Raw genomic sequence first — 115,343 nt, 5'->3', positions numbered from 1 at the left:
TCTTACCCTGTTTCAAATCCAGACAAAGTTCCGTGATGAAAAGCGTCCGCGATTCGGGTTGCTTAGAGGAAGAGAATTCATCATGAAAGATGCTTACTCATTCCATTCTTCATATGAAAGCCTTGATGATACCTATGAGAAAATGTTTCAGGCATATTCCAATGTGTTCAAGCGCTGCGGTTTGAACTTCAGGGCAGTAATCGCCGATTCTGGCGCAATGGGCGGAAAAGATACTCATGAATTCATGGTGCTTTCTGAAATTGGAGAAGATACGATAGCTTACTCTGACACTTCCCGTTATGCGGCAAATATCGAGATGGCTCCTGTCTTGGCTCAATTTGAAGAATCCGCAGAAGATGTGAAGGGTATTGAAAAGGCAGAAACACCCGGTATTAAAACGATTGAGGAAGTGAGCCGCCAGCTGGAAGCTGGGAAAGACAAATGTATCAAATCGCTTCTCTTTAAAGCAGACGAAGAATTTGTTCTTGTCCTAGTGCGCGGGGACCATGAAGTGAATGATATTAAAGTAAAGAATCTGCTGAACGCATCTGTCGTTGAGTTAGCTTCTGCTGAGGAAACAAAACAACTTCTTAAAGCCCCTGTAGGTTCAGTCGGCCCTGTGAAACTACAAGCAGAAGTGACTATCATTGCTGACGAGGCAGTAAAATATATTAAAAATGCTGTTTGCGGTGCAAACGAAGAAGGTTATCATTATTTAAATGTTAATCACGGAAGAGATTTTGAGGTGAATCAATTCGCAGACCTTCGATTCATTCAAGAGGGAGATCCATCTCCTGACGGCGAAGGAACCATCCGATTTGCAAAAGGAATTGAAGTAGGTCATGTCTTCAAGCTCGGTACACGATACAGTGATGCTATGGGTGCACAGTACCTTGATGAAAATGGAAGATCTCAATCCATGATCATGGGCTGTTATGGGATAGGTGTTTCGAGGACACTTGCAGCTGCTGCGGAGCAGTACAGCGATGAAAATGGATTGCAGTGGCCTTCCAGTTTAACACCATTCGATGCTCATATTATCCCGGTCAATATCAAAAATGATGATCAAAGAGGGCTTGCAGAACTGTTATATGCTCAATTGAAAGAGCATAGATTTGACGTGCTCCTTGATGACCGCCAAGAACGCCCTGGAGTTAAGTTTACAGACTCAGATTTGATTGGAATTCCTTTCAGAATTACGGTCGGCAAGAAAGCAGCAGATGGAGTAGTAGAAGTGAAAGTCAGAAAAAGTGGTGAAGTCATCGAAGTACACAAAGATGAACTAGCCGCTAAGCTGCAGGAATTATTTCGCAATCAATAACAGCGGAATTTATGGTAAGATAAATCTAAAGACTAAGAAAGGGTCTGATCATTAGGTCAGTCCCTTTGTTATGTATAAAGCGGAAGCGCCTTGTTCAGCCCCGACAGGCAAATGTTCCTTAGAGAAAAAAGGCGGTTTTTCCTTTTATTCTCTGCGGGTTATTTGACCCCGAGGGGCTAGGCGCTGGAGGTGGATTGAGTATAAAGCGGAAGCGGCCGTTCAGCGCCGTACAGATTTCAGGGCTCACGCATGAGATACAGGAAACACAGCGAACACAGTGAGCTGGTGATCATTTCTCTAAGACTTTACTTCTGGTCTATACGAGGAGATATTTAATCAAAGAAAAAACCCTAATACCCGCTTTTTCTAAGAACAACTTTATATAAGATCAGGAAATGAACTAGTTGACTTATCGCAAGGAGAGAGACCAATATCTCCTGGACGCTAAATCCGCTCCATCGGGTAAGGAACCTCGGCTGTTGAAGCTGGTTTGGTATAAAACGGATACGGTCAAGCATCTTCCGCTTTAATATAATCTCAGGAGTATCCAGATTATGATTGCAATCCTCTAACTATGCTTGATTTTTGATAAACTGAAAGTGTGACGTTGTCTAATATGAAAGATTTTATTATAGATAAAGATAAAAGAATGGGGGAGAAATAATTTGCAGGAGAATCCCGCCGGTAAAAAAGAAAGATTTCAAGTCCTTCTCATGCAGCTTGGATTGACAGAAGATGCTGTTGTAAGGCATTTTCAATCTGCCCAGATTGAAAAGCTGTTGGTTGACCGCCAGGAAAAGAGATGGCATTTCCACTTTACATTAGAGAAGCTTGTTCCTTGTTCAGTATGGAGTACCTTTTCCATTAGATTGCAGCAAGCCTTTCAGCATATAGCAAAAGTCCAATACTCCATCAAGCTGGTCGATGACTCGCACACGGAAGAGCAGCTTCTCGAATATTGGAGCGAATGCATTAAAGAAATTGACGGAATTTCGCCGCCTCTTCTGGCTCTTTTAAATAAACAGGTTCCTAGGATTAAAGGAAGCAAGATCATTGTGGAAACATCAAATGAAACAGAGGCCACTGCCTTAAAAAGAAAGTATGCAGGCTTTATTGCATCTGTATTTCAAAATTTCGGTTTCCCTGCTTACACAATTGATGCGGAAGTCAAGCAGTCAGACAGCGGAAACGATGACTATAAGCAATTCCTCGAAGCGAAAAGAAAAGAAGACGAAGAACGAGCCAAACAGGCAGTTATCGAGATGCAGAAGCAGGCAAATGAGAAAGAACAGGATGGTGCACCATCCGGACCAGTCAATATCGGCCTGACAATCAAAGATGATGCTGATTTCCGAAAGATCGAGCAAATCTATGATGAGGAAAGAAGAATTGCTCTTGAAGGATATATTTTCGATGCTGAAACGAAAGAACTTCGAAGCGGCAGGACCTTATTAACATTCAAAATCACTGATTATACAAGTTCAATCCTTGTTAAAATGTTCTCCCGTGATAAGGAAGATGCAGCTATCATGGGCAATGTGAAAAAAGGAATGTGGGTCCGCTGCAGAGGAAGTATCCAGAACGATACATTTGTCAGGGACTTAGTCATGATTGCCAATGATGTTAATGAAATCACTCCGGTCCTGAGGAAAGATACAGCACCTGAAGATGAGAAAAGGGTTGAACTCCATCTTCATACACCTATGAGTCAAATGGATGGTATTTCTTCAGTGGCTGATCTTGTAGGACAGGCGAAAAAATGGGGCCATAAAGCTGTAGCAATTACAGATCACGCTGTCGTTCAATCATTCCCTGAAGCGTATAATGCCAGCAAGAAACACGGAGTCAAAATTCTATACGGACTTGAGGCAAATCTGGTGGATGATGGCGTGCCAATCGCCTATAATGATGCCCATCGTAATTTGGAAGAAGATACTTATGTGGTGTTTGATGTGGAAACGACCGGTCTTTCTGCAATGTATAACACGATTATCGAACTGGCGGCGGTTAAGATTCGCGATGGTGAAATCATAGACCGATTTGAGTCATTTGCTAATCCTCATCATCCATTATCTGCAACGACCATCAATTTGACAGGTATCACAGATGAAATGGTGAAGGATGCCCCGGAAATTGAGGAGGCATTGAAATCATTTAAAGATTGGGCAGAAGATGCTGTCCTGGTTGCACATAATGCTTCCTTTGATATGGGCTTCCTGAATGTAGGATACGGAAAGGCAGGTCTGGATAAAGCTGAAAATCCTGTCATTGATACTCTTGAATTGGGAAGGCTACTGTATCCGGAGATGAAAAACCACCGTCTGAATACACTGGCCAAAAAGTTTGATATAGAACTGACTCAGCATCACCGGGCAATATATGATGCAGAGGCAACAGGCTATCTCCTGCTCAAGATGCTAAAAGATGCTCATGAAAAAGGTATTGTCTATCATGATCAGTTCAATGATTATATGGGGAAAGGCGACTCATACAAGCGCTCACGCCCATCTCACGTAACTTTGCTTGCGCAGAACGAAGAAGGGTTAAAGAATTTGTTTCAGCTGGTGACAAGGTCTCATTTGGAATACTTCTTCCGTGTACCGAGGATCCCCCGGTCACTGCTCCGCAAATACAGGAGCGGTATTCTCATAGGGTCAGGGTGCGACAAAGGTGAAGTCTTTGAAGGGATGATGCAGAAGGCTCCGGAAGAAGTGGAAGAAGTTGCCCGGTTTTATGATTATCTCGAGGTCCATCCGAAAGAAGTCTATCAGCACTTAATAGAACTGGAACTTATTCAATCCAATCAGAACCTGGAAGAAATCATCGGAAACATCGTTAAGCTTGGAGAAAAGCTGGACCTTCCGGTAGTGGCGACAGGAAACGTACATTATCTTAATCCTACAGATAAAGTTCATCGGGAGATTCTTGTCGGTTCACAGGGCGGAGCCAATCCGCTTAACCGCCACAAACTTCCTGATGTTCATTTTAGAACAACAAATGAAATGCTTGATTGTTTTTCATTCCTTGGGAAAGACAAAGCGAAAGAAATAGTTGTGACGAACACGAATAAAATCGCAGACTTAATCGAAGACGTTAAACCAATCAAAGATGATTTATATACTCCTAAAATCGAAGGTGCAGACGAAGAAATGCGCCGGATGAGTTATGCGATGGCAAAGAGTATCTACGGGGAGGAACTTCCTGAAATTGTCGAGGCAAGACTTGAAAAGGAATTGAAAAGCATTATTGGACATGGGTTTGCTGTTATCTATTTGATTTCGGCAAAACTTGTTAAAAAATCTCTGAGTGATGGATATCTGGTAGGGTCACGTGGATCGGTCGGCTCGTCCCTTGTGGCCACAATGACGGAAATCACGGAAGTTAACCCGCTGCCGCCTCATTATGTATGTCCATCATGCAAGCATTCAGAGTTCTTCGATGATGGATCAGTGGGGTCAGGGTTTGACCTTCCGAATAAGAAATGTCCTGAATGCGGAACTCAATTTAAAAAAGATGGACATGATATCCCTTTTGAAACTTTCCTTGGTTTTAAAGGAGATAAAGTCCCCGATATCGATTTGAACTTCTCCGGTGAGTACCAGCCGCAGGCGCATGACTATACAAAAGTCCTGTTCGGCGAGGATAACGTTTACCGTGCCGGTACTATTGGAACAGTAGCGGACAAAACGGCTTTCGGGTATGTAAAAGGATACGCTTCAGACAATAACCTGCAAATCAGGGGAGCGGAAGTCGACAGGCTGGCCAAAGGATGCACAGGTGTCAAGAGAACCACCGGTCAGCATCCAGGCGGAATCATCGTTGTACCTGATTATATGGATATTTTCGATTTTTCGCCTATCCAATTTCCGGCGGACGACAAAAACTCGGAATGGAAAACGACACATTTTGATTTCCACTCCATTCACGATAATTTGCTGAAACTTGATATACTTGGACACGATGATCCAACCGTCATCCGTATGCTTCAAGACTTATCCGGCATCGACCCTAAAACGATTCCTACAGATGACCCTGAAGTCATGAAGATTTTCAGCGGTACAGAGTCCCTTGGGGTTACTCAGGATCAGATTATGTGTAAAACTGGAACATTAGGTATTCCAGAGTTCGGAACACGATTTGTCCGGCAGATGCTCGAAGATACAAAACCGACTACCTTCTCTGAACTTGTTCAGATTTCCGGTCTTTCACATGGAACAGATGTATGGCTTGGAAATGCCCAGGAATTGATCCACAATAATATCTGTAACCTGAGTGAAGTTATCGGATGTCGTGATGATATCATGGTCTATTTGATTTATCAGGGCCTTGAACCTTCATTGGCGTTTAAAATAATGGAATTTGTCCGAAAAGGAAAGGGACTTCAGCCTGAATGGGAAGAGGAAATGGCCAAAAATGGTGTTCCCGGCTGGTATGTCGATTCCTGCAAAAAAATTAAATACATGTTCCCTAAAGCCCATGCTGCCGCCTATGTATTGATGGCTGTAAGGATCGCCTATTTTAAAGTCCACCATGCCCTGCTCTATTATTCTGCTTACTTTACTGTCCGTGCAGAAGACTTTGATATAGAAGCAATGGTGAGGGGAAGCCAGGCTGTCAAGGCAAAGGTTGAAGAAATCAACAGCAAGGGACTTGATGCTTCGCCAAAAGAAAAGAATACATTGACAGTGCTGGAACTTGCCTTGGAAATGTGTGAAAGGGGCTATAAATTCCAAAAGGTGGATTTATACAGATCTTCAGCGACAGAATTCGTTATTGATGGAGATTCGCTTATTCCACCGTTCAACGCTATACCCGGCCTTGGCACAAATGCGGCGATCAACATTGTCAATGCACGAAAAGAAGGAGAATTCCTTTCAAAGGAAGATCTTCAGCAAAGAGGAAGAGTATCCAAGACGATCATTGAGTACCTGACAAATCACGGCTGCCTTGATGCCCTTCCCGACCAGAACCAACTGTCCTTATTCTAATGCGGACCCTTGCCTGTCAAGGGTTTTGTTTGCAAAAAAATGTTGGTTATGGTATATTTTTATTGGAAATACTAATGATAACTCTGAAGAAAGAGTGGGGCGCCCCCACTCTTTCGTTGTTGATTAGGGATTTTTGCTTGACTGGATTCTATTTGTTCATCTTATGACAGAAACGAATCTTGCTCTGCCTTTCATCCCTCAAGCCGAAAGTCATCTTGTAGCAGGAATGATAAAATATCTTTCAAGTGGGTTTCGGATTAAGCCTGTCTGCAGCTGCTGCTGACAGGCTGGAGCCCTCACAGGTCTTTCAGGCTTGGTATCCAGACTAACGAGAGTTAAGGTGATAGACAGGGGTTGTGCAGCGAAGGTTGTGGCAATACCTGTCTATATTACTAGGCGTCCGATATTTTATTCGCTGGGAATGATTATTCCTGGTCCAAGATTTCTTTTTATAATCCAGGAGGTATGTATGAGTAAAATCACTGAACTCGTAGATGAACTCGTGACACCGATTTTAGATGACATGTCACTTGAATTGGTAGATGTTGAATATGTTAAAGAAGGCTCGAACTGGTTCCTGCGTGTATTTGTTGACAAAGACAGCGGAGTCGACATTGAGGAATGCGGAATCGTAAGTGAGCGGCTGAGTGAAAAACTGGATGAACTTGATCCGATCACCCACAATTACTTTCTTGAGGTTTCTTCTCCAGGGGCAGAACGCCCGCTGAAAAAAGAAAGGGACTTTGAGAAAGCGATCGGGAAAAATGTCCTGGTGAAAACATATGAACCTATCAATGGAGAAAAAGCGATTGAAGGGAAGCTCCTGTCTTATAATGGAGACTCTTTATCAATAGAAATGACAATCAAGACAAGGAAAAAGCAGGTAGACATTCCGATGGAAAAGGTAGCTAAAGCACGTCTGGCTGTCACTTTTTCATAAGACGGAAGGACCTTTATTAGAAGGGGGATGACATAATAATGAGTTCACAATTACTTGAGGCTCTTAATGTACTTGAAAAAGAAAAAGGCATCTCTAGGGATGTTATTATCGAAGCTATTGAAGCTGCCCTTGTTTCTGCTTACAAGCGAAACTTCAACCAGGCGCAGAATGTGAGGGTCGATCTTAATCTCGAAACGGGTTCCATGCGTGTATTTGCCCGCAAGGAAATCGTTGATGAAGTTTTTGACTCACGCCTCGAGATCTCCCTGGAAGATGCAAAACAAATCAACCCTGGTTATGACACAGGGGATGTAGTAGAGCTGGAGGTCACGCCTAAAGACTTCGGCCGAATTGCTGCACAAACAGCCAAACAGGTTGTAACACAGCGTGTAAGGGAAGCGGAACGCGGGATTATCTACTCTGAATTCGCTGACAGGGAAGAAGACATCATGACAGGTATCGTCCAAAGGCAGGACGGACGTTTTATTTATGTTGCGCTTGGAAAGATCGAAGCGCTTCTGCCGGTTAATGAGCAAATGCCCAACGAGTCATACAAACCGCATGACCGTATTAAGGTGTTTATTACAAAGGTGGAAAAAACAACAAAAGGACCGCAGATTTTTGTGTCAAGAACCCACCCAGGCCTGTTAAAAAGGTTGTTTGAAATTGAAGTGCCTGAGATTTTTGACGGAACAGTGGAAATTAAATCTGTTGCCCGGGAAGCAGGCGACCGTTCCAAAATTTCCGTGTCTGCCTCAAATGAGGAAATCGATTCTGTCGGAGCCTGTGTAGGTACCAGAGGAGCCCGTGTCCAGGCGATCGTAAATGAACTCAAAGGCGAGAAGATTGATATTGTCCAATGGTCTGAAGACCCTGTTACATTTGTCGCCAACGCTCTCAGTCCTTCCAAGGTATTGGATGTGCAAGTAGATGAAGACGCAAAGGCAACAAGGGTGGTTGTACCGGACTATCAGCTATCACTGGCAATCGGAAAAAGAGGCCAGAATGCACGCCTTGCTGCAAAATTGACAGGCTGGAAAATTGACATCAAGAGTGAAACAGATGCCCGTGAATTAGGCCTGTATCCAAGCAGCGACGAGCCGCTTCTTCCTGTTAATGAAGAAGAGGATTATGAAGATAATTCTTCCGAAGATCTGGAATAAAGGTGATAGTGATGAGTACTCATAAGAAAATTCCTTTAAGAAAGTGCTTGGCCACAGGGGAAATGAAACCAAAGAAAGAAATGATCAGGATCGTTCGGTCAAAGGAAGGCGAAGTATCCGTTGACCAGACGGGCAAGAAATCAGGGAGAGGGGCATACCTTTCGAAAACAGAGGATGCCATTCTCACAGCAAAGAAGAAAAATGCAATAGCCAATCAATTACAGACAAAAGTGGATGATTCGATTTACGATGAACTGCTGGCGCTGGTGGAAAAGGAGTAATTCACGATTATATGAATCAGGAAAATCGATGGATGTCTCTGCTAGGATTGGCCAATCGGGCACGCAAAGTGATCTCAGGCGAAGAGCTTGTTATTAAGGAAATCAGAAACAACCGGGCTAAAGTCGTTCTGCTTGCAGGCGATGCATCTGATAATACCAGAAAAAAAATCACCGATAAATGCAGCTACTACAAAGTTCCTGTTTATCAAGTGGAAGACAGAGGTGTTCTCGGAAGGGCAATCGGAAAAGAAGCAAGGGTAACCATTGCTGTACTCGATGCCGGTTTTGCAAGTAAGATTTCCAAGCTGCTCGATGAATCTCAATGGGGGTGAACATATGAGCAAATTACGTATATATGAATACGCAAAAAAACATAACGTTTCAAGCAAAGACGTTATTTCCAAACTGAAAGAAATGAATATTGAAGTATCAAATCATATGGCAACACTGGAGGACGACACCGTTAACAAACTAGACAAGTCTTATGGAGGAAAATCTGAAGGTTCTGCTTCAGCTAATACTCCAAATAAAGAAGCAGCAAATAGCAGCACACCGGCAAACCGCGATGGCAAAAAGCCTGAACAGTCAGGCCAGTCAAAAGATAAAAAAGGGTTTAACAATAATAAAAAAGGTAAAAACAACAATAAGCCCAACAACAAGAACAATAATAATAACAACAGAAACAACAACAGAGGCAGCCAGAATACCAACAGCCAGCCTCAAAAGAAAAAGGAAAAAGAGCTTCCAGAAAAAATCACTTTCACAGAATCTCTTACTGTTGCCGAAATGGCGAAAAAATTACACCGCGAGCCTTCTGAAATCATCAAGAAGCTGTTCATGCTCGGTGTAATGGCAACAATAAACCAAGAGCTTGAGAAGGAAGCGATTGAACTTGTCGCTGCTGAGTATGGTGTAGAAGTAGAGGAAGAAATCCTTGTCGATACATCTGATCTGGAAGTATACTTCACAGAAGACTCTGAAGCAGACCAGGTGGAACGACCATCTGTAGTAACCATCATGGGTCACGTTGACCACGGTAAAACGACGCTTTTGGACTCTATCAGAAACACAAAAGTAACCGAAGGGGAAGCGGGCGGAATCACGCAGCATATCGGTGCTTATCAGATTGTTGAGAATGGCAAAAAAATCACGTTCCTTGATACACCTGGACATGCTGCTTTCACCACTATGCGTGCCCGCGGAGCTCAAGTTACGGATATTGCCATCATCGTCGTAGCAGCTGACGACGGCGTAATGCCGCAGACGGTTGAAGCCATCAACCATGCCAAAGCCGCAGAAGTTCCTATCATTATTGCAGTAAACAAAATGGATAAAGAAGCAGCGAACCCTGACCGTGTCATGCAGGAACTTACCGAGTATCAGCTTGTTCCTGAAGCATGGGGCGGCGACACAATCTTCGTACCGCTTTCTGCCCTGAAAGGCGAGGGCATCGATGACCTTCTTGAAATGATCCTGCTTGTAACTGAAGTGGAAGAATTAAAAGCTAATCCTAACCGCCTGGCTCAAGGTACTGTCATTGAAGCAGAACTTGATAAAGGCCGTGGATCAGTAGCAACCCTGCTTGTTCAAAATGGAACGCTGAGAGTCGGTGATCCGATTGTAGTCGGCACCACATTTGGCCGTGTACGTGCAATGGTCAATGATATCGGCCGCCGAGTAAAAGAAGCCGGCCCTTCAACCCCTGTTGAAATCACTGGATTGAATGATGTGCCTCAAGCAGGCGACAGATTCGTCGTGTTCGAAGATGAAAAAACAGCACGTTCCGTAGGGGAAAACCGTGCGCAGCAAGCCCTGCAAGCGCAGCGTGGTGAAAAATCACGTGTCAGCCTTGATAACCTGTTTGAACAGATGAAACAAGGTGAAATGAAAGACCTTAATATTGTCATGAAAGCGGATGTTCAAGGATCTGCAGAAGCTTTGGCTGCTTCACTTCAGAAAATAGAAGTTGAAGGAGTTAATGTTAAAATCATCCACACCGGTGTCGGTGCATTAAATGAATCAGACATCACTCTTGCCGCTGCATCGAATGCAATTGTCATTGGCTTTAATGTAAGGCCGGATGTCAATGCTAAGCGTGCGGCCGATGCAGAGGGTGTAGAAATCCGTCTTCACCGTATCATTTATAAGGTCATTGAAGAGATTGAATCTGCAATGAAAGGTATGCTTGATCCTGAATTTGAAGAGAAAATCATCGGCCAGGCAGAAGTGCGCCAAACATTTAAAGTGTCTAAAGTCGGAACAATTGCGGGAAGCTATGTAACAGACGGGAAAATTACCCGTGACAGCGGTGTCCGCGTAATCCGTGATGGAGTCGTCGTATATGAAGGCGAACTCGATGTCCTGAAACGATTTAAAGACGACGTGAAAGAAGTTGCCACTAACTATGAGTGCGGTATCACAATCAAGAACTTCAACGATATCAAAGAAGGAGATATCATTGAAGCCTTCGTAATGCAGGAAATCAAAAGATAATGATCGCTTATGTGGAATGTGAGTTTATTATCCATGATTCTCATTCTCTTAAGGACAAAAGATCGGTGCTTCAGCGGGTGTTAACCCGCTTGAAGCAAAAATACAATGTAGCGGTGTCTGAAATTGACCACCAGGATGTTTGGCAGAGGACAAGAATAGCCATTGTCACTGTGTCGTCATCCAGTCAATCGGCCCGCGCAGTGATTGACAGTGCTCTGAAGCTGACTGATTCATTTCCCGAATGGGAAAGAGGGGAAACAGTACACGAACTTCTTTAATCCCACAGACTTCAGATATAAACCAGGAAGTTAAGAGGTGATATTGATGAGCCATCGTTCTAACCGTGTTGGCGAGCAGATGAAAAAGGAGCTCAGCGATATTATCGGACGAAAAATCAAAGATCCAAGAATTGGCTTTGTTACAGTGACTGATGTAGAAGTATCAGGAGATCTGCAGCAGGCCAAGGTGTTTATAACCGTCCTCGGAGATGAGGAGCAGAGGGAAAACACTTTGAAGGGATTGGCAAAAGCTAAAGGATTTATTCGTTCGGAAATCGGACAGCGAGTTCGTTTGCGTAAAACACCTGAACTCATTTTTGAATTTGATGAATCGATCAACTATGGAAATCGCATCGAATCATTGCTTAAAAAGATTCAAGATGAACCTGAAGAAAAGCAGGACTGATTTTCCGCGAGGAAACAGCTGCTTGCTTCATCAATGGACAAGGGCTGACCAATTAATTCTGGTCAGCCTTTTTATTTGGTACATAATACTAACATGACCATAAGCGGGCTGCATGGGATCAAGAATGTGGTTTTCAGCCCAAGAAGATGTCTCCAAGCGAGCAGCATGGGTACATGAAAACAGTGTTCAGCCCAAGAAGAGGTCTCCAAGAGAGAGCAAACAAAAAAAGGAAGGCAGGGAAAGACATGAATGGAATATTACCATTATGGAAGCCGAGAGGGATGACTTCGCATGACTGCGTCTTTAAAGTCAGAAAGATTTTAAGGACAAAGAAGGTTGGTCATACTGGAACACTTGATCCTGAAGTGACTGGTGTCCTGCCGCTATGCATCGGCAGGGGAACAAAGATTGCCGAATACATAATGAACGGAGGAAAAGCTTATGAAGGAGAAGTCACCATAGGCAGGGCCACGACAACTGAAGATGCCTGGGGTGAAACAGTTTCAGAGAAAAAGGTAAGTGAACCATTTAGCAGGGAAAAGGTTTTAGAAACGCTTAATATGTTCCAGGGAGAAATTACCCAGACACCTCCCATGTTTTCCGCTGTCAAAGTGAACGGAAAGAGGCTGTATGAGTATGCAAGGGAAGGGAAAGTGATTGACCGCCCAAGCAGAAAAGTAATCATTCATCACATTGAATTGCTGGATGATCGAGAGGTCTTTGAAGGGGAAAGCATTAGTTTTAGATTCAGGGTTTCCTGCAGCAAGGGTACCTATATCAGGACTCTGGCAGTAGAGATCGGTGAAAAGCTTGGTTATCCAGCCCATATGTCTCAACTATGCAGAGTGCGCTCTGCTGCATTTGAGGAAAAAGATTGTGTCACTTTTGAAGAACTAGAAGAACTGGCAGGTTCAGGTGAGGCTGAAAAAACATTATTCCCCATTGAAACGGGAATCTCTCATTTGCCGAAATGGAATTTAAGTGATACATTAGCTATGAAAGTCAAGAACGGAGCAGTGCTTGAGATGCCGAATGATTGGCCGGATGACCAAGTTGCTATGAACCATGATGGCAGGACATTAGCGATCTATCAGGCTCATCCAGAGAAAAAGGGCATCATTAAGCCTGTAAAAGTATTATTCAATGATTAGCGAAAATAGGTGAGATAACATGAAGGTTATTACGGTCCATCATCCCCATTCTTTCGTTCCAGAGGATTTTCCTCCTTTGTCAATGGCACTGGGGTATTTTGACGGAGTCCATAGAGGACATCAGAAGGTGATCAAAACAGCTATCAAGGAAGCGGGAGAAAGCGGCCTGAGCACCGCTGTCATGACATTCGATCCTCACCCTTCAGTGGTTTTGGGACGAAAGCATAAGCATGTACACTATATTACACCGCTTCAGGACAAGATTAAGCTGATGGAAGAGCTGGGAGTAGAATATTTATTCATTGTCAGGTTTACATCGGATTTTGCCAATCTCCATCCTCAAGAGTATGTTGATCAGTATATAATTAACTTGAATGTACATCATGTTTCCGCAGGTTTTGACTTTTCCTATGGAAAGCTTGGAAAAGGGAACATGGAAACGCTTCAATTCCATTCAAGAGATAAATTCTCCTATACAACAGTGAACAAACTGACAGACCATGAAGAGAAAATCAGTTCAACTTTGATCAGGAAATCACTGGCTGAAGGAGAAGCAGAAAAGGTGGAACATCTCCTCGGCCGTTATTATTCTACTTCTGGAACGGTCATTCATGGAGATAAGCGGGGAAGAAAAATCGGATTCCCAACAGCCAATATAGAACTTTCCGATGATTACATCATACCAAAGCTCGGGGTTTATGCAGTGCGGATTTTTGTGCAGAATCACTGGCATAATGGAGTGGCCAACCTTGGATATAAGCCCACGTTCAATAATCCGGACGATAAGGTCCTGTCCATAGAGGTTCATATCTTTGACTATAACTCCTCTATCTATGGAGAAGAAGTAAAAGTAGAATGGCATAAGTATATTCGATCAGAGCAAAAATTCAATGGAATCCAGCAATTGATTGCACAAATCGAAAAGGATAAACAGGAAGCTGTATCATACTTTGAAAAATTATTAGTTTAGACTTGATTTATAGTAGAAAAAGTAGTATTCTAATTAACGTATGACAATGAACCTTTACTTGGCAGCTCGATTCACCAACGGCTTGCTGGGTCACAGGGGATTTTGAAAGAATATTAGGAGGTGAAACGGATGGCTATCACACAAACACGTAAAAATGAATTAATCAATGAGTACAAAACTCATGAGAACGATACTGGATCTGCAGAAGTTCAAATCGCTATCCTTACAGAAGAAATTAACACTCTGAACGACCACTTGCGTACGCATAAGAAAGACCACCACTCTCGTCGCGGTCTTTTGAAAATGGTAGGACGTCGTCGTAATCTTTTAACGTACCTGCGTAATAAAGATGTTGCGCGCTACCGTGATTTGATCAACAAATTAGGTTTACGCCGATAAGTGACTCAAAAGCGGGATTTTTTTCCCGCTTTTTATTTAGGTTTAAGGCACTCGCTATAATGGGAATACTGCTAACCAAACAATCAAGAATGAAGCAGCAAAAAGCTTTTGCTTTTTCATTTTTGATTGTTTACTTTCAAACTTGGAAGTATGCGGATTTTTCGCTGGCTAGTATTTTCATTAGTGCTGCTGGAGACTTTATAATTCTGGAAAGGGAAAGCAGCGGGAATATTCCCATCCAGGATAAGTCACAATACATATAAAAGTCGTTCATTCAATTAAAAATGTATATAACTGCTTCAAGGGTATGAGAGAAACCGAATACTCTTAATTGAGAAGTAAAGAGAGGGGTTCATTATGGAACAGGAAACAAAAGAATTTTCCATAGATTGGGCAGGCAGGAAGTTAACAGTAGAGTATGGTCAGTTGGCTAAGCAGGCCAACGGTGCAGCAATGATCCGTTACGGAGATACAGCTGTACTAAGCACGGCAACAGCATCGAAGAGTCCAAAGCCGCTTGATTTCTTCCCGCTGACGGTCAATTACGAAGAGCGTTTATATGCTGTAGGTAAAATTCCAGGAGGTTTCATCAAGCGTGAAGGACGCCCAAGTGAAAGAGCCATTTTGGCAAGCCGCTTGATTGACCGTCCGATCCGTCCGCTGTTCGCGGATGGTTTCAGGAATGAAGTACAGGTGATCAGCATGGTCATGAGTGTGGATCAGGACTGTTCTTCTGAAATGGCGGCAATGTTTGGATCTTCCCTTGCATTGACTCTATCCGATATCCCATTCCAAGGGCCGATTGCAGGAGTGCAGGTTGGTTTGATCCAGGGCGATTTCATTATCAATCCGAACGTGGAACAGCTTGAAAAAAGTGAAATCAACCTGATCGTTGCCGGAACAAAAGATGCCATCAACATGGTTGAAGCAGGTGCTAACGAAGTTCCTGAAGAAACGATGCTTGAAGCGATTATGTTCGGACATGAAGAAATTAAAAGATTGATTTCCTTCCAGGAAGAAATTGCTGCCCAAGTTGGCAAAGAAAAGATTGAAGTTGAACTCTATCAAATCGACCAGGAACTTGAAATGGAAGTTCGCGGCATATGTGAAGAAGATATGATCAAAGCGATTCAAGTGCAGGAAAAGCATGCCCGTGAAGCAGCGATCAAAGAAGTGAAAGATGAAGTCATCGCTAAATTCGAAGAGAAAGAAGCTGGCGATGATCAGCTTAAGCAGGTTAAACAGGTACTGGACAAGCTGGTCAAAGGTGAAGTCCGCCGTTTGATAACTGAAGAGAAGCTTCGTCCTGATGGCCGCGGCCTTGATGAAATCCGCCCGCTTGCATCCCAAGTAGGCCTTCTTCCAAGAACTCACGGTTCTGGTTTGTTCACACGCGGACAGACTCAGGCGTTAAGCATTTGTACCCTTGGTGCTCTTGGAGATGTACAGGTACTTGACGGCTTGGGTCTTGAAGAGTCAAAGCGGTTTATGCACCATTACAATTTCCCATTATTCAGTGTGGGTGAAACAGGTTTCCTACGCGGACCTGGACGCCGTGAAATCGGGCATGGTGCACTGGGTGAAAGAGCACTAGAGCCAATCATTCCAAATGAGAAGGACTTCCCTTATACAATCCGCCTTGTTTCCGAAGTGTTGGAATCTAATGGGTCAACCTCCCAAGCGAGTATCTGCGCAAGTACTCTTGCGATGATGGATGCCGGAGTGCCGATCAAAGCACCTGTAGCCGGTATCGCCATGGGCCTTATTCAATCAGGGGAACATTATTCAATCCTGACTGATATCCAAGGAATGGAAGACCATTTAGGGGACATGGACTTTAAGGTAGCAGGTACTTCTAAAGGAGTAACAGCATTGCAGATGGATATCAAAATTGAAGGTCTTTCAAGGGAGATTCTTGAAGAAGCACTTCAACAGGCCAAGAGCGGCCGTATGCATATCTTAGACAGCATGCTTTCAACAATCTCTGAATCACGCGGACAATTATCACAATACGCGCCTAAGATTCTTATGATGGCGATCAATCCGGATAAAATCAGGGATGTTATTGGGCCGAGCGGAAAACAAATCAATAAGATTATTGAAGAAACCGGCGTAAAAATTGACATCGAACAAGATGGTACTGTATTCATCTCTTCCATTGATGAAGAAATGAATAAAAAGGCTAAAAAGATCATCGAGGATATCGTTCGTGAAGTAGAAGTCGGGCAGTTATATCTTGGTAAAGTGAAACGTATCGAGAAATTCGGAGCTTTTGTTGAAATCTTCAACGGAAAAGACGGCTTGGTTCATATCTCTGAACTGGCTGAAGAGCGAATCGGAAAAGTTGAGGATGTCGTCAGCATCGGTGACGAACTGCTGGTGAAAGTGACTGAAATCGATCGTCAAGGACGTGTCAACCTTTCTCGTAAAGCGGTAATCAAAGAGCAGCGCGAAAAGGCGGAACAAGCTGAAAAATAAGAAAAGATAATGATTGAAGCTGGCCATTATGGTCAGCTTCTTTCTTATAAGAAAAAAGATCGGTTTAGAATGAAACCGAAAAAAGAAAGCATCCACGAAGGGTTAATGAGTTCCCTGCAGTGGCAGCGCTGACTGCTTTTAACCGACTGTTTTCTATGTTAATGGAGAAGCAGCTCTCATCTTTCTCCCTAGTGTACTAGGGCTGTCCTTTTTGAGATTCACGTTAAATAGCAGCAAAGTTCAAAATCACTTAGCTAGAAGATGTGCGATATGTTAAAAAGAAGTCCTGCCAAGAGACATGTCTGTACATATGAAGCTGTCTATAAGGATATAAGGATGCTGATAAAACTGTTTTGTGGATCCATATGGGCAATCGCTGCTGTCCCTCTGCAAGTGAAACACATTTCTCCACCCCCGTCTGAACACCCAGGGTTCTACCTTGTCCTTCTTTTTCATATGTTGTAGGGATAAGAAAGGGTGATCAATAGATGAATTTTAAGGTACTGACCGGCATAGCTGTCTGCATCGCTCTGGCCATATTATCAGTTAGCAATCCAATGACAGCACAATATGTCAAGAGTTTGAAAGAACCGGCGGTGGCTGTGGATTCCAAGCCTGGAGACTTGATGGTGAAAATTAAATCAGAAGCAGAAAAATATGAAGTTTCCCCAATAGATGCGAAGAATGATCCTGTCTGGAAAGGAACACCAGGATATAATGGTTTAAAGGTGAATATTCAAAGTTCTTATGAGAAAATGAAGAAAGAGGGCAAATTTGACAGTGAAAGGCTTGTTTTCGAACAGGTTCCGCCAGAAACTCATCTATCAAACCTTCCGCCGCTTCCTATATATAGAGGAAATCCGGAAAAACCTATGGCTTCGTTTATCATCAATGTAGCATGGGGAAATGAATACATACCGGATATGCTGGCTGTCTTGAAGAAGCACCAGATATATGCCACTTTCTTTTTGGAAGGAAGATGGGTTAAACAGAATCCGGAACTTGCAAAGATGATTGCAGAGTCGGGACATGAAATAGGAAATCATTCTTTCTCCCACCCCAAAATGGAAACCTTAACTCCTCAAAAAATCAGGGAGGAAATGTCAAAAACCAATGAAATCATTGAAGCAACAACCGGTAGAAGAGTAAGTCTTTTCGGTCCCCCAAGTGGCGGGTTTAACGATGAAGTTGTAAAGATTGCGGATGAGCTCAAAATGAAAACGATATTGTGGAGTGTTGATACAATAGACTGGCAAAAACCCTCCCCAAATGTCATAGTAGAAAGAGTCACTTCAAAATTGCATAATGGTGCGCTCATTTTGATGCATCCCACAGCTTCTACATCATCGGCGCTGCCCTCGCTTATAATGGCAATCAAACAAAAAGAATTAAGAATTGGAACAGTCTCTAGTTTACTGAAGGAAGAAAGAATTATAAAAACAGGAAATAATTCTCTCCTAAAAGGAAAAAGTAATGATAAGAACTAGCAGATGTTGACAACATGAACAGGAGGAATTTTTTTGATTAAGAAATATACATGCTCAAATGGTCTAAGAATTGTTCTGGAGGAAATTCCAACTGTCCGCTCGGTGGCGATCGGTATCTGGATCGGTACTGGTTCACGCCATGAGAATAAAGAAAACAACGGTATTTCCCACTTTTTGGAACACATGTTTTTCAAAGGTACGGAAACCCGCAGTGCTCGTGATATCGCTGAATCTTTCGACAGCATCGGAGGACAGGTAAATGCGTTTACCTCTAAAGAATATACCTGCTATTATGCAAAGGTACTTGATAATCACGCGAAATATGCCCTTGATACACTTGCGGATATGTTCTTTAACTCGGCATTCGACGAAGAGGAATTGAAGAAAGAAAAGAACGTCGTGTATGAAGAAATCAAGATGTATGAAGATACTCCGGATGATATTGTCCATGATGTGCTGAGCAAGGCGGTATATGAAACCCATCCGCTGGGCTATCCGATCCTGGGAACCGAAGAAACTCTTGATACATTCAATGGCCATACATTAAGGGAGTACATGCACAACATGTACACTCCTGACGATGTAGTCATTTCAGTAGCTGGAAATGTGGATGCTTCGTTCATTAAAGAAGTTGAAGATCTTTTTGGGAAATATGAAGGCGGAAAAGGGCATGAGAAAAATGAGGCTCCTTCATTCCACCAGAATAAAATTTCCAAAAAGAAAGAAACAGAACAGGCTCACTTATGCCTTGGCTATCCAGGGCTGCAAATCGGCCATGAAGATGTCTACAGCTTAATCGTTTTGAATAATGTGCTGGGAGGCAGCATGTCTTCCCGCCTGTTCCAGGAAGTGCGCGAACAGAGGGGGCTAGCTTATTCCGTGTTTTCCTATCATTCAGCTTATGAAGACAGCGGGATGCTCACCATCTACGGCGGTACCGGAGCAAAGCAGTTGAACCAGTTGTTTGATACCATTCAATCCACTCTTACTACTTTAACAGCTGAAGGAATCACTTCAAAAGAATTGGCCAACAGCAAAGAGCAGTTGAAAGGAAACTTAATGCTCAGCCTTGAAAGCACAAACAGCCGGATGAGCAGGAATGGAAAAAATGAATTGCTGCTTAAAAAACACCGGACTCTGGATGAAATTGTTGAGGAAATCGATGGAGTTTCCATTGACAGGGTTAACAATCTGGGGAAAGAAATCTTCAGTAACGATTTTTCTGCCGCTCTTATCAGTCCTGATGGGCAAATGCCTTCCAATATAAAGAAAGCCTGACTACAAGCTTCGGCCTTTAAAGGGGTCGGAGCTTTTTGCTTTTCTATCTGATAAAAAATCCAAGTAATTTTCAACATTACTTCTAAAATGGAAAAGCACTTTATACATTTAGTATAAGGATAAATATATTAGGCTGGCTCTCGAAAGGGCTACATTACTGAAAAGCGGGTGACTCAAATGCGTCTTAGTGAACTAAGCGGGAAGGAAATAGTGGACTACAAGAAAGCTGAACGATTGGGTGTGCTTGGACAGACAGACTTGGAATTCAATGAACGGACAGGTCAAATCAACGCCTTGGTGATTCCTACAGGCAAATGGATGAGAAAGCAGAGCGCTGAAATCAGGGTGCCCTGGCATCAAATCCGGACAATTGGATCTGATATGATCATATTAGAAGTAGCGGAAGATTAAGAGACCAAAAGCCTCCTTGCCAAAGGAGGCTTTTTTGATGGACTTGAGAACCAATGGAAATGCCGGGGATGCCAGAGAGCTATGAGTGTGGTAATAAAGAAACCTCCCTTCAAAAATAAGAGAGAGCTCTCTCTTTATTTATTGAAATTTTTTTACAGTTAGAATGAACTTGATAATTGACCGGCCTATGGATACATGAGTGAGCTGTTTTCAAGCAACTCATGTCCTCAAGAGAGTGAGGTGGATACACGAGTTTGGTCCTTTCAAACAGCTCATGTTCTCAAGAGAGTGAGGTGGATACACGAGTGAGCCCTTTTCAAGCAGCTCATGTCCTCAAAAGAGTGAGGTGGATACACGAGTGAACGGTTTTCAAGCAGCTCATGTCCTCAAGAGAGTGAGGTGGATACACGAGTTTGGTCCTTTCAAGCAGCTCATGTCCTCGAGAGTGCGAGGTAGATACAAGAGGGAGCTGTATTCAGTCCCTCCGTGTCCATAAAGAAGCAATGTGCAGACAAAAGTGAGTGCTTTCCAGGCAGACCCACGTTCTCAGTCAGAAAGAACTAATGTACAACTAATTAGCTTGAGTTTGCCAGGATAAGCAATAATAGCTGTACTTGTATTTCACCCAGCTGAGCCTGCACAGGATTCAAAGTGATTTTAACAAATCATTTACCTTGAATTTGTTATCCGAACTGCGGTTTTATCTCCCGGGACATCCCCAATTCCCCTGGAATTATGGTTATTTTTCTTGCGCCACTCACCCATCTCCTTTACCCTTCATACAATGTTGAAGTGATAAACCTTTGCAGGTGGCAACGCGATTACGTTAAAAGAAGGTGAAAGCATTGATGTTGACTGGAATGCAGATCGCAGTCTTAGGCGGAGATGCTCGTCAACTCGAGATTATTCGTAAGCTTACAGAACTCGATGCGAAAATATCCTTGATAGGATTTGAGCAATTGGACCATGCATTTACAGGTGCGGTTAAAGAAAAGATAGATGAAGTCGAATTCAACGCCGTTGATGCGATCATCCTCCCGGTACCCGGAACGAACCTGGAGGGAGAAATCGAAACGATTTTTTCTAATGAAAAGATAAAACTTACTGAAGAAGCTCTAAAGGAAACTCCTTCACATTGCAAGATTTATTCAGGGATCACGAACAAGTACCTGAGCGAAATTACCTCTTCTGCAGAGAGAGAGCTGATACAGCTTTTTGAGAGGGATGATGTGGCAATATATAATTCCATCCCAACTGTAGAAGGAACGATCATGATGGCTATCCAGCATACGGACTTTACCATTCATGGCTCAAATCTGATCGTTTTAGGCCTTGGGCGTGTTGGAATGAGTGTAGCGCGGACGTTTCATCACTTAGGAGCGAGGGTGAAGGTTGGAGCCAGAAAGAGCGAGCATTTGGCACGCATCACCGAAATGGGGCTGATCCCGTTCCATATGGATGATCTTGAACAGGAAGTCAGTAATAGTGACATGCTTATTAATACGATACCCGCCCAAGTAGTGACGGCTGGAGTCATAGCAAAGATGCCGGCCCACACGCTTATAATCGATTTGGCATCTAAGCCAGGGGGGACCGACTTCCGATATGCAGAAAAACGTGGAGTGAAAGCTCTTCTTGCCCCGGGGCTGCCTGGCATTGTGGCTCCTAAATCAGCTGGACAGATTCTGGCGAACGTTTTGTCACAGCTGTTGCTTAATGATTTAACATCACGAAAGGAGTAATGAATATGAGTGTGAAAGGAAAACGTATCGGATTCGGCTTAACTGGATCACATTGTACCTATGATGCAGTCTTCCCAGAGATTGAAAGACTGGTGAACGAAGGAGCAGAAGTCATCCCGGTCGTTACTTCTACCGTTAAAAACACGGTTACAAGATTTGGAGATGGCGAAGACTGGATTCAGAGAATTGAAGAGGTAACAGGAAATAAGGTAGTCGATACTATAGTCAAAGCAGAGCCTCTGGGTCCCAAACTGCCGCTTGATTGTATGGTCATTGCTCCTTTAACCGGAAATTCAATGAGCAAGTTTGCGAACGCGATGACGGATTCTCCTGTGCTGATGGCTGCAAAAGCGACATTGAGAAATCACCGGCCGGTTGTTGTAGGTATATCAACGAACGATGCATTAGGACTTAATGGTGTAAACTTGATGAGACTGATTTCTGCGAAAGATATTTACTTCATTCCGTTCGGGCAGGATGATCCCGAAAAGAAACCTAAATCGATGGTTGCCAGAATGTCCCGCTTAGTGGAAACAGTGGAGGCGGCTCTTGAAGGAAAACAACTTCAGCCGGTAGTGGTCGAAAAATACCTGGATAGTTAACAGCAGCTTCCCTAGTACGAAGATTTTATAGAATCCAAGATTATGCCGCTCCAGTCAGGGGGCGGTTTTGGCTTGCCCTGGAGGGGAAGGGAGTTAATGCTAAAAACGGAAAGCAGACATACGGACTTCCTGACACAGCCAGCGAACCGAAATATTCCAGATGCGTTTCAACAAAAAATCATATTGTCCGATTATTGTTTATGTTAAAATACTCTTTATCACGGTAAATGATTAAAATGTTAATTATACCGAATTTTAAAATAAACAAGGCTTTCTATATTAGTTTTCGCAACATTTCATTCCTGGCAGCGGCAATACGTTTGTTTCTTATCGCAGGAGGCTTAGGGGTGTGCTCCTTGAGTTTTTTCGGGGATCAAGAATGAGTTGAAATTACTGCAAGCAAAGCTGCTGGACTTAAATGCAGGAAGAATGTGATGAAAACAGTGAAAGCTAAGGATCTATGGTCTGGGAGGAGAATGAAGTATGAATTCGAATGGATTTCATGTAGCAGTTGTCGGCGCAACAGGTGCGGTCGGACAGCAGATGATCAAAACACTGGAGAGCAGGGATTTTCCTATTGAAAAGCTGACTCTTTTATCTTCAGCTCGTTCTGCGGGCAAGAAAGTTGCTTATAAAGGGACAGAAATCACCGTTCAAGAAGCTAAAGCGGAAATATTTGATGATATTGATATTGCTTTGTTCAGTGCTGGAGGCAGCGTGTCTAAGGAACTCGCACCACAAGCGGCCAAACGCGGGGCTGTCTGTATCGATAATACGAGTGCATTCCGAATGGATCCGAATGTCCCTTTGGTAGTGCCTGAGGTGAATGAAGAAGAAATCAGAAATCATAAAGGAATTATCGCAAATCCGAACTGCTCCACTATCCAAATGGTTGCAGCTTTAGAACCTGTCAGAGAAAAATACGGATTGGAAAAAGTGATTGTATCTACTTATCAAGCGGTTTCCGGAGCCGGAGCGGCTGCAATCGATGAACTGCATGAGCAATCTCAGGCGATTTTGAATGGAGAAGAGCCAAAAGCAGAAGTACTTCCGGTTAAAAGCGGGAAGAAACATCACCAGATTGCTTTCAATGCCATTCCGCAAATTGATAACTTTGAAGAGAATGGCTATACATTTGAAGAGATGAAGATGATAAATGAAACGAAGAAAATCATGGCGATGCCTGACCTTAAGGTTGCGGCTACATGTGTAAGGCTTCCGATAGTCACAGGACATTCTGAAAGTGTATATTTTGAGATTAAAGATGATAATGTCAAAGTAGAAGATATCCAGACACTCTTAAAGAATGCACCTGGCATCGTACTTCAGGACTCTCCTGAAGATCAGCTGTATCCTATGCCGGCAAATGCAGTCGGCAGCAACGATATCTTTGTAGGAAGAATCAGGAGAGATCTGGATGACAGCCGCGGATTCCATATGTGGGTAGTTTCAGATAATCTGCTGAAGGGTGCAGCTTGGAACTCTGTTCAGATTGCCGAAAGCCTGATAAAACTAAGTTTAATTAAAAAGAAATAACAGCTTTTTTGAGGCTCATCCAGTAGTATATACCGTATCTTCCATGAAACAGTTGCAGTAAGGCCTCTTGTTTTTATATTTTAAAAACATCGGGGTGTAGAAATGAAAATAATTGTTCAAAAGTATGGAGGAACATCGGTCCGTGATGATAAAGGGCGTTCAAAAGCAGCCGGGCATGTGGCAAAAGCAATTGAAGAAGGTTTCAAGGTGGTCGTGGTGGTATCTGCCATGGGAAGAAAAGGGGAGCCATACTCAACAGATACATTGCTCTCTTTAATCAATGGCAAGGATACTAAGGTCAGTAACCGCGAACAAGATGTACTTCTATCTTGCGGGGAGACAATTTCCACAATTGTATTTACGAACCTGCTGCTGGAGATGGGAATCAAGGCAGCGGCTTTGACAGGAGCACAAGCAGGCTTCCGCACAAACAATGACCATACCAACGCAAAAATCACTGAAATGAGATGTGACCGGCTGCTCTCTGAATTAAAAGAAAACCAAGCTGTTGTAGTGGCTGGATTTCAGGGGGTCTCACCCAATGGAGATGTAACGACTATCGGCCGGGGCGGAAGCGATACATCTGCTGCAGCTTTAGGCGCAGCTTTAAGAGCAGAGTGGGTGGATATATTTACAGATGTCGAGGGGATCATGACCGCTGATCCACGAGTTACGGATAAAGCAAGGCCGCTTTCCGTTATTTCATACAACGAAGTGTGCAACCTTGCCAATCAGGGAGCTAAGGTAATTCACCCTCGCGCAGTAGAAATTGCCATGGATGCAAGAATCCCTCTTCGGATCCGTTCCACTTATTCAGAAAACCTTGGCACATTGGTGACTTCGCTGGAGAAAAAAAGGGAAAAAGGGCTGGAGAACGGGACGATTACCGGCATAGCGCATGTCGGAGGTCTCTCACAAATTAAAGTCTTCGCCAAGAAAGAGCAGTATAATCTTCAGTCAGAAGTATTTAAGGCGATGGCTAACGAGAATATATCGGTCGACTTTATCAACATATCGCCTCAAGGAGTCATTTACACGGTACCATCAGAACTGACCTCAAGGGCTTTCCATGTTCTAAAGAAATTGGGACACGAACCTTTGATTGAAACCGAGTGTGCGAAGGTATCAGTTGTTGGGGCAGGAATGAAGGGGGTTCCGGGGGTGACAGCCGGAATTGTTACAGCGCTGTCAGAGAACAACATCCGCATTCTGCAATCTGCAGACAGCCACACAACCATCTGGGTACTGATAAAAGAAAAAGATCTCAAAACCGCAGTGAATTCTCTTCATGACTCTTTTCAATTAGAGGCGGAAGAGGGTAAACTAAGTATAGAAGAATAAAAAGGAGTGGAGAACAGTGCATTTTGGGCGTGTATCTACAGCAATGGTTACACCATTCGATAATAAGGGAAATATTGATTTTCCAAAAACAACATTACTAGTAAACTACTTGATCGAAAACGGCAGTGATTCTTTAGTTGTCGGAGGGACGACAGGAGAGTCTCCGACTTTATCACAAGAAGAGAAACTAGCGCTTTTCCGGCACGTAGTGAAAGCAGTGAATGGAAGGGTCCCGGTCGTGGCGGGAACGGGAAGCAACAATACTTATGCATCCGTGGAGTTTACGAAAAAAGCTGTCGAAACGGGAATCGACGCCATCATGGTCGTTGTGCCTTATTACAATAAACCCAGCCAGGAAGGTATGTACCAGCACTTCAAGACAATTGCTGAAGCCACTGAGCTTCCTGTCATGCTATATAATGTGCCAGGCCGGGCAGTAGCAAAAATTGCTCCTGAAACGGTCATCAGGCTTTCTGAAATAAGCAATATCACAGCCGTCAAAGAGGCGAGCGGGGATTTGGATGCAATGACCGAAATCATCGCCAATACTCCTGATGACTTTCTCTTATACAGCGGAGATGACGGGTTGACACTTCCCATCCTTTCAATCGGAGGAACCGGGGTGGTTTCTGTAGCTTCCCACGTAATCGGAAATGAGATGCAGGAAATGATCAAGGTCTTCCTTGAAGGCAGCGTGCGTGAAGCCTCAAAACTGCATGGCAGATTACTGCCGGTAATGAATGGTTTATTTGCAGCTCCGAGCCCTGCGCCGGTTAAAACTGCACTTCAATTTAGGGGGATGGATGTAGGTTCCGTAAGGCTTCCGCTCATTCCTTTAACAGAAGAGGAAAGAACACAGCTGGCAGCAGTACTGAATTTGAAATAAAGGGATATGCAAAGAACGCAGTCGTACCCATCCGGCTGCGTTTTTTTTTGAGCAAACAGTCCATGATTTCATGAAGTACTGTTCTTGTCAAAAGTGTGACTGTCTTAAAAGCAAGGGTTTTCTGCAGTCAATTTTTCCCCAGAAAATAAATAGGGGCATGAAAAAATATGAAAGCCTGAATAAGAAAACGGCGAATGTGTAAAAGACAATATAATTGAACTGAATACCATAATATTTTGAATTTATTGACCGATTCTGATGATTTTCGTTGTAAAGATAAAATACGATAAAGTATAATGTATTTAACTGATTAATGATCGGGAATTACAGCATAGGAGGAAAACGACATTGAGCAAGAAAAAAAATGAAAGTATAAAGATCATTCCCCTTGGAGGAGTTGGGGAAATCGGCAAAAACATGTATGTAATTGAAGTGGATGAGGAGATTTTTGTCATTGATGCAGGTTTGATGTTCCCTGAAGACGGCATGTTCGGGATTGATATGGTCATCCCTGATATTCAATACCTGGTGGAGAACAAAGAACGTGTCAAAGGGATTTTTCTTACCCACGGACATGAAGATGCAATCGGTGCCATCACGTATGTTCTTAGAAAAATTAAAGCTCCGGTATACGGCACCAAACTGACCAATGCCCTTGTAAAAGGGAGACTCAAGGATGAGGACATGAAGGCAGATATCAAATTTTATAATGTCCATTCAGACAGCAAGCTGTTCTTTGATGGTGTCGATGTAACATTTTTCAGGACAACCCACAGCATTCCTGATTCTGTAGGAGTTTCAATCAATACATCTGAAGGTTCGATTGTACATACGGGTGAATTTAAGTTCGACCAGGCAGCTAAAGGCCTGTACCGCCCGGATATGGGGAAGATGGCGAAAATAGGGGATAATGGAGTGCTTTGCCTGCTTTCCGATAGTACAGAAGCAGAAAGGCCTGGTTATACAACCTCGGAAGAAGTGATTGCCAACCAATTGAACACCGCATTTCATTCAGCGAAAAGCAGAATTATCGTAGCTTGCTTTGCTTCAAACTTAATCAGGATTCAGCAGGTTTTCGATGCTGCTTTTAAAAACAATCGTAAAGTGGCAGTAGTGGGCAAAAGCCTTGAAAGAGTCTATGAAATTGCATTGAATATGGGATATCTCCAAATCAAGGAAGACGTGATCATCCCGATTCAGGATATCTCGAACTATAATGACGATGAAGTCATCATCATTGCCACCGGTGATCAGGGAGAGCCGTTTGAAGCACTCCAGAAAATGTCTAAACAAACACACAAACTGGTGAACATTCAGGATGGCGATACGGTCTTTATCACTGCCACTCCTTCACATGGAATGGAACTGACGATGTCAAAAACAGTGGACATGCTGTACCGTTCAGGCGCTCATGTGATGACAGCCAATAAGAAAGTCCACGTTTCAGGACATGGAAGCCAGGAAGATTTGAAGTTGATGCTGAATTTGATGAAACCAAAATATTTCATTCCAATACAAGGGGAATACAGAATGCTGATCGCACATGCCAAAGTTGCGAATTCAGTCGGAATCTCACATAACAGAGTGTTCATCCTTGATAAAGGGGATGTCGCTCAGTATAAAGATGGAAAAATGAGAATGAGCGGAAGGGTCCAAGCTGGAAATGTCCTCATTGACGGCATTGGTGTCGGTGATGTCGGCAATATTGTCCTTCGCGACAGAAAGCTTCTTTCACAAGACGGTATCTTTATTGTTGTTGTGACATTGAGCCGTAAAGGGAAAATTCTTGTCTCAGGGCCGGAAATCATCTCGCGTGGTTTTGTATACGTCCGTGAGTCGGAAAAATTGATGGATGAATCTACACAGCTCGTAAGACAAATTGTTGAGGGTTATCTTGCTAAAGGGACATTTGAATGGTCCAATATCAAGCAGGATATCCGCGATCAGCTGAACCACCTGCTTTTTGGCAAAACAAGAAGAAGGCCGATGATCCTGCCTATTATCATGGAAGTATAATTCTAATTCAGAAAGAGCCGCCCCTACAGAGGCCGGCTCTTTCTTTTGGTAAGGCCGTTTTAGCATATATTGTTGCTTTAGAAAAAATCCCAAGAGCCGGATTTTTCCCCGGATACCAAGAGTTTTATCTCTTATAGAGGGAGAGCAGCTCTTTTCTTTTCGGTGTTACCAGTTTTCATCCCTCTTAATATGGTTATTTTTTAAGAACTAGTATCAGCTAGCAACAAAGCTTACGAAAAGAGCCTTTGGTAAACACTTTAACGCTTAAATGCGCGATAATGAACAGTTGCTTTTAGTACAGTGAAATGAAAAAGTGCCTGATATTTGTATGCTTTTTGCAATACCAAGGATGTTTCATAAGAGGTGAATTTTCAGAAAGCCATCTCCCCTTGCCGGTCCCTTATATTTACTCCTTCCTGGCCTATCATGAATTGAAACACCTCAACAAGAAAATACTATTCCTATTATTGCTGAAGAAGGAGTGACTTAGGAATGAATTTTAATATGAATCAAAATGCGGATAAGAATGAGGAAAAAGAAAAAGAGGGTAAACCTACTGGCTTAATGGAAAAAATTCAACAGCTCGGGCAGACCAATGTACCTCAGCTATCAAGTGATTCTAATATCCATTGCTTAACGATTGTCGGACAGATTGAAGGACATATGCAGCTTCCTCCACAAAATAAAACAACTAAATACGAGCATGTCATTCCTCAACTGGTGGCAATAGAACAGAATCCGAAAATTGAGGGATTGTTGATTGTACTCAATACAGTAGGAGGAGATGTCGAAGCAGGGCTTGCTATCTCTGAAATGCTCGCTTCCTTATCTAAGCCAACCGTCTCTATCGTATTGGGAGGGGGACATTCGATAGGAGTCCCAATAGCAGTATCCTGTGATTACTCATTTATTGCCGGTACAGCGACAATGACCATACACCCTGTAAGATTAACAGGATTGGTCATCGGGGTTCCTCAGACTTTCGAATATCTGGATAAAATGCAGGACCGTGTAGTCAACTTTGTTACAAGGCATTCGAAAGTGACAGAAGAAGACTTCAAAGAGCTAATGTTTGCTAAAGGAAACCTGACAAGAGACATCGGTACGAATGTAGTCGGTGAAGATGCAGTGAAATATGGATTGATTGACGGAGTAGGCGGAGTTGGGGAAGCAATAAAGAAATTAAACGAGCTGATTTCTCTTAAAGGCGGCAGCAAAGAAGAAGGAATGCTGCAATGATCCTCCATACAACTGTTCCCCAAGAACTGATATTCCCTCCTGAAGAAAATGCATTTACACAGCAAGTCTTCATGGAATGGCAGGGCATTCCTCTGCTTGTTGAACAATCACAGCACCAATACAGAGTCGTCAGGGTCATGAGCAGTGATCCGGCTCACTATTTAAATGAGCAGGTTTGTCCTGGACAGTATCTTCAAATGTAATCTTTGGATTGATTTTCGCCAATGGCAGTATATGATATAATAAATGGAGAAAGCGGAAGTAAATAACATGTTTCTGACAAGCTTTCTCAAATATACGGGACTGGTTTTTCCTGCTTGCGGCTGAAGCTGGAAATGCCAGCCCTTTCTTCATCTATAAGACGTTGTGATCAAACGTCGGGGAATGATAAATGATCCGGAATATAAGCATATTAAATAGAATTTAGGTGAAAGAACTTTGGCGAAAAGAAAAAGAAGAAGCAGTAAGAAGTCGTCCAATATCAAACAGACAATTAAATATGAACTGATCGGCATGCTGATGATAGCCCTAAGTTTGATTGCTATCATACAACTGGGAGCGGTTGGAAAAGCATTGGTCCACTTTTTCAGGTTCTTTATGGGTGAGTGGTACATGGCTGCGTTCATTGCATTATTGGCTATGGCGGGATATTTGATGGTAAAAAGGGAAATGCCGGCTTTTTTTACAAGAAGGCTGGCCGGGATATACATAATTTTATTAAGTACATTACTTTTAAGCCATGTTAAGCTTTTTGAACTGCTTTCAAATGACGGGGCATTCCAAAATCCCAGTGTGATCGCAAATACATGGGAGCTATACTGGATGGAAGTCCGCGGGGAAGCAAGCACCTCCGATCTAGGGGGAGGAATCATTGGAGCGGTTTTATATGCTGTTTCTTTCTTTCTGTTTGATTCTGCCGGGACCAAGATCCTTTGTATGGCATTGATCGCTATCGGTATTGTATTGATTACAGGAAAGTCTTTCGGTTCCGCTCTTGGTAAAATGGGAAGTACAACTACGGAGTTTTTCGGAAACCAATGGCAGGCCTTCAGGGAAGATATGAAAGATTGGAAAGAAGAAAGAATCGAGAAGAAGGAAGTGAAGCAGCAAAGGAAGACAGAGAGGGTTAAGGCTGAATCAGAATCTGATCCAATGGTGGAACCCGCAGAAGAAGTAAAAGTGGAGCCGATTATTTCAAGTTTTAATGAAAGAGCCTATCCTGATGAGACAAATCCTCCTTTATCAGCTGAAGTTGATCAGACTGCTACAACACAACAGCAGGGAGATCAGGAGGAACCTTCCTCTTCAAGTGATGATGACGCTCCTCCAATAACATTTACAGAAGTGGAAAACAAAGATTATAAACTGCCGCCTATCTCCCTTTTAACAAGACCAACACAGACAGATCAAAGCAATGAGTACCAGATGATACATGCAAATGCGGCGAAGCTTGAAAGAACGTTTCAGAGTTTTGGTGTCAAAGCTAAGGTGACCCAGGTTCATCTTGGCCCTGCCGTTACCAAGTACGAGGTACATCCGGATACAGGAGTGAAGGTAAGCAAAATCGTCAATTTGAGTGATGACCTTGCCCTTGCCCTGGCAGCGAAGGATATTAGAATTGAAGCACCGATACCCGGAAAATCAGCCATCGGAATTGAAGTTCCTAACTCGGAAGTGGCAATGGTATCCTTAAGGGAAGTGCTTGAGTCCAAATCCAACGATAAACCCAATTCTAAATTGCTGATCGGCCTCGGCCGGGATATCACAGGTGAAGCCGTATTGGCCGAACTGAACAAAATGCCCCATCTTCTTGTGGCCGGTGCAACGGGAAGCGGGAAAAGTGTATGTATTAATGGCATTATTACAAGCATCTTAATGCGGGCAAAACCTCATGAAGTAAAGTTAATGATGATCGATCCTAAAATGGTCGAGCTGAATGTTTATAACGGAGTTCCGCATTTGCTTGCGCCGGTTGTAACGGATGCCAAGAAAGCTTCGCAGGCACTAAAGAAAGTTGTCAATGAAATGGAGAGAAGGTATGAACTGTTCTCTCATACAGGAACAAGAAACATAGAAGGCTACAATGAACATATCAAAAGACATAACAAAGAGAATGAGGAAAAACAGCCGGAACTTCCGTATATCGTTGTTATTGTCGATGAGCTGGCTGACTTGATGATGGTGGCTTCAAGTGATGTAGAGGATGCCATCACCCGCCTTGCCCAAATGGCGCGTGCTGCTGGAATTCATCTGATTATCGCTACTCAGAGGCCTTCCGTCGATGTCATTACGGGCGTCATTAAAGCGAACATTCCTTCTCGTATTGCTTTTGCTGTGTCTTCACAGACGGACTCCCGCACAATTCTGGATACTGGGGGAGCTGAGAAACTCCTTGGACGCGGTGACATGCTTTTCACCCCTGTTGGCGCATCAAAGCCAACACGGGTACAGGGTGCTTTTCTTTCGGATGAAGAAGTAGAAGAGATTGTCGATTATGTAATCGGCCAGCAAAGAGCACAGTATCAGGAAGAAATGATTCCTGATGAAGTACCTGAAGGAAGCAGTGCAGCTACTGTTGAGGACGAGTTATACGATGAAGCAGTACAATTGATCGCAGAAATGCAGACGGCATCTGTTTCCATGCTGCAAAGGAGATTCAGAATAGGATACACAAGGGCTGCCAGATTAATAGATGGAATGGAAGAACGGGGAGTTGTCGGTCCATATGAAGGCAGCAAACCTAGAACGGTTTTAATCGGAAAGCCTTCTGAAGAGCATTCATCATAAGGAGAATGCTGATGAAAATTCATCAGAGCCTTGAAGGAAGGCCATGTTCCTGAAGCAGGGGTTTGTACTAATAACATGTACCATTACTCAGAATCCCAGAATATGAATACAACTAAAGTAAATTGAATTAGTCGAAAAACAAGCTCAGAGCGAAAGTTTCTCTGAGCTTGTTTTTTGTTACAGGCTCGTTTCGTAAACTTTGTTGCTATTCCACACTTATTCCTAGGAAAGTAACCTAATTCACGGGTATAACCTCATAATTAGGAAAAGAAAAGAACTGCTCTTCCCGATTAGAAAGAAATACCTCAGTATCCAGGGGAAAAATAAGGCTCTTTGGATTTTTCCGATAGCAGCAATTTATGCGAGAACAGCCTAGTTTAAAGAAAACCAGCGTAATATAAATTAATGATTTAATTTCTTATAATGATAAAAATCATATATAGAACATAAGCGATAATCAGGAATATTCCTTCTGCTTTTCCGATTTTATAATTAGACCTGGAGAAAAGCAGTAAAATGACAGTAAGGAAAATCATAATGATAATGTCAGTAGTGATTTTACTATTTACCGCCAGAGGATGGATCGCAGCAGTAGTTCCCAATACGAACAGAATATTGAAGATATTGCTTCCTATTATGTTCCCTAATGCTATTTCACTCTCTTTCTTCTTCGCCGCAGTAATTGATGTGATTAATTCCGGTAAAGAAGTACCGATTGCCACAATTGTCAGCCCTGCTAATGTTTGACTCATTCCAAGATTAAGGGCTATTTCAGTAGCATTTCTTACGACTAGATCTCCACCAAATATTATTCCAACAAGGCCTGCTAGAGTAATCATAGCATTCTTGACCCAAGAAGTATGACTCTCTTCAGAAGAATCCACTTTTCCTTTTTCACGGCTGTTTCTTGCCACTTCAAAAATATAATATAAGAAAATGCCAAAAAACAATAAAATAACTAAGCCGTCGCCTTTTGATAGGAGGTTTTCATTAACTTCCTGAAGTGTTATATCACTGACTAAAATCAGCAGGACAACACCTGCCAATAATGTGAAGGGTATTTCTTTTCTAATCGTTTCGCTCTTTACCTCTAATGGATAAATAAATGCAGCCACACCTACAACCAATGCGGTGTTGATGATATTGCTTCCCACTACATTTCCTAAAGCAACTCCCGTATTCTCATTTAGTGCTGCAATTATGCTGATTGTAGCCTCCGGCGAGCTTGTACCCAGAGCAACAATTGTCAATCCGATTAGCAGCGGAGAGACATGGAAAGCCCTGGCAATATTTGAAGATCCGTCAACAAACAAGTCTGCACCTTTAATCAATAAGATAAAACCTGAAATTAACAAGAGATAAACCACGCTATGACCTCTTTTCTACATATAGCAGCTTAACTTATTTTGCACATAATCATTTTTTATACTCAGCGAATGTCTATGTGAATTAAATAATTCTGAGTGATCTTATGTAAGGGCTGAATTGTAAAAGTTATCAAATTTAAATAGTTAAAACTAACGAGCCGGGTTGTTTGGCTATAATCGGAAACTGAGCGGCTATGGCAGTTGAATCGGTTTCCAATTAATTCAAACAGTGCAGGAAGGACAATTGGAGGAATGTTTAGTATTTTAACAATCACCTGAAACTCAGACAAGAAATAAGATCAATCTTTACAGAGGGAATATACTTTTATAGAGCGTCTTTTATTCTGCATGCTAAAAAACCAAGTTGGCCGTTACATTTTATGGAGAATATCTGGCCCCAATACGAATTGTTATAAGGATAACCCGATAGGTAGGACAGGAGATTTGAAAACGGTTAATATCCTTAGAAAAAAGAATTTTTTTAAAAGAAGTCAGACCTCTATCCTTTTCAATCTTTAATGTGTTATACTTTTAAAAGCGTTTACATTTAGTTTCTTTCTTTAATATTCAGCACCTAAAAGGAATTATCATCCAAAAGATAACCCTTTCACCGGGATTGAAAATTTTGAAATTTATGATTTTCTGCTTTTTTCGACAAAAATCTAATAATCTATTTATTTATTTTTTTAAAAATGATATAGTATTTTGGATTAGTAGGAAAGATATACATCAAAGTATGTGCTTGGGAAGAAATGGTGGTGGTTCTTGGATGACAATAAAAGCAGACAATAGGCATTTGTACTTACAAGTGATCGATCGTCTAAAAAAAGACATCGAAGAAGGGCAGTATAAAGAGAAAGAAAAGCTGCCTTCTGAATTCGACCTTGCGAAACAGCTTGGAGTCAGCAGGGCGACACTTAGAGAAGCTTTACGCATTCTCGAAGAAGAAAATGTCATTATCCGCAGGCACGGGGTTGGAACTTTTGTAAACGCTAAGCCGCTCTTCACTTCTGGGATAGAGCAGTTAAACAGTGTAACAAACATGATCAAACATGCAGGTATGGAACCTGGGACCATTTTTTTAAGCTCAAGCTTCCAAGGCGCGACAGATGAAGACCTCCGTCGATTTTCACTGGAACAAGAAGAGGAACTCGTCATGGTTGAACGTGTAAGGACGGCTAATGGAGAACCGGTTGTCTACTGTGTGGACAAAATGCCCTCCAGCGTGTATCCGCGCAGGTTTACCACTGATGTCAATTCTCTCTTTCAAGTTCTTGAACAGGAAGAGAATAAAAGAATCACTTATGCCGTGACGCAAATTGAACCGGTGGGATATCACGAAAGAATCTCCCCGATACTCAATTGTGAGCCGGAATCTGCTTTGCTTGTACTAAAGCAAATGCATTTCGATGAGAATGATCATCCGATTCTTTATTCAGTCAATTATTTCCGTTCAGATAAATTCAGTTTCCAGGTGTTAAGAAAGCGGGTCTGACGAATTCTGTAAGTCTAGTATTCTTCTTACTAAATCAGCAATTCAGTAACATCAACATAATTACAGGGGGTAACCAAGGTGAAAAAACGTAAATTTGGTTTGGCGCTTTCAGTGCTGTTTGCAGCAGGTACATTTCTTGGTGCATGCGGAAATAATGAAAATGACGGTGAAGACGTAGCACCAGCACAAAATGGTGAAGGAGAAGTTTTCACGACAGCAATGATTACAGACGTTGGTGGAGTGGATGATAAATCCTTCAACCAATCAGCATGGGAAGGCCTTGAAGCTTTCGGCCAGGATAATGGACTTGAAAAAGGCACAGAGGGTTATAATTATATCCAATCAAACTCTGATGCAGACTATAAAACGAACTTAAATACAGCTGTTCGTAACAACTTCGATCTTATTTACGGAATCGGCTACAAGTTAAAGCCTGCTATTGAAGAAGTGGCTAAACAACGCGAAGACAGCAACTTTGTTATTGTTGATGATGTCATCGAAGGAATGGATAATGTTGCAAGTGTTACTTTTAAAGAGCATGAAGGATCTTTCCTTGTTGGTGTCGCAGCAGGTCTTTCTACGAAAACGAATAAAGTAGGTTTTATCGGCGGAACGGATTCTGATTTGATCAATAAGTTTGCTGGTGGATTTGAAGCTGGTGTTAAAGCAGTGAATCCTGATGCTGAAGTAGACATTCAGTTTGCAGGCGCTTTTGATGAGGCAGATACTGGTCAATCTATGGCTGCTTCAATGTATCAATCCGGAAGCGACATCATTTACCACGCTGCAGGTGGAACAGGTAATGGAGTATTTACAGAAGCTAAAAACCGTAAACAGCAAGATCCAGATTCAGAATTATGGGTTATTGGAGTTGACCGTGACCAGGCAGCTGAAGGATCAGTGACAGTAGATGGTGAAGAAGTAAATGTGACCCTGACTTCAATGATCAAACGTGTAGATACAGCTGTTATCGACATTGCTGAAAGAAGCATGGCCGGGGAATTCCCTGGTGGAGAATTAGTTGAGTATGGGTTGGAAGATGATGGAGTTGGTATTGCTCCAACACAAGAAAATCTTTCTGAAGAAGTACTGACAGCAGTTGATGAGTGGAAAGAAAAAATCGTTAACGGTGAAGTTGAAGTTCCAACTAAACCTGAATAATAATGAGTTCACGCGGGAAAGAGAAAAAAATCTCTTTTCCCGCTTAATAATGAAGAAACTTAAATAAAAAGTGGAATTTTCCAATTCTGCTTTTTATTTAGGGGTTTTTCAAGGGCTAAATTCCTATATCCTTTAAAAGTCTGACTTCATACTTTTAGTCAGACTTCATCTATAGCAAGGAGTGAAACGGGATGGACTATGTAATAGAGATGCTGAATATCCGCAAAGAATTTCCTGGGATTGTTGCTAACGATAATATTACCCTTCAGCTTAAGCAGGGAGAAATACATGCCCTCCTAGGAGAGAATGGTGCAGGAAAATCGACTCTTATGAATGTTTTATTTGGTTTGTACCAGCCGGAAAAAGGTGAAATAAGAGTCAATGGGAAGAGTGTTCACATCACGAATCCTAATATTGCGAATAATTTAGGGATCGGGATGGTGCATCAGCACTTTATGCTGGTGGATACCTTTACGGTCACAGAAAATATCATACTGGGCAAAGAGCCTAAATCTGGCGGGAAAATTGATATAAAAAAAGCTGAACAGGATGTTCGTGAAATCTCAGATCGCTACGGGCTGGCAGTAGATCCTCAAGCTAAAATATCAGATATTTCAGTCGGCATGCAGCAGCGTGTGGAAATCCTGAAAACTTTATACCGGGGTGCTGAAATCCTGATTTTTGATGAGCCGACAGCAGTATTGACACCTCAAGAAATCAAGGAACTAATAGTGATAATGAAAACGCTGATACAAGAAGGCAAATCTATCATTCTTATTACTCACAAACTAAAAGAAATCATGGAAGTTTGTGACCGCTGTACAGTCATTAGAAAAGGCCAGGGAATTGGCACGGTAAATGTGGAGGATACAGATGTAAATGAACTTGCAAGCCTGATGGTCGGCAGGGAAGTCATCTTTACTACTGAGAAAAGCAAAGCTGTTCCGAGGGACCCTGTTCTTGAAATCGAAAATCTAAGAGTGAAGGATTCCCGCGGGGTTGAAGCAGTCAGAGGGTTGAACCTTACTGTAAGGGCTGGGGAAATCGTGGGGATTGCAGGTGTAGACGGAAATGGCCAGACAGAATTGATTGAATCGATAACTGGTCTGCACAAAACTGCAAGCGGTTCAATAAAGTTGAATGGAAAAGAAATTCAGAATCACAAGCCCCGCAAAATTACAGAGTCGGGTCTTGCGCATATTCCTCAAGACCGCCACAAACACGGCCTTGTTCTTGATTTCCCTATTGGGGAAAACATGGTCCTGCAAACCTATTATCAAAAACCTTATTCCAAATCTGGAGTAATGAGTTTTAAGCAGGTTTATAAAAAAGCAGCCTCATTAATTGGTGAATATGACGTTCGTACGCCAAGCGAATATACGCTTGCAAGAGCTTTGTCCGGCGGTAATCAACAGAAAGCCATCATCGGACGTGAAATTGATCGTAATCCAGACCTGCTGATTGCCGCACAGCCTACAAGGGGATTGGATGTAGGGGCAATTGAATTCATTCACAACCGATTGATCGAACAGCGTGACAATAACAAGGCGGTTCTATTGCTATCTTTTGAACTTGATGAGATTTTAAATGTCAGTGACCGGATTGCCGTCATCTACGAAGGTGAAATCGTAGCGATCGTTGATCCGAAAGAAACAACCGAGCAGGAACTGGGCTTATTGATGGCAGGTTCCAACCGCAAGAAAGAAGGTGAATCCGCTAATGTCTAGAAATTATCAAAAAATACTCATCCCGGTTATTTCTGTCATTCTGGGTCTGCTTGCTGGAGCAATTATCATGCTCGTCACTGGATACAACCCGATTGAAGGCTATGCAGCGTTATGGAACGGTGCTTTTGGTGACAGATTCTATGTCGGTGAAACGATAAGGCAGGTTATACCATATATCCTGGCAGGTTTGGCTGTAGCGTTTGCTTTCCGGACGGGATTATTCAACATTGGTGTTGAAGGTCAGCTTTTGGTTGGCTGGACAGCTTCCGTTTGGGTAGGGCTTGCTTTCGACCTTCCTACAGCTATCCATCTGCCTTTATCTATTCTTGCAGCAGCAGCAGCCGGCGCATTATGGGGATTCATACCTGGAATCCTTAAGGCTAAGTGGCGTGTACATGAAGTAATTGTAACGATCATGATGAACTATATTGCACTTTATACTACTAACTATCTTATAAGATATGTAATATCTGATGAAGCTGATGCGACAGACAGTGTCCCTGAATCTGCATCACTGAAAAGTGGATTTTTTGAAACATTAACAGATTACTCTACACTTCATAATGGGATTTATTTGGCGTTAGCAGCCGCTGTTATAATGTGGTTTCTGCTTGAAAAAACGACGACAGGTTATGAACTGCGTTCGGTTGGATTCAACCAGCATGCTTCACAGTATGCAGGTATGAATGTGAACAAGAACATTGTTCTATCGATGGTAATTTCAGGCGCTTTCGCAGGTTTGGCTGGGGCTATGGAAGGGCTGGGTACTTTCGGTTTTGCTTTCTTGCATTCCAGTTTTTCAGGTGTTGGTTTTGATGGGATCGCGGTTGCCTTGCTTGGAGGTAATGCTGCAATCGGAGTTATCTTGGCAGCTATACTTTTCGGTGGCCTAAAGGTAGGATCCTTAAATATGCCGCTTGAATCAGGTGTCCCAAATGAGCTGGTGGAAATTGTAATTGCCCTGATTATATTCTTTGTGGCTTCAAGCTATATGATCAGATGGCTGTTGAATCGTACGAAAAAGGGGGCGAAATAAGTGGGTATAATGACAATCTTTGAGATCATCATCTCTTCAACCCTGGTTGTGGCAGCTCCGCTTATTTTCACTGCACTGGGCGGAGTGTTCTCAGAACGCTCTGGAGTAGTCAATATCGGTCTGGAAGGGCTTATGGTCATCGGTGCTTTTGCCGCCATTGTTTTTAACCTTACTTTTGCATCAGCATTTGGTGCCGCTACTCCTTGGGTAGCGCTTCTGGCTGCAATGGCGGTCGGAGGGCTGCTTTCACTGCTCCATGCACTCGCTTCTATCACATTCCGTGCAGATCAGGTTGTCAGCGGTGTTGCGATTAACTTTCTTGCATTAGGAGCCGGTTTATTCCTTGTAAAACTGATTTATGATAAAGGACAAACAGATATCATCCGTACGGAGAACAGTTTTAAGAAAATCGATATACCGTTTTTGAGTGATATTCCAGTGATAGGAAACCTGTTTTTCAGCCGTGTAACCTATACAGCTTATATCGCCATCATCCTTGCCTTTGTCGTGTGGTATATTTTATACAAAACACCATTCGGGTTAAGGCTTCGCTCTGTAGGGGAACATCCGATGGCTGCCGACACGATGGGAATCAATGTAACAAAAATGCGCTATATCGGGGTTTTCATTTCCGGGGTGCTTGGGGGGCTTGGAGGAGCAGTATATGCTCAGTCGATTTCATTGGACTTCAGTCATTCCACCATTACAGGACAGGGTTTCATGGCTCTTGCTGCGATGATCTTCGGAAAGTGGAATCCGTTAGGTGCCATGGGTGCAGCTCTATTCTTTGGATTTGCCCAAAGTTTGAGTATTGTTGGAACAAGCATTCCATTGTTTGAAAATGTACCTAGTGTATACTTGCAAATTGCGCCGTATGTATTGACAATTCTTGCTCTTGCCGGTTTCATCGGCCGTGCCGATGCGCCTAAAGCGCTAGGAAATCCTTATATCAAAGGCAGTAGGTAGGTCTTTTCTATAGCTTTGAGTGGAAAAACGTTCACGTTCTTCCACTCTTTTTTATTGGCTCTTTTTATGGAAAATGGCATATTCAGGTATAGTCAAATTAATAACTTAACCACTTTAAATCGTATTTACTTATACAGTAGAAATAGCTATAACCGTCTTTTTTATATAGATAGTGAGGGGGGCCCTTCATCGGAGTTTTTCGTCAACTTTGTTGCTGAACTAATTCCTTAAAGAATTACTGTAGTTCACCGGTATGACCTGGTACTCACGAGCTGCTCTTCCCAAGTAGAGAAAACCCCTTAGTACCTGGGGAGCTCCGAAAGCAACAAAGTATGCAAGAAAACTTATTCATTTTATGGACTCGTCGAAAAAAGAATTCTCCACAATTGTCCGGCGTCCTTCTTGAACCAGAGCATAAGCTTTTTAGAAAGGGAAATGCCGGCCCAGCCTTTTGCATATAATGAATACAATCCGCAGCGCTGCAATTGGGAATAGAGGTAAAAACTTGAAAGCGTTGAAGCGTTACATGTATAGTTAAAGAGAATTTACCTCAAAATAGGTATGATAACCAGTTCTTTCATGGAAAGCTGTATAGTAGAATGGCAGTGCCAAAAAGGATTTTGTCAGCAAAAGGAGGATGGCTAATGTCTATAGTCAATGAAGTGGTCAAAACGAAAAGTGGTTATTCGTTACATATTGTCCGGACTGATAAATATAAGACAAACACCCTTGTTTGGAGAATGAAATCTCCTTTAAAAGCAGAGGAAGTGACGCCGAGGGGACTCCTTCCCCACGTGCTGCAAAGCAGTGCTAAGAAATATCCAAGTACGACAGCACTCCGCTCTTATCTTGATGAATTGTATGGAGCGAATTTTTTTGTAGACCTGGCTAAAAAAGGCGAATATCATGTGATGAGCTTTTCCGTCGAGGTGGCGAATGAAAAATTCCTGAAGGATGCTGAACCCCTGCTGAAAAAGGGGCTTCAATTTCTTGCAGATGTAGTATTGGATCCCAATATTTCTGGTGACTCTTTTCATACAGAAACAGTAGAAAAAGAGAAGAAAAACCAAAAGGTGAGGATTCAGTCTGTTTTTGACGACAAGATGAGATATGCGAATTCCCGTCTTGTGGAGGAAATGTGCAAGAATGAACCATATTCCCTTCATCCCAATGGTATTCTCGAGGAAGTCGATAAAACTTCGGCTGAAAGCCTTTATAAGTATTATCGGGAAGCAATTCAAAATGATGAAATTGATCTATATATAATAGGGGACGTCGACGCAGAGGAAGCTGAAAAAATGTGTGAAGAGATTTTTTCTTTACAGAATAGGGATGTCCAATTCATCAGCAGTGCCAACTCTGCTTCTTCCCATGAAGTTAATGAAGTGATTGAAAAACATGATGTTAAGCAAGGCAAGTTGAACATTGGTTATAGAACGAATGTAGCTTATGGAGCGGATGACTATTGGGCACTGCAGGTGTTCAATGGAGTTTTTGGAGGATTTTCACATTCCAAGTTATTCATTAACGTGCGTGAGAAAGCAAGCCTTGCCTACTATGCTGCGAGCAGACTGGAAAGCCATAAAGGGTTGATGATGGTGATGTCGGGGATCGATGGCAAGAATTATGACCAGGCAGTGACCATCATCAAAGAACAAATGCAGGCAATGAAAAATGGTGACTTCACAGAAGGAGAAATTCAGCAGACTAAAGCGGTGATTAGGAATCAGCTTCTTGAAACCATCGACACTCCAAGGGGCCTCGTGGAAATCCTTTACCACAATGTGGTTTCAGGTCAGAGAATAGAGCTTGATCATTGGCTGGAGAGTATAGAGAAGGTTACAAAAGAAGAAATCACCACTGTTGCCCAAAAAGTCAATATGGATACCATCTATTTTCTTACAGGAATGGAGGGATGAATGATGGAAAAAATCTCATTCGATCAGCTGCAGGAAGAATTATTTTTTGAGAAGATGGATAATGGACTTCAGGTATATGTACTGCCGAAAAAGGGATTCAATAAAACGTACGCTACTTTTACAACCAAGTACGGATCGATAGACAATCATTTTGTCCCTAAAGGAAGTACTGAATTTTCAAAAGTGCCAGACGGAATCGCCCATTTCCTGGAGCATAAGCTTTTTGAAAAGGAAGATGAAGATGTATTCCAGAAGTTCAGTAAGCAGGGAGCTTCCGCCAATGCATTCACCTCCTTTACAAGGACTGCCTACCTTTTTTCTTCCACTTCTGAAGTGGAGAAAAATCTGGAAACTTTGATTGACTTTGTTCAAGCACCTTACTTCACTGAAAGTACAGTTGAGAAAGAAAAAGGAATCATCGGCCAGGAAATTACAATGTATGACGACAATGCTGACTGGCGTTTGTACTTTGGTGTCATCCAAAATATGTATCAGAATCATCCTGTGAAAATTGATATAGCAGGGACTATTGAATCCATCTCACATATTACCAAGGATATGCTTTATCAATGCTATGAAACATTTTATCACCCAAGCAACATGCTCATGTTCATAGTGGGCGCTGTAGAACCTGAAAAAATCATCAAGCAGGTCAGGGAAAACCAAAGTAAAAAAGACTACAAAGAAATGGACGAAATTAAACGCCGTTTCGAAGATGAACCGGTGGAGGCTGCTGAAAAGAAACAGGTCCTTCATATGAATGTCCAGACACCGAAGTGCCTCGTGGGTGTCAAAGCCGTCAATACAGAACAGCAGGGAAGCGAAATGCTTAAACACGAGCTTTCCATGAATATTGCATTGGATATGTTATTCGGCAAAAGCTCAGAGAATTACTTCTCATTATATAATGATGGTCTTATTGATGAAACATTTCATTATGACTTCACTCAGGAAAAAGGATTTGGCTTTGCGATTCTCGGAGGTGACACAGAGAAACCCGATGAGATGGCAGATCGAATCACTGAAATCCTCTTAAATGCAAAGGACGGGAAGACCCTTACAGAAGAAGCTTTGGAGCGGACGAAAAAGAAAAAAATCGGAGCTTTCTTAAGGGCAATCAATTCACCTGAGTATATAGCCAATCAATTCACTCGCTATGCGTTCAATGAAATGGACTTATTTGATGTCGTGCCTACACTAGAAACGATCACCTTTGACGATATCAACTCAGTGGTGTCAGAGTTTTTTGACGAAAAAAGGTTCACAGTCTGTCAGGTGCTTCCTAAAGAAAAATAAACAGAAAGAAAAAGCCCGGCAGAAATTGAGGGATCAAAACCTCAGTTCCTGCTGGGTTTTTCATAAGGGTCCTTCATGAATTTTAATGCTATAATTTTTTTGAAAGCTATCTTCGTAAACTTTGTTGCTATTTGATGCTGATTCCTAACGATTAACCATATCAAGAGAGGTAAAATCTAGGGACAGCGAAAAGAAAAGAGCTACTCTCCCCCTGTAGAAATAAAACTCTTAGTTTGAAGTACAAAAAAACAATGTCTACTGATTTCCACTCCAGGTGCGTGACTCCGCGGGGCGTGCGGTGAGCCTCCTCGACTTTGCCTGTATAAAAAGTGGAAGCGCCTTGGTCAGACCCGACAGGCAAATGTTCTCAAGAGAAAAAAAGGTGGTCTTTCCTTTTATTCTCTTGAGGTTATTTGACCCTGAGGGGCTGGGCGCTGGAACTGGATTGTGGGGTCTCACCTGTCTTCAAAAGTGGAAGCACCTTGGTCAGCCCCGACAGGCAAATGTTCTCAAGAGAAAAAAAGGCGGTCTTCCTTTTTATCTCTTGGGGTTATTTGACCCCGAGGGGCTAGGTGCTGGAACTAGACGCACGCTAGTCCCGCAGGAGGTCACGCACCTTCCGTTCCAATCAAGTCATTGCTGGATTTTTTAGAATTAACAAATCTCCTTCATATTTATATGGGATTAAAAGTGTATAGGAGATTGTGCGACAAATTTGAAGAACAAAAAGTTCTGTCATTCGCTATTTAGGGTGCACTTAGTATTTCAAAATTAAAAAAAAACACCAAAATGAGTGTTGAATTGCATTGATTTTGCACTCGTTTTTGATGATTTACCGGTATTCTTGCTGGTAAATTTGTTCAATCGGTAACAGAACCCGTAATATGAAAACAGCAAAGAAAACGGCATTGTGTCCTAAACTATCCTAGCAGGTAAGAATAGGGCAGCTTTTCCGATTTATAGAGAGGTCTCAGTATCCATGGGACATTCGAAAGCAAAAGCAATAACTTATGGTAAAAACAATCTTACATAAAATGTATAAAAATCTCCAAAAGGGGGTCAGGAGACTTATGAAAAAGTTTGCTTTAATTACAGGGTCCTCAGGAGGGATCGGCAGACAAACAGCCCTCACATTAGCCGAAAAAGGATGGAATTTATATCTTCATTTTCATTCTAATCAAATGGCAGTTGAGGAACTTCTTGGGGAAATTAGTGAGTTTCAGGGTGAGTATATACCAGTGAAAGCAGATCTTTCATCAGAAAGCGGTGCAGAAAATCTTCTCTCACAGATATTCCATGTAGATGCGGTCATCTATACGAGCGGGACACCTCTGTATGGATTGTTTCAAGATATCTCAGATGAACAAATGGAAAGCATGTGGAATCTTCATGTTAAATCATTGATGAAAATCATGCAGGGTCTGCTTCCGAAATTGTTACAGAGTCCTATCGGGAATGCAGTCATTGTCAGCTCGATTTGGGGTCAGACAGGAGCTGCTTGTGAAGTGTTATATTCCTCAGTAAAAGGTGCTCAAATTGCGTTTGTGAAATCTTTGAGCAAAGAACTGGCCAGAAACAGTGTTAGAGTGAATGCGGTTGCACCGGGAGCTGTAAAGACAAACATGATGACCAGTTTTTCAACAGAAGAAATTTCTGAAATTGTTGATGAAATCCCTATGGGCAGAATGGCAGAGCCTTCCGAAGTGGCAGACACTATTGATTTTTTGCTTTCGGCTAAATCTTCTTACATTACAGGACAAGTGCTTTCAGTCAATGGAGGCTGGTATACGTGACTTGGCAAACGGCCTTGAGAATTTCTGAAAGCCCATGAATATTTTCTTAGTGAAGATGCAAACTAAGGTTGTATTTCTTAAAGAAATGCAGGGCCTTTGATCTGCAGAATGAGGCCTGAATCAAAGCATGACTTCTAAGGAGGCTCCACGTATGTCTGTATTGGATAACTGGCAGGATTGGAAAAACTTTTTGGGTGACCGTTTGCATCAAGCACAAAGTGAAGGCGTTCAAGGTGAAGTCGTTTCAGACCTTGCTTTTCAAGTGGGAGACTATTTGGCAAATCAGGTAGAAGCGAAAAACGACCAGGAGCGTGTCCTTGCTGACTTATGGTCTGTTGCATCTACTGAAGAGCAGCATGCAATTGCCAACATGATGGTCAAACTTGTAAAGAATGACGGCACTCGCTAAGAGGGGAAGCAATTCCTCTCTTTTTTTATTTGTTTCTCCCAGAATGATCCCGGCAACCAGTAAAGAAAGTCCCGCTGGGGGATTAAAAGCTGCTGTTTTAAAAGAGTATCCCCCATGTTGAAAACGCCGCTTCGCTCTCCTTATTGATAGTCCTTATCCAAAACAAAACTACGGAGATAGCTTAATAAGAAAATCAGGAGCTAAAACATCATGGTTAATGAAAGCGATGCCAATAACGCAGATTTGTTTAGAAAATGATTCAGGATAGGTCTATAGGGGTAAGAATAGTAAGAAATGATGAAATATTAGGCTGTAATGTAAGGTTTTCCTTTTCTAACTAGGGAAAATCATATATTATAGAAGTTATACGATAGATGACTTAAATTCTCTAATTGTCGGGAAAAATGTAGAAATTTGCTGTTGGACAATTGTCACTTTAATTTCGGAGGGATCTTATGGAACGAAAAGAATGGTATTTGGAATATGAAATTCAAATAAACCGTCCAGGACTCCTTGGTGACATTTCTTCATTGCTTGGTATGCTTTCAATTAACATTGTGACTATTAATGGTGTGGACGAAGGCAGAAGAGGGATGCTGCTTCTCGCTAACAGCGATGAGCAGATTACGAGGCTTGAATCGATTTTGCAGACAATGGATACGATAAATGTAACAAAGTTAAGGGAACCTAAATTAAGGGACCGCCTTGCTGTCAGGCATGGAAGGTACATTCAAAGAGATGCAGATGATAAAAAAACATTCAGGTTCATCAGGGACGAATTGGGACTGCTGGTGGATTTCATGGCTGAACTCTTTAAGCAGGAAGGCCATAAACTTGTTGGGATCAGAGGGATGCCGCGTGTTGGAAAAACGGAATCGGTAGTGGCTTCTTCCGTGTGTGCCAATAAGAAGTGGCTCTTTGTTTCATCCACATTGTTGAAACAAACCATACGCAGCCAGTTAATTGATGATGAATATTCTTCCGAAAATATTTTTCTGATTGACGGAATTGTTTCGACCAGAAGAGCGAATGAACGGCATTGGCAGCTCGTTAGAGAGATTATGCGCCTTTCCGCTGTAAAAGTAATTGAGCATCCAGATATATTTGTACAGAACTCTGAGTACTCTCTGGATGATTTTGACTATATCATTGAACTTCGAAATGACCCTGACGAAGAGATTACATATGATTTGGTAGAAAAGAACAACTTCTTCCAAGACTCAGATTTTGGGGGATTCGATTTTTAAAATTGGCAGGTGTTTGTTTTGACTGAACTAGGAACACGACTCAGAGAAGCTCGTGAAGCTAATGGATATTCCCTGGACGATTTGCAGAACATGACGAAGATCCAGAAACGCTATCTAATGGGAATTGAAGAAGGAAATTATGAAATGATGCCCGGCAAGTTTTATGTCAGGGCCTTTATCAAGCAATATGCCGAAGCTGTCGGCTTGGATCCTGAAAGGATATTTGAAGAATATCCAAATGATATACCCGTTACCAATGCAGGAGATCTTCCTGAACTTTCAAGGGTGCAGTCGAGAAAACCGGTGTCTGAAAGTTCATCGAAAGTTCTGAACATCATTCCGAAGATTCTTGTGGCTCTTTTTGTTATTGGAGCGGTTTTTGTGGTATGGTATTTGCTGCCGAACACATTTGGCAATGATAATGCTGGTACAGGAAATGACCAGGAAGAGTCCGTAGATTACTCCGAGTCTCCGGAGGTTCAGCAGCCTGAGGATGAGGACGAAGAAACGGCTGAATCCGGTGATTCTGCCGGCAGTTCTGAAGAAGGAACGGATTCAGAAGAAAATGAAGAAAACGAAGAAGATGCAGAAGAACCAGCCGAGCAGCCATCTCAGGAAATTACTGTTGCGAAAGTAAGCGGAAAAGAAACGACTTACGATTTGAAAAATGCAGAGAACTTCAATTTAAACATTGCGGCCAGCGGAGATACTTGGATAGGCGTTTATAATTCCAAAGATGAACAGCTTTTTTCCCAAATGATGAAAAACGGGGACAGTGAATCCTTCGATCTTTCAGAAGACGGTGAAGCTTTCATCATTGTCGGGAATGCTCCTGCGGCGACAATTAAAGTGAACGACGAACAGATTAATTATGAGGTATCAGCATCGGAAGTTGTCAGGCAGGACATCATCATCAGGCGTTCTGCACAAGAATAGCCACCTCTGTGGCTATTCTGTTTTGTTATGATTCAAGGAGGTAGAAAGAGTGAACTTGCCAAATAAAATTACGGTATCGAGGATTATCTTAATCCCGCTATTTATGATCATCATGCTATACCCCTTCGATTGGGGAAACATTTCACTATTGGGCACTGAAATGCCTGTGAACCACTTTGCTGGAGGGCTGTTGTTCATCATAGCCTCCACAACAGATTGGATCGACGGCTACTATGCCAGGAAATTGGATCTTGTCACGAATCTAGGGAAATTCCTTGATCCGCTTGCAGATAAATTGCTCGTATCTGCAGCTTTAATCGTTTTAGTTGAAATGGGATTTGCTCCTTCTTGGATTGTTATCATCATCATAAGCAGGGAATTTGCCGTTACGGGATTAAGGCTGGTATTGGCAGGCACAGGCGAAGTAGTTGCCGCTAATACGCTGGGAAAAATCAAAACGTGGGCTCAGATCATCGCCATCTCATCATTGCTGCTTCATAACATCATCTTTGAAGCTGTTTCGATTCCATTTGACACGATCACTTTATGGATCGCGATGCTCATAACAATTTGGTCTGGCTGGGAATACTTTTACAAGAACCGCCAGGCATTTCTCAATTCTAAATAATTCAGTAAATAGAAGTCCTTTCCTGGTTTGCTCAGAGGTTTAGGACTTCTTTTTTGTGGAATCATTTCAAAAAGCCTATAATTCTTATAGTGAAATAAATCAAGCTAGAGATAAAGGGGATAAAATTATGAACGCAGAAATCATTGCTGTAGGTTCTGAATTACTTTTAGGGCAAATAGTAAATTCCAATGCGAAATTCCTTTCAGAACAGCTGGCAGAAATAGGTGTGAATGTATATTATCATACAGTTGTGGGAGATAACCCCGACCGGCTTAAAAATGCTGTAAAGACTGCAGAATCGCGTGCTCAATTAATCATCTTTACAGGAGGGCTTGGCCCCACCAAGGACGATTTGACGAAAGAAACAATAGCTGGCCACTTAAATACCTCTCTTGAAAAAGATGAAGAGGCTTTAAAATTCATCAAGGATTACTTTATAAGGGTACAAAGGGAAATGACACCTAACAATGAAAAGCAGGCCCATGTTTTAAAGGGTTCTAATGTGCTGAAGAATGAACAGGGAATGGCGCCAGGAATGTTCCTGATTCATGAATCTCGTCAATATATGCTCCTTCCCGGTCCTCCTTCTGAGATGATTCCGATGTTCAAAAAATACGGAAGGCCCCAAATAGAAGAAGCGCTGGGCAGAAAAGAGACCATTTCTTCCAGGGTTCTTCGGTTTTTTGGCATAGGCGAAGCGGAACTGGAAACAGAAATGATGGATCTTATTGATGCTCAAACAAACCCTACAGTTGCTCCTCTTGCTTCCGACGGAGAAGTAACTCTTAGATTGACGGCTAAAGACGTTTCAAAAGAGAAGGCAGAAAACATGCTGGATGAAATGGAAACCCAAATCCTCAAAAGGGTCAGACCGTATTTTTATGGATATGATGACACAACCCTGATGGATGAGATGTCGAAAGAACTGAAGAAGCAAGAGTTAACCATTGCTTGTGCCGAAAGTTTGACAGGAGGATTATTTCAATCCCAGATGACTTCCATCTCAGGGGCTGGATCCGTTCTGAAAGGCGGCATAGTTTGTTACTCTCCTGAGATAAAAAAGGAACTTCTTGATGTTTCTCCCAACACGATCAGTATACATGGGACCGTCAGTGAACCTTGTGCTAAAGAACTTGCTGAAAATGTCAGGGAGAAATTCGATTCTGACATCGGAATCAGTTTTACAGGAGCTGCAGGTCCGGGACCTCATGAAGGGAAGGATGAAGGCACGATCTGGATAGGTATTTCCCGAAGAGACAGAAACACCAAAACTTTTTTATTAAATCTTGCCGGCACGCGAAATGGCAACCGTGCGCGGACAGTTAAATACGGAAGTTACTTCCTTTTGAAAGAGCTAAGAGGAGAGGGAAAGTCATAAGTTGCTGGCCGGCAGGCTCTCCTGCCGGCTTTTTGTCTGCCCGCAGTGATATTCAGTCCAGGCAGGTTTGAATGCACCTAAAGCCTCTGGATCTTCTCTGTAATCAGCCCGCACCCTAAGGTATAAATGACCAGACAGGGTTGAAAGCAGGGAATACAATTAAATCAGTTTTTGAGCTGAAAATATAATTTTCTCCCTGCAGAAAACGTTAAAACGATAATTTCTTCATAGGAATTATATAAAGTGCGGATAATTGTACGGAGAAAAAAACCGAATGAATGTTCGATTTTTCTCTTGTTAAATTAACGAAAAAGGTTTATAGTAGAGATAGGTTGTTGAAATGAGACAAGCAATTGATAAATTGCTATTTTGTCTTTCTATATATGTAAGAGATTAAAAGGAGGAAATATTTGTGAGCGATCGTCAAGCTGCCTTGGATATGGCACTTAAACAAATTGAGAAACAATTCGGTAAAGGTTCAATCATGAAGCTGGGAGAACAAACAGATCGAAACATAGTAACAATCCCAAGTGGTTCACTAGCCTTGGATGTTGCACTTGGAGTAGGAGGATATCCGCGCGGAAGAATCATTGAAACGTACGGTCCGGAATCTTCTGGTAAGACAACTGTGGCCCTTCATGCAATTGCTGAAGTACAAGCACAGGGAGGACAGGCGGCATTCATAGATGCTGAGCATGCTCTTGACCCTGTCTATGCTCAAAAACTTGGTGTTAACATTGATGAACTTCTCCTCTCACAGCCCGATACAGGAGAGCAGGCATTGGAAATCGCAGAAGCTCTTGTACGAAGCGGCGCTGTGGATATCCTTGTCATTGACTCTGTCGCAGCGCTTGTTCCTAAAGCGGAGATTGAAGGCGAAATGGGGGACTCGCACGTTGGTCTTCAAGCCCGTTTGATGTCCCAGGCTTTGAGGAAGCTGTCTGGAGCGATCAATAAATCGAAAACCATTGCAATTTTCATTAACCAGATCCGTGAGAAAGTCGGAGTTATGTTTGGTAACCCTGAAACGACACCTGGTGGACGTGCGCTGAAATTCTATTCCTCTGTCCGTCTTGAGGTGCGTCGTGCGGAAGCGTTGAAGCAAGGAAACGAAATGGTCGGTAACAAAACGAAAGTCAAAGTTGTTAAAAATAAAGTAGCTCCTCCTTTCAGGGTAGCTGAAGTTGATATTATGTACGGACAAGGGATTTCCAGGGAAGGCGAGATCATTGATATGGGGTCAGAACTGGACATCGTTCAAAAAAGCGGTGCCTGGTACTCATATAATGAAGAGCGCCTTGGCCAGGGGCGTGAAAATGCGAAGATTTTCTTGAAAGAAAACCCTGAAATCCGCAATGAAATCATGATTAAAATCCGCGACCACTATGGTCTGGATACAGGCAAAGCAGAAACTGAAGAAGGACAGGACGAATTGTTATTAGATCAATAAGACTTTCAAGGAAGCAGGGAGCCGGTCTCCCTGCTTCCTTTTTAAAATTGTTGTGACAATTAAGCGTCCTTTCTCGTTAAATAGCCCTTGATTCCAAAGAAGACTGGGCACTTCCTCTTTTTATAAGGGTCTTTTCGGAAAATTTGTTGTTATTAGATAATAATTCTGAAGAAATATCTAATTTAAGAAGTAAAAATACGGTGATTTTGAAAAGAAAAGAGCTGCTCTTGCCCGAATAGAGATAAAACTCTTAGTATCAGGGGATCTCCCCAAGCAGCAATATATGTGAAAACAGCCTTTTATAAAGGCGATGCTGGTTCCGCGCGTCTGTAAAGAGGAATTGTATCTGGTATAAAAATCAACCACTATCCTGGAGCCGTATCATGAAAAGTTAGTGGACTAATTACAAAATAAGGTGTTTTTTATCACTTTTTAACGAAATTATCCATAGAATCAAGGGGGAAAGGTCTCACCCCCTTGACAATGAATATTCTGAGATTTAAAATTAACATGTATATTTTACAAATTTTCGAATGTTAATATTTGAAAGCCTAGCGCTGTATATTGAAACCTTTGGAACAATGTACCAGCCGACATGTAAAAAAGACATGACTAAAGTTCATAGCAAGGGGAGGTGAAATGATGGAACCCATTACAATCATCTCCATTTTGCTTGGCCTAATCGTCGGTGTAGTTGTTGGATACTTTATTCGTAAATCCATTGCTGAGGCAAAAATTGCTGGAGCTAAAGGTTCCGCAGAGCAGATTCTTGAAGATGCTAAGCGCGAGGCCGAGGCTCTGAAGAAGGAAAAGCTCTTAGAAGCAAAGGATGAAAATCATAAGCTTCGTACTGATATGGAAAATGACCTTCGTGAACGAAGAAATGAATTGCAAAAGCAGGAAAATCGTTTAATGCAAAAAGAAGAGAACCTTGATCGCAAAGATGAGTCACTCGATAAGCGGGAATCTCAGCTTGAACGAAAAGAGGATACTCTGAATGGAAGACAACAACATATTGAAGAGATGGAAAGCAAAGTGGACGAGATGATACGATTACAGCAAACCGAACTGGAACGCATCTCTGCACTTACGCGTGATGAGGCAAAAGCGATCATTCTTGACCGTACTGAGAATGAACTTTCTCATGACCTTGCCTTGATGATCAGAGAGCATGAAACACGTGCAAAGGAAGACTCTGATAAGAAAGCGAAAGAGATTCTTTCACTTGCAATCCAGCGTTGTGCAGCAGAACATGTTGCAGAAACAACGGTATCTGTTGTAAACCTTCCGAATGATGAGATGAAAGGTCGAATCATCGGTCGTGAAGGACGTAATATTCGTACATTAGAAACGCTTACTGGAATTGATTTGATTATTGACGATACTCCAGAGGCGGTTATCTTATCCGGTTTTGATCCAATTCGCCGCGAAACTGCGAGAATTGCACTTGAAAAATTGGTACAGGACGGACGGATCCATCCAGCCCGAATCGAGGAAATGGTCGATAAGGCAAGACGGGAAGTGGATGAGCATATTCGTGAAATAGGTGAACAGACAACATTCGATGTTGGAGTTCACGGGCTCCATCCAGATTTAATTAAGATTCTTGGAAGATTGAAATTCCGTACAAGCTATGGTCAAAACGTCCTGAAGCACTCAACGGAAGTGGCGTACCTTTCAGGTCTGCTCGCTGCCGAACTGGGTGAGGATGTTACGCTTGCCCGCCGTGCAGGTCTTCTGCATGATATCGGTAAAGCGATTGACCATGAAGTAGAAGGAAGCCATGTGGAAATCGGTGTTGAACTGGCTGGGAAGTATAAAGAACACCCAGTGGTCATTAACAGTATCGCATCCCATCATGGTGATACGGAACCAACGTCTGTCATTTCAGTACTTGTGGCGGCTGCTGATGCACTTTCAGCTGCAAGGCCGGGTGCCAGGAGTGAAACGCTTGAGAACTACATCCGCCGCTTAGAGAAGCTGGAAGACATCTCAGAATCCTATGAGGGTGTTGAGAAGTCATTCGCAATCCAAGCGGGCAGGGAAGTACGTATCATGGTTAAACCAGAATCGATTGATGATTTGGAAGCTCATCGTCTGGCGCGTGACATCCGGAAACGGATTGAAGAGGAACTGGATTATCCAGGCCATATCAAGGTTACCGTCATACGGGAAACAAGAGCTGTAGAATACGCAAAATAAAGCGGTGTGATTTTCACACCGCTTTTTCTATGGCTGTCAAGGCGCATTATTGCTTTAAAGCATGTCTTTATTAGCGTGTAAAAGTGGAGCAGTATGAGATTTGTGCTGGCTGTGATAAAATGTAAGAAATGTTGAAGCAGAAAGGGTTTGCAAATGAATATCTTATTTATTGGAGATGTAGTCGGTTCTCTAGGCCGAGAAATGGTCTCGGAATATCTTCCTAAGCTTAAGGCGAAATACCGTCCTTCTGTCACGATCGTGAATGGTGAAAATGCAGCAGGTGGAAGAGGAATAACAGAAAAAATATACAAACGTTTTTTAAATGATGGTGCCAACATCATCACGATGGGTAACCATACTTGGGACAACAAAGAAATTTTTGATTTTATTGATAATACTAAGTTAATGGTGAGGCCTGCCAACTATCCGAAAGGCACACCAGGAAGCGGATTGACGTTTATTAACATCAACGGCTTTGAGACAGCGGTCATCAACTTGCAGGGCAGAACCTTCATGCCTGCATTGGATTGTCCTTTTGAAGCTGCGGAAGAGCTTGTCGCCGAGGCAAAAGAAAGGACACCATTTGTTTTTGTCGACTTCCATGCTGAAGCGACAAGTGAAAAGCAGGCAATGGGCTGGTTTCTGGATGGAAAGGTCTCAGCCGTTGTGGGTACCCATACGCATATACAGACAGCGGACAACCGCGTCCTTCCTAATGGAACAGCCTTCATAGCTGATGTAGGCATGACAGGTCCCTATGATGAGATTCTTGGGATGAATAAAGATTCTGTCATTACTAAGTTCAGGACCTCTCTGCCTGTTCGTTTCGAGGTACCAAGCACAGGCAGAAAGTTATTGAGCGGGGTCATTATCGAAATTAATGAGAAAACAGGAAAGGCAAAGAGCATCGATCGGATTTTGATCAATGATGATCATCCTTTCCTGTCAGAATAAGCTGAAAGCAAAAGGGCAAATGGCTCTTTTGCTTTTTTTATTTATTTGGACAAACCATAGACAATTTCAAGTAAGAATCGGCAGCTGAGTTGATAAATCCCAAAACTTCTTAACGAATTTCCTGATTGTGGATGTCCACCATTTCTGAAAGCTGGAGTCCTTTGTTATCCGCTTTTTTAGGCCAAGCGGGAATGATTTCACGAATTGCTGAATATAGTAGCAGTGGAATCGTTTATACCAGGTTGTTCTGTGCTTTGAACATTCGGTATGGGGAAATGACAAGGAGGAAAAGAAATGGAAATATTAAAAGTTTCAGCAAAATCTAATCCTAATTCTGTAGCTGGTGCACTTGCCGGAGTTCTTCGTGAGAGAGGAGCAGCAGAAATTCAAGCCATAGGGGCAGGCGCCCTTAATCAGGCAGTCAAAGCTGTTGCCATTGCCCGCGGTTTTGTCGCTCCAAGCGGGGTAGACCTAATATGTATTCCTGCTTTCACTGATATCCTGATTGATGGAGAAGAGCGCACGGCTATCAAGTTGATTATTGAACCTCGTTAACTAATTCGAGGCTGTCCCTATAAACCTGAATGGGACAGCCTCTTTTTTGTGGGTATTTTTCAATTGGATAAGTGCTGATTGTTATCGTAATTTTGTGAAAAACATCTTCTTCAGCAGGACGCACCAATTCTTGATGGAAGAGGCTTTCCATCTACACACAAGGACGGAAGGAAAATCCTCAAGAGGAGTTTAGGAAATTGTCCAGAAGTATAAATATAGAATTAAAATAGAAATATCTCTCTCTGGCTAGTTTGGAGAGTAACGATTTCAATAAGATACTAGGAAATAGCGATCAATGAGGTGTGCGGCTGCAGGGGACCCGCTGGAAAGCCGGGCATTATGTTAGAGGATGAAGTCTTATTTAACAGGTGTTATTGAACAGAAGACAAAAGAGAGGGGTTTTAAGATGATATTCGATGCTCATTGTGATGTATTGTTAAAGCTTCACCATTACAGGGAGGATGTGTCCTTTCAAAGTCGGGATGATTTACATATAACCTATCCTCAGCTGCTCCAAGCAGGAAGCAAGGTTCAGCTGTTCGCCATTTACCTTCCTTCGTATTTGAAACCCGGCCAGCGGTTCCAGGCTGCACTGGAGATGGTGGAGGTTTTTCATGAAAAAATCCTTGAGCCAAATTCCAAGATGAAAATGATCCGGAGTAAAAGTGATATAGCAAGATTAGAAGAGGATGAGATAGGGGCAATGCTGACCCTTGAAGGGTGCGAAGCCATTGAGGAAGACCTGACCAAACTCTTTACTTTGTATCAGTTGGGGGTCCGGGCTGTCGGGTTAACATGGAATTGGGCAAATGCGGCAGCAGATGGTGCACTTGAGCCCAGAGCAGCGGGGCTGACGAAGTTTGGCAGGGAGACAGTTCAGTTCCTGAATGAACATAACATTATGACGGATGTCTCCCACCTATGTGAACGCTCATTCTGGGACACTATAGAAATTGCAAGATACCCAATTGCTTCACATTCAAATACTTTCAGTGTATGTTCCCACCCAAGGAATCTAAAAGATGAACAGATCAAGGCACTATTCCAAAAGAATGGAGTTATGGGTTTAACATTTGTCCCTCAGTTTCTTAAGCAAAACGGGGATGCGGAAATTTCCGATATCCTTCACCACCTGGACCATGCTTGTTCACTTGGCGGTAAAAACCAAGTCGGCTTTGGTTCTGACTTCGATGGCATATCCCAGACAGTAGAAGGTTTGTCATGCTACCGTGAATACGAAAATCTCACAGAGGCACTGCAGAAGCACTATACAGAATCACAAGTGAAGAAATTCCTTTTCGAAAATTTCTATGAAGCATTGCCAGAAGAACAGTAGGACAATCAAAAGGGCATCACCGTTTTAATCCGGTGATGCTTTTTTTCTATTTAACGCTTTTTAAGGAGTGACAAATAAGCTCTCTTAGAACTTTAAAGTGCTAAAGTGAACATTTTGCAACATCTGTGTGCTTCTATTGTATCAAGGATGAAAAAGCTTTATACTAGATTAACGTGCAATCCTTTTGTGAAAAACTATCAGTATTTATATAATAGAGTCGTTCTTTTTTTGTGCCGCGGGTATCAGAATTCTACAGCCCCGGCACAGGTGAGCAGGAAAGGAGTCATTTTCGATGAATGAAGAACAGCGAAAGCTTGGCCAGCAAGCGGCTGATCCTACAAATAAAAAAACCGAAAAAGATTATTCAAAGTACTTTCAAAGCGTCTATATTCCCCCGTCACTGAAAGATGCCAAAAAGCGCGGGAAAGAATCTGTACAATATCATAATGATTTTAAGATCGATGAAAAGTACCGCGGGATGGGGAACAACAAAAAATTCTATATCCGCACTTACGGCTGTCAAATGAATGAACATGATACAGAAGTAATGGCAGGAATTTTCATGGCTCTGGGCTATGAAGCGACAAATACTACTGAGGATGCTGATGTCATCCTTCTTAATACTTGTGCGATCCGTGAAAATGCTGAAAACAAAGTGTTTGGCGAGCTTGGCCACTTAAAGCATCTTAAACGTGAAAAGCCTGAGCTTCTTATCGGTGTTTGCGGGTGTATGTCTCAAGAGGAATCGGTCGTCAACAAGATCCTTAAAACTTATCATCAGGTGGATATGATCTTTGGCACCCACAATATCCACCGCCTTCCAAACATTCTATCGGATGCTTATATGTCTAAAGCGATGGTTGTGGAAGTATGGTCAAAGGAAGGGGATGTCATTGAAAACCTTCCTAAAGTACGCCGCGGAAACATTAAGGCCTGGGTAAACATCATGTATGGCTGTGATAAGTTCTGCACATACTGCATTGTTCCTTATACTAGAGGAAAAGAGCGGAGCAGAAGACCTGAAGAAATCATTCAGGAGGTTCGGCATCTTGCTGCTCAGGGCTATCAGGAAGTCACTCTTCTTGGCCAGAATGTCAATGCCTATGGCAAGGACATAGAAGACCTCGAAAACTATGGTCTTGGTGATTTGATGGATGAACTCCGGAAAATAGATATCCCGAGAATCCGCTTTACAACAAGCCATCCACGGGACTTTGATGATCATTTGATCGAGGTTCTATCCAAAAAAGGGAACCTTGTCGAGCATATTCATCTGCCGGTACAATCCGGTTCATCTGATGTCTTGAAAATCATGGCACGAAAATATACTCGAGAAAGATTCCTGGAACTCGTAGGAAAAATCAAAGCGGCTATGCCGGATGTTGCGCTGACCACAGACATCATCGTCGGGTATCCGAATGAAACGGATGAACAATTCGAAGAAACACTTTCTCTATACCGGGAAGTCGGTTTTGAATCGGCCTTCACATATATCTACTCTCCAAGAGAAGGCACGCCTGCGGCAAAGATGAATGACAATGTTCCGATGGAAGTCAAGAAAGAACGTCTTCAGCGCCTTAATCAGATGGTCAATGAATATTCTAAAGAAGCACTTAAAGACTACGAAGGCAGAATTGTTGAAGTGCTGGTAGAAGGAGAAAGCAAAAAGAACCCAGAAGTCCTTGCGGGGTATACACGCCGGAGCAAGCTGGTAAACTTTAAAGCTCCTAAAACGGCCATCGGCAAAATCGTAAAAGTAAAGATAACTGATGCGAAATCTTGGTCTCTCAGCGGTGAAATGGTTGGGGAAGGCCGAATTGGCACAGAATTTCAAGAAGCGGCAGAGGTGAAATAATATGGCTAAATATACAAAAGACGATATTATGAAAAGAGCAGCTGATCTGGCAAACATGATCGCTGAAACGGAAGAAGTGGATTTCTTCAAACGTGCAGAAGCGCAAATCCATGAAAACCAAAAAGTACGGGAAATGATCGCCAGCATTAAAAGCTTGCAAAAACAAGCAGTCAACTTCCAGCACTATGGTAAAGCAGAAGCGTTAAAGATGGTTGAAGCAAAAATTGAAAAACTGGAAGATGACATCGATGCAATTCCAGTGGTCCAAGAATTCAAACAGTCTCAAGTGGACGTGAATGATTTGCTTCAGATAGTAGCATCAACGATTTCCAACACAGTAACAGATCAGATCCTTACTTCTACAGGCGGAGACCTATTAAGAGGGGAAACAGGATCACAAGTGAAAAATTCTGCTCCTGGCAGCTGTTCATAAAATAATAAAATAAAGAAGCGCTATCTTCACGGTATGAATCCTGAAGATGGCGCTTCTTGTGTTTAGTATGAAATTTCCTTGCCTTTTCATCTTTTGTCATCGTTTTCCTCTCATGGGTACTGAACTCCCTAGCAGCAGCTCTAAGGCGCGTCACGTCCCTGCCCTCTGTCCTTAGCGTATGTTCCCGTTTCTTTCTAGCCTTGCTTTTAGCCATTGTTTTCACCTCTTATAGAAATTCCTCACACTGGAGGTATTTCTATTTAACCATGAACAGAGAAGGGAAGGAAGCCTTTTTAAAGGCTATAGAACATGATTTGGGGATAGAACTTCCTCAATTCACCATAATCATCCTGTTAAGCAGGTAAACTAAACGCCGCCATCCAATAAGAAAGGATGAATCCGGAAGCAGCCTTAAAATTTACTGCACCCCTGTATTTTCTTTGGTTGAGATTGGTCTCGAGAACTCTTTCAAAACATAAGATGTCTTTTTTTCTGAAAGCGGTGCAGGTGCTTTAAGCAGACTGAATGAATAGGATATAGGAGGAAAATTCTAGATCAAGAAAGAATCACTTTACAAGTTCAAGGATAAGCATCAGCGGTATTCGAGTTCTTCTTTTATATTCCTCTTCACTATGGAAAAGTTCCCTCCTGGGTGCAGCTTCCTTAACATTTTTTATTATGAATCCAGCTGAAAGCACAAGAGAGAAATATTCTTCGAGTGTACGATGATATTTAACGACTGAATGATCCATCCATGCCTCTACCCTTTTTCCAGACTCAAAATAGTTGTCGACTACCCAGTGGGTCCGCTTTTCTTTTCCAGAGAAATGATCGAAAGTGGAGGTCAGGACAGGATGCATGACTGAGAACACGAACTTGCCGCCCGGTTTTAATCCTGTATATACCTCCTTCACTAGAGAATTCGGGTTTTCTATATAGTGAAGAACCATCCTTGAGGTGATCAGATCGTACTCTGCCCGGTTCAAATTCAGATTCTCGAGATCACCCAAACGGACAGCAGCCTTTTTGGAATTGATCGTAGAAATGGCTCTTTCCACCATATTCTTTGACCCGTCAATACCTGTGTAATAGCCTGCTCCTTGGGCAAGCAGTTCTTTGCCGAATGAACCATCCCCGCACCCCAGATCAAGGATGTCCTTATTATGAATATCCCCGATCAGCTCGAAAATGACGGGAGTTTCCATGGCATTGTTGGGACTTTCTTTTCTTTGTCTTCTGGCCATGAAACTTTCAAAGAATTGTTTTTCTTCGTATACGCTGGCTCCTTTATGTAACATAGCGATCCCTCCTGATAAATGAAGTCTTTTTTTCTTTAACCATCATACTATATAACGGAAACAGTTATATTTATTATTCATAATATTTACCGTGTACCGTGGGATATTTCCGCCGGCTATCCGGCAGATGGGAAATTGGGAACATTCACTATACTGAAGCATACAATGAACTATCCCGAAACTAATTTGTCACCGATCAAAAAATACTCGCACAAACGTCTAGATGCCCGCATAAGATGAATTGAAAATGAATGAGGAGGTACGCTCGAATGGCAGAATACAGAGAGATTATTACCAAAGCGGTCGTAGCGAAGGGACGTAAATTCACTCAATCCCACCATACGATTAGCCCGCCGCATCATCCATCGAGCATTTTAGGCTGCTGGATCATAAATCACACGTACGAAGCCCACAAAGTCGGCAAGAAAGTCGAAATATCCGGTTTCTACGAGATTAACGTCTGGTATTCACATGATGACAATCGAAAAACTTCCGTAGTTACAGAGAAAGTGGAGTATTGTGACGTCATCAAATTGAAATACCGTGATCCTGACTGCTTAGATGATAAAGAGGTAAAAGCAATCGTACTGCAGCAGCCTAATTGTGTGGAAGCGGTTATTTCACCAAACGGCAATAAGATCATCGTACATGTAGAACGCGAATTCCAAGTCGAAGTCATCGGTGAAACCAAGGTTTGTGTATTGGTTAACCCTGATGGCTGTGACGATGACTGGGATTGCGACTTCGATGATGAGGATTTTGAAGAGCTCAACCCGGACTTCCTGGAAGGGCTTGACGAAGAATAACGGAGACTAGGAAGACGGCCTCTTCCTAGTTTTTTTATTACTGGGAATTTATGAAACCACGCTCTGTGGGTCAAAAATAGCTGTATTATCCATGTCCAGCGCTTAGCCCATCGGGATTAAATAGCAAAAAGGAAAGCCCGTCTTTTTTCTTTTGAGAACATTTGCCTGCCGGGGCTGACCAAGGCGATTGAGCTTTTGTTTTACGTAAGATGCAGTGATAAAGCTGCATCTTTTTGTTTTGATTCCTAAGAAAAAAAGAGTAGTATGATTTATGAAGATCTGTTTTTTTAAAAGTTATGTTCGGCTGTCTTTAAAGACATAATGGGTAGTTATGGTTTACTTTAGATTCAGCCGCTTTGTACATCAGCCGCCATAGAAAACAGAAAAACTCTGATGAGGAGGGTAATAAATGCAATTTGAAATGATCGGATTGGACCATGTCCAGTTAACGGCTCCAAAAGGTTCTGAGGAAAAAGCGCGTAAGTTTTATGGAGAAGTTCTTGGCCTGAAGGAAATGGACAAGCCTGAAAAACTGAAATCAAGCGGAGGCTGCTGGTTCATATGCGGAAGCCAGGAATTACATATTGGAGTAGAAAATGAATTTATTCCCGCTGTGAAAGCGCATCCTGGAATTGTTGTAAAAAATATTGAAGCGGTGGTAAGCCGCCTGGAAGAGAGCGGTTATCAAGTCAAAGAAGATACCCGCATAGAAGACAGGAAGAGAATTTTCGTTAATGACCCGTTTGGGAACAGAGTGGAATTTCTTGAGTATTATTAATGAGCAAGCCGCTTTCCTTGAGGGGAGGCGGTTTTTTTATCAGAAACGAACTGTAACCCTTGTTGCTTATTAATATAAATATTAAACTACTTCAGCCTTTTATGGGGCTTTTTCCTGTCAGAACTGGATAGGTAATTTTTACTTCTTAATTGTGTATATGAAAAGATGCGAAGCCTGCGAACAATAAGGGTTACTCTTATCAGAATCGTTACTGCTGCTTTCAAATAAAGGGAAAAAATCCCCTTAATTTGTAAAAGACTCCGAAAAATGCTTAAATAGCGGTAAAAAATCCCCTTAATTGATTCGAAATGCTCTAATCTTTGTGCTTCTGTTTGATATAAGGGGAAAAAGTTCCCTTATCCCCCAGCAAATTAAGTTCAAATCTATAAATAACGGTAAAATCTTCCCTTATTTTTGAACGCTAGTGACTCAATTACAGTACGTGAACTTTATTTCGCTTTTTTCCGGATACTAAGGTTGTTCTTTCTAAACGGAGAGAGCAGTTCTTTTCTTTCTTGCTTACGAGAGTAAATTTGGTGAGCTATGGCATTAGCATTTCAAAACTATATTAATAGCAGCAAAATTTACGAAAAGAGCCTTTTTCTAAGAGGGTATGACCTTAAATACTGCCTTCTTTCTTATGTAGAAAAATTCTCCGTGCTGCAAAACTTAAGACTCTTTTACCTAAGGTGGGAGATAACTGCGTATCCCTTTCCTGTTGTTTCCTTCAATATAAAAAAAGGAAAGGGTGTGCTATAATTAGTGTTTGAGATTACTAGATAAGATCGGAAAGGTTTGGTTGGCCAATGGCGACATACACTCCAATGATTATGCAATACTTAAAAGTGAAGGCAGAGTATCGGGATGCCTTTTTGTTTTTTCGATTAGGCGATTTTTATGAAATGTTCTTCGAGGATGCCATCAAAGCTTCCCAGGAACTTGAGATAACATTGACGAGCCGTGACGGAGGAAGCACAGAAAAAATCCCCATGTGCGGAGTGCCTTATCACTCTGCACCCAACTATATTGAACAGCTGATTGAAAAAGGCTTTAAAGTAGCAATATGCGAGCAAACAGAAGACCCCAAGCAGGCTAAAGGAGTCGTGAAAAGAGAAGTAGTGCAGCTTATCACTCCAGGTACTGTGATGGATGGGAAAGGTCTGCAGGATAAAGAGAATAACTATATTGCGTCCATCAGTATGTTTGAGGATGAAACGGCTGTTTTGGCCTACAGTGACTTATCGACGGGGGAAACAAAGGTGACACAATTAACCTCTCGTTTTGATGACGCAATCAATGAGCTTGCTACAATCGGTGCAAAGGAAGTTGTTGTAGACTCAGAGTTTAATGAAGAACTGCAGAAGAGCATGATTGACAGGAACGGAGTCACCATTTCATATGGAAATGAGACGGAAATCACTGACAGCTTCGGTATGCTCATCGATGAGGTGAAACAGGACAAGCTGAAGGTTGCTGTCTGCAGACTCTTAAACTACTTATTCAAAACCCAGAAACGGAGCCTGGATCATCTTCAGAAAGTGGAAACCTATCAAATCCACCAATTCATGAAAATCGATTACTATTCCAAGCGCAATCTCGAACTGACAGAAACCATCCGTTCCAAAGGAAAGAAAGGTTCTTTGCTGTGGCTTCTTGATGAAACCATGACTGCCATGGGAGCAAGAATGCTTAAACGCTGGATTGACCGTCCGCTGATCGATCAGGAAGAAATCGAGAAGAGGCACAGCATGGTCGAGCTCCTGCAGGAACGTTTCTTTGAGAGAGAAGATATCAGGGAACTGCTTAAGGAGGTTTATGACCTGGAGCGGCTTGCCGGACGTGTGGCTTTTGGAAATGTAAATGCGAGGGACCTTATCCAACTAAGAAAATCACTCTCACAGATTCCGCTGCTTAAAAAGCTTATCGGCGAGCTGGATCACGATATAGCAGATGAAATGGTGAAAACGCTGGACCCCTGTGATGAGCTGACGGATACTCTTCATGATTCCCTGCATGAACAGCCGCCGCTTTCCATTAAAGAAGGCAACATCATCAAGGACGGCTTTCATGAAGAATTGGATCAATACCGCGATGCCAGCAGAAACGGTAAGAACTGGATTGCCCAGCTTGAAAGAGAAGAGCGGGAAAGAACCGGTATCCGTTCGTTGAAGGTCGGTTATAACCGGGTGTTCGGTTATTACATTGAGGTGACCAGAGCGAACCTTGGCGCCTTGGAAGAAGGCCGGTACGAGCGCAAGCAGACACTGACCAATGCAGAACGGTTCATCACCCCTGAATTGAAAGAGAAAGAAGCCTTGATCCTGCAAGCTGATGAAAAGTGTATCGACCTGGAGTATAACCTATTTCTTGAACTAAGGGAAAAAGTCAAAGAATATATTCCGCGCTTACAAAAGCTCGCTAGGATTGTTAGTGAAATCGATGTCCTCCAGTGCTTTGCAACGGTGAGTGAGAAGAGGCATTATGTGAAGCCTTCCTTCAACCGTGAAAGAAGGATCGTCATTAAAGACGGCCGCCATCCTGTTGTCGAAAAAGTGATGGATGCACAAGAATATGTTCCAAATGACTGTTATATGGATCAAGAGAGGGAGATCCTGCTGGTTACAGGGCCCAATATGTCAGGTAAAAGCACCTATATGAGACAGCTGGCCCTTACCGCTGTACTGGCTCAAATCGGTTGTTACGTACCGGCTCGTGAAGCCAGCCTGCCGATCTTTGACCAGGTATTCACCCGTATAGGTGCAGCCGATGACCTGATATCAGGACAGAGTACCTTCATGGTTGAAATGCTTGAGGCGAAAAATGCCATCACTAATGCTACCCAGGACAGCTTGATTCTTTTTGATGAAATCGGAAGGGGAACAAGCACCTACGATGGAATGGCGTTAGCGCAGGCAATCATTGAATACATTCATGAAAAAATAAAAGCCAAGACATTATTTTCAACCCATTATCATGAGCTTACTATATTGGAGCAAGAATTAGTAAACCTGAAGAACATCCACGTAAGTGCTATGGAGCATAACGGAAACCTTGTATTCCTTCATAAGATCAAAGAAGGAGCAGCCGATAAAAGCTATGGAATCCATGTTGCCCAATTGGCTGAGCTTCCAGAAGAACTGATTACCAGAGCTAATGAAATTTTAGAGAAGTTGGAAAAGAAAACTGTCGATACGGTTACAGACAAAGTTACTGCTCAGCAGAACAGGATTGCAGAAGCCGCAGCCGGAGAGCAGCCGGCCCAGCTCTCTTTCTTCCAAGAGGAAAAAGCGGGCGCGCAAGGGGGCAATGGCTTAGGAAGAAAAGAAAGAAAGCTGCTTGAAGAATTGAAATCTTTTGACATTCTTGAAATGAATCCTTTGCAGGCCATGAATGCCCTTTATGACCTGCAAAAGAAATTGAAAAAATAGGGAGGTGTGAACATGGGAAAGATTTTTCAGCTTGATGATGCGTTATCTAACAAAATTGCCGCCGGAGAAGTGGTGGAAAGACCTGCTTCTGTTGTAAAAGAGCTTTTGGAGAACGCTATTGATGCCAATGGGAATGTCATTGAGATTCATGTAGAAGAAGCCGGTCTGGCTTCCATCCGTATCATCGACAATGGGGACGGTATCCTTGAAGACGATGTACTCACCGCTTTCAGCAGGCATGCCACAAGCAAAATCAAGGATGAAAATGACTTGTTCAGAATCCGCACCCTTGGCTTCAGGGGTGAGGCACTTCCAAGTATCGCTTCTGTTTCCCATTTGGACATGCTTACCAGCACAGGTGACGGACCTGGAGTAAAGATCAAGCTGCAGGGAGGAAAGGTCCTTTCACAGGAAAAGTCCTCAAGCAGGCGGGGAACGGATATAACGGTATCGAATCTTTTTTTCAATACACCTGCACGGTTAAAATATATGAAAACGATCCATACAGAGCTTGGAAATATAACCGATGTAACAAACCGGATCGCTCTTTCACATCCTGATATATCAATTAAGCTCATACACAATGGCAAAACATTGCTTCATACAAATGGAAATGGAGATGTCCGGCAGGTGCTGGCAGCTATCTACGGAACCAATATTGCCAGGAAAATGGTCAGGATCGAAGCGTCGTCACTGGATTTCTCGGTCAAAGGGTATATCTCCCTGCCTGAAATTACAAGAGCTTCAAGGAACTATATCTCAACCATGATCAACGGCAGATTCATCAAGAATTACGGTTTAGCCAAAGCAATTGGAGAAGGATACCACACACTTCTGCCGATTGGGAGATATCCAATTGTATTGCTGTTAATCGAAATGGATCCCTTATTGGTGGACGTCAACGTTCATCCTTCCAAAATGGAAGTGAGAATCAGTAAAGAACCTGAGCTGTTCGAACTGGTCTCCAGTGCAATAAGAGATTCTTTTAAAACAAAAGAACTCATTCCATCAGGTTACAAAGAGCCAAAGCCAATGAAACCCCAGTCTGAACAGGGTGCGTTTACATTAGAACACCTGCCAGAAGAAAAAAGCATAGATAAGTTGCCGGAAAGAACCTTTCAGCAGGAGAAGCTGCCTCCTAAGGAAGTCATGGAGATGCTGTATAAAACCCCAGAACGGGCTGGTTTTGAAGAAGAGGAAGCTTCGGTGATTCATGAAGAGAAACCGGAAGTAGCAGATTCTATTCCACAAAGAATGGATGAGCAGGAAGAGCCCAAGGCCTCAAGAGTTCCGCCGTTATATCCTGTCGGACAGATGCACGGAACTTATATCTTTGCTCAAAACGAAAATGGCTTATACATCATCGATCAGCATGCGGCACAGGAACGGATCAAATATGAATACTTCAGGGAAAAGGTCGGAAAAGTGGAGAATGAACTCCAGGAAATGCTTGTTCCAATCACTCTCGAATATTCTGCAGATGAGTATATGAAAATCGTTGAGCACAAAGAAGAGCTTGAAAAGGTCGGCGTTTTTCTGGAGGAGTTCGGTTACAACAGCTTCATCATCCGCTCCCATCCTCAATGGCTGCCTCCTGGCCAGGAAGGAGAGCTGATCGATGAAATGATAGAACAGCTGCTCAATATGAAAAAGGTGGATATTAAAAAACTTCGGGAAGAAGCGGCCATCATGATGAGCTGCAAAGCTTCGATCAAGGCGAATCAGTACTTGAGGAACGAAGAAATTTCAGCGCTGCTTGACGAACTGAGGCGTTCCGAAGATCCATTCACATGCCCGCACGGCCGCCCGATCATCATTCACTATTCAGTTTATGAGATGGAGAAGATGTTCAAGAGGGTTATGTAGGGAAAGGGGCTTATACGCAGTAGTGTATAGGACTTTTTATAGAACCTGCTATCAAAGCGGACCTCGTCTGCTTTGTTCGAAGATGTTCGAAGCTGATGTGTGCTGGCCTGGGGCATTAAGCTTAAAATTTAGTGTTTTGAGGTTAGCTGGTGTAAAAAGCCCGTTTATACAGCATGAAATCATAGAATTAGAGAAATGATGCAGTAAAAAGATCGTTTATACAGCATGAAATCATAGAACTAGAAACTTGATGCAGTAAAAAAGGCGTTTATACAGCATGAAATCATAGAACTAGAAACTTGATGCAGTAAAAAAGGCGTTTATACAGCAAGAAAACCTAGAATTAGAACTATGATGCAGTAAAAAGATCGTTTATACAGCATGAAACTTAAGAATTAGAGAATTGATGTAGTAAAAAGATCGTTTATACAGCATGAAATCTTAGAATTAGAAACTTGATGCAGTTAAAAAGGCGTTTATACAGCATGMAATCATAGAATTAGAAACTTGATGCAGTAAAAAGATCGTTTATACAGCATAAAATCATAGAACTAGAAACTTGATGCAGTAAAAAAGGCGTTTATACAGCATGAAATCATAGAAATAGAAACTTGATGCAGTAAAAAGGGCATTAATACAGCATGACAGCTCCAATCTTAGCATCCATGTTCGTATAATTGCTTTGATAGACTATGCTCCGTCAGCGGGGCACATCTACTCTAGTATTTCTCATTTTAATGTCCCGCGCTCAGCCGGTATCAACTGAACGCCTTTCCGAATTAAATTATGGGAAACCTTAACAAACGAACCCAGATCAGACGTCAAGAGGTTACAATAGTAATATAATTTTCACCAAGAAAGAGGTGTCACAATGACGTTCAAAGGTCAAAAAATTCTCCCGGCAGTCAGGTCAATGAAAGAATTCGATAAGATGCTGCAGACTAACTATGAATATGGTGTGTTCCTCGATCTACATATCGGGATGCTTAAGACGGTCTATCAGTATGCAAAGGAAAATAACCGGAAGATGTTCCTGCACCTGGATTTGATCCAGGGCTTGAAGGGTGATGAATATGGTGCGCAGTATGTCTGCCAGGAAATCAAGCCGTACGGAATCATATCGACAAAAGGCAACGCGATCCAGCAAGCGAAGAAAAAAGGAGTTGTAGCGATTCAGCGTGCGTTCGTCCTTGACAGCTCAGCCATGGAGAGAAGCATGGAACTGGTGAAGCACTCGAATCCTGATTATATCGAACTTCTGCCTGGTGTTATTCCAAAAGTGATCAAAACCATCAAAACTGAAACAGGAAAGCCTGTTTTTGCAGGAGGATTAATCGATACGGTAAATGAAGTCGAAGAAGCGATAGAAGCAGGTGCATCAGCCATTACCACTTCAAATAGAGAACTGTGGAAGCACTTTAATCCGGATAAACGGATTTGACAACGTTTCCATAATCTATTAATCTAATAACAAGTTAATGATTCGTGAAGAGAGAAGATGAGACTCACACAGTTTATCGCCAGCGATAGTTGTGTGGGTTTTTCTGCTTTTTTTCAGAATCCTATGAAAACTTTACTGGAAGAAGGAGTGGGAGCATTGGCAGAATACATATTATCTTTAGACCAGGGAACGACCAGCTCGAGGGCGATCCTTTTTAATAAAAAAGGAGAGATTGTTCATACCTCTCAAAAAGAATTTACGCAGCATTTTCCTCAGCCCGGCTGGGTAGAACACAATCCTAACGAGATCTGGGGATCGATTCTGGCTGTGATAGCTTCAGTACTTTCTGAATCATCCGTTAAGCCTGAAGAGATAGCGGCCATTGGGATCACCAATCAGAGGGAAACCACTGTGGTATGGGATAAACACACCGGTGAACCGGTTTATAATGCTATAGTCTGGCAATCCCGCCAGACATCGGGGATTTGCGATGAACTAAAGGAAAAAGGTCTCCAAGATACTTTCCGCAGTAAAACCGGGCTCTTAATCGATGCCTATTTTTCCGGAACAAAAGTCAAGTGGATTCTCGATAATGTAGAGGGAGCGAAGGCAAAGGCAGAGAAAGGGGACCTTCTCTTTGGTACAATAGATACTTGGCTGATCTGGAAGCTTACCGGAGGAAAATCCCATGTAACTGACTACTCTAATGCTTCAAGGACATTAATGTACAATATTTATGACTTGCAATGGGACCAGGAACTCCTCGATATATTAGGTGTTCCTGCAAGCATGCTTCCAGAAGTGAAGCCTTCTTCTGAAGTTTATGGAAAAACAGTGCCGTATCATTTCTTCGGGAAGGAAATACCGATTGCCGGAGTAGCGGGCGATCAGCAAGCAGCACTGTTCGGCCAGGCCTGTTTTTCTGAGGGAATGGCGAAAAACACATACGGTACCGGCTGTTTTATGCTGATGAATACAGGAGAAAAGGCTGTGAGGTCTGATCACGGGCTTTTGACTACAATCGCCTGGGGCTATAACGGCAAGGTGGAATACGCATTGGAAGGCAGCATATTTGTAGCGGGCTCTGCCATCCAGTGGCTCCGTGATGGAATGCGGATGATCAAGGATGCAAGTGAAACACAAGCCTATGCTGAGAGAACCGAGGGAAATGACGGTGTATACGTAGTACCGGCGTTTGTTGGCCTTGGAACTCCTTATTGGGATAGCGATGTACGTGGAGCAGTTTTTGGATTAACACGCGGAACCTCTAAAGAACATTTTATCCGCGCCGTATTAGAATCCCTTGCCTATCAAACGAAAGATGTACTTACCGCGATGGAAGCTGATTCAGGGCTGTCCTTGAAAACGCTGCGAGTGGATGGAGGAGCGGTTAAAAATGACTTTTTAATGCAGTTTCAAGCTGATATTCTCGATACAGCTGTAGAGCGGCCTGAGGTAAATGAAACGACGGCGTTAGGCGCAGCCTACCTTGCCGGACTTGCTGTCGGGTATTGGAGTGATACCAGTGAGATTACAGATCAGTGGAACCTTGACCGGAAATTCGATCCTGCTATGCAAGCGGAAGATATAGAAAAGCATTACGGCGGGTGGCAAAAAGCAGTGAAGGCGGCAATGGCTTTTAAATAGGTTCTTTTCGTGAAATTTGTTGCTATTTGTTACTAGTACCGAAAAATATCAATCTCTAGAAGGAAAAAATACGGTAATATCGAAAAGAAAAGAGCTACTCCCCCCGATAAGAGATAAAACTCTTAGTACCCGGGGATATCCGAAAACAGCCTTTAAATAAAACCAAGACATAACATTTTTAAAAATCTGAAGGTTATGGTATTATAAACACAAGTTAATAAACGGTTAGAGAATCTAGAGAGACCTGACAACATTATGCTGTTTTCATAATGTTTGTTCACGGTCTCTTTTTTTATTGCATACAACAGAAGCGGAGGAATGACAGATGAGTTTTTCGAGCTTGCAAAGAAGCCAAATCAAAGAAAAGTTAAAGAACGACCATTTTGACATCACGATCATTGGGGGAGGCATTACAGGAGCCGGAATCGCTTTGGATGCAGCGAATCGCGGCATGAAGGTCGCCCTCGTGGAAATGCAGGACTACGCTGCCGGAACTTCCAGCCGTTCGACCAAGCTGGTTCACGGAGGCTTACGGTATTTAAAGCAATATGAAGTGAAAATGGTTGCCGAGGTTGGAAAGGAAAGAGAGATCGTGTACGAAAACGCTCCTCATGTTACAACACCTGAATGGATGCTGCTGCCGATCCATAAAGGCGGGACCTTCGGGAGATTCAGCACCTCCATCGGCTTACGGGTATATGATTATCTTGCCGGAGTAAAGAAGCTTGAACGAAGAAAAATGCTTTCTTCATCTGAAACGCTGGAAAAGGAGCCTCTTGTCAAACGGGAAGGACTTAAAGGTGGAGGCTATTATGTTGAATACCGGACGGATGATGCCAGGCTGACAATCGAAACGATGAAGAAGGCGGTTGAGAATGGAGCAGCTGCTATGAATTATGTGAAAGCAGAGCATTTCATTTACGAGGATAAAAAGGTAAAGGGAATTCAAGCCAAGGATGTGCTGTCAGGAGAAACATTTGAAATTCACTCTGAAACAGTTGTCAATGCATCTGGACCCTGGGTGGATGAAGTAAGGAAAAAAGATTACTCAACCAATAATAAAAAGCTTCGTCATACAAAAGGGGTACACATTGTGATAGACCAGGAAAAATTCCCTTTGAAGCAAGCGGTTTACTTTGATACACAGGACGGCAGGATGGTTTTCGCTATACCCAGAGAAGGAAAAGCATATGTCGGCACAACCGATACATTTTTTGAAGGAGATGTTACTTCCCCGAAAATGACAGAGGGGGACAGAGAATACCTGCTGAATGCCATTCACTATATGTTCCCGGAAGTGACGGTGACAAAGGAAGACGTAGAATCGAGCTGGGCTGGTATTCGGCCACTAATCTATGAGGAAGGAAAAGATCCTTCGGAAATTTCAAGAAAAGATGAAGTCTGGGAAGGTGACAGCGGGCTGGTTACAATTGCAGGAGGGAAGTTGACCGGTTACCGAAAGATGGCGGAGCATGTGGTAGATCTCATTGCAAAGAGATTAAAGCAGCAAACTAAGAGAGATTTTCCAGGCTCCAGCACTAAACATCTTCCGTTATCCGGCGGAGATTTCGGGGGATCATCAGGATTCCAAAACTTTATTGATAAGAAAGCACTGGAAGCGGAACAATTCGGGTTAAGCATTGATGAAGGACGAAAACTTGTTCAACAGTATGGATCGAACGCAGACGAACTTTTCAAAATGGCTCATTCTTACAAAAAGACAACAAAGTATGCTAATAATGAACTGCCTGCCGAAATATATGCCATGCTCCTTTATTCCATCAATGAAGAAATGACCGTCACGCCAATCGATTTCTTCATGAGAAGGACAGGTAAACTGTTTTTCAATATAGAATGGGTGAAGCAGTGGAAAAAAGAGGTTGTCGACATGATGGCTATCCTGCTTGACTGGAAACCGGAATTAAAGAGGCAATATCTCATTGACCTGGACAATGCAATCAGAGATGCACAAGTGCCAGTAATGTAACCAGAAACTAACATAAAAACCAGTAGTCCAATGAGAAGCTGCCTGATCTTTTTCTTAATAAAAACCGTTCTGTGTCATGCACAGGACGGTTTATTTGTGTTTAAGGAAAGAGTGAAGGGCTGGAGCTTTACTCTCTTTAATTATAAATCAATAATCTGAATGCTATGGAAAACTAAGTAAAGATTTTTTTGTGGTAAAATTAGTAAATGTTGACTACTTACAAATAAGTTATAGAAATTCATATTTAGCAGTTTGAAACAGATCAGTTTCTGGTTTATTAAATTTTACTAAGGAGATGCGGAAATGAATATCATGGCTGCACGAATAGCAGACTTAGATGCACTAGCACAGTTAGACAGTGAAGTTATCGGTGACACGAGCAGGAGGAATTACATTGAGAAAGCTATTAGTCATGAAAACTGTATTATTGTAAAAGAAGATAACGAGATTGCCGGATTTTTAGTTTACGATCGTAATTTTTTTGACTGTGCTTTTATAGCTTTGATAATTGTGTCTAAAAGCAAAAGACGAATGGGATATGCAAGTGAATTACTGCATTACATGGCAGATCATTCTCCTACTCAAAAAATATTCTCCTCTGCGAATCAATCTAATTACAGTATGCAGCAGGTGTTTAAATCTAATGGTTTTGTGAAGAGTGGTGTAGTGGAGAACCTGGATGATGGAGACCCGGAGATTATTTATTATAGACTGAAAAAAGGCAGCAATCTTAAGTAAACAAATTGTATAGCTTTTACAATTATTCATATTCATTGAAGGAGGGGCGTAAATGAACCAAAAGAGCTTTAGTGAAAAAAACCAGTTGGGGTGGAACCAGTCAACTTATCAGGCTTGGGTTAATCGTCATGGGACGCCTCAGGAGTATGCCCAAATGTTAAAAGCAAACCCGGAAAAGAAGGTTAGCCACTATCTTAAATATATGGGTGATATAAAGGGTAAGAGAATTGCCAATCTTTTAGGTTCTAAAGGAAACAAAGCTGTTTCACTTGCACTATTGGGAGCGGAATTAACCGTAGTGGATATTTCTGAAGGAAATAAGCGGTATGCAACTGAATTGGCTGAAGCAGCCGGAATACACATTCACTATTTAGTATGTGATGTTTTAGAAATACCACCTCAAGAAAAGCTGCAGAATTTTGATATTGTCCTTATGGAAGTCGGTGTTTTGCATTATTTCGTTGAACTTAACCCGCTTTTTGAATTGATATCAAGTATGTTAAAACCAGGCGGTAAATTAATTTTAAGAGACTATCATCCTCTGGTTACTAAATTAATGCGGTTGGAGAATAATAATTTAGTTGCAAACGGAAATTATTTTGATGAAGAGCTTCAAGAAGTAGAAGCAGCTTTTAGCAAGCTGTTATCAGAGAAGGAACGTGAATCACTATTAAAAAATATAATACGGAGATGGACTTTAGGCGAAATTGTCACGAAGCTGGCCGGAACTGGTTTGACAATTGAATGCTTAGAAGAAGAAGAGGGTATCCGGTGGGCATTTCCCGAAAATTCTCCTGAACGGATAGAGAATAGAATTCCGGGTCTTTTTACAATTCTAGCGTCAAAATAGTTGCCTATAAAGAGGAACAACTCCAACGCAGGAAGGCTATGATAATGAATATTGTGCTTTCAGTATGTTAAAAAAGCAGGGTGAAAATTTATACTAACTCTTCTTATTACTTTCAAAGTTTTTATCGGCTTTTATATTGAAGTTATGCATTGTTTATCTAAGGCCTCTGGGGTAATCCACACTCCATAGTCTGGGAGGAAAACAGGATGAATGAATCACACGTTTCGTAGGTACCTAAGAAAAGTTCTTTTTTTTATTCCAAAAGTCTTTAATAAAGGCTGTTTTCGCAAATATTGTGGCTTTCGGATATGCCCGGATACTAAGAGTTTTATCTTTATCGAGGGAGAGCTCTTTTCTTTTCGGTGTTACCAGTTTTTACCCCTCTTAATATGGTTGTTTTTTTGAGCTTAGTATTAAATAGCAACAAAGTTCACGAAAAAGCCTTAATAAATCTAAAAAAGACCCGTCCATAGACGAGTCTTAAAATCACCCATTGGAAGTACGATAATTCTTTCCTTCATCAGGCTTCTTGAAGTTGTTTTCCCAAATTCTCTTTACAGGCTTTGGCAGCTGTTTAACGGCACCAACTGTATATTGAATGTTATCTTTCTTGCTATCAATGTCTTCTTTAATTTCCTGGCTGTGTGTAGAAAGTTCATTGGTCTCCTCCTGCAGGGTCTGTGCTCTTTGCTGCAGGCTCTCTACCGTTTTATTCAAGTGGTTGATGGTCGGTTTGGTTTCCTTCATAAACTTAAAGCCTTTATATCCCAGGTATGCAATCGAGAGAACAAATAGGGCTATGCTTGCGTAAACAATGATCATGGAATACCTCCTAAATTTCTGCTTATTTTCAAGGGTAAGTTATTCTTTGTATCTTTGTTTACCCTTTATGTTCTGAATAAAACGGTCTTTTGCGAGTAGGAAAACAGTGGAAATATACATTGCCAATCTTAAAACAATGGGATATAATAAAATCAAAATTTTTTTAATATTATGCAATGATGAAGAAGAGTATGCATGGATAAGACTTTAGAGAGCTGATGGCTGGTGGGAATCAGTGTCGGACCATGTTGAATGGGCTTCGGAGCATCCATGCCGAACAAATAGGCAGGCGGAGAGTTCTACCGATAAAAGGAACAGAGAGCATATAATCAGCTCTTTTAAAGATTACCTTTTTTATTCTGGGTAAACGAAGGTGGCACCGCGGGTTTCTCGTCCTTTTTTGGATGGGGGCTTTTTTTATTTGGCTCTTTTCGTAAAATTTGTTGCTATCCGATACTCATTCTGAAAAAAATAACCATGTTTCACCGGAATAACCTGGTAATCATGAAAAGAAAAGAGCTACTCTCCCCGTTTTGAGAGAGAACCCTTAGTATCCAGGGAAAAATCCGGCTCTTAGGATTTTTCCGAGCAACAATGTATGCGAAAACAGCCTTTTATTTTTAGGAGGAATTTATATGGAAAGACCAACAGCACTAACAGGGATAAAACCCACAGGGCACCCTCATCTGGGGAATTATATCGGCGCGATCAAGCCAGCACTTGAAATGGCAAAAGACAACACATCACAAGGGATTTACTTCATTGCGGACTACCATGCCTTAAACTCTGTGCAGGACCGCAAAAAATTTAAAGAGTACACCTACGAAATCGCGGCGGCTTGGCTTTCATTAGGGTTGGATCCGGAAAAGGTGATTTTTTACAGACAATCAGATGTTCCTGAAATTCTTGAACTCCACTGGATTCTCTCCTGTATGACACCTAAAGGATTAATGAACCGGGCACACGCTTATAAAGCCAAAGTCGAAGAAAACATGGCAGAAGCAAACGACTCTGATGCTGGTGTCAACATGGGACTGTTTACTTATCCAATTCTAATGGCTGCGGATATCTTGCTTTTTAACTCAGATAAGGTTCCTGTTGGAAAAGATCAGGTTCAGCATGTGGAAATCGCAAGAGATATCGCGGAAAACTTCAATCGTACTTTCGGAGAAGCCGTTAAGCTGCCTCAATATGTGATTGAAGAAGAGACTGCTGTCATACCCGGGCTTGATGGAAGAAAGATGAGTAAAAGCTATGGAAACACCATCCCGCTTTTTGCAGAAGAAAAAGCTCTGAAAAAGCTTGTCAATAAAATTGTAACGGATTCTACGCCCCCGGAAGAGCCTAAGGAAGTGAAGGGTTCCTCGCTGTTCACTCTTTATAAAGAGTTTGCGGCTGCTGCTGAAGCTGATTCCATGAAAGAGAAGTACAAACAAGGAATCGGCTGGGGCCAAGTAAAAAAAGAAGTGTTCGAAGTCATGAACAGGGAACTGAGCGAACCTCGCCAGAAGTATTATGAATATCTCGACAATAAGCAGGAAATTGATAAGATTCTTGAACGAGGGGCAGAAAGGGCAAGAAGCATTGCGTCTGTTCAACTCAAAAAAATCAAAGAAATGATCGGCTGCTAATGATCGGGGGGAATCGATATGCAGCTGCAGTTTTACAGTGAAAATGTGAAAGCCGAGCTATATAAGTTCTCACTTGCAGAAGAACAGCATCAATTTACGGCTTTGCCTTCAGAAGCATTAGAAATTGAAGACCGAAATAGACATCCAGTCGTCATAATGGATGGGGACAGGGCAGTTGGTTTTTTTGTTCTTCATAAAGGAACAGTTGTAAAGGACTATTCACTTGATACCAATGCCTTATTATTACGGGCTTTTTCCATTAATGAGATACAGCAGGGAAAAGGATATGCCAAAGCTGCCATGAAATTGCTGCCTTCGTTCGTCCAGAATCATTTTCCTGGAACAAGTGAAATCGTCCTGGCTGTGAACGAAAGAAATTCAGCAGCGAGAACACTATACATGAAGTCAGGCTTTAAGGATGATGGAAAGAAACTTATGGGAAGGAAGGGCTTGCAGTCCATATTGACATACAAGCTAGATCAAAAAAGGTAGAAGCTTATTTTATTTTGCTTCTACCTTTTTTTGCGTTTAACGACGCTTCAGCCATCTTTATCATTTCTCTTACCATACTTCCGCCAATTTTCCCGCCGACCTTTCCGGCTTCCCGTGCGCTAAGTTCCCCGTTATAGCCTTTGGTTAAGGTGATACCCTGCTCTTTTGCTGCCTCATACTTCACTGCAGAAGGATCCTCTTGGTGAAATAAGTCGGCTTTCATTTTATTTAGTGCCCTTTGAGACCTGGGAACGCGAGGCTTTCTTTTGCTCATGGCTATCATCCTTTCTTCTTATGGTTTCGTGCGTATTTTTATTATGGTGTAAAAAGAGAAATATATCAGAATAATGTTGTAATTTAACTTAAATAGTGTAAAATTACACTAAGAAATAATAGTTAAATTTGGTAAATATGAGGTGAGATAATTGAAAAAAGAGATAAGAAGAAAGAAAGTATCACAAAGAGCGGCAATAGGGATGATTTTTTTCATAATTTACGGGTGTGTTTTTTTCACTGTGGATAATGACCCTGTTAGTTCTGAAATCGTCAGTGATATAGGCGGCTTGATGCCGACTAGAATAGAGCAGGTGACCAAGGGTGAGGAAGAACGGGAGATAGTGAAAACAGTTAAGAAGGCAGCCGATGAAAATCTTAAAGTGTCAATTGCCGGAAAGATGCACAGCCAAGGCGGGCACACTTATTATCCTGGAAGCGTCGTATTGGATATGACCGGTCATAATAAGATACTGGATCTCAATACAGTGGAAAAAACCATACGCGTACAGAGCGGTGCGACCTGGGCAGACATACAAGAGGCAGCCAATCTACATGGGTTATCAGTGAAAGTAATGCAGTCCCAAAATATATTTACTATCGGAGGGTCGCTGTCTGTCAATGTACATGGCAGAGATATAAGGCATGGGGCATTAATTGAGACGGTCAATTCTTTCCGTTTATTGAAGCATGATGGAGAGATTATCAACGTATCCCGGACTGAAAATAAAGAATTCTTTCCATTGGTTATCGGAGGGTATGGGCTGTTTGGAGTTATTCTTGATGCAGAATTGCAACTGACCGATGATGAACTATATGAAATGAAAACAACGGAACTACCATATGATGAATACAGTGATTTTTTTCTTGAAGAAGTAAAAGGCGAAGAAGATGTTAAGATGCATCTTGCCCGAATCTCGACTGCTCCGGATACTTTTTTGGAAGACATGTATATAACGGACTATGTTCATTCTGACAGCCAGGTTCTGCTGAAGGAGCATAATTCAATGAAAGGTGAAAAAGGGACATTCATTTCTAAATTCATGCTTGGAATCTCAAGGAGATTCGATTGGGGAAAAGATCTCTTTTGGAGTATGCAGAAAACCTATTTTCAAGGCAAAGATGGCGACTTCATCAGCAGGAATAATGCAATGAGATCAGAATCCAAATTCATGGAATACGAAAGCCGGAGTGATACAGATGTACTGCAGGAATACTTTGTTCCTGTAGATAAGTTCACCGCCTATATCGATGATTTAAGAGAGGTACTCAATGAGGAGGAGTTGAACCTGGTGAACATTACCGTCCGTTACGTTGATGAAAATGATCATGCGGTCTTGTCATATTCCAAAGAAGAGATGTTCGCGCTCGTACTGCTTATCAACCAGGAAAAATCAGCTGAAGGAAAAGAAGATACAGAGAGAATTGTCAGAAGGATGGTAGATGTGACATTGAAGCATGAAGGAAGCTACTATCTTCCTTATTATGAGTATCCCTCAAAGAAGCAGATGAAAGAGGCTTATCCAAGGACGGAGGAATTCTTCAAAAGCAAAAGAAAGCTGGACCCCGAAGAAGTGTTCATGAATCACTTTTATGAGGAGTATGGTCAATGAGATATTTTGTGCTTTCACAGAGCTTTGCCATGATGGCCAGTTCGGTTTCTTTCCCATTCTATCTTCTTTTTATTAAAAACGTCGGATCGAACTTTTCCAGCTTCGGGTTTGCTTATGGACTGTTCATGCTCAGCTCTGCGCTGTTTCACCGCTGGATAGGAGCCGCTTCAGATAAATTCGGCAGCCGTCCCTTACTGATTGGGTATGCATGGGGAATGGCATTCATCTTCTTATTTATACCTGAAGTAGATTCTCTTGCAGGTGTATATGTACTTCAAGTCATATTGGGCTTATTGGGAGCTGTCCAAAAAACATGTGAAAAAACACTGGCAGGTGAAGTGTTTCATGGTAAAGGAGCGGGGAAAAAGATTGGCAGCTACCATTTCTGGACATCACTGTTTGCCTCCTTGGCTGTTTTTGCAACCGGCGTCCTGATTGACTTCTTTACTATAGCGATTATTTTTTATATAGCTTCTTTTTTGTTTGCCGGAAGCGGGCTGGCACTGCTGTTTTTCAATAACGAGCGGGAAGAGACAGTAGAAATGGAAGGTCAAGCTGGGTAGATGATGTTTTGAAGTGAAACGTACCATGAAATCGGTGGATTGGATAAGTTAATGGTACGATTAGCCGGGAAACGTACCATTACAACAGGGGAATGAATAAATAATGGTACGATTAGGCGGGAAATGTACCATTAACACTGATGAATGAAAAGAAGATGGTACGATTAGAAGAACGTTCCATGAAATCCGAATCCCCAGGGAACTATAGGTCGTCTAGTTTGCCACCCGCCCCGCAAAGTCGTGTGCTGGTGCAGAAATTCAAAACTTTTAAACCAGACAAAACTTCCGAAATGAGCTAAGAATAAAAAGAATGATGTATAAAAAAACTTTATACGGTTATACTCTTCTGATATGTAACGATGGATTCTTATGGTACGATAATATGTAAACTTATTCTTTTACATAGAAAGCAGTGAATCGTTTGAAACAGAAAGAAAAACTTGTCGTACTTATAGGGCCTACGGCTGTGGGAAAAACAGCTTCCAGTATACATCTGGCTAAGAAATTCAACGGAGAAATCATTAGCGGGGATTCCATGCAGATTTATAAGTCGATGGACATCGGCACCGCCAAGGTAACAGAAGAAGAAAGGGAAGGAATTCCTCATCACCTGATAGATATTAGGGAACCAGAAGAGAGTTTTTCAGCAGCAGAATTTCAGGAGCTGGTCAGGAAAAAGATTTCCGAAATTCACAACCGTAGAAAACTTCCGATGATTGTAGGAGGAACCGGCTTATATATTCAGTCCGTCATCTACGATTATCATTTTACGGATGCTCCCGGTGATGAAGAATACAGAAGGAAATTGGAAAAAGAAGCCGAGGACCATGGCAATCAGGAAGTCCACCTTAGATTGCAAACGGTTGATCCAAAAGCGGCTGGCAGCATACACCCGAACAACATCAGAAGGGTGATAAGAGCCTTGGAAATACATCACTGTACAGGAAAGACGATGTCTGAGTATCAGGAGAATCAGAATAACGAACTTCTGTATGACGTGGCTCTAGTTGGCCTGACGATGGACAGGGAATTACTTTACAGCAGAATTGACAGCAGGGTGGACATCATGCTGGAACAGGGACTTATTCAGGAAGTTAAAGCGCTTTTTGACAAAGGACTGAAAGATGTTCAATCCATCCAGGCGATTGGATATAAAGAAATTTACGAGTTTCTTGAAGGAAAAGTCACTTTAGATGATGCGGTTGAAAACTTGAAGCAGAACTCCAGAAGATATGCCAAGCGGCAGTTAACTTGGTTCCGCAATAAAATGGATGTAGAATGGTTTGATATGAGCAGCACGAGGGAAAAGAACAAAAAAATTGAAGAGATATCGGATTTTGTTGCAGGAAAGCTAGGGTTATAGTCGAATAGTTAAGGTAGAGATAGAAGAGGAGGACTTATCATGAAACAAGCAATTAATATCCAAGATCAATTTCTTAATCAATTACGTAAAGACAACACGCAAGTAACCGTATTCTTATTGAACGGGTTCCAAATCCGGGGGCTAGTTAAAGGGTTTGACAACTTTACCGTACTTTTTGAGTCAGAAGGTAAGCAGCAATTGGTTTATAAGCATGCTATTTCCACCTTCTCGCCTCAGCGCAACGTTCAAATTAATTTCGACGAAGCTCAATAAAATTTGATTGAATGATAAAGCGCGCCGGTAATTTGCCGGTGTGTTTTTTTTATTTCTGATGTTTTCAAAAGGCTCTTTTCGCAATAATTGTTGCTGGTTAAATGCAGTGGATTATCGCAGAGCCTTTCAAAAAAGGAATTTGATGACCTTTCCAGAAAGAGAGGGTTGGTGTCTTTCCTGTTTTAGGGGCTGAAAATGGAAAGACATATATTTTCTAATTGTAAAATACATAATAGTATTATTGTAAACTGGATAGCTCGACCTCCCATATCCAATCCAAAATTTAATAATGATTTCATCCTTTATTGAATAGGATGATAAGAGAGTTTTCTAAGCGTTTTAACTGGGCATTTGTCACCGTTAAAAACCTCCAGACGTATACTGTATAGAATGGTGAGGTGAATTTATGGAACAGCCGATGAGAATGAAAAATAATGGACAAATAAGTATTGTATTAAATTCACATAAACGTAATCCTGTTCGGGAAATGAGAAATGCTGAGGAACCAGTTAAGGTTTTTCCTCAAGAGCATGCAGCACTGAAGGAAATCGAAGCGGAACTGGCCTCATTAGTCGGCATGGAAGATATGAAAAAAATGGTGAAAGAAATTTACGCTTGGATCTACGTAAATAAAAAGAGGGAGGAAGCAGGGCTTAAAGCGGGTAAGCAGGCCTTGCATATGATGTTTAAAGGAAATCCCGGGACTGGAAAAACTACCGTTGCCAGGTTGATAGGAAAATTGTTTCTTAAAATGAATGTTCTTTCAAAAGGCCACTTAATTGAAGCGGAGAGAGCTGATCTTGTGGGAGAATATATCGGACATACGGCCCAGAAGACCAGGGACCTGGTTAAAAAGGCAATGGGCGGAATTCTGTTTGTAGATGAAGCGTACTCTTTAGGACGCGGAGGGGAAAAGGATTTCGGGAAGGAAGCCATTGATACCCTTGTAAAACATATGGAAGACAAACAGCATGAATTCATACTTATCCTTGCAGGGTATTCACGTGAAATGGATCAATTTCTTACTTTGAACCCTGGTCTTCATTCTCGTTTTCCCTTAGTATTTCAATTTCAGGATTATTCCGTTGACCAGTTAATGGAGATAGGAAGAAGGATGCTCACTGACAAAGAATATGAATTGAGTATAGATGCAGAAAGAAAAATCAGAGAACACCTTCATCAGGTGAAGACGGCAATTAGCCCGGCAGCCTTTTCTAATGGAAGATATGTCAGAAATGTGATTGAGAAATCTATAAGATCGCAAGCTATGCGCCTGCTTTTGCAAAATACCTATGACCGCCATGAGTTGATGACAATAAGAAGTAATGACTTGTTATTTCCATCGACCGAAGAATAGAAAAGAGCCAGTACAGGACTGAGGCCCTGACTGGCTGTTTTTTTGCTCAATAAATAATAAATCAACCTTCAGGGAGATCTTTATGAACGTTAACCTTTTAATCGATCGATCATTTCTATCCCTTTTTCGGTGATTTCCGTTCCTTTTCGGCCTTTATGAATTTCCAGGCAGCCCATGTCTTGGAGTTCTTTCATTCTAGTCCTGATTTGCTGAAGAGAAAGGGGATGTCTGGTTTCGTTGAGCATTTCTTTCAATTTCTGCCTGCTGGCATTTTCATTTTGGGCAAACAGCACTTTTATTGCAGTGAGAAGAGCAAGATACTCTTTTTTTCTTAAGGGAGGAATGTCGAGAGAAATTTGCTCACGGGAAGCTGCTCCTTCACTAAAAGAACCTGTTTTCGGAAGATCATTCTTAGTAAGTGTGCTTTCTTCTGATACTGCGAGCATATACATTATCGTGTTTTTTAACTCCCGGATATTCCCCTTCCACTCTTCATTTTCCAAGATGCTCAGAACTTCAGAAGATAGTTTTTTATGAGACCCGGACTCCTGGAGAATGAATGTGTCGGTCAGGAGCTTAATGTCTGCTTTCCGTTCCCTTAGGCTGGGAAGGTTCAGATTCAGCACTTTAAGCCGGTGATACAGATCTTCCCGGAACGTACCAGCTTCGACTAATTCAGTAAGGTTTTTGTTAGTAGCTGAAATGATTCTCACATCCACAGAAATATTTTTGGTTCCCCCGATTCTCCGCACTTCCATCTCTTCCAGAACCCGCAGGAGCCTTGCTTGTAGCTTTAAGTTGATATCCCCGATTTCATCCAGAAAAAGGGTCCCTCCGTCCGCTTGTTCAAATACCCCTTTTTTTCCTCCTTTTACTGCCCCGGTGAAAGCTCCTTCTTCATAACCGAATAATTCACTTTCGAGGAGATCATCAGGCAGTGCTCCGCAGTTGATCGCCAGAAAGGGGTCATGTTTTCTGGATGATTCATTGTGAATGGCGGAAGAGAATAATTCTTTTCCAGTTCCCGTTTCACCATGAATCAAGATCGGAAGGCCTGATTTGGCTAGTTTTGCCGCAATCTTTTTGGTTTCCTGAATGATGGAAGAGGATCCTAAGATGCTTGAAAAAGAATATTTGGCGATATATCCCCTTTTCTGCAGTTCCTGTTTACGTGCTTTTTCCATTTCAAGTGTTTCATCGAGATCTTTGAAAGTAGCCACTGTGACGGCTTCATCGTTCATCCGGAAACGGAAAACCATCAGATCTCTCTGCCTTAAGGTCAGTAATACCTGTGCTTCCGTTTCTTTGGAATAGAGAAATCTTGTTAACTCTATGTTCCTAAACACCTGTGAAAGCTTCTTTCCTTTTGCATAGCTGGCGGATATTCCGAGCATTTTTTCAAGAACCTCGTTGAATACTGTGATTTCTCCATTTTCCTGAAAAGCCAGGATTCCATCATTGACTCCATCCACAACCCTGTTCAAGAACTTATTCAGTGTTCTGGCCTGCATATGAACTTGAGACAGTTTCTGGCTTAAATCTATAATTTTTTTAGTATAGCGGTTGGTAATATCAATGCTTAATTCATCAGATAAGCGGAAATGAGTGATGATTTTCATTATGGTATTCAAATCAATCAGCCTTACACCTATATCAATCTTTTTCCCCACTTTCTCAGGGATCAAGTGGGTTTCACCAGGTGAAACAGCTACGTCGATGTCCGGTGGAAAACTGATACTTTCACTAGAATAGGGGATATAATCGACATGGTTGATGCCCAGCCCTTTTAAGGTGGCAATCGCTTCATCGGCAGTTCGGGTAAAATCATTAACATATAAGACTTTTTGACCTGGTGATAATTCAAAAATCCTGTCAATAAATTCATAATTGACGGTTCGGGTAGCGACGATAATGGTACAAGTGGAGAAATCAATATGTTTTTCGACTTCTTCTTCTATTAATGAGGAAGAATACAAGATGAGCTCATTTTTGAAATGGTGAGGAAGTCCCTCATCAATGGCATATCCTTCAAATTGAATCAGCTCTCCAAAAATAGAGTTTAACTGGTTCAACAATGCTTTCTCTGTTTCTTTTGTGCCGGCTATGACAACAAGCTTGCGCATTAATTTACACCTCATAAATTGGTTGATAAGTAATATTTTTAGGTTCTTAATGGTTAACCTATTCACTTTATTCTACCACATTTAGTTAGTATTTTCTGATTATTTCACTTGGCATGATTCTTGCATCTCTGTAAGTGATAACTAAATACGCCTGTATGGAGAGGTCTTGATTTCCGGTTGTGCTGAAATTTTGTGTCTTGCTTTACAGGGGTATACAAGGGGGAGAAAGAAGAATGAATAAAGAGCAGAAAGCGTGGAAGGTACCGCACACATTCATTATTGTATTTTTTGTAGTCATTTTGGCAGCTTTGCTAACCTACATGGTACCAAAAGGTCAATTTGAAACTCAGGAAATAACGTATATGCAGGATGGGGAAGAGCAAACCAAAACCGTCCTTGATTCAGATTCTTTCAGTTACATAAAGGATGAGGAAGGAAATCTTGTCAGGGAAGGAACCAGTTTGTTTGAATCCGGTGGCGGAGCAGGCTTACTGAATTATGTGTTTGAGGGCTTGGTATCCGGTGACAAATGGGGTTCGGCCGTGGGGGTAATTGCCTTCATTCTTATTATTGGCGGAGCTTTTGGTATCATCATGAGAACCAGGGCGATCGAAGAAGGGATATTGAAGGTTATTGACCGTACGAAAGGGAAGGAAGCATTGATCATTCCGATCATGTTCTTCTTGTTTTCTTTAGGGGGAGCCGTTTTCGGGATGGGAGAAGAAGCGATTGCATTCGCCATGATCCTGGTTCCCATTATGGTTGCGATAGGCTATGACGCAATCACAGGTATCATGATCACCTACGTAGCGACACAAATAGGATTTGCGACTTCCTGGATGAATCCATTCGGAGTGGCAATTGCGCAGGGGGTATCAGATGTACCTGTCCTCTCCGGTGCGCCATTCCGTATTGTGATGTGGGCGGTGTTTACATTGTTCGGGATTATTTACACTTGGAAATACGCTCAAAGCATCAAAAAAGATCCAAGGCGAAGTGTGACGTATGAGACAGATAATTATTTCAGGAAAGAAGGCAAGGTCAGGAATCTGAATTCCTCTTTTACAGTGGGACATATGCTGGTCATTGCAACTGTGGCTATCGGGATCAGCTGGATTATCTGGGGAGTCATTGAGCATGCGTATTATATCCCGGAAATCGCAAGTCAATTTTTCACGATAGGGTTAGCTGCAGGTATTATTGGTGTTTTATTCAAGTTGAATGGAATGACTTGGAATGATATGGCGGAAGGGTTCATAGAAGGTGCGAAAGATTTGCTGCCTGCTGCGCTTGTAGTCGGTATGGCAAAAGGGATTGTCATCATTCTTGGCGGAGACAGCCCGGACGCTCCTTCTGTATTGAATACAGTTTTGTACGGCGCCGGCCAGGTTGTCGGGGATTTCCCGGAAGCAATCTCTGCATGGAGTATGTATGTGTTTCAATCCATCTTTAACTTTTTTGTTGTATCCGGCTCGGGCCAGGCGGCTCTTACAATGCCATTGATGGCTCCTTTAGCGGATATTGCCGGTGTAACACGACAGGTAGCTGTGCTTGCCTTCCAGCTCGGGGACGGATTGACGAATATATTCGTGCCGACATCTGCCGCATTGATGGGTACGTTGGGAGCTGCCCGTGTGGACTGGGGAGTATGGGCGAAGTTCATCATTAAATTCATGGGAGTGCTTTTTGTACTTTCTTCTATCTTTGTTATAACGGCTGCATTGATTGGATATTAAATATGGCAGGGGATAATTAATCCCATTTGAAGAGAAAGTTTTTGTTGAAAGGAGCTTGCATCATGTTGGTTTTAATACGAAATGGAGAAGTTTATGCTCCAGATTTTTTAGGGAAAAAAGATATATTGATTGTTAATGACAAAATCGGATTCATAGAAGATACCATTGATATTCCAGAGGGATTTTTTTCGGATAAAATTAAGATTATTGAGGCCGCTGGTAAAAGAGTCTTTCCTGGCTTCATCGATTCTCATGTTCATATTATCGGAGGAGGGGGAGAAGGCGGCTATAAAACCCGCACTCCTGAATTGAAGCTGACGGATGCTACTTTATCTGGTATTACTACCGTAATCGGGGTCATCGGCACTGATGGGACCACCAGAACTATGGCGAGTCTGGTGGCTAAAGCGCGGGGACTTGATGAAGAAGGGATAACCTGCTATGTTCAGACAGGGTCATACCAAGTGCCTGTGAGAACTTTGACTGGAAAAATAGAAGATGACATTCTCCTCGTGGATAAAATTATCGGAACAGGCGAAATAGCGATTGCAGATCACCGTTCATCACAGCCGTCAGCTGAAGAGTTTGCAAGGATTGCCTCGCAGTCGCGTGTAGGTGGAATTCTGTCAGGTAAATCAGGAGTTGTGAATGTTCATTTGGGTGACAGCAGGGATTGTTTAAAGCTGATTTATGATGTTATCGAAAACACAGACATCCCAATCAAGCAATTTTATCCCACTCATATCAACCGCAACCCTTATTTATTTGAAGAGGGTATCGAATTCGGATTAAAAGGAGGGTATGTTGATTTTACTACAAGTACCATTCCTCAATTTCTGGAAGATGGTGAAGTCGAATGCGGTAAAGGTCTTAAGCGCATGCTTGAAGCTGGTGTTCCTGAGGAAAATATTACCTTCACTTCTGACGGGCAGGGGAGTCTGCCTGAATTCGACAAGAATGGCGAATTTAAAGGATTGAAGGTTGCTCATGTTTCAAGTTTGTTCAATGCTGTCAGGAAAGCGGTCCTTGAAGACGGAGTTCCCCTTGAGACGGCGATCAAAGTCATTACCTCGAATCCGGCCAAAATCCTTAAGTTAACCGGAAAGGGCTCTCTTGCAGAAGGGAAAGACGCTGATGTTGTGCTGGTGGACAAAGAGACCTTGAAGATCGACACAGTATTGGCGAGGGGAAAACTTATGGTCGAAAACCGCGAGGCTGTAGTGAAAGGGACATTTGAATAATGGTGCTGCAAAAACAACTCGAGCCAATTTTGGTTAGAGTTGTTTTTGTTTACGGTGTGTTTTTAAATTGCATTGTTTAATTCAGTCGGCGGCGCACCCCTCTAAAATTTTGGTGATGTAAATTCTGTTTTAAGGTGAGGTATGTGGCGGGATGAGTTGGCGATTTGATCGTTTTACTTCGTTTGGAAGGGAGAGTCTCCGAGCTGATGACATGGAAATGTGAACTCGTGAAGAAGGAGGAGGAGCTGCCAAAGGCCTGCCTTTTGGGTGCAAAAATACGTTTAGCAGGGGAGGGAGATGTCTCCAAGTGAGCCTGTTGGGTACATGAACTAGTTTAGGAGGGGAGGGAGAAGCATCCATGTGAGCCCCTTGGATATATTAACTCGTGTAGAAGGGGAAGGAGATGTCTCTGAGTGATCCTGTTGGATACATGAACTCGTGTGGAAGGGGAAGCAGATGTCTCCGAGTAAGCCTGTTGGATACATGAACTCGAGCGAAAGGGGAAGAAGATGTATCCAAGTCAGCCTCTTGGGTACATGAAATAGTGCGAAAGTAGACGAAGATGTGCCCGAGTGAGCCTCTTGCTCGTGAAGAAGGGGAAGAAGATGTATCCAAGAGAGCCTGTTGGATACAAGAACTCGTGTGATAGGAGAAGAAGATGTCTCCAAGTCAGCCTCTTGGGTATATGAACTCGTGTGATAGGGGAAGAAGATGTATCCAAGAGAGCCTGTTGGGTACATGAACTTGTGCGGAAGGGGAAGATGATGCCCTCAAGTAAGTCTGTTGGATACATGAACTCGTGTGATAGGAGAAGAAGATGTATCCAAGAGAGCCTCTTGGATACATGAAATCGTGCAGAAGGAGAAGAAGATGTCCCCAAGAGAGCAGCTCGAAAGTTCATTGGTGGCAGAGTATTGAGTGGAGTGCACTAGAATGTGAATGTACACCAGATTTCAATTAGAAATAATACCGTTTCTATAAGGAGGTTCCTCTTCATATAAATACAAAGAAAGTCCTAATGAAGGGGGTCTTCTAGGTGGGAAAAGGACAACGAAATAAAAATTTGTCATCTCAGGATGAACAGTATATATGGCATTCTATGAAGCCGTATGATCCCGATGGTACTATGGTGATTGCGGAATCGGATGGTTCCTGGGTTACAGATCATAAGGGCAGCAAATATTTAGATGGAATGGCAGGGTTATGGTGTGTGAATGTCGGCTATGGCCGGAAGGAATTGGCTGATGCGGCATACGGGCAATTAAAGAAAATGGCTTATTACCCTATGACCCATAGTCATCCTCCTGCTATTCAGTTAGCTGAGAAACTAAATGAGATGCTGGGAGGAGACTACGTCATATTTTTCTCCAATAGCGGATCGGAAGCCAATGAGGCTGCTTTTAAAATTGCCCGTCAATATCATCAGCAGCAAGGAGAAGGAAGCCGATACAAGATTGTTTCGCGTTACAGGGGGTATCACGGAAATACGATGGGAACACTTGCTGCAACCGGGCAGGCGCAAAGGAAATACAAATATGAACCCTTGGCGCCGGGGTTTATCCATGTTCAGCCTCCTGACACTTACCGCGATGAAGTGCCTGAGGGTACACCACCCCATAAGCTTCCTGGTGTTAAAGCTGTTGAGAGCGTGATGACTTGGGAATTGAGCGAAACAATTGCGGCTGTGATCATGGAACCGATTATCACAGGAGGCGGTATACTGCTTCCGCAAGAAGGATACATGAAAGCGGTAATGGAAGTTTGTGAGAAGCATGGAGCGTTATTAATCGTTGATGAAGTGATCTGCGGATTCGGCCGGACAGGGAAACCGTTTGGATTTATGAATTATGAAACGAAGCCAGACATTATTACGATGGCAAAAGGCATCACCAGTGGTTATCTACCGCTTGCGGCTACAGCAGTCAAGCGTGAAATATATGAAGCTTTCAAGGAAAATGGTGAGTACGATTACTTCAGGCATATCAATACATTTGGAGGAAATCCTGCTGCGTGTGCCCTGGCTCTGAAGAATATTCAGCTCTTGGAGGACGAAAAGTTGTTTGAGCGTTCTGCCGAATTAGGTGAATTCGCTCTCGATACCTTGAAAAAGGAGCTGCAGGGGCATAAGTATGTAGGGGATATACGGGGAAAAGGGTTGTTGATTGGCATTGAACTGGTTTCGGATAAAGAAACCAAAGAACCTTTAATGGTTGATAAGGTGAATAGTGCAGTTGGATACTGCAAATCAAAAAAGGTCTTAATTGGGAAGAATGGGGCAACTGTTGCAGGCTTTAATAATGTTCTGGCGATCTCTCCTCCATTAAGCATCAAAAAGGGTGACTTGGAATTTCTTTTAAGAACGGTTTGCGATGCTATCCTTCATCTCTAGTGAATAGCAGAGATGACTGACCGGCACTTTATAGCATTCTAAATGTAAAATAAGTTCATTAGGCTGTTTTCGCATAGATTGTGGCTATTTTAAAAGTAATGGATTTCCGCTCCAGGCGCACGACTCCGCGGGGAGGGCGCCCGGCCTCTTCGGCTTTGCCTGCGGGGTCTCATCTGTCCCGCTAGTCCCGCAGGAGGTCGCACGCCTGCAGTGAAGATCCTTCTAGTGAAAATAGGGAGGAGGAAAATAATGCGCTCAAAAGCAACAATCTTTTAGAAAAGAGCCATTCTTTAAGATAATCATTCCTCGGGATTTTAAATAGGTGACTCTCTTAAAAGAGCACAAAAAAAGCTTGATCCACCAGGGATCAAGCTTCTTTGTTGTCATTGAAATGCTTTAATATTCTTGTTTGGCAGTCTCCATTTGTAGGAATATGACAATACTCTTAGAGAAGTAGTCATAATGAAGAGAGTGTATAATTCCCAAGGTTCAGTTACAAGTTTTAATCCGATGGCGGCACCGCAAAGAACTGCCCATACTGCATAAATCTCAGATCTTAGAACCAAGGGTTTTCTTCCGGCGAGAAGATCACGAATGATTCCACCTCCGCTGCCTGTTAAAACCGCTGCAACGATAATCGCGCTGAGAGGATGGTTCATTTCTGATGCATACAGTGCTCCTTGAATGGCGAAAGCGGACAATCCAATAGCATCAAAGAAGTTGCCCCACCTTCTCCAATGGCGGAGCAGGTTGTTAGGGAATAAGAAAACTGCGGTAATGGATAGGAGTGCAATTTGGAAAAGAAATCCTTGTTCCCAAAGAGCGGAGACCGGGACGCCAATCAGCAGGTTCCGTATCGCTCCTCCTCCGAATGCAGTAACGATACCTAAAATATACACACCGAGAATGTCATATTCTTCTTCCATGGCGATAATTGCTCCTGAAACGGCAAAAGCAATTGTGCCGACAATACTTAGAACTTCCCAAGTCATAACTGTTCCTCCTTTGCTGTCGATTCCGGAATTCCTTTAACACATAAACGCAGAGAGTGGTTTCTGCTCCATATATGAATGCGTTGATCTGTTAAAGAAACTCTGCATGATGATTCTTCAGTCTCTATTCAAACATATTGATTTTAACACGCAATTTTAGTTTTGCAACCTTTTTTTATCACATATTTAGAAAGGTTAAACATAGTGTTTACATTTTGTTTTTGATATGATGAAAAATAGCAAATCTTATAGGAAAGAAGGATTCTGTTTGGAAGAAAAAATGATCGAAAAAGCGTTATTAGTCGGATGTCAGATTGAAGAAGATGATCAAAGGTTTCAGTACTCAATGGAAGAACTGGAGTCGTTGACGGAAACAGCACAGGCGGAAGTTTCTGCAACCCTTACTCAAAAGAGGGAGCGTATCCACCCGAAAACTTATATCGGAAAAGGGAAAGTGGAAGAGCTTGTTGCGCTGGAAGAGCAATTTGAACCGGATCTAATAATTTTCAATGATGAATTATCTCCGAGTCAGATTCGAAATTTGTCTGAGCAGCTTGAGGCGCGGGTCATCGACAGGACTCAATTGATTCTCGATATTTTTGCCCAGAGAGCCCGTTCGAAAGAAGGTAAGCTGCAGGTCGAGTTAGCTCAGCTGCAATACATGCTGCCCCGCCTGGTTGGTAAAGGAACGGCGATGTCCCGTCTGGCGGGAGGAATCGGAACCAGGGGACCGGGTGAGACGAAGCTTGAGAGTGACCGCCGCCATATTAGACGGAGAATAGATGATATTAAAAAAGCTCTGCAAGTGGTTGTGGAACACCGTGAGCGCTACAGAGAACGGCGGAAAAAGAATAAAACTTTCCAGATGGCACTTATGGGCTACACGAACGCAGGTAAATCTACTCTTTTCAATAGAATATCCATTGCGGATTCTTATGAAGAGAATCAATTGTTTGCGACGCTGGATCCTTTAACGAGAAAGTTGATCCTGCCGAGCGGATACACCGCTTTGGTGACGGATACAGTAGGATTCATTCAAGATCTCCCTACTGCCCTGGTAGCGGCTTTTAGATCTACTTTGGAAGAAGTTAAGGAAGCAGACTTGTTGCTGCATGTCGTCGACAGTTCAAATCCGGATTACAACAATCATGAAAAAACTGTGCAGTCTCTGCTGGAAGAACTCGGAATGAACCACATTCCCCAGTTGACAATTTACAATAAACGCGACCAGATGCATCCTGATTTTGTGCCGGACAGCGGCAGTGATAAAATCATCATCAGCGCATTAAATGAAGAAGACAGAGCTGCCCTTAAAGATAAAATGGAAAGCATCGTTATAGAGCAGATGGAAGCCTATCATGTGCATCTTCCTTCTGACGAGGGGAAATTACTGTCGCAGTTGAAAAACGAAACAATCGTAAGAAAGCTCCAGTTCAATGAAGAAACCCACGAGTATGAAGCAAAGGGTTATTCGTTATCTGATCACCCTGTGACGGGGAGTATTAAGAAGTTTCAGAAGTAACACATAAACTTGCCAAAATGAAACAGCTTTTAAAAATATCAATAAAACTGCACCTTTAGAAGGAGAAACACATGTATCAGTACTTAACTTACGGAGAAGAATTACAAACCATAGCAGAAAAAGCAGAAGTGAAAATTAACGATATTCATAAAAGAATAGACCGCCGAGCTGAAGAAAACCAGTTCAGGGTGCTGACTTCTTTTCAAAAACATCGTGTCAGCGATTCCCACTTCATCCCGACCACCGGGTATGGATATGACGATATCGGAAGAGATACTCTCGAGCAGATCTATGCAGATGTGTTTGGTGGTGAAGCAGCACTCGTACGCCCGCAGATCATTTCAGGCACACATGCCATTTCCATTTCGCTGTTCGGAGTTCTACGTCCTGGTGATGAATTATTATATATCACAGGAAAACCTTATGATACCTTGGAAGAAATTGTAGGGATCCGAGGGAAAGGCACAGGATCATTAAAGGAATTCGGGATCGGATATGACTCGATCCCGCTGAATGAAGATGGTTCAGTGGATTTTGATTCTGTTTCCCGAGCGATCAAGTCTAATACGAAGATGATCGGGATCCAGCGTTCAAAGGGATACGCCAACCGTCCTTCTTTTACCCTTAAGCAAATCGAAGTGATGATAAAGTTTGTAAAGGAAATCAAGCCGGATGTGGTGGTATTCGTTGATAACTGCTACGGCGAGTTTGTTGAAGATATGGAGCCGTGTCACATCGGAGCTGATCTTATTGCGGGATCGCTGATTAAAAACCCTGGAGGCGGCCTTGCGAAAACAGGAGGGTATATCGCAGGGAAGAGAGACCTTGTGGAAGCCTGTTCTTATCGGATGACTTCTCCTGGGATTGGAGCGGAGGCGGGTGCATCATTATATTCTCTGCAGGAGATGTATCAAGGTTTCTTTGCGGCCCCTCATGTAGTTGCTCAAGCTTTGAAGGGAGCTGTCTTTACGGCTGCCATACTTGAAGGATTTGGCATGAGTACAGATCCTGCCTGGAATGCTGAGCGTACGGACTTGATTCAATCGGTGCAGTTCAATGACAGAGAGAAGATGGTGGCTTTCTGCCAGGCGATTCAGTTTGCTTCACCAATTAACTCGCATTTTACGCCGTACCCGGATTATATGCCCGGTTATGAAGATGATGTGATTATGGCGGCTGGGACATTTATTCAGGGAGCGAGCATCGAGCTTTCTGCAGATGGCCCGCTTCGACCGCCGTTTACTGCGTATGTCCAAGGAGGCTTAACATACTCTCACGTTAAGATCGCGATAATGACGAGTATAAATAAGTTGATGGAAAAAGGTTTAATCACTATAGAATAAGGATAATTATATCTTAAAAGGATAGCTTAAAAATGAGCTGTCCTTTTTTATTGAAATTTGATGTAAGAAAACCTAACATTCCTTTGACAATATTCCTTACATAACATATAATGATATCAGGAAAGCAAGAAGGAGGTGAATCGGGATGAGTGGAAGTGAAATTAGACGAAGCATGCCATTGTTTCCGATGGGAATTGTGATGCAGCTGACTGATTTGACTGCTCGCCAGGTTCGCTACTATGAAGAGAATGAATTGATTTTCCCGGCAAGAACTGAAGGGAAACGCAGGCTCTTCTCCTTGAATGATATCGATAAATTACTGGAAATTAAGGATTTATTGGATCAAGGAATCAACATGGCTGGTATTAAGAAAATTTTTGCTGTGCAGGAAGAACATAAAGAATCAGAATCCGACAAGCAGCAAACAGAAAAAGCTAAGCCGGATCTTACCGACAACGAATTGAGGAAATTATTGAGGAATGAACTTCTTCATGCGGGTCGTTTCAACAAATCCTCGCTTCGCCAAGGAGATCTCTCACGCTTTTTCCATTAAAAAATTAATATTTGATAATCTTGAGGAGGAATTAGTTAAGATGGGAAAGTTTACTCGTGAAGACATTTTACAAATGGCTGACAAGGAGAATGTAAAGTTCATACGTTTGCAATTCACCGATATCCTGGGAACAATCAAAAACGTTGAAATCCCGGTAAGTCAGTTAGGAAAAGCACTTGATAACGAAATGATGTTTGATGGCTCTTCAATTGAAGGTTTTGTAAGAATTGAAGAATCCGACATGAAATTATATCCTGACTTTGATACTTGGGTTGTATTCCCTTGGACAGCTGAAAAAGGTAAAGTTGCACGTCTTATCTGCGACATCTACAATCCGGACGGAACTCCATTTGGAGGAGATCCACGCAGCAACCTGAAAAGGGTTCTTAAAGAGATGGAAGAGCTTGGATTCTCAGACTTCAACCTTGGACCTGAGCCGGAATTTTTCCTCTTCAAGCTTGATGTAGAAGGACAGCCGACATTAGAATTGAATGACAACGGCGGATATTTTGACCTTGCTCCAACAGATCTAGGTGAAAACTGCCGCAGAGATATCGTGCTTGAACTAGAAGAAATGGGCTTTGAAATCGAAGCATCCCACCACGAAGTAGCACCAGGACAGCACGAAATCGATTTTAAATATGCATCTGCACTTAAAGCATGTGATGATATCCAGACGTTCAAACTTGTTGTTAAAACAATTGCGCGTAAGCACGGACTTCACGCAACATTCATGCCAAAACCGCTGTTTGGTGTGAACGGTTCTGGTATGCACTGCAATATGTCTCTATTCAAAGAAGGCAAAAACTCTTTCTTTGATGAAAGCGGAGAACTTCAATTAAGTGAAACTGCCCGCCAGTTCTTAGCTGGAACAATCAAGCATGCGACTGGTTTCACGGCCATCACGAACCCGACAGTCAACTCTTACAAACGTCTGGTTCCTGGTTACGAAGCACCTTGCTACGTTGCATGGTCTGCGCAAAACCGCAGTCCGTTGATCCGTATTCCTGCTTCACGCGGTATGAGTACTCGTGTTGAAGTGAGAAGTGTCGATCCTGCTGCTAACCCTTACCTTGCAATGTCTGTATTGCTTGCGGCTGGTTTAGATGGAATTAAGAACGAAATGAAAGCTCCAAAGCCAGTTGACCGCAATATCTATGTTATGAACAAAGAAGAGCGCGAAGAAGCCGGAATCGAAGATCTTCCAGCAAACCTTTCCAATGCGCTTGATGCACTGAAGAAAGATGAGGTAATGGTGAAAGCACTAGGCGACCATATCTTTGAACACTTCATTGAAGCAAAAGAAATCGAATGGGATATGTTCCGTACTCAAGTTCACCCTTGGGAGCGCGAGCAGTACCTGCAGATGTATTGATCCAAATTGTTCAACCCCTGACGCATTTTGCGTCAGGGGTTTTTTTGTGAGCTTTTCATACTGTGGATGCCGGGAGATGATTAACAGCAGTGATGATTTCTATTATGTAAGACATGCCAGAGACCAGTTCAGCAGAGCGATCCGGTTGAAGTGGTGTATAAAAGTATTCAAGAGACCAGTTCAGCAGAGCGATCCGGTTGAAGTGGTGTATAAAAGTATTCAAGAGACCAGTTCAGCAGAGTGATCCGGTTGAAGTGGTGTCTAAAATATTCAAGGGACCAGTTCAGCAGAGAGATCCGGTTGAAGTGGTGTCAAAAAGTATTTTAGAGACCAGTAGCGCAGGAAAATCCAGATGAAGTGGTGTCTAAAAGTATTCAAGAGACCAGTTCAGCAGAAAGATCCAGTTGAAGTGGTGTCTAAAATATTCAAGGGACCAGTTCAGCAGAGCGATCCGGTTGAAGTGGTGTGTAAAAGTATTCAAGAGACCAGTTCAGCAGAGAGATCCAGTAGAAGTGGTGTCAAAAAGAATTTTAGAGACCAGTAGCGCAGAAAAATCCAGATGAAGTGGTATGTAAAAGTATTCAAGAGACCAGTTCAACAGAGAGATCCAGTTGAAGTGGTTTCTAAAAGTATTCAAGGGACCGGTTCAGTAGAAAAATCCAGATGAAGTGGTGTCTAAAAGAATTTTAGAGACCAGTAGCGCAGGAAAATCCAGATGAAGTGGTGTCAAAAAGTATTCAAGAGACCAGTTCAGCAGAGCGATTCGGTTGAAGTGGTGTCAAAAAGCATTTTAGAGACCAATATCGCTGGAAAATCCAGATGAAGTGGTGTCTAAAAGTATTCAAGAGACCAGTTCAACAGAGAGATCCAGTTGAAGTGGTGTCAAAAAGTATTCAAGGGACCAGTTCAGTAGAAAAATCCAGATGAAGTGGTGTCTAAAAGTATTCAAGGGACCAGTTCAACAGAGAGATCCAGTTGAAGTGGTGTGTAAAAGTATTCAAGAGACCAGTTCAGCAGAGTGATCCGGTTGAAGTGGTGACAAAAAGCATTTTAGAGACCAATATCGCCGGAAAATCAAGATGAAGTGGTGTGTAAAAGTATTCAAGGGACCAGTTCAGCAGAGCGATCCGGTTGAAGTGGTGTCAAAGAGCATTTTAGAGACCTGTAGCGCAGAAAAATCCAGATKAAGTGGTGTGTAAAAGTATTCAAGAGACCAGTTCAGCAGAGCGATCCGGTAGAAGTGGTGTCAAAGAGCATTTTAGAGACCAATATCGCCGGAAAATCCAGATGAAGTGGTGTGTAAAAGTATTTTAGAGACCAGTTCAGCAGAGAGATCCAGTTGAAGTGGTGACAAAAAGTAATTTAGAGACCAGTAGCGCAGAAAAATCCAGATGAAGTGGTGTGTAAAAGTATTCAAGAGACCAGTGCCGCAGAAAAACCCAGGTGAAGTAGTGTCTAGAAAGACCCTTGAGTCATTGCAGGTAAAATCCTCTTCCTCATATCGTTATAAACAGAAGTATTTAAAAACCCTTGCCATTTTAAAGATACATATGCTCCAAATTTTCAGCTGAAAAAGAAGGGGATTTTACTGATGAGGTTGAGAAAATAAAGGTCTTTTTGACTATACCGAATGAGGGGTTATCTAGTTGACTATGGAAATATTTCATAATCAGACAACCTTTTTACGAATTTTATAGTTTTAAACTCCTAATTTTACCCATTTTCAGAATTTCAAATATATTCAGTTAACGACGGAAATCTGCTAGAATCCTATTAACAAGAGTCATTACATACTCTCAGCGCAGATATCCTATGACTCTTGGCATCTAACAGAAAAGGAGGGAAAGCTGTCGAAAGCTGCTTTAGGAAGAATGGTATAAAGAATTTTGCTTTCAAAAAAATGAAAACGGAGGAATGTTTATGAAAATCAAAAAAATTGCCGCCTTATCCCTTGCTGCATCACTTGCCCTGTTCCCTAGCTTCGGAGGTAGTGCTTTTGCAAAGGATTCAAACCCTCTAGAGAATGCTCCCAAAAATTCAGCAGTAAAAGTCAATCTTGAAAAAGGCAGTTATGTCAAAGGTGAAGTAATCGTCAAATTTAAGGATAATGTCAGCAAATCAAAAGAAGGAAGCGAACTGAATAAACTTGGTGCTTCCGAAGTGAAGGATACTGATGCAGTAAAATCCGATTATAAGGTGTTAAAGGTAGGAAATGTAGAGGCGGTTGTAAAGGCGCTGAGCAAAAACCCTAATGTAGAATACGCAGAGCCTAACTATAACTTTGCCTCCACCTGGACTCCTAATGATACTTACTATCAGGGCTATCAATATGGACCGCAAAACACTGATACAGACCTAGCGTGGAATGTAACAAGAGGAAGCAGTTCACAGGAGATTGCCATCTTAGATTCTGGAGTGGACTATAACCATCCTGACTTGGCCAGTAAAACAATCCGCGGCTATGATTTTGTAGACAACGATTATTACCCAATGGATCTAAACGGCCATGGAACACACGTTGCGGGGACTGCTGCTGCAATTACAAATAACTCCCGAGGAGTAGCAGGGATGGCGCCGAACACTAAAATTCTCGCTGTTCGTGTCTTAGATGCAAATGGAAGCGGATCTTTGAATGACATTGCTGACGGTATCCGTTATGCTGCCGATCAAGGTGCTGAAGTCATCAACCTTTCGCTTGGCTGCGATTGTAATACAACCACTTTAGAAAATGCGGTAAACTATGCTTGGAATAAGGGATCTGTTGTCATCGCTGCAGCAGGGAATGACGGAGTGTCCACAACTTTCGAGCCTGCTTCCTACTCCAATGTCATTGCAGTAGGTGCTGTTGATTCTCGTGACCGCAGAGCTTCATTCTCTAACTACGGCTCTTGGGTAGACGTTACTGCTCCTGGTGTGGATATTGCTTCAACTGTTCCTAACAATGGATATTCTTACATGTCAGGAACATCGATGGCATCCCCTCACGTTGCGGGACTTGCTGGCTTATTAGCAGGTCAGGGACGCAGCAACTCCCAGATCCGTGCCGCCATTGAACAAACGGCAGATCCAATCAGTGGAACAGGATCTTACTTCCAGCATGGCCGTATCAACTCTAACGATGCTGTAAGATACTAAATTGAAAAAAGCAGTCCTAAACAAATTGTTTAGGGCTGTTTTTTATTGTAGAAATCTAAGTAGTTAATAAGGAAGAAAAAAGGAGAAGAGGTTTTAAATGTTTTCTAAGATGTAATGAAAAATTGCTTTCGAAAGCAAGAATAATTAAGACGAACAGCTGGAAAATCAATACTAAAAAACCTATTTATATGTTAAAATTAGGAAACAAATTTAGCGGCAGCTGAATTAAGAGATAAAGAGAATTTTAATACATTTAATTAAATGCTTTTTCTTTTTCGTAAACTTTGTTGCAATTTTAGATTACCTTCGTAAGATAACTGCTTCATACCCTGCTAAGGCTCCCCGATTAGAATGAGAAATCTTAGTATCTGGAGGGCTATATTGACGAAAGCAAAATTAATGCAAAAATAGTCTGTTTAATAGGATTTCTTCTAATTAATTGCTGATTTAGAACGCAATCTTACCTTCATCCTCATTTGTAGGAGGATTGAAGCGGAAGGCGTACGATCTCCTGCGGGTCTAGCGGGACAGGTGAGACCCCGCAGGCGCAGCCGAGGAGGCTCACCGCCCGCCCCGCGGAGTCGTTCGCATGGAGCGGAAATCCATTTGGTTTAAAGCAGAAACAATCTTTTAGAAAACAGCCTAATAAAAAAAAGAAGGTATGCTGGATGAAAAAACTGTTATTGATCGTATTATTTTCTTTCCCAGTATTATTAGCGGGGTGTTCCAAAAATGAAGAAGACACAAAGGAATACATAGGGGTTATTGGCGAAGGAGAAGCCTTTGATTACACCTATATCTTGCTGAAAGAGAAGGAAGGATTCACCTGGGAAATTGGCTATAAAGGGGAAACCTCTTCAATAGAAGAAACAGCTGCAAACGAAGATGATGTAATGCACTACATTGAGGCAGTAAGTTCTGCTAAAGCTCAGTTTTGGCAGCTTGTTGTTTCCATTACTTACTTACTAATCGTCGCTTGTTTAACTCTTTTCCTTTTTATTAAGAAAAGAAATCTGTTTAAGGAGACCATTACCGTAATCGCTGTTTTTACTGGCTTCGGAATATGGCACGCTATGGAGGTTTCTTTTGACTTAAATCATTCTCTGCTTGCCATTGAAGCCAGCTACAGAGCGTTCTTATAAAAGGAAAACCTAGAAAAGTTGAGTTATTTTAAAATTGATAACCTCTTCATAATGTATTTAGCTCCAGTATCTCTATAATTGTCTCTTTTCTATAAGATTGTTGCTTTTGAATCTTTATTCGCCTCCTTTTCCCGTAGAAGGATAGGAGCGGAAGGCGAACGACCTCCTGCGGGACTAGCGGGACAGGTGAGACCCCGCAGGCGCAGCCGAGGAGGCTCACCGCCCGCCCCGCGGAGTCGTTCACCTGGAGCGGAAATCCAATTCTTTTAGTACAACCACAATCTATGCGAAAACAGCCTTATAAATAGTCTGTAAGTCAGAAAAGAACCTATTTTATATATAGGAAAGGTGGAGGGGTAATGTTTAAGGTATATACGAATGCGCTTGAAGGATACAAAGGCATGGAGGTTCCCTACTCCATTGTAGGTAAAAGTGAAGGGTGTAAAGATATAGCCATCATTTTACCAGGGGCCGGCTATACTGTTCAATCACCTCTTCTGCATTTTTCCACAAGTGTATTTCTTAACAAGTCATTCGAAGTTTTGCAGATCAATTATCGCTATAATGACAATTCATATGATGATTTCAGCATGGAGGAAATTAGTGAAGCGATCAAAGTGGATGTTAATACTGTCATCGATGAAGTTTTTTACCATAACAGCTATGAAAATATTTATCTTATTGGAAAGTCTCTTGGGACCATTGCCATGGGAGGAGTTTTAAATAGGGAAGAGTTCAGCAATGCCAAGGCGATTTGGCTGACACCTTTAATTCAAAGAGAGGATGTTCTTGAATCCTTGTTGGGAAGCAAAAATAAAGGTTTGTTATTCATTGGTGATCAAGATCCTTATTTCACTTCAGAAAGATTTGAAGAAGCAAGTAAGAGTCCTAATCTCACAGCAATTTTAATTCCTGAAGTTAATCATATTCTCGAATACAATGAGAAGACACTAGATTCCATTGATGTTTTAAAAAGAATAGTAGCGAATATTGATCATTTCTAAATAAAAGTTGAGGAGGCTGAGAGGATGCTTGGTCTTCCAAGAGGAGAAGTCTTTATAGTTCCGTGGAGTGATAAGTGGGAAAGCGAATTTGAACGGGAAAGGGAACAAATTCACAGGGTGCTGGGCAGCCGCGTAAAAGTCCACCATATCGGAAGCACTTCTGTTAGGAATTTAAAGGCAAAACCGATTATTGATATTGCTTTAGAAATAGAAGATTTTAATACCGGAGAGAAGTTTGCGCTGCCTCTTGAAGGGCTTGGCTATTCTTACAGAGGTACAAATATTCTCCCAGATAGGCACTACTTCAATAAAGGCGAACCCAGGACCCACCAAATTCATATGTATCAAAGAGGAAGTCAATACTTGATTCAGCAGCTGAAATTCAGAGATCATTTAAGGAACAACGAGCAAGACAGGAAAAACTATGAAGAGCTGAAATTACAATTAACCCAACAAAATAAACGGGACAAGCATCAATATGCAGATGATAAGACCGAGTTTGTGTCAGAGGTCTTGAGGAAAATATTATAAATGGATTTGTTCATGGCTCCTAGTAAACATGGCTGTCAGCAGTCAGATTGCATTTATAAAAGAGACAATTTACTGCATTGTATTTCCATTCAATTGAGGTGTTAAATTGCAAAATAGATTCATCAGGGGTACATTCTTTTTAACAGCAGCGACCCTAATATCCAAAGTTCTTGGTTTTATATATATTATTCCATTTACAGCTCTTGTCGGGACACAGGGCTTTGCTCTCTATGGTTATGCTTATGGTCCTTACACTATACTTTTAAGTATTTCCACTATCGGCCTTCCCCTGGCAGTCTCCAAATTTGTGGCCAAATACAACGAATTAGGCAACTACAGAGCAGGGCTGACACTTTTAAAATACGGTATTTGTTTAATGATTTTGAGCGGGGGAATATCCTTTGTTCTTTTGTATGTGCTTGCACCTTACTTAGCAGAAGCTGTGGTCGGAGCGAATGAATCTTCAGGAAATAAAGTGGAGGATGTTCAGTCTGTGATACGCCTGGTGAGCTTTGCTTTGATGATTATACCAGCCATGAGTATTTTTAGAGGATATTTTCAGGGAAGCCAGTCAATGGGTCCTTCCGCAATGAGTACAGTGATTGAGCAGGTAGTCAGGATAGCCTTTATCCTTGTTGGGGCATACCTGATTATTCACGTGTTTGAAGGAACGGTGGCGAATGCCGTTGGGGCAGCTGTTTTTGCAGCATTTGCAGGAGGGGCAGCTGCTTTTTGTGTTTTGCTCTTCAGTTTCATTAAACGAAGAGGAGTTATTAAGAGGCAGAGGGATGAAAGTCCGGATAACGAAAATTTACCTATTTTCTCAATAATAAAAGAACTAATAGGGTACGCTATTCCATTTGTGATAACCGGGCTGGCGATACCGGTCTACCAGAACATTGATATATTTACCATAAACGAACTATTTGTATCAGCAGGCTACACATTAGGTGAAGCAGAAACGATTAATTCAGTGATGAGAATGTCGCTGATCCTGGTCATGGTTCCTTTATCACTGGCAACCGCCTTTGGTATGTCTCTTATCCCCGAAATTACCTCTTCTTTTACGAGGGGAAAAGCCAAGGAAGTTAACAGTCAAATTTCTCAATCGATGCTGATCATGATGTTTTTTACTCTGCCGGCAGGTATAGGATTAAGTATACTCGCAAAGCCGGTTTATGCGATGATTTTTGGGACGGGAAACAGCCCTGAGCTGGGTGGTTTTATATTACAGTGGTATGCACCTGCAGCAATTGTATTGGCTCTTTTTACTCTGACAGCCGCTATAATGCAAGGAATTGATCAGCAAAAGCAATTGATTGCAGGGATTGCAATTGGGGTCCTGGTAAAAATCTTGTTGAACTTAACGCTTGTAGGTTCTTTGGAAGTTGCAGGTCCCATCATAGCAACCTACCTTGGATTTTCGGTATCTATTCTTTTTAATGTCTATAGGATTAAGAAAGGTGTCGGTTTTAAAATGGCTCCCTTTTTACATTCCTTAAGAGAAGTGGCCTTATTAGTAATCGTTATGGGATTAGCAGTTTGGGGAGTGAAAGCTCTAGTAGAATTATGGCTGCCGGCTTCTTTCGGTGATTTTTATGGATCGGTTATCATTTCTATTATATCCATCATAGCCGGGCTCCTTGTTTACCTTGGAGGGGGAGTCAGGATTCGCTCTGTAAGGAATCTATTCATCAGTATAAAGAATGATAGTTTTTCAGCATGATACCGTTGATGAGTCATGAGGTACCACAATGGAAAATGTGGACTGCAACCTTGTCGGCCAAATAATTTATAAAGGATAAAGTGAAACATCTCTAAGAAGGATCCATATTCTTTAAGAGGAATCGGGAGAACCTTTGTCGAATGACTAAAAATGAAAACTAAAAAGAGGAGTGTTATTAATGTGCGGGATTTGTGAGTAGACACGAATTAAGAGACCAGAATTTACCGAAAGAACGGGATAAACTTCTACAGCGCATCCTGAATGATTTAACCAATGACCCAGATGTCATGGGGATTTATTTAGGAGGTTCGCTGGCTAAGGGGAATCATGACCGCTATTCGGATATAGATTTACATATCATTGTCTCTCCGGAAACCAGGAATGAATTTATTCGAAACAAGTGCGAACGGCCGAGAAAATGGGGAAATGTTTTATTTTTTGAAGGACATCCAAGTACGCCGGTAATTGTTTCCCACTTTGATTGTTTCGTTAAAGTGGATACCTTTTATAAAGAACCTGGTGAGTTGACCCCTTCTCTTTGGCTGTCTGGGTTGAAAACACTTTATGATCCTGAGGGGATCGTGGAAAAGGTTTTAGAGGCTTCCTCAAAATTAAAATACAGCCCTTCTCCGGAAGAAGTGGAAGCATGGAGAGGAAAGGTGCTTGCTTTTATCCATGAAACATACCGGGCCGTCATGAGAAATGAACAATATTATGCACTAGCCAATTTAGATAGATTAAGATGGCTGACCGTCCAAGGTTGGTATATGGAAAATGACCAGCGGATAGATAGTTCTTATGGCATCTGGTCAAAACTTGAAGGTGAAAGAAGCTTGCTGGAAGATTGGCAGCTGGCTTTACTGGACAGCTGGGAATCAACCCGTGATTCGGCGGATATCATGAAAACAGTAAGCAGTATCTTACCTGAATTTTTTCGCTTGAACAAACAGCTTTCCAGTCAAACAGGAATACAGGAAAACGATGCTTGGTGCAAGGAAGTTATCAATAAAGTGATATAGTTTTGAAAGAGGCGGCTGCTTGTTACTGGAGCAGCCACTTTATTTTTTTCGGAAGGTAAAGTTCACAAAGGGCTGAAACGATTTTCGACTGGAGGCAAATTGTTATGAAATCATTAAAAGGTAAGATTGCAGTTGTCGCTGGAGGTACAAGAGGGGCTGGACGCGGGATCTCAGTAAAACTGGGTGAAGCTGGTGCAACGGTATATGTCACTGGAAGGACGACTCTTCACAGCCCATCGCCCATGGGCCGAAAGGAAACGATTGAAGAGACTGCAGAATTAGTTACACGTGCTGGAGGTTTAGGAATTCCAGTAAAAACGGACCATACAATTGAATCCGATGTCATTGAGCTGTTTGAGAGAGTCAACGCAGAAAGTGGGAGACTGGATATACTCATCAATGATGTATGGGGCGGAGATCCTCTGACAGAATGGGGAAAAGCGATTGGTGAACACAGTTTGGCAAAAGGTCTTCAAATGCAGAAGCAGGCAGTAGAATCACATATTATTACCGCTCATCATAGTATTCCTTTATTAAAACAAAGCGGCGGAGGCTTGATTGTGGAAATTACCGACGGAGTAGATTATAAGCCCCGTGGAAATTTTTACTACAGTTTGGCTAAAATATCCAACATTCATATTGCTCAAGCAATGGCAGAGGATCTAAAGGATGATCGTATTACCGCTATCGCAGTCACCCCTGGATTTTTAAGGTCGGAAGCAATGCTTGAACTATTTGGTGTGACAGAAGAAAACTGGAAAGAGGGAGCCAATAAAGACCCTCATTTTATTGCTTCTGAATCTCCTTATTATATAGGAGAGGCGATTCGCAGCTTGGCAACGGACCCTGAAATACATAGCAGGACAGGCGGGGTATTCAGCACATGGGACTTGTCCGAAGAATACGGATTTAAGGATATTGATGGAACCCAGCCTCATTGGGGGAATTATTTTAAGAACTACCTAGGAGAATGAGAAAAAATTGACTTTCAATTAGGGAAAATTAGTTTTCAAAGCAATTTAAAGGTGGGGGAATATGAAAGAAGGAATCGCTTATCTGACCATTTTACTCGTCATTTCATTCGTGTTTTTTCTAGTCATCACAAACTGGCTGGAAACCGGAGAGCCGGCAATTGTGTTTGTACTGATTATATTAGCAGCGGATAAGATTTTGGATAAGAACAAGTGGCTGATTGAGGGGTATCTGAAGCAGTATAATAGGGATAAGTCAGAGGACAAAGGAAATCTCTGATCTGAGAACAAATATAATTTTAAAAGGGAATCTATAAAGGATCTCCTTTTTCAACGTCATGAAATACAGTGTTATGAAAAAAGTCTCCCATTTTAAATGGGAGAATTTTCACATTCTACTCGTTATTTATGTTCTCACCTGTATTTTCGCGTTTTTTCTCACTTTCAGAAACGATAAGCGCACAAGCGGCATCTCCAGAAATATTAATCGAAGTTCTTGCCATATCAAGCAGCCTGTCAATACCAAGAATCAAGCCAATGCCTTCAACAGGAAGGTTCACGCTGCTAAGTACCATTGCGAGCAGAATGAGTCCTACACCAGGGACGCCGGCTGTCCCAATGCTGGCTAGCACGGCAGTCAGCACTACAGTAACCAATTCTCCGATAGAAAGGTCAACACTGTATACCTGGGCTATGAAAACCGTGGCAACCCCCTGCATGATCGCAGTGCCATCCATGTTGATGGTTGCGCCCAATGGCTGTACGAAAGAGCTGACAGGCTCAGAAACCTTCAATCTTTTTTGTGCTGTCTCCATTGAAATTGGAAGGGTTGCATTACTGCTGGATGTACTGAAGGCCACACTCATAGCCGGGCTGAAATTTTTGAAGAACCATAGTGGACTTTTGCGAGCCAGAAGCAGTACAGCTCCTCCATAAGTGACGGCTGCATGGACCACTAAGGCAAGAATGACTACCATCATATAGAGCCACATAGCCTTAATGGCTCCCCAGCCCTGGCTTCCAATTGCTGAAGCGATCAATCCGAATGTACCGTAGGGGGCAAATTTCATAACCAGGGTCACGAGATACATCAGCAGGTCATTTGCCTGATCAACCAATTTCAGTATCCCTTTTGTTTTGTCTCCCAATGCCGTCAAACCAAACCCAATGAAGATGGCAAACGCAATAATTTGCAGCATATTTCCCTCTGTCATTGCAGCGAGCGGATTCTTAGGAATGATGTTCATCAGTGTCTCGCCGACTGGAGGAGCTTCTTCTGTTTCAAAACCTTCATTATTCGTCGTGTCTATACCTTCAACAAGTCCGGGGTCAATGACATTCGCCAGTGAAAGTCCGATAACAATCGCGATGCAGGTTGTCAGAAGAAAGAATAGGATTGTTTTGATTCCGATCCTTCCGAGCTTTTTAGGATCTCCAAGGCCGGCTGAGCCAAGTACAATTGACACAAACACAATGGGAACCACGAGCATGGAAATTAAATTAAGAAAGATTCTTCCTAATGGAGTGAATAAATAAGGGTCTGCTATATCAAATACATCTTTTGCAAAGATATTCAGTAATAAGCCAGTAATGGCACCGGCAATTAAGCCGATAATAATCTTGCTTGTCAAACCAAGTTTCATATGATTTCCTCACCTTCTTTTTTAGGCAAAATATTTTCAGGTTTTTTCCCTTTTTAAGCTCATGCCAAACCTCCCTGTTGGAATCTTGGCGGGGTGGGCGGCTGCCTATCAGGATGGCAAAAAATTGTACATAAATTAAGGAAAAAGAGTTTTATGTAAAGCAGTTTTCGCATATATTGCTGCTTTCGTATATCCCGGATACAAAGAGTTTTCCTCTCTAGTGGAATAATGGATTTTGGGAAATTCTTTTTAAATAGCAGCAAAGTTTACGAATACAGCCTATGCTAAACAAATCGCTGCTTGGTGAAAAAGACTGCAATTGCTTTAGGCTGCGAAGACCAATGTAAGAATAGCTCGGGATGAGGATAATTTTCTTCAGCAGCTGACACAACGAGTACAAGAAATCCTCAAAGAAAGATTTATTTTACCAGAATGTCATGTATGGATGCAATTTTCATATAAAAAATTTACAGTCCAACAGGAGGGAAGCCTCTCTTCCTTAAATCTTCGTCAAACAGGTACACCCGAGTTAGGTCAGATTTCTTCTTCTTTTTTCCATTAAAATAGTCTAATAGCCTTGAAGTTGAAGTTGAAGTTTGAAATAATGAAACTGAAGTGTAAATATTTAGAAAATGCTATAATTATTTCTATTTTTGGCGTTTCACTTCAATTATTCATAAGAAGTTTTGAAGAGAAGGTGTTATCCATGGATAAAAAGAAACAGAAGAAGAAAAAGAAGAACAGGCATGTCCCTGTCCGGATGAATCTCTTGTTTTTCTTTGTATTTCTCTTATTCTCAGTACTGATTTTAAGGCTGGGAGTTGTTCAGATAGTATCAGGTGAGGGATATAAACAGGAAGTCGAGAGAACAGAAGATGTTGTTGTAACCAACAGTGTACCAAGAGGAAAGATCTATGACCGTACAGAGAAAGTCATCGTTGATAACGTGGCTAGAAATGCTATTACCTATACTCCGCCGCAGTCATCTAATCCAGAAGACATGATGGAAGTGGCGGTGAAACTGGCGCAGCTTATTGAAATGGATACTTCATCTGTAAGAGAAAGAGATCAAAAGGATTATTGGATTTTAACTAATAAGAAAGCAGCTGATAAAAAGGTAACAGTTGAGGAAAAAAAGGAGATCGCAAGGAACAAAGATCTTTCTTCTAAAGAAAAGAATAACAAGATTTATCAGATGACTTTGGAGAGAATATCTGAACAGGATTTAGCCTCCCTCACTGAACAGGATATTGAAAACCTTGCGATTTACCGTGAATTAAGTACGGGATACGCACTTACGCCTAAAATCATCAAGAACGAAGGTGTAAGCCAGAAAGAATTTGCCGTAGTTAGTGAGAACCTATCTGAATTACCAGGCATCAATACAACCACAGATTGGGAAAGAGTGTATCCGTTTGAGAATACGATCCGTTCCATACTGGGCAGTGTGTCTTCATCAAAGCAAGGGCTACCAAGTGAAATGGTTGATTATTATTTATCGAAGGATTACAGCCGTAATGACCGGGTCGGAACGAGTCAGCTTGAGCTGCAATATGAACATATATTGAGCGGGCGCAAAGAAAAGATGAAGAATGTTACGAAGGACGGAGCCGTGCTGGAGACGAAGGTCATGAAAGAGGGACAGCGAGGAAAGGATATCGTCATCACCATCGATATGGAGCTTCAGCAGGAAGTGGAGAAAATCGTTTCCGAAGAACTTCTAAAGAATGTCCATCAGGGAAGGTCCTCGCATTTGGATAGAGCATTTGTAGTGATGATGGATCCCAATAGCGGAGAAGTACTGGCTCTCGTTGGTAAAAGGTATGGAAAAGATCCCAGCACGGGTGAATACAGAGTGATGGATTATGCTCTCGGAACATATACCAGTTTCTATGAAGTAGGTTCTGCTGTAAAAGGAGCTACGGTCCTTACTGGTTACATGGCAGGCGTGATCACCCCGGGGCAGTCTTTAGTGGATGAGCCTATAGAAATTGCGAATGACAAGAAAACTTCGTGGTTTAATACGAATGGTGGCAGCACCACACCGATGACGGACCGATATGCCCTGGAAAGATCTTCGAACGTTTATATGTTTAAAGTTGCCATGAAAATGGCAGGAAATCCTCATTACATCCCGAAAGCTCCTATCAATGGCTCCGAGAAGGACCTGGTGAATCTGAGAAATCATTTTAACCAATTCGGCCTGGGAGTGAATACTGGAATAGATTTGCCGGGTGAAGTCGATGGTTATAAGGGCCAATATAGTCTGCCTGGTAACCTCCTTGACTTTGCCATCGGGCAGTTTGATACATATACTCCTTTGCAGCTGGCACAGTATGTATCGACGATTGCAAATGGCGGATACAGAGTCCAGCCGCAAATTTTGAAAGAAGTAAGAAAGCCAGGGAGGGATCCAGAGACCCTGGGTGCGATGGAGATGAAAAATGAACCCACAATCCTGAATAAGGTCAACGTGACATCTCATCAGCTGGAAAATGTTCAAAAAGGCTTCTACCAGGTTTACCATGGATCTAAAGGAACGGCTGTTACCCACTTTGGCGATGCTCCGTATGTTGCTGCCGGGAAGTCAGGAACAGCAGAGTCCTTTACGCCTCGTGATCCTGTAACTGGATTGAAGTACTCAACTTATAACACTACATTAATAGGATACGCCCCTTACGATCAGCCTGAAATTGCCTACTCTACTGTTGTGCCGGCGTCACATAACGGGAAAACAGATCCTTATATCAATAAAGATATTTCCAGAAGAATTATGGACAAATATTTTGAATTGAAGAAACAGCGAGATAGTGGGGAAGAGAAGAATATCAGCGAATCAAGTGAGTAATACAGAAGAGGAACGTTATCGTGAAAGTGCATGGAAACTGACTTATGAATCGGCATAGGTCAGTTTTTTATACTATCGAAAATGTTCCCAGAATCAAAAGCATCAACCACCAGGAGGAAAGTAGAATGGAATGTTATATTAGAGAAGCCGGAAAGAATGATTACGATGCTGTTCATCGAATACAGAAGCAGGTTCACGATATTCATACACAGGAAAGACCAGACCACTATAAGATGGCTGATATCACGCTCGACAAGGCTTATTTTAACAAGTTAATAGATGGAAAAGACACGAAGATATTTTTATTAGAAGAAGACCAGCCAGTCGCTTATACTATCTTAACTGTAAAACACTCAGCTGATAGACCCATTCTAAAACCAAAGAAAGTTGTCTACATGGATGATTTTGGTGTGGATTCTAAGTTCCGAGGAAAGGGAGTGGGAAGAAAATTCTTCGAGAAAATAGTGGAATTTGCAAAAAATATAGAGGCAGATTCGTTAGAATTAGGCGTATGGGAATTTAATGAGAGTGCCATAAAATTTTATGAATCAATGAATCTTAAGACAAAAATGAGGGTAATGGAGATCGACTTATAAGTAGCTTTCGTTCTAAGGCAGACTCAGTAGAGGCCTAGATTCTACTCTCGTATTTTTAAGCGGTTTTTTAGCATGAATTAGTGTAGAGCTGAATAGGATGAAAGGGTTTGGAAAGTTAAAAACGTTTACGATAGATGGGATTTATTGATAGCATGAAGAAGTTGAAAGTTTAATAGATCAATAAGAAAAGGGGTCGTAACATGTTCAAGAAATTAGCAAGTGATGCACTGGGCCTAAGCGATATCGGAAAAATCATTAAGAAAGAGGACTTTGACAAAACGTTATCGGATGATTATGTCCTTCATGAAGATGGCGAAAAAATTCATTTTTTAATCAAGTCCAAGACGGATGAATACTGTTTTACCAATAGGGCGCTGATTCACCTTGATGGAGAAAAAGCAGCAAGCAGCAAACGAAATTTGTATCGTTATGAATACTATCAACATCCTATCAGCGATGTTTCAATTGAAACTGCCGGAACAATCGACCTTGACCTGGAAATCAAATTCACACTAGGCGATAAACCAGTGTCCGTGGATATTGATAAAAAGGAAGGAGAAGCCATTGCAGATTTATATAAATCTCTACTGGCCATTTCTCATATCCAAGAAGAAGGGAAGCGCAAACTCGACTGGGCTGAAAGAAGTTTGACGGTTTCAAAGGATCTCATTCATAATAACCGCTTCCACGATAACGACATTTCAAATGAGTTCAAAGAAACCACATCATTTGCCTATGCCTGGTTAAACGACCACTACCAAACGAACACGAAAAAAGATTTTGGAGAAATTTTTAATCGATATATCCAAAATTGACAAATCCATGTACTGCCTGCTCCCGTAATTCAAAGGGAGACAGGCGTTTTTTTTACTCAATTGCTCCAGGGTGGTGTTTCTTCACTCTAGTGCCATGCTGCTTATTTGTACCGAGCAATACCTAGCTGAACATATTCATTTTTCTAGTGACTATGAACCTTAAATTTAGCCAAAGTGCCGGGGACCTTTTAGAAACAAATGTAAGTTGAGGAAGTGTTTACTAAATAAGACTTTAGGTTAAAAAAAAACAAAGGTACCCTCAAAAAAACATTGATACTATCTAATCATTCTTACTTTTACAAACATATCCTTATAAGTATTAATGAAAATCCCTAGCAGCCTCGATGAATAATCAAGAGCAGCAATCTTTGCCAAACAGTATATAAAAAGCATTACTAAATTTTGATATCTTTTACTAATGTGTTCTACATGATAAAATATATTGACTATTCTGATTGACATTAAGTTATTCAATTTTAAATTTTGAATTACTGTAAAGTCATTTTAATAGAAAATAAATCTAATTGGCAGGTGTAAAGTCAACTTGCAAAAGCTGAAGATCTTAATGATCACGACAGGTCTCCTGTTAACAGGTATTCTTATTTATTTTTTTTCTCCGTATTCAAAAAATGAACACGTAAGTATTTCAACTCAAACTGCTTCAATAAATGAGCAACTGGAGAATCTGGACCCTGAAGAGAAGAAAAAGATAAAGAAAGAGCTTAATGAAATAGAAAGTGATGAAGAAAAAGCTGATAAGCCTTCGTCGATCACTGAAGAAATTAAGGAAAATGTCAGGGAAGTGCTTAAAGGAGTAGTCCGTTTATTCATCCAAGACATGAAAGTCGTTTCCATCGGCGATTCACTTACTCAAGGTGTAGGAGATGAAACGGGGAACGGAGGCTATGTCGGAATCCTCAATAATACGTTTGAAGATAACGAAATAAATATCACCATAGATAACTTTGGAAAAAGAGGAAACCGCACTGATCAATTGTTAAAGAGACTGGAAGAAAAGGAAATAGCCGACTCTATTAAGAATGCTGATGTGGTCCTAATCACCATTGGTGCAAACGACATTATGAAAATAGTAAAAAGCAATTTCATCGATTTGAAGATGGAAACTTTTGAAGAAGAGAAGAGAGGGTACAAGGAAAGGCTGAAGGAGATTTTTGATAAGGTTAATGAGTATAATCCTGATGCTGAAATTTATTTGATCGGATTTTATAATCCGTTTGAAGGTTACTTTGGGAATATCAGTGAATTGGAAATGGTCATGAAGAGCTGGAATACCGCTGGAAAATCGGTCACAGAGGAATTTGAAAATGTAAATTATATTCCGACGGCTGATTTATTTGAGGATTCTGATCTGGAGTTATTAGCGGAAGATTATTTTCATCCCAATACAAATGGTTATAAACTTATAGCCAAGCGGGTATTGGAGCATGTAAAAGAAATCGACTTGGAAGCAGAAGTGGAACCAGATGATAGTGAGCCTGACTCCGAAGTAATAGAATAGATGTAAAAATGTTTTAAAAAGCTGAAGGCACGCACTTCAGCTTTTTTGCTTTCTCTCTTACTCTGTTATTCGAAATAGCATATTCGATAAAAAAAACAAAAATTACCTCAATCCTTCCATGTTTTTTACGATTATTAAAGGGTAATTATACCTGAGAACCATATTCTTATTCTAAAATGGAGGTTTTAATCATGGCAAACAACAATAATAATGATCAAAACAACCGAAATGAGTACTTTGAAGACAGAGCGGGAACAGATGAGGCAAGATACCATGTTGTCCCGCATGATAAAGAGGGCTGGGCGGTAAAAGAAGAAGGAAACGACGATCCCGTTTACACAGCCGGCTCTAAGTCTGATGCCGTGAAGGAAGCCAAACAGAGAGCAGAAAAATCAGGCACCATGGCTTATGTTCACAGCGAACATGGACAGATTGAAGAACAGCATAACTACAAAGATGAATAATAGTTTTCAGCCCGGGAGTAATATTCCCGGGTTTTAATTTTGATTTTAAATACCCTAAATAAAAACATATTGTGAAAAAGTTGATTTGCTGGAATAATTAGGTTAAAAGGTTGGGGAAACACATAAATACTGAAAGGTCCTACTGTATCTGGGGTTATTGGTAAATCATGATCCTTTTCGACGCCGGAAAATTATCAGGAATGGAAAAAATATTTTTTAAAATTATCATGTGCAGTATATTATATTTTTATTGAAAGGTGAGAACGTTATGATAATCAGAGAGGCAGAAGCCGGGGAAGCAGAAGAGTTGATCTCCCTCATCAAAGAGGTTGAAGCAAGCTCCAGATTTATGCTCATGGAACCTGGAGAAAGAAAAACAACTTCAGAAGGACAGCGGAAACAATTGGAGCGGATAACGAATCAGGAAAATTCAACGGTCTTAGTAGCAGAGAAGGATGGAAGATTGATAGGATATTTATTTGCCATCGGAGGGAACACCCTCAGAACCAAGCATTCTGCTTATCTTGCAATTGGGATAGCCGAGTCCTGCAGAGGACAGGGGGCAGGCACTTCATTGTTTCAATGGATTGAAGAGTGGGCTGCACGTCATAAAATATCCAGACTTGAACTTACAGCAGTAACAGAAAATCAAGAAGGGGTAGCTCTTTATAAAAATAGAGGATTTGAAATCGAAGGTACAAAGAGAAATTCCTTGTTCATCAAAGGTAGATTTTTTAATGAGTACTATATGTCGAAGCTGCTAGTATGAAGAACAATTTTCAATCATTGGGACAGGAGAGACATCTTAATGAGGATTTAAATTAAAGCAGGTGCTGTGGCTGTTCTTTGTGTTTACTTAATGATCTTAACAAATATGATTTTATTTAAGTATATCTCGTTTCCGGAAATCATAAGTCATTTTACATTTAAGACGGAAGGGGCATACTGGAATCAGAATAACTTTATTCCCTTCAAAACAATGTTGTATTATTTGTTCTTGGCAGATATCAATACAAATTTACGGGTAGAAAACCTGGCGGGAAATATCATTGGTTTTATGCCGCTGGGATTTTTGCTTCCCATAATTTCCGTGAGGTTTCATAGCTTAAAAAGAGTTGCTTTTGCTGCCTTTTGTTTAAGTTTAACATTCTAAATCATTCAATTTATATTCAAATTTGGAAGCTTTGATGTGGACGATTTAATTCTGAATACAGTCGGAGGAATAGCAGGCTGCTTGCCAATCTTCCTGTTTCTCAGAGTGTACAAATCAGGCCATAGCACACAGAATTGCTAATTAGATAGTGCAGTTGCAGCAGCTAAAGGTCTTCATCGATCTTTAGCTTTTTTATTAGAATTAACTCTATACTTCAATTTCAACACTTTAAAAAACTCGGTGATAATCAGAAGCGAGTATCATTATTCTGTGTTTATTATTGGCTTTTTTAGTATAGTTTGCTACTATCTTATGGCCCTTAAGAGGAAATATTCTGGAAGCAAAAGTAATTGAGCAGATTCCCATATAGAGAGGGAAATTATAATTAGGGGGGAGAACTCTGGGGATTTTTCAAAAATAATAATAAATGCGAAAACTGTCTATTTAACTAAATGATTAAAGCTTTAGAATGCTTCTTTACCTTCACCCCCTTTACGTAGAAGGATTGGAGCGGAAGGCGTACGATCTCCTGCGGGACTAGCGGGACAGGTGAGACCCTGCAGGCGCAGCCGAGGAGGCTCACCGCCCGCCCCGCGGAGTCGTCCGCCTGGAGCGGAAATCTATTACTTCTCAAAGCCACAACCATTGAGAAAACAGCCTTATTATTTCAAGACACTTCCGTTGAAATAGAATAAATCAATTTAAAAGATTTTTATAAAAAACCTCTTTACCTTAACGCAGCGTCAAGGTATAAAGTTGAAAATATCAGGAGGTGAATTCATGGAATATACGGTAAAAAAGCTAGGAGAATTAGCAGGCATCAGCACCCGCACATTGCGTTATTATGATGAAATCGGCATTCTTAAGCCGGCAAGAGTCAATTCTTCAGGATATCGGATTTACGGTTTAGAGGAGGTAGACCGACTGCAGCAGATTCTCTTTTATAAAGAACTTGGTGTTGAATTGGAGCAGATCAAGGAAATCCTTGATGATCCTAGCTTTGAAATAACCAGTGCCTTGGCCGAACATCGAAAGAAAATGGTCGACAAGCGGCGTCAGCTTGATCGGTTGATCATGAATATAGACAAAACCATCGAAATGAAAGAAGGGAGAAGACAAATGTCTGCTAAAGAGAGATTTGAAGGCTTTAAGAATAAGTTAGTAGAGGAAAACGAACGGAAATATGGTGAAGAGATAAGAACAAAATATGGAGACGAAACAGTAAACAGATCCAATACCAAGGTGAAAAGCATGTCACATAGCCAGTTTGAGGAAGTGAACAAGCTCGCTGAAGAAATTCATACAACACTTTCGGAAGCGTATAAAACAGGGGACCCTGCTGGTAATCTCGCTCAAAAAGCGGCCGGCCTCCACAAACAATGGCTGATGTTTTATTGGAGTGAATATAGCACAGAAGGACACGCTGGTCTGGCGGACATGTATGTGGAAGACGAGCGTTTCAAAGCATACTACGATAAAGAACAAGATGGAGTTGCGAAGTTCTTGAGAGATGCGATATACGTCTTTACAGGAAAAAAAGATTAGTTTAGGTTGGGGCACATGAAAAAAGATGCAAATCGGCTGTGATTTGCATCTCTTTCAGGTTATCTATACATAAAAATATATTCAATTTGCTCTCTTTTCACTCACTCTTCCATTTGGATCCTCGCACAGGCTTGCTAATTATTTTACAAGTTGGGCTCAAAAAATCGAAACCTTTATCGTTTTAAACTCGTCAACGTATAAACGGGAGAGAACAGGGGTGGCAGTATTGGCATCAATATACAAAAATACTAAAGTGAAAGCTCCGAAAAAAAGAAAAATCAATCGGTTCATGATTGGTATTTTAATGACCAGTGTTATAATCCTGGCAGCAGGCATCTATGTAGCTAATTGGGCTTTTTTTAATATGGGCAGGCTGCCTGCTGGAGAGTATCTTAC

General features: G+C 41.9%; 92 protein-coding genes, 1 pseudogene and 1 other annotated feature (2 of these 94 only partly in view). Of the genes and pseudogenes, 86 read left to right on the top strand and 7 right to left on the bottom strand.

Annotation, left to right across the window (positions count from 1 at the left end):
* The 25 genes from FZC79_RS01375 to FZC79_RS01250 all read left to right on the top strand — a co-directional run.
* Positions 1-1,321, top strand: partial view of a proline--tRNA ligase gene (locus FZC79_RS01375; protein ID WP_148945102.1) — the 3' portion only. The gene continues 386 nt to the left of window position 1, outside the view; 1,321 of the gene's 1,707 nt are visible here — the last part of the coding sequence; the start codon falls outside the window, past its left edge; its stop codon occupies positions 1,319-1,321.
* A gap of 665 nt (positions 1,322-1,986) precedes the next feature.
* Entirely contained in the window at positions 1,987-6,309 is a 4,323-nt protein-coding gene (locus FZC79_RS01365) for a PolC-type DNA polymerase III (RefSeq protein WP_148945101.1), read from the top strand.
* A 469-nt stretch (positions 6,310-6,778) separates the two neighbouring features.
* Entirely contained in the window at positions 6,779-7,249 is a 471-nt protein-coding gene (rimP, locus tag FZC79_RS01360; protein ID WP_148945100.1) for a ribosome maturation factor RimP, read from the top strand.
* A 38-nt stretch (positions 7,250-7,287) separates the two neighbouring features.
* Entirely contained in the window at positions 7,288-8,412 is a 1,125-nt protein-coding gene (gene nusA / locus FZC79_RS01355) for a transcription termination factor NusA (protein WP_148945099.1), read from the top strand.
* 11 nt (positions 8,413-8,423) lie between these two features.
* Entirely contained in the window at positions 8,424-8,693 is a 270-nt protein-coding gene (gene rnpM / locus FZC79_RS01350; RefSeq protein ID WP_148945098.1) for an RNase P modulator RnpM, read from the top strand.
* Positions 8,694-8,704: 11 nt separating this feature from the next.
* Complete coding sequence (locus FZC79_RS01345) at positions 8,705-9,025, top strand: YlxQ family RNA-binding protein (RefSeq protein WP_187442606.1); 321 nt, start codon at positions 8,705-8,707, stop codon at positions 9,023-9,025.
* Positions 9,026-9,029: 4 nt separating this feature from the next.
* A complete protein-coding gene (infB, locus tag FZC79_RS01340; protein WP_148945097.1) occupies positions 9,030-11,186 on the top strand; it encodes a translation initiation factor IF-2 in 2,157 nt (718 codons plus the stop codon).
* Positions 11,186-11,464 (top strand): DUF503 domain-containing protein, encoded by a 279-nt coding sequence (locus FZC79_RS01335; protein WP_148945096.1) that lies wholly within the window; start codon positions 11,186-11,188, stop codon positions 11,462-11,464. The genes infB and FZC79_RS01335 overlap by 1 nt, the downstream gene beginning before the upstream one ends.
* A 46-nt stretch (positions 11,465-11,510) precedes the next feature.
* The gene (gene rbfA, locus FZC79_RS01330) at positions 11,511-11,870 is read left to right on the top strand and encodes a 30S ribosome-binding factor RbfA (RefSeq protein WP_148945095.1); all 360 of its coding nucleotides are present in this window, start codon (positions 11,511-11,513) and stop codon (positions 11,868-11,870) included.
* A gap of 245 nt (positions 11,871-12,115) precedes the next feature.
* Entirely contained in the window at positions 12,116-13,021 is a 906-nt protein-coding gene (truB, locus tag FZC79_RS01325) for a tRNA pseudouridine(55) synthase TruB (protein WP_148945094.1), read from the top strand.
* 19 nt (positions 13,022-13,040) lie between these two features.
* The gene (gene ribF, locus FZC79_RS01320) at positions 13,041-13,991 is read left to right on the top strand and encodes a bifunctional riboflavin kinase/FAD synthetase (RefSeq protein ID WP_148945093.1); all 951 of its coding nucleotides are present in this window, start codon (positions 13,041-13,043) and stop codon (positions 13,989-13,991) included.
* A gap of 129 nt (positions 13,992-14,120) precedes the next feature.
* Positions 14,121-14,390, top strand: a complete 270-nt coding sequence (rpsO, locus tag FZC79_RS01315; RefSeq protein WP_113929935.1) for a 30S ribosomal protein S15 — start codon at positions 14,121-14,123, stop codon at positions 14,388-14,390.
* Positions 14,391-14,747: 357 nt separating this feature from the next.
* Entirely contained in the window at positions 14,748-16,868 is a 2,121-nt protein-coding gene (pnp, locus tag FZC79_RS01310; protein WP_148945092.1) for a polyribonucleotide nucleotidyltransferase, read from the top strand.
* A gap of 488 nt (positions 16,869-17,356) precedes the next feature.
* A complete protein-coding gene (locus FZC79_RS01305; RefSeq protein WP_148945091.1) occupies positions 17,357-18,355 on the top strand; it encodes a polysaccharide deacetylase family protein in 999 nt (332 codons plus the stop codon).
* A 33-nt stretch (positions 18,356-18,388) separates the two neighbouring features.
* Positions 18,389-19,633, top strand: a complete 1,245-nt coding sequence (locus FZC79_RS01300) for a M16 family metallopeptidase (RefSeq protein WP_148945090.1) — start codon at positions 18,389-18,391, stop codon at positions 19,631-19,633.
* Between the two features lie 177 nt (positions 19,634-19,810).
* Positions 19,811-20,044 carry a YlmC/YmxH family sporulation protein gene (locus FZC79_RS01295; RefSeq protein ID WP_148945089.1) on the top strand — a complete coding sequence of 78 codons (234 nt, stop codon included), beginning with the start codon at positions 19,811-19,813 and terminating at the stop codon, positions 20,042-20,044.
* An 848-nt stretch (positions 20,045-20,892) separates the two neighbouring features.
* Complete coding sequence (gene dpaA, locus FZC79_RS01290; RefSeq protein ID WP_148945088.1) at positions 20,893-21,786, top strand: dipicolinic acid synthetase subunit A; 894 nt, start codon at positions 20,893-20,895, stop codon at positions 21,784-21,786.
* 5 nt (positions 21,787-21,791) lie between these two features.
* A complete protein-coding gene (dpaB, locus tag FZC79_RS01285) occupies positions 21,792-22,388 on the top strand; it encodes a dipicolinate synthase subunit B (protein ID WP_148945087.1) in 597 nt (198 codons plus the stop codon).
* A gap of 483 nt (positions 22,389-22,871) precedes the next feature.
* A complete protein-coding gene (gene asd, locus FZC79_RS01280) occupies positions 22,872-23,924 on the top strand; it encodes an aspartate-semialdehyde dehydrogenase (RefSeq protein ID WP_148945086.1) in 1,053 nt (350 codons plus the stop codon).
* Between the two features lie 102 nt (positions 23,925-24,026).
* On the top strand, positions 24,027-25,265 hold the full coding sequence (dapG, locus tag FZC79_RS01275; RefSeq protein WP_148945085.1) for an aspartate kinase: 1,239 nt from the start codon (positions 24,027-24,029) through the stop codon (positions 25,263-25,265).
* Positions 25,266-25,281: 16 nt separating this feature from the next.
* Entirely contained in the window at positions 25,282-26,151 is an 870-nt protein-coding gene (gene dapA / locus FZC79_RS01270) for a 4-hydroxy-tetrahydrodipicolinate synthase (RefSeq protein WP_262372118.1), read from the top strand.
* A gap of 348 nt (positions 26,152-26,499) precedes the next feature.
* A complete protein-coding gene (locus tag FZC79_RS01265; RefSeq protein WP_148945084.1) occupies positions 26,500-28,167 on the top strand; it encodes a ribonuclease J in 1,668 nt (555 codons plus the stop codon).
* A gap of 504 nt (positions 28,168-28,671) precedes the next feature.
* Entirely contained in the window at positions 28,672-29,406 is a 735-nt protein-coding gene (locus FZC79_RS01260; RefSeq protein WP_148940346.1) for a ClpP family protease, read from the top strand.
* Positions 29,403-29,609: a YlzJ-like family protein gene (locus tag FZC79_RS01255; protein ID WP_148945083.1), complete on the top strand. Its 207-nt coding sequence runs from the start codon at positions 29,403-29,405 to the stop codon at positions 29,607-29,609. The genes FZC79_RS01260 and FZC79_RS01255 overlap by 4 nt, the downstream gene beginning before the upstream one ends.
* A gap of 235 nt (positions 29,610-29,844) precedes the next feature.
* Positions 29,845-32,193, top strand: coding sequence for an FtsK/SpoIIIE family DNA translocase (locus FZC79_RS01250; protein WP_148945082.1), 2,349 nt, complete (start codon positions 29,845-29,847; stop codon positions 32,191-32,193).
* Between the two features lie 410 nt (positions 32,194-32,603).
* Here FZC79_RS01250 and FZC79_RS01245 read toward each other — a convergent pair whose 3' ends face one another.
* Positions 32,604-33,560, bottom strand: a complete 957-nt coding sequence (locus FZC79_RS01245) for a calcium/sodium antiporter (protein ID WP_148945081.1) — start codon at positions 33,558-33,560, stop codon at positions 32,604-32,606.
* Between the two features lie 769 nt (positions 33,561-34,329).
* Here FZC79_RS01245 and FZC79_RS01240 point away from each other — a divergent pair.
* From FZC79_RS01240 to FZC79_RS01135, 20 genes are all read left to right on the top strand, one after another.
* Positions 34,330-35,055: a GntR family transcriptional regulator gene (locus FZC79_RS01240; RefSeq protein WP_148945080.1), complete on the top strand. Its 726-nt coding sequence runs from the start codon at positions 34,330-34,332 to the stop codon at positions 35,053-35,055.
* 78 nt (positions 35,056-35,133) lie between these two features.
* Positions 35,134-36,216 carry a BMP family lipoprotein gene (locus tag FZC79_RS01235; protein WP_148945079.1) on the top strand — a complete coding sequence of 361 codons (1,083 nt, stop codon included), beginning with the start codon at positions 35,134-35,136 and terminating at the stop codon, positions 36,214-36,216.
* A gap of 191 nt (positions 36,217-36,407) precedes the next feature.
* Positions 36,408-37,943 (top strand): ABC transporter ATP-binding protein, encoded by a 1,536-nt coding sequence (locus FZC79_RS01230; protein ID WP_148945078.1) that lies wholly within the window; start codon positions 36,408-36,410, stop codon positions 37,941-37,943.
* On the top strand, positions 37,936-38,979 hold the full coding sequence (locus tag FZC79_RS01225; RefSeq protein ID WP_148945077.1) for an ABC transporter permease: 1,044 nt from the start codon (positions 37,936-37,938) through the stop codon (positions 38,977-38,979). The genes FZC79_RS01230 and FZC79_RS01225 overlap by 8 nt, the downstream gene beginning before the upstream one ends.
* Before the next feature lie 9 nt (positions 38,980-38,988).
* On the top strand, positions 38,989-39,945 hold the full coding sequence (locus FZC79_RS01220; protein ID WP_397541107.1) for an ABC transporter permease: 957 nt from the start codon (positions 38,989-38,991) through the stop codon (positions 39,943-39,945).
* Positions 39,946-40,589: 644 nt separating this feature from the next.
* Positions 40,590-41,864: an EF-P 5-aminopentanol modification-associated protein YfmF gene (gene yfmF / locus FZC79_RS01215; protein ID WP_148945075.1), complete on the top strand. Its 1,275-nt coding sequence runs from the start codon at positions 40,590-40,592 to the stop codon at positions 41,862-41,864.
* A 3-nt stretch (positions 41,865-41,867) separates the two neighbouring features.
* Positions 41,868-43,160: an EF-P 5-aminopentanol modification-associated protein YfmH gene (gene yfmH, locus FZC79_RS01210; RefSeq protein WP_148945074.1), complete on the top strand. Its 1,293-nt coding sequence runs from the start codon at positions 41,868-41,870 to the stop codon at positions 43,158-43,160.
* A 1,070-nt stretch (positions 43,161-44,230) separates the two neighbouring features.
* Positions 44,231-44,953: an elongation factor P 5-aminopentanone reductase gene (ymfI, locus tag FZC79_RS01195; protein ID WP_148945072.1), complete on the top strand. Its 723-nt coding sequence runs from the start codon at positions 44,231-44,233 to the stop codon at positions 44,951-44,953.
* Positions 44,954-45,104: 151 nt separating this feature from the next.
* Positions 45,105-45,362 (top strand): DUF3243 domain-containing protein, encoded by a 258-nt coding sequence (locus FZC79_RS01190; RefSeq protein ID WP_148945071.1) that lies wholly within the window; start codon positions 45,105-45,107, stop codon positions 45,360-45,362.
* 455 nt (positions 45,363-45,817) lie between these two features.
* A complete protein-coding gene (locus FZC79_RS01185) occupies positions 45,818-46,609 on the top strand; it encodes a DUF3388 domain-containing protein (protein ID WP_148940102.1) in 792 nt (263 codons plus the stop codon).
* A gap of 18 nt (positions 46,610-46,627) precedes the next feature.
* On the top strand, positions 46,628-47,545 hold the full coding sequence (locus tag FZC79_RS01180) for a helix-turn-helix domain-containing protein (protein WP_187442605.1): 918 nt from the start codon (positions 46,628-46,630) through the stop codon (positions 47,543-47,545).
* 49 nt (positions 47,546-47,594) lie between these two features.
* Positions 47,595-48,173 carry a CDP-diacylglycerol--glycerol-3-phosphate 3-phosphatidyltransferase gene (gene pgsA, locus FZC79_RS01175; protein WP_148945069.1) on the top strand — a complete coding sequence of 193 codons (579 nt, stop codon included), beginning with the start codon at positions 47,595-47,597 and terminating at the stop codon, positions 48,171-48,173.
* Positions 48,174-48,300: 127 nt separating this feature from the next.
* Positions 48,301-49,551, top strand: a complete 1,251-nt coding sequence (locus tag FZC79_RS01170; protein WP_148945068.1) for a competence/damage-inducible protein A — start codon at positions 48,301-48,303, stop codon at positions 49,549-49,551.
* Between the two features lie 412 nt (positions 49,552-49,963).
* On the top strand, positions 49,964-51,001 hold the full coding sequence (gene recA, locus FZC79_RS01165) for a recombinase RecA (protein ID WP_148945067.1): 1,038 nt from the start codon (positions 49,964-49,966) through the stop codon (positions 50,999-51,001).
* Between the two features lie 642 nt (positions 51,002-51,643).
* Positions 51,644-53,203 (top strand): ribonuclease Y, encoded by a 1,560-nt coding sequence (gene rny / locus FZC79_RS01160; protein ID WP_113929961.1) that lies wholly within the window; start codon positions 51,644-51,646, stop codon positions 53,201-53,203.
* A gap of 153 nt (positions 53,204-53,356) precedes the next feature.
* A complete protein-coding gene (locus tag FZC79_RS01155; protein ID WP_148945066.1) occupies positions 53,357-54,157 on the top strand; it encodes a TIGR00282 family metallophosphoesterase in 801 nt (266 codons plus the stop codon).
* Between the two features lie 294 nt (positions 54,158-54,451).
* The gene (spoVS, locus tag FZC79_RS01150) at positions 54,452-54,712 is read left to right on the top strand and encodes a stage V sporulation protein SpoVS (RefSeq protein ID WP_029281188.1); all 261 of its coding nucleotides are present in this window, start codon (positions 54,452-54,454) and stop codon (positions 54,710-54,712) included.
* 406 nt (positions 54,713-55,118) lie between these two features.
* Positions 55,119-56,048, top strand: a complete 930-nt coding sequence (locus tag FZC79_RS01145) for a dipeptidase (RefSeq protein WP_148945065.1) — start codon at positions 55,119-55,121, stop codon at positions 56,046-56,048.
* 292 nt (positions 56,049-56,340) lie between these two features.
* Positions 56,341-57,903: a tRNA (N6-isopentenyl adenosine(37)-C2)-methylthiotransferase MiaB gene (gene miaB / locus FZC79_RS01140; protein WP_148945064.1), complete on the top strand. Its 1,563-nt coding sequence runs from the start codon at positions 56,341-56,343 to the stop codon at positions 57,901-57,903.
* Position 57,904: 1 nt separating this feature from the next.
* Entirely contained in the window at positions 57,905-58,336 is a 432-nt protein-coding gene (locus FZC79_RS01135; RefSeq protein WP_113929965.1) for a RicAFT regulatory complex protein RicA family protein, read from the top strand.
* A gap of 566 nt (positions 58,337-58,902) precedes the next feature.
* On the opposite strand, the gene FZC79_RS01130 is transcribed toward FZC79_RS01135, so the two are convergent.
* On the bottom strand, positions 58,903-59,634 hold the full coding sequence (locus FZC79_RS01130; protein ID WP_148945063.1) for a class I SAM-dependent DNA methyltransferase: 732 nt from the start codon (positions 59,632-59,634) through the stop codon (positions 58,903-58,905).
* Between the two features lie 269 nt (positions 59,635-59,903).
* Here FZC79_RS01130 and cotE point away from each other — a divergent pair, with 269 nt between their 5' ends.
* The 9 genes from cotE to FZC79_RS01085 all read left to right on the top strand — a co-directional run bounded on the left by cotE (position 59,904) and on the right by FZC79_RS01085 (position 73,175).
* On the top strand, positions 59,904-60,440 hold the full coding sequence (cotE, locus tag FZC79_RS01125; protein WP_148945062.1) for an outer spore coat protein CotE: 537 nt from the start codon (positions 59,904-59,906) through the stop codon (positions 60,438-60,440).
* A gap of 409 nt (positions 60,441-60,849) precedes the next feature.
* Positions 60,850-61,218 (top strand): VOC family protein, encoded by a 369-nt coding sequence (locus FZC79_RS01120; protein WP_148945061.1) that lies wholly within the window; start codon positions 60,850-60,852, stop codon positions 61,216-61,218.
* A gap of 806 nt (positions 61,219-62,024) precedes the next feature.
* Positions 62,025-64,646 (top strand): DNA mismatch repair protein MutS, encoded by a 2,622-nt coding sequence (gene mutS, locus FZC79_RS01115; protein WP_148945060.1) that lies wholly within the window; start codon positions 62,025-62,027, stop codon positions 64,644-64,646.
* A 12-nt stretch (positions 64,647-64,658) separates the two neighbouring features.
* Positions 64,659-66,512 carry a DNA mismatch repair endonuclease MutL gene (gene mutL / locus FZC79_RS01110; RefSeq protein ID WP_148945059.1) on the top strand — a complete coding sequence of 618 codons (1,854 nt, stop codon included), beginning with the start codon at positions 64,659-64,661 and terminating at the stop codon, positions 66,510-66,512.
* 871 nt (positions 66,513-67,383) lie between these two features.
* Positions 67,384-67,953 carry a glycerol-3-phosphate responsive antiterminator gene (locus tag FZC79_RS01105; RefSeq protein WP_148945058.1) on the top strand — a complete coding sequence of 190 codons (570 nt, stop codon included), beginning with the start codon at positions 67,384-67,386 and terminating at the stop codon, positions 67,951-67,953.
* Positions 67,954-68,109: 156 nt separating this feature from the next.
* Positions 68,110-69,600 (top strand): glycerol kinase GlpK, encoded by a 1,491-nt coding sequence (glpK, locus tag FZC79_RS01100; protein WP_148945455.1) that lies wholly within the window; start codon positions 68,110-68,112, stop codon positions 69,598-69,600.
* 325 nt (positions 69,601-69,925) lie between these two features.
* Positions 69,926-71,587 (top strand): glycerol-3-phosphate dehydrogenase/oxidase, encoded by a 1,662-nt coding sequence (locus FZC79_RS01095; RefSeq protein ID WP_148945057.1) that lies wholly within the window; start codon positions 69,926-69,928, stop codon positions 71,585-71,587.
* Positions 71,588-71,890: 303 nt separating this feature from the next.
* Complete coding sequence (locus FZC79_RS01090; RefSeq protein ID WP_148945056.1) at positions 71,891-72,325, top strand: GNAT family N-acetyltransferase; 435 nt, start codon at positions 71,891-71,893, stop codon at positions 72,323-72,325.
* Positions 72,326-72,377: 52 nt separating this feature from the next.
* The gene (locus FZC79_RS01085; protein WP_148945055.1) at positions 72,378-73,175 is read left to right on the top strand and encodes a class I SAM-dependent methyltransferase; all 798 of its coding nucleotides are present in this window, start codon (positions 72,378-72,380) and stop codon (positions 73,173-73,175) included.
* 486 nt (positions 73,176-73,661) lie between these two features.
* Here the strand turns inward: FZC79_RS01085 and FZC79_RS01080 are convergent, their stop codons facing one another.
* On the bottom strand, positions 73,662-73,997 hold the full coding sequence (locus FZC79_RS01080) for a DUF948 domain-containing protein (protein WP_148945054.1): 336 nt from the start codon (positions 73,995-73,997) through the stop codon (positions 73,662-73,664).
* Positions 73,998-74,164: 167 nt separating this feature from the next.
* Positions 74,165-74,398: a binding site (T-box leader), on the top strand.
* Positions 74,399-74,632: 234 nt separating this feature from the next.
* Between FZC79_RS01080 and FZC79_RS01075 the strand changes: the two genes are divergently transcribed.
* Together FZC79_RS01075 and FZC79_RS01070 are read left to right on the top strand one after the other, a co-directional pair.
* Positions 74,633-75,628, top strand: a complete 996-nt coding sequence (locus tag FZC79_RS01075; protein WP_148945053.1) for a tryptophan--tRNA ligase — start codon at positions 74,633-74,635, stop codon at positions 75,626-75,628.
* A gap of 18 nt (positions 75,629-75,646) precedes the next feature.
* Positions 75,647-76,120, top strand: a complete 474-nt coding sequence (locus FZC79_RS01070) for a GNAT family N-acetyltransferase (RefSeq protein ID WP_148945052.1) — start codon at positions 75,647-75,649, stop codon at positions 76,118-76,120.
* 4 nt (positions 76,121-76,124) lie between these two features.
* On the opposite strand, the gene FZC79_RS01065 is transcribed toward FZC79_RS01070, so the two are convergent.
* Complete coding sequence (locus tag FZC79_RS01065) at positions 76,125-76,394, bottom strand: alpha/beta-type small acid-soluble spore protein (RefSeq protein WP_148945051.1); 270 nt, start codon at positions 76,392-76,394, stop codon at positions 76,125-76,127.
* A gap of 163 nt (positions 76,395-76,557) precedes the next feature.
* On the opposite strand from FZC79_RS01065, the gene FZC79_RS01060 reads away from it, so the two are divergent.
* The 5 genes from FZC79_RS01060 (at position 76,558) to spoVK (ending at position 81,562) form a co-directional block, all read left to right on the top strand.
* Entirely contained in the window at positions 76,558-78,006 is a 1,449-nt protein-coding gene (locus tag FZC79_RS01060; RefSeq protein WP_435873891.1) for an FAD-binding protein, read from the top strand.
* On the top strand, positions 78,003-78,569 hold the full coding sequence (locus tag FZC79_RS01055; protein ID WP_148945050.1) for an MFS transporter: 567 nt from the start codon (positions 78,003-78,005) through the stop codon (positions 78,567-78,569). Before FZC79_RS01060 ends, FZC79_RS01055 begins: the two co-directional genes overlap by 4 nt.
* Positions 78,570-78,990: 421 nt before the next feature.
* The gene (gene miaA, locus FZC79_RS01050) at positions 78,991-79,932 is read left to right on the top strand and encodes a tRNA (adenosine(37)-N6)-dimethylallyltransferase MiaA (RefSeq protein WP_148945049.1); all 942 of its coding nucleotides are present in this window, start codon (positions 78,991-78,993) and stop codon (positions 79,930-79,932) included.
* Positions 79,933-79,971: 39 nt separating this feature from the next.
* On the top strand, positions 79,972-80,205 hold the full coding sequence (gene hfq / locus FZC79_RS01045; RefSeq protein ID WP_148940081.1) for an RNA chaperone Hfq: 234 nt from the start codon (positions 79,972-79,974) through the stop codon (positions 80,203-80,205).
* A gap of 406 nt (positions 80,206-80,611) precedes the next feature.
* The gene (spoVK, locus tag FZC79_RS01040; protein ID WP_148945048.1) at positions 80,612-81,562 is read left to right on the top strand and encodes a stage V sporulation protein K; all 951 of its coding nucleotides are present in this window, start codon (positions 80,612-80,614) and stop codon (positions 81,560-81,562) included.
* Between the two features lie 89 nt (positions 81,563-81,651).
* On the opposite strand, the gene FZC79_RS01035 is transcribed toward spoVK, so the two are convergent.
* Positions 81,652-83,685 (bottom strand): sigma-54 interaction domain-containing protein, encoded by a 2,034-nt coding sequence (locus FZC79_RS01035; RefSeq protein ID WP_187442604.1) that lies wholly within the window; start codon positions 83,683-83,685, stop codon positions 81,652-81,654.
* Between the two features lie 233 nt (positions 83,686-83,918).
* Here FZC79_RS01035 and yfcC point away from each other — a divergent pair, with 233 nt between their 5' ends.
* The 3 genes from yfcC to FZC79_RS01020 all read left to right on the top strand — a co-directional run bounded on the left by yfcC (position 83,919) and on the right by FZC79_RS01020 (position 89,051).
* Positions 83,919-85,421 carry a putative basic amino acid antiporter YfcC gene (yfcC, locus tag FZC79_RS01030; RefSeq protein ID WP_148945046.1) on the top strand — a complete coding sequence of 501 codons (1,503 nt, stop codon included), beginning with the start codon at positions 83,919-83,921 and terminating at the stop codon, positions 85,419-85,421.
* Between the two features lie 62 nt (positions 85,422-85,483).
* The gene (gene iadA / locus FZC79_RS01025; protein WP_148945045.1) at positions 85,484-86,662 is read left to right on the top strand and encodes a beta-aspartyl-peptidase; all 1,179 of its coding nucleotides are present in this window, start codon (positions 85,484-85,486) and stop codon (positions 86,660-86,662) included.
* A gap of 1,036 nt (positions 86,663-87,698) precedes the next feature.
* On the top strand, positions 87,699-89,051 hold the full coding sequence (locus FZC79_RS01020) for an aspartate aminotransferase family protein (RefSeq protein ID WP_148945044.1): 1,353 nt from the start codon (positions 87,699-87,701) through the stop codon (positions 89,049-89,051).
* A 383-nt stretch (positions 89,052-89,434) separates the two neighbouring features.
* Here the strand turns inward: FZC79_RS01020 and FZC79_RS01015 are convergent, their stop codons facing one another.
* Positions 89,435-90,043: a trimeric intracellular cation channel family protein gene (locus FZC79_RS01015; protein WP_148940076.1), complete on the bottom strand. Its 609-nt coding sequence runs from the start codon at positions 90,041-90,043 to the stop codon at positions 89,435-89,437.
* A gap of 280 nt (positions 90,044-90,323) precedes the next feature.
* Here FZC79_RS01015 and hflX point away from each other — a divergent pair, with 280 nt between their 5' ends.
* The 13 genes from hflX to FZC79_RS00955 all read left to right on the top strand — a co-directional run bounded on the left by hflX (position 90,324) and on the right by FZC79_RS00955 (position 104,644).
* The gene (gene hflX / locus FZC79_RS01010) at positions 90,324-91,565 is read left to right on the top strand and encodes a GTPase HflX (RefSeq protein WP_148945453.1); all 1,242 of its coding nucleotides are present in this window, start codon (positions 90,324-90,326) and stop codon (positions 91,563-91,565) included.
* 71 nt (positions 91,566-91,636) lie between these two features.
* On the top strand, positions 91,637-92,908 hold the full coding sequence (locus FZC79_RS01005) for an aminotransferase class I/II-fold pyridoxal phosphate-dependent enzyme (protein WP_148945043.1): 1,272 nt from the start codon (positions 91,637-91,639) through the stop codon (positions 92,906-92,908).
* Positions 92,909-93,053: 145 nt separating this feature from the next.
* Positions 93,054-93,461, top strand: a complete 408-nt coding sequence (locus tag FZC79_RS01000) for a MerR family transcriptional regulator (RefSeq protein ID WP_148945042.1) — start codon at positions 93,054-93,056, stop codon at positions 93,459-93,461.
* Between the two features lie 40 nt (positions 93,462-93,501).
* On the top strand, positions 93,502-94,836 hold the full coding sequence (gene glnA, locus FZC79_RS00995; protein WP_148945041.1) for a type I glutamate--ammonia ligase: 1,335 nt from the start codon (positions 93,502-93,504) through the stop codon (positions 94,834-94,836).
* A gap of 76 nt (positions 94,837-94,912) precedes the next feature.
* On the top strand, positions 94,913-95,080 hold the full coding sequence (locus FZC79_RS22915) for a hypothetical protein (protein ID WP_187442602.1): 168 nt from the start codon (positions 94,913-94,915) through the stop codon (positions 95,078-95,080).
* 1,676 nt (positions 95,081-96,756) lie between these two features.
* Positions 96,757-97,971: a S8 family peptidase gene (locus FZC79_RS00990; RefSeq protein ID WP_148945040.1), complete on the top strand. Its 1,215-nt coding sequence runs from the start codon at positions 96,757-96,759 to the stop codon at positions 97,969-97,971.
* Positions 97,972-98,639: 668 nt separating this feature from the next.
* A complete protein-coding gene (locus FZC79_RS00985; protein WP_148945039.1) occupies positions 98,640-99,113 on the top strand; it encodes a hypothetical protein in 474 nt (157 codons plus the stop codon).
* Between the two features lie 359 nt (positions 99,114-99,472).
* Positions 99,473-100,117: an alpha/beta family hydrolase gene (locus tag FZC79_RS00980; protein ID WP_148945038.1), complete on the top strand. Its 645-nt coding sequence runs from the start codon at positions 99,473-99,475 to the stop codon at positions 100,115-100,117.
* A gap of 24 nt (positions 100,118-100,141) precedes the next feature.
* A complete protein-coding gene (locus tag FZC79_RS00975) occupies positions 100,142-100,648 on the top strand; it encodes a GrpB family protein (RefSeq protein WP_148945037.1) in 507 nt (168 codons plus the stop codon).
* A gap of 106 nt (positions 100,649-100,754) precedes the next feature.
* Positions 100,755-102,374, top strand: coding sequence for a putative polysaccharide biosynthesis protein (locus tag FZC79_RS00970; protein ID WP_148945036.1), 1,620 nt, complete (start codon positions 100,755-100,757; stop codon positions 102,372-102,374).
* 191 nt (positions 102,375-102,565) lie between these two features.
* Positions 102,566-103,393, top strand: coding sequence for a nucleotidyltransferase domain-containing protein (locus tag FZC79_RS00965; protein WP_148945035.1), 828 nt, complete (start codon positions 102,566-102,568; stop codon positions 103,391-103,393).
* Between the two features lie 104 nt (positions 103,394-103,497).
* The gene (locus tag FZC79_RS00960; RefSeq protein ID WP_148945034.1) at positions 103,498-104,367 is read left to right on the top strand and encodes an SDR family oxidoreductase; all 870 of its coding nucleotides are present in this window, start codon (positions 103,498-103,500) and stop codon (positions 104,365-104,367) included.
* 61 nt (positions 104,368-104,428) lie between these two features.
* The gene (locus FZC79_RS00955) at positions 104,429-104,644 is read left to right on the top strand and encodes a short-chain dehydrogenase (protein WP_148945033.1); all 216 of its coding nucleotides are present in this window, start codon (positions 104,429-104,431) and stop codon (positions 104,642-104,644) included.
* Between the two features lie 115 nt (positions 104,645-104,759).
* Here the strand turns inward: FZC79_RS00955 and FZC79_RS00950 are convergent, their stop codons facing one another.
* A complete protein-coding gene (locus FZC79_RS00950) occupies positions 104,760-106,007 on the bottom strand; it encodes a dicarboxylate/amino acid:cation symporter (protein ID WP_148945032.1) in 1,248 nt (415 codons plus the stop codon).
* 706 nt (positions 106,008-106,713) lie between these two features.
* On the opposite strand from FZC79_RS00950, the gene FZC79_RS00945 reads away from it, so the two are divergent.
* The 9 genes and pseudogenes from FZC79_RS00945 to FZC79_RS00905 form a co-directional block, all read left to right on the top strand.
* Entirely contained in the window at positions 106,714-108,855 is a 2,142-nt protein-coding gene (locus tag FZC79_RS00945) for a peptidoglycan D,D-transpeptidase FtsI family protein (RefSeq protein WP_148945031.1), read from the top strand.
* A 125-nt stretch (positions 108,856-108,980) separates the two neighbouring features.
* The gene (locus FZC79_RS00940) at positions 108,981-109,451 is read left to right on the top strand and encodes a GNAT family N-acetyltransferase (RefSeq protein ID WP_252183214.1); all 471 of its coding nucleotides are present in this window, start codon (positions 108,981-108,983) and stop codon (positions 109,449-109,451) included.
* Positions 109,452-109,651: 200 nt separating this feature from the next.
* Complete coding sequence (locus FZC79_RS00935) at positions 109,652-110,266, top strand: PH domain-containing protein (protein ID WP_148945029.1); 615 nt, start codon at positions 109,652-109,654, stop codon at positions 110,264-110,266.
* A 544-nt stretch (positions 110,267-110,810) separates the two neighbouring features.
* Positions 110,811-111,785, top strand: a complete 975-nt coding sequence (locus FZC79_RS00930; protein ID WP_148945028.1) for an SGNH/GDSL hydrolase family protein — start codon at positions 110,811-110,813, stop codon at positions 111,783-111,785.
* A 191-nt stretch (positions 111,786-111,976) separates the two neighbouring features.
* Positions 111,977-112,249, top strand: a complete 273-nt coding sequence (locus FZC79_RS00925; RefSeq protein ID WP_148945027.1) for a DUF2188 domain-containing protein — start codon at positions 111,977-111,979, stop codon at positions 112,247-112,249.
* A gap of 268 nt (positions 112,250-112,517) precedes the next feature.
* On the top strand, positions 112,518-113,018 hold the full coding sequence (locus tag FZC79_RS00920) for a GNAT family N-acetyltransferase (protein ID WP_148945026.1): 501 nt from the start codon (positions 112,518-112,520) through the stop codon (positions 113,016-113,018).
* Between the two features lie 90 nt (positions 113,019-113,108).
* A pseudogene (locus FZC79_RS00915) lies at positions 113,109-113,543 on the top strand (VanZ family protein).
* A gap of 639 nt (positions 113,544-114,182) precedes the next feature.
* Positions 114,183-114,947, top strand: coding sequence for a MerR family transcriptional regulator (locus FZC79_RS00910; RefSeq protein ID WP_148945025.1), 765 nt, complete (start codon positions 114,183-114,185; stop codon positions 114,945-114,947).
* Positions 114,948-115,236: 289 nt separating this feature from the next.
* Positions 115,237-115,343, top strand: the 5' end (the start) of a protein-coding gene (locus tag FZC79_RS00905) for a DUF5412 domain-containing protein (RefSeq protein ID WP_148945452.1). The gene runs 244 nt beyond the window's last position; the window shows 107 of its 351 coding nt (coding positions 1-107); it begins with the start codon at positions 115,237-115,239; the stop codon falls past the right edge of the window.

This window comes from Rossellomorea vietnamensis, assembly GCF_008180615.1.
Classification (GTDB): domain Bacteria; phylum Bacillota; class Bacilli; order Bacillales; family Bacillaceae_B; genus Rossellomorea; species Rossellomorea vietnamensis_D.
Note: the sequence above shows the minus strand (reverse complement) of the source record. Positions and strands in the feature narration are given on the sequence as shown.

What these genes read in the sequence shown, in the direction of transcription:
- rimP (WP_148945100.1), top strand. Translation starts at nt 6,779, where the DNA reads ATGAGTAAAATCACTGAACTCGTAGATGAACTCGTGACACCGATTTTA.
- nusA (WP_148945099.1), top strand. Translation starts at nt 7,288, where the DNA reads ATGAGTTCACAATTACTTGAGGCTCTTAATGTACTTGAAAAAGAAAAA.
- rnpM (WP_148945098.1), top strand. Translation starts at nt 8,424, where the DNA reads ATGAGTACTCATAAGAAAATTCCTTTAAGAAAGTGCTTGGCCACAGGG.
- FZC79_RS01345 (WP_187442606.1), top strand. Translation starts at nt 8,705, where the DNA reads ATGAATCAGGAAAATCGATGGATGTCTCTGCTAGGATTGGCCAATCGG.
- infB (WP_148945097.1), top strand. Translation starts at nt 9,030, where the DNA reads ATGAGCAAATTACGTATATATGAATACGCAAAAAAACATAACGTTTCA.
- FZC79_RS01335 (WP_148945096.1), top strand. Translation starts at nt 11,186, where the DNA reads ATGATCGCTTATGTGGAATGTGAGTTTATTATCCATGATTCTCATTCT.
- rbfA (WP_148945095.1), top strand. Translation starts at nt 11,511, where the DNA reads ATGAGCCATCGTTCTAACCGTGTTGGCGAGCAGATGAAAAAGGAGCTC.
- truB (WP_148945094.1), top strand. Translation starts at nt 12,116, where the DNA reads ATGAATGGAATATTACCATTATGGAAGCCGAGAGGGATGACTTCGCAT.
- ribF (WP_148945093.1), top strand. Translation starts at nt 13,041, where the DNA reads ATGAAGGTTATTACGGTCCATCATCCCCATTCTTTCGTTCCAGAGGAT.
- rpsO (WP_113929935.1), top strand. Translation starts at nt 14,121, where the DNA reads ATGGCTATCACACAAACACGTAAAAATGAATTAATCAATGAGTACAAA.
- pnp (WP_148945092.1), top strand. Translation starts at nt 14,748, where the DNA reads ATGGAACAGGAAACAAAAGAATTTTCCATAGATTGGGCAGGCAGGAAG.
- FZC79_RS01305 (WP_148945091.1), top strand. Translation starts at nt 17,357, where the DNA reads ATGAATTTTAAGGTACTGACCGGCATAGCTGTCTGCATCGCTCTGGCC.
- FZC79_RS01295 (WP_148945089.1), top strand. Translation starts at nt 19,811, where the DNA reads ATGCGTCTTAGTGAACTAAGCGGGAAGGAAATAGTGGACTACAAGAAA.
- dpaA (WP_148945088.1), top strand. Translation starts at nt 20,893, where the DNA reads ATGTTGACTGGAATGCAGATCGCAGTCTTAGGCGGAGATGCTCGTCAA.
- dpaB (WP_148945087.1), top strand. Translation starts at nt 21,792, where the DNA reads ATGAGTGTGAAAGGAAAACGTATCGGATTCGGCTTAACTGGATCACAT.
- asd (WP_148945086.1), top strand. Translation starts at nt 22,872, where the DNA reads ATGAATTCGAATGGATTTCATGTAGCAGTTGTCGGCGCAACAGGTGCG.
- dapG (WP_148945085.1), top strand. Translation starts at nt 24,027, where the DNA reads ATGAAAATAATTGTTCAAAAGTATGGAGGAACATCGGTCCGTGATGAT.
- FZC79_RS01260 (WP_148940346.1), top strand. Translation starts at nt 28,672, where the DNA reads ATGAATCAAAATGCGGATAAGAATGAGGAAAAAGAAAAAGAGGGTAAA.
- FZC79_RS01255 (WP_148945083.1), top strand. Translation starts at nt 29,403, where the DNA reads ATGATCCTCCATACAACTGTTCCCCAAGAACTGATATTCCCTCCTGAA.
- FZC79_RS01240 (WP_148945080.1), top strand. Translation starts at nt 34,330, where the DNA reads ATGACAATAAAAGCAGACAATAGGCATTTGTACTTACAAGTGATCGAT.
- FZC79_RS01230 (WP_148945078.1), top strand. Translation starts at nt 36,408, where the DNA reads ATGGACTATGTAATAGAGATGCTGAATATCCGCAAAGAATTTCCTGGG.
- FZC79_RS01225 (WP_148945077.1), top strand. Translation starts at nt 37,936, where the DNA reads ATGTCTAGAAATTATCAAAAAATACTCATCCCGGTTATTTCTGTCATT.
- FZC79_RS01220 (WP_397541107.1), top strand. Translation starts at nt 38,989, where the DNA reads ATGACAATCTTTGAGATCATCATCTCTTCAACCCTGGTTGTGGCAGCT.
- yfmF (WP_148945075.1), top strand. Translation starts at nt 40,590, where the DNA reads ATGTCTATAGTCAATGAAGTGGTCAAAACGAAAAGTGGTTATTCGTTA.
- yfmH (WP_148945074.1), top strand. Translation starts at nt 41,868, where the DNA reads ATGGAAAAAATCTCATTCGATCAGCTGCAGGAAGAATTATTTTTTGAG.
- ymfI (WP_148945072.1), top strand. Translation starts at nt 44,231, where the DNA reads ATGAAAAAGTTTGCTTTAATTACAGGGTCCTCAGGAGGGATCGGCAGA.
- FZC79_RS01190 (WP_148945071.1), top strand. Translation starts at nt 45,105, where the DNA reads ATGTCTGTATTGGATAACTGGCAGGATTGGAAAAACTTTTTGGGTGAC.
- FZC79_RS01185 (WP_148940102.1), top strand. Translation starts at nt 45,818, where the DNA reads ATGGAACGAAAAGAATGGTATTTGGAATATGAAATTCAAATAAACCGT.
- FZC79_RS01170 (WP_148945068.1), top strand. Translation starts at nt 48,301, where the DNA reads ATGAACGCAGAAATCATTGCTGTAGGTTCTGAATTACTTTTAGGGCAA.
- rny (WP_113929961.1), top strand. Translation starts at nt 51,644, where the DNA reads ATGGAACCCATTACAATCATCTCCATTTTGCTTGGCCTAATCGTCGGT.
- FZC79_RS01155 (WP_148945066.1), top strand. Translation starts at nt 53,357, where the DNA reads ATGAATATCTTATTTATTGGAGATGTAGTCGGTTCTCTAGGCCGAGAA.
- spoVS (WP_029281188.1), top strand. Translation starts at nt 54,452, where the DNA reads ATGGAAATATTAAAAGTTTCAGCAAAATCTAATCCTAATTCTGTAGCT.
- FZC79_RS01145 (WP_148945065.1), top strand. Translation starts at nt 55,119, where the DNA reads ATGATATTCGATGCTCATTGTGATGTATTGTTAAAGCTTCACCATTAC.
- miaB (WP_148945064.1), top strand. Translation starts at nt 56,341, where the DNA reads ATGAATGAAGAACAGCGAAAGCTTGGCCAGCAAGCGGCTGATCCTACA.
- FZC79_RS01135 (WP_113929965.1), top strand. Translation starts at nt 57,905, where the DNA reads ATGGCTAAATATACAAAAGACGATATTATGAAAAGAGCAGCTGATCTG.
- FZC79_RS01130 (WP_148945063.1), bottom strand. Translation starts at nt 59,634, where the DNA reads ATGTTACATAAAGGAGCCAGCGTATACGAAGAAAAACAATTCTTTGAA.
- cotE (WP_148945062.1), top strand. Translation starts at nt 59,904, where the DNA reads ATGGCAGAATACAGAGAGATTATTACCAAAGCGGTCGTAGCGAAGGGA.
- FZC79_RS01120 (WP_148945061.1), top strand. Translation starts at nt 60,850, where the DNA reads ATGCAATTTGAAATGATCGGATTGGACCATGTCCAGTTAACGGCTCCA.
- mutS (WP_148945060.1), top strand. Translation starts at nt 62,025, where the DNA reads ATGGCGACATACACTCCAATGATTATGCAATACTTAAAAGTGAAGGCA.
- mutL (WP_148945059.1), top strand. Translation starts at nt 64,659, where the DNA reads ATGGGAAAGATTTTTCAGCTTGATGATGCGTTATCTAACAAAATTGCC.
- FZC79_RS01105 (WP_148945058.1), top strand. Translation starts at nt 67,384, where the DNA reads ATGACGTTCAAAGGTCAAAAAATTCTCCCGGCAGTCAGGTCAATGAAA.
- FZC79_RS01095 (WP_148945057.1), top strand. Translation starts at nt 69,926, where the DNA reads ATGAGTTTTTCGAGCTTGCAAAGAAGCCAAATCAAAGAAAAGTTAAAG.
- FZC79_RS01090 (WP_148945056.1), top strand. Translation starts at nt 71,891, where the DNA reads ATGAATATCATGGCTGCACGAATAGCAGACTTAGATGCACTAGCACAG.
- FZC79_RS01085 (WP_148945055.1), top strand. Translation starts at nt 72,378, where the DNA reads ATGAACCAAAAGAGCTTTAGTGAAAAAAACCAGTTGGGGTGGAACCAG.
- FZC79_RS01080 (WP_148945054.1), bottom strand. Translation starts at nt 73,997, where the DNA reads ATGATCATTGTTTACGCAAGCATAGCCCTATTTGTTCTCTCGATTGCA.
- FZC79_RS01075 (WP_148945053.1), top strand. Translation starts at nt 74,633, where the DNA reads ATGGAAAGACCAACAGCACTAACAGGGATAAAACCCACAGGGCACCCT.
- FZC79_RS01070 (WP_148945052.1), top strand. Translation starts at nt 75,647, where the DNA reads ATGCAGCTGCAGTTTTACAGTGAAAATGTGAAAGCCGAGCTATATAAG.
- FZC79_RS01065 (WP_148945051.1), bottom strand. Translation starts at nt 76,394, where the DNA reads ATGAGCAAAAGAAAGCCTCGCGTTCCCAGGTCTCAAAGGGCACTAAAT.
- FZC79_RS01055 (WP_148945050.1), top strand. Translation starts at nt 78,003, where the DNA reads ATGAGATATTTTGTGCTTTCACAGAGCTTTGCCATGATGGCCAGTTCG.
- hfq (WP_148940081.1), top strand. Translation starts at nt 79,972, where the DNA reads ATGAAACAAGCAATTAATATCCAAGATCAATTTCTTAATCAATTACGT.
- spoVK (WP_148945048.1), top strand. Translation starts at nt 80,612, where the DNA reads ATGGAACAGCCGATGAGAATGAAAAATAATGGACAAATAAGTATTGTA.
- FZC79_RS01035 (WP_187442604.1), bottom strand. Translation starts at nt 83,685, where the DNA reads ATGCGCAAGCTTGTTGTCATAGCCGGCACAAAAGAAACAGAGAAAGCA.
- yfcC (WP_148945046.1), top strand. Translation starts at nt 83,919, where the DNA reads ATGAATAAAGAGCAGAAAGCGTGGAAGGTACCGCACACATTCATTATT.
- iadA (WP_148945045.1), top strand. Translation starts at nt 85,484, where the DNA reads ATGTTGGTTTTAATACGAAATGGAGAAGTTTATGCTCCAGATTTTTTA.
- FZC79_RS01015 (WP_148940076.1), bottom strand. Translation starts at nt 90,043, where the DNA reads ATGACTTGGGAAGTTCTAAGTATTGTCGGCACAATTGCTTTTGCCGTT.
- hflX (WP_148945453.1), top strand. Translation starts at nt 90,324, where the DNA reads ATGATCGAAAAAGCGTTATTAGTCGGATGTCAGATTGAAGAAGATGAT.
- FZC79_RS01005 (WP_148945043.1), top strand. Translation starts at nt 91,637, where the DNA reads ATGTATCAGTACTTAACTTACGGAGAAGAATTACAAACCATAGCAGAA.
- FZC79_RS01000 (WP_148945042.1), top strand. Translation starts at nt 93,054, where the DNA reads ATGAGTGGAAGTGAAATTAGACGAAGCATGCCATTGTTTCCGATGGGA.
- glnA (WP_148945041.1), top strand. Translation starts at nt 93,502, where the DNA reads ATGGGAAAGTTTACTCGTGAAGACATTTTACAAATGGCTGACAAGGAG.
- FZC79_RS22915 (WP_187442602.1), top strand. Translation starts at nt 94,913, where the DNA reads ATGATTAACAGCAGTGATGATTTCTATTATGTAAGACATGCCAGAGAC.
- FZC79_RS00990 (WP_148945040.1), top strand. Translation starts at nt 96,757, where the DNA reads ATGAAAATCAAAAAAATTGCCGCCTTATCCCTTGCTGCATCACTTGCC.
- FZC79_RS00985 (WP_148945039.1), top strand. Translation starts at nt 98,640, where the DNA reads ATGAAAAAACTGTTATTGATCGTATTATTTTCTTTCCCAGTATTATTA.
- FZC79_RS00980 (WP_148945038.1), top strand. Translation starts at nt 99,473, where the DNA reads ATGTTTAAGGTATATACGAATGCGCTTGAAGGATACAAAGGCATGGAG.
- FZC79_RS00975 (WP_148945037.1), top strand. Translation starts at nt 100,142, where the DNA reads ATGCTTGGTCTTCCAAGAGGAGAAGTCTTTATAGTTCCGTGGAGTGAT.
- FZC79_RS00960 (WP_148945034.1), top strand. Translation starts at nt 103,498, where the DNA reads ATGAAATCATTAAAAGGTAAGATTGCAGTTGTCGCTGGAGGTACAAGA.
- FZC79_RS00955 (WP_148945033.1), top strand. Translation starts at nt 104,429, where the DNA reads ATGAAAGAAGGAATCGCTTATCTGACCATTTTACTCGTCATTTCATTC.
- FZC79_RS00950 (WP_148945032.1), bottom strand. Translation starts at nt 106,007, where the DNA reads ATGAAACTTGGTTTGACAAGCAAGATTATTATCGGCTTAATTGCCGGT.
- FZC79_RS00945 (WP_148945031.1), top strand. Translation starts at nt 106,714, where the DNA reads ATGGATAAAAAGAAACAGAAGAAGAAAAAGAAGAACAGGCATGTCCCT.
- FZC79_RS00940 (WP_252183214.1), top strand. Translation starts at nt 108,981, where the DNA reads ATGGAATGTTATATTAGAGAAGCCGGAAAGAATGATTACGATGCTGTT.
- FZC79_RS00935 (WP_148945029.1), top strand. Translation starts at nt 109,652, where the DNA reads ATGTTCAAGAAATTAGCAAGTGATGCACTGGGCCTAAGCGATATCGGA.
- FZC79_RS00925 (WP_148945027.1), top strand. Translation starts at nt 111,977, where the DNA reads ATGGCAAACAACAATAATAATGATCAAAACAACCGAAATGAGTACTTT.
- FZC79_RS00920 (WP_148945026.1), top strand. Translation starts at nt 112,518, where the DNA reads ATGATAATCAGAGAGGCAGAAGCCGGGGAAGCAGAAGAGTTGATCTCC.
- FZC79_RS00910 (WP_148945025.1), top strand. Translation starts at nt 114,183, where the DNA reads ATGGAATATACGGTAAAAAAGCTAGGAGAATTAGCAGGCATCAGCACC.